Below are 113,791 nucleotides of genomic sequence, written 5' to 3'. Positions count from 1 at the left end.
CGTGCCGGTCGACGTGCTCGACCGGCACGCCGGCCTGCGCGGGGAGCAGCACCGGCCGGTTCTCCTCCACGATCGCCCCCTCGAAGCCCGAGGCCCGGACCAGCAGCTGGGCCGCCTCGCGGGCCCGGACGGCGTGCCCGCTGCCGATGTTGATCACCCCGGTGGCCGCCGACACCGCCGCCGCCTGGATCGCCCGGGCGACGTCCCGGACGTCGACGAAATCCCGGTATCCGGACAGGTCCGGCATCCGCACCTGCGACTCCTCGCGCTCCAGCGCCCGGCGCAGCCCCTCGGCGAGCCGCCCGAACAGCGAGGCCGTCGGCGCCCCCGGCCCCACCACGTCGAACACCCGGAGCACCGCCGCGTCCAGCCCGGAGGCCAGCACCAGCTCCGTCCCGGCGAGCTTGGAGACCCCGTACGGGCCGACCGGACGCGGCTCGGCGCCCTCCGAGACCGGGACCCCGCCCGGCACCGGCCCGTACTCGGCCGCCGAGCCGACGTGCACCAGCCGGGCCGGCTCCCGACTGCGCCGGATCGCCTCGCAGACCGTGGCGACGGCCAGCGTGTTCGCCCGGATCAGCGTCCGCGAGCTGCCGTAGGTGGCGCCCGCGCAGTTGATCACCACCTGGGGCGCGACCGCGTCCAGGAACCGGGCGAGCGCGCCCGGACTCCCGGTGGTCAGGTCGAAGCGGATGTCGGCCGAGTCGCGCCGGCCGAGCACCGTCACCTGCAACTCCTGGTCCACGAGCAGACGATCGGTGACCCGGCGGCCGATAAAGCCGTCGGCGCCCAGCAGCAGCACCCTCATCGGGGGTGTCCTTCCACGAAGCGAGGTCGGGTACGACCTGGCGGACAGAGTGAACAACGGGGAGGTCGAACGGTTCGGTGGGGCCCGGCTCAGCGGTGCGTGTCGGCCCGGTCGAGCACCGGCCAGGCGTACGCCAGCAGGGCGAGCGCGACCGCGCCTCCGCCGAGCAGCAAGGCCGTCGGCGCGGAGCGGCCCAGGAGGAGCGGCGCCGCGACGGCGGTCGGCCCGGCGAGCGCGCCCAGCGCGGCGGCGGCGGTCCGGCCGGACCGGGCCAGCAGCGCGGGCAGCACCAGCAGCAGCCCGAGCACACCCTGCGCCGCCCACTGGGCGGGGTCGGCCCGCTCGGCCACCAGGTGGGGCAGTCCGCCGCCGTGGCCCGGCCCGGGCCGGGGCGCCACGGCCGTCAGCACCGCGAGGGCGGCGAAGGTCAGGACCGCGAGGACGGCCAGGTGCAGGGCGACGGCCACCGGCAGCACCGGCCGCATCCGGGCCCGGAACTCGGCGAGGGTGCCCGCCACGCACAGGTGGCCGCGGGCGATGTGCCGGAACCACCGCGCCGCCCACTCGGCCGACCCGGCCGACAGCGCCGCGGCCAGCACCAGCGCGGCCGTCACCCGGGTGTCCCCGGTGCCGGACGCCCCGAACCCGGCGCCGACCCCGGCCAGCGGGAGCAGCAGCAGGGCGGCCACTCCGCACCCGTGGCCCAGCCCGGCCGGCCGCAACCGCCGGGCCCGCGGGCCGGGGCCCCCGGCGAACGGTCCGAGCCCGGCGTCCGGCAGGTCGACGGCCGGGGCGCCGGCCGCGGCCCGGTCGGCCCGCCCGGAGGCGGACACCGCCGACCCCAGCGCGAGCACGGCGGCGGCCGGCAGCAGCACCGGCCACCGACCGGCCGCCCCGACGGCCGCCCCGACCGGTGGCACGGCCAGCGCCGCCGCCCGGAGCGCCGCACCCCACCGGCGCGGCCGGTGGCCGTCCGGCACCGCCGCCGGGTCCGGCGGCGGACGGCGCGGCACCCGGGCGTACAGCTCGTCGGCGAGCGAGAACAGATCGGCGTGCCGGCAGCGCGCGGCCGTCTCCGGCCCGCAGCCCGCCTCCTCCAGCCCGGCGGCGATCTCCAGCGGATCGACGGCCCGCTCGCAGAGCTCCCGGTGCTCCGCCATCACCTCCCGGACCGGATCGCCGAAGACTCCGGGCCCCGTGGCCGGGCCGCTGCCGGCGACCGGCGCGCCGCCGGCCATCAGAGGGCCTCCGCGAGTGCGCCGGGCCGCTCGGACGCCTCGCCCGCGCCCTCGCCCTGCCCCTTGCCGACCGGCTGCCCGGTGCCGGCGCCGTCCCGGCGGTCGGCCAGCCAGTACTCGGCGGGCCGGGCGAACGGACGGGGCCGCTCGGCGGCCGCACCACCGGACCGGGCCGCCGGGAAGGCCGGCCACTGCGAGACCAGCTCCAGGTAGATCTCCCGGAACGCGCCGATCACCGGTTCCACGGCGAAGCGTTCCTGCGCCCGCAACCGGCCCGCCAGCCCCAGCCGGGCCCGCCGCTCCGGGTCGCGCAGCAGGGCCAGACAGGCGCCCGCCAGTGCCCGCGGGTCGCGCGGCGGGACGAGCAGTCCGGTCGGGCCCACCACCTCCCGGGCCACCCCGACGTCCGTCGAGACCACCGCCCGGCCGCTCAGCATCGCGTCGGCCAGCAGCCGGGGGCCGCGCTGCGAGAGCGCCGAGAAGACCACCACCGTGCCGCTCTCCCAGGCCGCCGCCACCGAGTCGGGCCGCCCGGCGAACTCCACCGCCCCGGCCACCCCCAGCCGGTCGGCCACCGCCTCGCAGTGCGCCCGGTAGCCCGGGACGGCCTCCTCGCCGTGGACCACCAGCCGGGCCGCGGGCAGCTCGGCGCGGACCCGCGCGAAGGCGTGCAGCATCAGCTCGGTGTCCCGGCCCGGCTCCAACGCGCCCGCCCAGGCCAGCGTCGGCGCGGCCGGCTCCGGGCCGGCCGCGGCCCGGGCCACCGCCGGAGTGCCCTCGTGGACCACCCTGGTCCGCGCCGGGTCGGCGCCGCAGCGGCGCTGCCACCGCTGGTCGTGGGCGCTGCCGGGGGTCAGTATCGCGGCCTGCCGGTACGTCTCCTCGGTGAGCGAGCGGAAGAAGGAGAGCAGCAGGGCCCGGACCGGCCAGCGGTAGGGCGCCTCGCGGTAGCCGAGGTACTGCTCGCGCAGGTGCAGCCCGTGCTCGGTGACCACGAACGGCACCCCGTGCAGCCGCTTGGCCACCAGCGCCGGCAGCGCCGCCGGACCGCCGCCGACGACGTGGCAGAGGTCGGCCGAGCCGAGGCCGCCCGGCCCGGCGCCGTACCAGGGGGCCGAGAGCGGGCGCAGGCACTGCTCCAGCAGGTCCGCCGCGACCAGCACGTCACGGACCAGCGGCTGCCCGGCCGTGGTGTCGGCGCCGGGCGAGCGCCAGACCCGCTCCAGGGTGCGCCGGGCGGCGGCGGAGGCCAGGAACGCGGACAGGCCGCCGTCCTCCCGGGCGAGCGCCGCCAGCCGGTACAGCCCCGCCCCGAACGAGGCCCGCTCGCCCGGCATCACCAGGGCCCGGACCAGTTCCTCGTACGCCCGGGCGTACTGGCGCCCGCGCAGCGCACCGGGCAGCCGGCCGGCCGGTCGGCGCCCCCACAGTGCCAGCTCGTGCACCCCTAGCCAGCGCCCCCGCGGGCTCTCGGCGATGCCCGAACCGGCCGCGCCGGCCAGGACGAACAGCTCGAAGTCGTGCTCGGCGAGACCCTCCACCAACCGGGCGCACCAGCCGCCGACGCCGTGTCCGGGGTGCGGACGGGCACCCTCGGTGAGCAGTGCAACGCGCACGGGAGACCTCCAGAACAGAACGGGACGACGGATGGCTGGAGCGGCTCGATCGGCACCCGGGCGCCCCGTGCGGGCACGGGTGCGGCCCGGGCGGAGGAGTCCGGTCGGCCGGAAGCACCGCGGCCCGGGCCGGCGGTCGCACCACCGGCTCCCTGCGTGCGGCCGCCCTCCGGCTCCTCCGGCGGCCGCCACTCCCCCACACCTGTTCGGTCCGACAGCAGAAAGGTAGGACCGGGCCCCGGCCCTCCATCGGTCACATGCCTGGTTGCCACCTGAACGAGTGAACCGGCGTGACCTCGCCCCGGAGCGGGGCGTTACCGCCCGTCCGTCCCCACGCCCCCGCCGGGGCCGCTCCGCACCGCCGCTCAGCCCCGCGCCAGCAGCTCCCGCACCGCCCGGGCCACCCGCTCCGGGTGCTCCATCATCGCCACGTGCCCGGAGTCCGGCAGCACCAGCAGCCGGGCGTCCCCGAACGCCGCGCAGGCCCGCCGCGCCGAGCGGTACGAGACCAGCTTGTCGCGCAGCCCGTACACCAGCAGCGTGGGCGCCGTGACCCGCTCCGCCTGCCGCCAGAGCGTCTGCTCGCCCCGCTCGGTGTACGCCGAGACGATCCCGCGGGCCGAGCCGGTCAGCGCCCGCATCGCGTGCGGCACCGCGGTCCGCCGCCGGTACTCGGCCACCGCCTCGGCCCGGGCTGCCGGCGAGAGGCTCCGCGGATCCCCGTAGACCAGCCGCAGCAGGCCCTCGGTGGCGTCCTCCGGGCTGCGGCGGTTCGACGGCAGCCGGCCCAGCAGGGCGGGCAGGCCGGGCACCGCGAGCAGCCCGGTCGGCCAGGCGGTGCGCTGCGGCGGCAGCTCGGGCAGCGCGGGCGAGATCAGCGTCAGGCTGCGCACCAGATCGGGCCGGAGCGCGGCGAGCCGGACGGCGACGGCGCCGCCGAGCGAGTTCCCGAAGAGGTGCACCGGGCCGCGGCCGGTCGTCTCCAGGTAGCCGGTCACCGCGCGCACGTGCCCGGACACGGAGAGGTCGCCGTCGGCGGGCGGCGCCGAGTGCCCGAAGCCGGGCAGGTCCACCGCCTCCCCGTCGACGAGGCCGGCCAGCCGGTCCATCAGCGCGGTCCAGTTGGCCGCCGAGCCGCCGAGTCCGTGCACGAAGAGTGCCTGCTCCCGGCCGTCGGCGGCCCCGCCGCCGGGCCGGTGCACCGCCAGTTCCGCACCGGCGGCGCCGACCGTCCGGACCCCCGCGGGATCCCCCGCCTCCGTACGTACCCGCTGCTCGGCGCCGCTCATGGTGGACGATGGTAGTGAGCCGCGGGTGCACCGGGGCCGTCCCAGCTCTTGTCGCACCACTGCCGTCGCCGGTGGTCAGCGCCGTATTGTGGGCTCCTGACAAGGGGGCTCGGTGCTTTTCTCACGCTCGCCAAGCGCGAACGCGGTTACCGAAAAGTAGAATCGGTCATCTTGCCAGCCCCGAAAACCCGTGAAGTGAGGAGCGCCGTGACGGCCATCCAGGAGGCGCAGGAGCGCCCGCGCGGTGCCCGCCTGCCGCGAAGCGCCCGCCGTGAACAACTGCTCGGTGCCGCCCAGGAGGTGTTTGTCGCGCAGGGCTACCACGCGGCCGCCATGGACGACATCGCCGACCGCGCCGGGGTCAGCAAGCCGGTGCTGTACCAGCACTTCCCCGGGAAGCTGGAGCTCTACCTGGCGCTGCTGGACAAGCACTGCGACGCCCTGGTCGACTCGACCCGCGAGGCGCTCGCCGCGACCACCGACAACAAGCACCGGGTGGCCGCGACGATGGAGGCGTACTTCAACTACGTCTCCAGCGAGTCCGGTGCCTTCCGGCTGGTCTTCGAGTCGGACCTGACCAACGAGCCGGCCGTCCGCGAGCGGGTGGAGCGGGCCTCGGACGCCAGCGCGACCCTGGTCAGCAAGGTCATCCAGGAGGACACCGACCTCCCCGAGGCCGAGTCCAAGCTGCTCGCCGCCGGCGTCTGCGGCCTGGCCCAGATCACCGCCCGCTACTGGCTCTCCCAGGGCCTGGAGATCCCCCGCGACGAAGCCGTCCGGCTGGTCGCCAGCCTGGCCTGGCGCGGTCTGAAGGGCTTCCCGATGCACCCCGCCGCCGAGGCCGCCGAGGCGCAGGCCGCCGACCAGTGATCCGCCGACCTTCGCCAGGGCACTGATCCGGTGCTCTATGGTGAAGCCGTACGGCGCGATCACCACGAACGCTTGTCCCAGGCGGTCCGGTGACCGCGCGTGGCTGGCTGCAACCCGGAGGGACGGAAGTCGTGGAGGTCAAGATCGGCGTGCAGAACGCGCCGCGCGAGATCGTGATCGAGAGCTCGCAGACCGCCGATGAGGTCGAGAGCGCGATCGCCAAGGCGCTGGAGGGCCCCTCGAAGCTCTTCGCGCTGACCGACGAGCACGGCCGCCGCGTCATCGTCCCGGCCGAGCGCCTGGCGTACGTGGAGATCGGCGAGCAGGCCGCCCGCAAGGTCGGGTTCGGCACGCTCTGAGCTGCTTCGTGGTGCCCCGTTCCCCGCCCGGGGAACGGGGCACCACTGCGTGTACGGCCGGGTGGACCGGGGTACGGCGACAAGTGCGGCCGTCCGGAGCCGCCCACCGCACCGGGGAGGCACCCTTGCTGGTCGAGTCGATCGCCTTCGCCCTCGTCGGCCTGATCGTCGGGGCCACCGCGCTGCTGGCCCTGCCGGCGTACTTCCCGGCCGGCCGGGGGCTGACGCTCGGGACGGCGCTGGTGTCGGCCCTGCTCAGCGGGGTGATCACGCACTTCACGCTGGACGGCCGGGTCCCGGCGGCCAGCATCGGCATCGCGGCGCTCGCCTCGGCACTGCTCACCTCGGTGCTGGCCCGGCCCGACCTCGCGGCCGGGCGCCAGCCCGCCCACCGGCACCGCCCGCACCGGGCGGGCGCGCACCGCCGGCAGCGGCACGCCTGAGCCCCGCCGCCCCGGCCGGGCAGCTCAGGAGGCGAGCCCCAGCGCGGCCATCCGCTTGGTGTGCGCCTCGGTGATCCGGTTGAACATCTTGCCGACCTCGACCAGGTCGAAGCCCTGCACCTGGACGCCGCCGACCAGCAGGTTGGAGAGCGCGTCGCGCTCGGCGACCACCCGCTGGGCCTGGCTCAGCGCCTCGCCCATCAGCCGCCGGCCCCAGAGCGCCAGCCGGCCGCCCGAGCGCGGGTCGGCCTCGATGGCCTGCCGCACCTTGTCGACCGCGAACTGGGCGTGCCCGGTGTCCGACATCACGCCGAGGACCAGGTCCCGGGTGTCGTCGTCGAGCCGCACGGCCACCTCGCGGTAGAAGTCCGTCGCGATCGCGTCGCCGACGTAGGCCTTGACCAGGCCCTCCAGCCAGTCCGAGGGCGCCGTCATCCGGTGGAACAGCTCCAGCGGCTCGACGAACGGCCGCATCGCCTCCTGCGGGTCCGCGCCGACCTCCGCGAGCCGGTCGTGCAGCCGCTGGTAGTGCTGGAACTCGGCGGAGGCCATCCGGGCCAGCTCGGCCTTGTCGGCGAGGCCCGGCGCGAGCTTGGCGTCCTCGGCGAGCCGCTCGAAGGCGCTCAGCTCGCCGTACGCGAGGGCGCCGAGCAGGTCCAGCACGGCCGCCCGGTAGCCCGGATCGGCCGAGCAGCTCGCCCAGTCCCCGATCGAGCCGGCCGTGTCGTCCTGCGTCTCACCATGGGTCTCCATGACCTGCCACCTTAGTCCGGCGCGGCCCCCCGCACACGCGCGGTGGCCCCGGGCACCCGCTCCGCGACCGGTGCGCGGGGAGCCCGGCGCGGAGCCGGCGCGACGGTCCGGTGCGGGCGATGTCAGACGCGTCACGTGTTCGAGTCGTCGCGTGACTGTATGGTGGTAGCGAGGTCCGTAGTGCTCGCACGGTGTCACCGCCGTCTCGGTGCGCCGGGCAAGCCCGCTTCGTAGCGGCACCGTCCGGCAGGACGTGCCCGCATCCGGAAGCCGGGCACTCACGTACGCGGATGCCCGGTCGGAGAGCCGATCGGCTCCGACCATGGCTTGGACTTCAAGCCTTGGCACCGCATCAGTGGCCGAGCGAGGGCCGCCGAGACCGCGCCGCACGGCGCAAGGTCCCGCGCAGGTCCCTCAAGGGAATCCTCCCCGACGCCGCCGTGACCGCGCCCCTCACCGGGCCCCGCGGACCGGCCGGCCGCAGGGACCGGCGCGGTTGTGCGTCCACGCAGCTGTACCAGGGCCGTCCAGGCCCGTACGCAGCAGCGCGGCTGCCCGCCCGCCGCTCGTTCTCGGCCCCTCCACACGGAAGAGGCAGCACCCTGTCCACCAACGCTGAACCCGTCAAGACCACCTTCCGGGACCTGGGGATCCTCCCGGAGACCGCCGAGGCCCTGGAGGCCGTCGGCATCATCCACCCCTTCCCCATCCAGGAGATGACCCTCCCGGTCGCGCTGACCGGCCACGACGTCATCGGCCAGGCCAAGACCGGCACCGGCAAGACCCTCGGTTTCGGCCTCCCGCTGATCGAGCGGGTCGTCGTCCGGGCCGACGTCGACGCCGGCCGGGGCACCGAGGAGCAGCTCCACGAGGCCCCGCAGGCGCTGATCGTCGTCCCGACCCGCGAGCTCTGCACCCAGGTCACCAACGACCTGCAGACCGCCGGCAAGGTCCGCAACGTGCGCGTGCTCGCCGTCTACGGCGGCCGGGCCTACGAGCCGCAGGTCGAGGCGCTCAAGAAGGGCGTCGACATCGTGGTCGGCACCCCGGGCCGCCTGCTGGACCTGGCCGGGCAGAAGAAGCTGGACCTCTCGCGGGTCCGCTCGCTCGTCCTGGACGAGGCCGACGAGATGCTCGACCTGGGCTTCCTGCCCGACGTCGAGAAGATCCTGACCATGCTGCCGGCCAAGCGGCAGACGCTGCTGTTCTCGGCCACCATGCCGGGCCAGGTCATCAGCCTCGCCCGCCGGTACATGAACCAGCCGACCCACATCCGCGCCGCCGCGCCGGACGACACGGGCACCACCGTGGCCAACACCGAGCAGCACATCTTCCGTGCGCACTCGCTGGACAAGGTCGAGCTCGTCTCGCGCATCCTGCAGGCCGACGGCCGCGGGCTGGCGATGATCTTCTGCCGCACCAAGCGCACCGCGGCCGACGTCGCGGACCAGCTGACCCAGCGCGGCTTCGCGGCCGGCGCCGTCCACGGCGACCTCGGCCAGGGCGCCCGCGAGCAGGCCCTGCGGGCCTTCCGCAACGGCAAGGTCGACGTCCTGGTCTGCACCGACGTCGCGGCCCGCGGCATCGACGTCGAGGGCGTGACGCACGTCGTCAACTACCAGTGCCCCGAGGACGAGAAGACCTACCTGCACCGGATCGGCCGGACCGGCCGCGCCGGCGCCTCCGGCACCGCCGTCACCCTGGTCGACTGGGACGACATCCCGCGCTGGCAGCTGATCAACAAGGCGCTGGACCTGTCGTTCAACGCGCCGGAGGAGACCTACTCCACCTCGCCGCACCTGTTCGAGCTGCTGAAGATCGCCAAGGGCACCACCGGTGTGCTGCCGCGTTCGGAGCGGACCCGGGCCGGGCTGGGCGCCGAGGAGGTCGAGGACCTCGGCGAGACCGGCGGTCGCGGGGCCCGCTCGGCGCCCGGTCGCGCCCCCAAGGGCGGCCGGACCGGTGGCGGCCGGGGCGCCGCCCCCGTCGCCGAGGCCGCCGAGGAGAAGCCCGCCCGCCGGGCCCGCGAGCGCCGTCGCACCCGCGGCGGTTCCACGGTCGAGGGTGACGCCGTGCTCGACGCGACCACCGAGGCCCTCGCCGCGGTCGACGCCCCGGCGGCTCCGGCCGTCGAGGGCGCCGAGGGCGAGGGCGCGGCCCCGCGCCGCCGCCGTCGCCGTCCCCGCGCCGCCGCCGGCGAGACCGCCGTCGACGCGGTGACCGAGGCGCCCGCCGCGGTCGCCGAGGCCGCCGCTCCGGCCGCCGCCGTGCAGACCGCGGAGAAGTCCGAGGGGAAGCCGGCCGTGAAGCGGACCCGTTCGCGGGCCAAGGCGACGACGGCCGAGCCGGTCGCCGAGGCCGCCGCGGCCCCCGAGGCCGGCGCGGACGCCCCGGCCGAGGCCGCGGCCCCGCGTCGTCGGGCCCGCACCCGCCGCCCGGCGGTTGCCGCCCCCGAGGCGGCCCCGGAGAGCTGATCCGGTCACGCACCAAGCGCAGGGGGCGACCCCGTCCGGCCACCGGGCGGCGTCGCCCCCTGCGGCGTTTCCACCCGGCTACGCTCGGCGTCACCGGCGCCAGTCGCCCCGCCGCACCGCACCGCACCCGCGCACGCAGGAGATCGCCCATGAGCACGCCGCCGTTCCTCACCCTCCCCCGCTGCGCGCGCGCCCTGCGGGTGCCGACGGCGCGCGGGGAGTTCGCCGCGCTGCGGGCGGAGCCGGCCGGCGCGGTCCGCGGGACGGCCCTGCTCGTGCCCGGGTTCACCGGCAGCAAGGAGGACTTCATCGCGCTCCTGGAGCCGCTCGCCGCGGCCGGCTACCGGGTGACCGCGGTCGACCAGCGCGGCCAGTACGAGAGCGGCGGCCCCGACGATCCGGCCGCCTACGCGGTCGACGCCCTGGGGGCGGACGTCCGGGCGCTCTCCGAGGTGCTCGCCGAGGGCGACGCGCCACTCCACCTGCTCGGCCACTCCTTCGGCGGCCAGGTGGCCCGGGAGGCCGTCCTGGCGGCGGCCGCCGACGGTCCGCTGCCGTGGAGTTCACTGACTTTGATGTCCACCGGGCCCGCCTCGATCGAGCCCGCCGAGGCGGAGCGGACCAAGCTGCTGATCGGCGTGCTGCCGTCGATGAGCCTGGAGGAGATCTGGCAGGTGCTCCAGCAGATGGAGCGGCAGGCGGAGCAGACCGGCGGCGACCGGGCCCGCCGCCCCGCCCCCGAGGTCGCGGAGTTCCTGCACCGCCGCTGGGTGGCCAACGTGCCGCAGGCGCTCGCCACCACCGGCGCCCATCTGATCGCCGCGCCCGACCGGGTGGACGAGCTGGCCGCGACCGCGGCCGCGCTGCCCGCCCTGGTGCTCTCCGGGGTCCGGGACTACGCCTGGCCGGTGCCGGAGCAGACCCGGATGGCCGAGCGGCTGGGCGCCCGCCGCGTGGTGATCGAGGACGCCGGCCACTCCCCCAACGCCGAACGGCCGGAGGCCACGGCCGAGGCCCTGCTGGCCTTCTGGGGCTGAGCCCGGACCACCCCGGGGTGGGGCGCCGGCGCCCCGCCCCGGGAAGTCCCACGACAAAAGTCGTTAGTTGCGGTAATATTTGATTCTGTCCGGGAATCATCGTCGGGGTCGACGCTGGCGACAATCCGCCGAAACCCGGGCTTTACGGACGGGCAACGGCCCGGTAGCAGCACCACGAGACAGTGGTTCACGAGGTACCAGACGCACTTGGCAAGCAGGGGGAGCCCCTTTGCCTCAGCAGACCGTCGACCGTTCGATCCGACAGACCGCGAAAGGGCTGATACCCACTCAGCCACGACCGCCCCGCCCGACGGGGCAAGAGAAGGAGAGGCCCATGCGCTTCGAGATCGTCCGGCTGGACGACGCCCACGGCACCGCCACCGACCGCGTGATCGCCGACGCCGAGACCGTCCGCGAACTCGTCCAGGCCGCCGCCCGCACCGGCGAGCGCCTGCTCATCCGTCCGTGCCCGACCGTCTGACCCAGCGCGGCGCCTCCGACCGGGAGCCCTCACCCGCCGCCGAAGAGCCGGGAGCGTCCGATCCCGACGTTCCGATACCCGACTGACGCCCCGTCGCCGCGATCGCCGTTGACGGGGCGTCAGTGCGTCCGGCCCGGCCCACCCGGAGCGGCACCGACGTTTGCCACCGGCCGCCGCTGGACATTCCCTAGCGGGAACCGCCCGCAGCGCGCCCGCCCGGCGCCGAACGGGTGTCCGCACCGACAGGTACCGCCGCGCCCTCCGTACGGGTGATCGTCCTTGACGCGGCGGTCCGGAGGGAGGAGCGTTGTCGGCTATGAGGGGCGAGCCTAGCTGCCCGAGGTGCGCCGGTCGGGTCCGCGCCCCCGGTCTGTTCTCAGACACCTGGCAGTGCGACCGGCACGGAGCGGTGCACCCGATGCAGCCCGTGCTGCCCCCGAGCGTGGAGGCGCTCGGCGTGGCCGTCGCCCGTTCCCAGGTCCCCGTCTGGCTGCCCTGGCCGCTCCCGGTCGGCTGGCTCTACACCGGCATCGCGCACGTCGGCGACGACGTCTCGGGCGCCCGGGCCACCGCGGTCGCCTGCTCCGGACCGGCGCCGCTGGGCGGCTTCGGAGAGCTGGTGCTGGTCGCCGAGGAGCTGGGCGTGGGGCTCGGCGCCCGGTACGCGGGCCTGTCCGGGCCGGACCCGGGCGAGTCCGTCTCGCTCTACAAGCCCGCCGACGCCAAGCTGATGGCGGCCGGGCGGCCCACCCCGATGTTCCACGTCCCGGACGCGCCCGCCGATCGCGCGGTGTTCGTCGGCGAGGCCCGCGGCCTCTGGCTCTGGGCGGTCGCCTGGCCCGAGCAGTCCGCCCTGGTGATGTACGACGAGCTCGTCCTCACGGATCTGCGCGAGGCCGGCGCCGAGCTGGGCCTGCTGCCCTGCGGCGCGCTCTCCCCCCAGCTGCTGGGCTGACGGCCCGCCGGGCGCCCGCACTATCCTGGGCGGCACCCGCCGCCCACCCCAGGAGCCGACCCCGTGCGCATCGACCTGCACGCCCACAGCAACGCGTCCGACGGCACCGACAGCCCGGCCGAGCTGGTCGCGGCGGCCGCCGCCGCGGGCCTGGACGTGGTGGCGCTCACCGATCACGACACGGTGGCCGGCCACGCCGAGGCCGCCGAGGCGGTCCGCGCGCTGCCCTCCGGCACCCGGCTGAGCCTCGTCCCGGGCGCCGAGCTGTCCTGCGCGGTGGACGGCATCAGCCTGCACCTGCTGGCCTACCTCTTCGACCCGGCCGAACCGGCCTTCGCCGGCGAGCGCGAGCTGGTGCGCACCGACCGGTTCCGCCGCGGGCGGGCCGTCGTCGAGCGCTGCCGCGCGCTGGGCGCCGACATAAGCTGGGAGCAGGTCCAGCGGATCGCCGGGACCGGCTCGGTCGGCCGGCCGCACATCGCCAGCGCGCTGGTCGAGGCGGGGGTGGTGGCCACCGTCTCCGACGCCTTCACCCCGCAATGGCTGGCCAACGGCGGCCGGGCGGACGTCCGCAAGCACGAGACCGACCCGGCCGAGGCCGTCCGGCTGGTCCGCGCGGCGGGCGGGGTGCCGGTCTTCGCCCACCCGGGCGCGGTCAAGCGCGGGCGGACCGTCTCCGACCAGGTGATCGCGGACCTCGCGGCGGCCGGGCTCGCCGCGCTGGAGGTCGACCACATCGACCACGACGAGCCCACCAGGGCCCGGCTGCGCGGACTGGCCGCCGACCTCGGCCTACTGACCACCGGTTCCAGCGACTACCACGGCACCCGCAAGAGCGTCCGGCTCGGCGAGCACACCACCGACCCCGGCGTCTACGAGGCGCTGCTGGCCCAGGCCACCGGCGCGAAGCCGATCGAGGGCTGAGCCCACCCGGGCCGGACGCGCGGGCGTACGGGAGCACACCGCCGGGCCCGGCGGGGACGCGCGCCCCCGCTGCGGCGGGCGCCGGCCCTGCGGACCCCGGTGACCGGGCGTCAGTCCAGCGGCACCCCGCGGCGGTCGGCGTCGCGCAGATCGGTGCCGTGCTTCAGCCAGCGCTCCTCCAGCGCGGCCGCGCCGTGCACCCGCTTCCAGCCGGCCTCGTTGGGCGTCATCGGCAGCAGCGGGAGGAAGCGCACCGGGTCGGCCGGCTCGTCGAGCTCCAGGTCGGGCACCAGACCGCCCGGTTCGGCGGGCAGCACCGAGGTGAACGGCGCGCCGTCCCAGAGCGGAGAGCCGAGGTCCAGCGAGCCGCCGGGGGCCAGCACCAGGCCCTCCACCTGCGGCGTCGCGGCGAAGGTGGCCAGGGTGCGGAGCACGGTGTCGCGGGCCCCACGGATCGTCAGCAGCAGTTCGGCGCGGGGGCCGCGGACCTGGTCGGCGACCGGCGCGGTCGGGTCCGCCATCGGCGCGGCGGCCATCCCGAGCGTGGCGTAGCGGACCAGCCCCTCGGCGTCCGGACCGAAGCGCAGCACCTCGATCCGGTCCGCGCCGAGGAAGGTGACCGCGGCGCGGCCGCTCGGCTCGCCGAAGGTGGTCAGCAGCCGGGCCTCGACGGCGGCCAGCACGGCCTCCCGGGAGAGGCCGGCCGGGTCGTGGGAGCCGCCGGAGGGGTCACCGAAGAGCGGGAAGTCGTGCGCCATGCCGGTGAGCGTAACCGGTGCGGCCGCGGAGCCGGCAGGACCACCGGGAGAACGTCGCAGCGACGATGCCCGGTCAGATGTTAGTGTGAGCGACTGGCCACCGGGGATCCTCTCTCCGGGGCAGCGGCGTGAAGGAGGTGGTTGCGGTGGATACCAGCCGACCATGCAGTACCGGCAGCTCTACCCGGCCCGGACGCCTTCCCCGTACCCCTCGCCTCGCAGGCTGAAACAGCGGCACCAGTAGCCGATCGGCAGCCGCGTTCCTCGAGACGGACCCAGGCGAAGTCGGCCCCGGCCGGGAGAGCACCCTCACCGGCGTCCGGTCGTTCCAGCGCGAGCCCCAGCAAGGCCGAGGACCGACCGCAGGCGTCATTCCACCGGTGTTCCATGCCGTCGCACCACGGCCATCCGCCACCGTGCCGCCGTGCGGCGGCTCCTGCCCAGGGAGCCTGCCATGTCGATGATCAACAGCCTGCGCGCAGCCGTCCGCACCAACCGCCGCCGGTCCGCGAGCGGCCTGTTCGACTCGATCCACCCGGGCCAGTCCGCCTCCGCGGTGGTGGACTGCGCGGTGTACCAGTCCGGCAAGCGGCACGGCGAGAGCTGCAGCCCGCGCGAGGCGGCCCGCCGGGTGAAGGCATCGCAGCAACTGCCGGACGGCGCGGCATCGTTCAGCTGGATCGGACTGCACGAGCCGACCGAGGCCGAGTTCGAGGGCATCGCGCAGCGCTTCGGCCTGCACCCGCTGGCGGTCGAGGACGCCGTCCACGCGCACCAGCGGCCCAAGGTCGAGCGGTACGACGACGTGCTGTTCGCCGTCTTCAAGACGATCCGCTACGTCGAGCACGACCAGCTCACCCCGACCAGCGAGGTGGTCGAGACCGGCGAGCTGATGGTCTTCGCCGGGCGGGACTTCGTCATCACCGTCCGGCACGGCGGGCACAGTTCGCTGCAGGAGCTGCGGCACCGGCTGGAGGCCGACGCGGACGGTTCCGGGCTGCTGGCCAAGGGCCCCTCCGCGGTGCTGCACGCCATCGCCGACCACGTGGTGGACAACTACCTGCTGGTCGCCGACCGGCTCCAGACGGACGTCGACGAGATCGAGTTCGACGTCTTCTCCAACAAGGGCGGCCGGGGCACCGACGTCGGCCGGGTCTACCAGCTCAAGCGCGAGGTCCTGGAGTTCAAGCGCGCCGTGACACCGCTGCTGCGGCCCATGCAGCAGCTCTCCGAGCCGCTCCAGCGGCTGGTCGACCCGGACATCCAGAAGTACTTCCGGGATGTCGCCGACCACCTCGCCCGGGTCACCGAGCAGGTGCACGGCTTCGACGAACTGCTGAACTCGCTGCTCCAGGCCAACCTGGCCCAGGTGTCGGTCGCGCAGAACGAGGACATGCGCAAGATCACCGCCTGGGCGGCGATCTTCGCCGTGCCCACCATGATCACCGGCGTCTACGGCATGAACTTCGACTACATGCCGGAGCTGCACCACGAGTACGGCTACCCGATGGTGCTCGGCAGCGTCGTCCTGATCTGCATCGGGATGTACCGGGGCTTCCGCCGCAACGGCTGGCTGTAGCCGGCCGTCACCGCCGGCCGCCCCGGGCGACCAGGACCAGGCCCAGCAGGATCAGCACCACCGCCGGGTAGGCGGCCACCGGGGGCCACTGGCCGAGCCAGAGCGCCGCGATCAGCGCGGCGCCCGGGGTCTCCAGCAGGATGGCGGTGGAGGTGACGGACGGGCCGAGGGTGCGCACCACCCGGTTGCTGAGCGAGTGGCCGAGCAGCTGGGCGGTGACCATCAGCAGCACGATCTGCCACCAGGCGCCGGCCGGCCAGCCGGCCATCGGCGTCCCGGCCACCAGGCAGACCACCAGCAGGACGGCCGCCGTGGTGGCGTAGCAGACCAGGGTGTACGCGGTGGTGCTGACGGTCCGGCGGACCTCGGCCCCCAGCAGCATGTACCCGGCCGCGGCGAGGCCCGCGCCCAGCGCCAGCGCGTCGCCCAGCAGGGCCCGCGGCGAGAGCGTGAGGTCGACCCCGGTGAGCACCAGCACACCGGCGAACGCCACCGTCATGCCGATCCACACGGCGCGGGGCGCCCGCACCCCGCCGAGGCGCATCAGCAGGATGGTCCAGAGCGGCGTGGTGGTCACCAGCGCGGTCGCCGAGGCCACCGAGGTCATCCGCAGGCTCGGCATCCAGAGCGCGAAGTGCACGGCGAGCAGCGCGCCGGCCGCCGCCGCCAGGAGCAGTGCCCGGCGGCCGATCCCGCGCAGCTCGGCCCGGTGCCGCAGCAGCGCGTACGGACCCAGCACGCCGACCGACATGACGTTGCGCCAGAACGCGATCGCCAGGGCGGGCGCGGCGGTGGCGCTGATCAGCGGCGCGGAGAGCGAGATGCCGGAGACCGAGACGGCGAGCAGCAGCAGGTCCAGCCTGGGGAGCGGGTGCGGCGGCGGCGCGGCGGGGCCGGACACGGTGGCGGGGGCTGCGGTCTCGGGCCGGGTCGGCACGGTGCTCCTCGGGCTCGGGGTGGGAGTCGGGCGGCTCCTAAGGTAAGGCCCGTGCGGCCGTCTTGGAACTGTCGCCCGACCGGTGAGACACCCCGTGGACAGCCCAGGCCGTACGCTGTCCGCCATGGACCGTACGCCCGCCGCAGCCGCCACCGCCGACGACTTCCTCGACCAGGCCCTCCTGGAGGAGGCCGCGAAGAAGTCCGGCCTGCTCTGGGTGCGCGCGGACGGCCAGGAGCACAGCCGCCCGCTCTGGCACGCCTGGCACGACGGCGCGGTGGTCGTGGTCGGTGACGGCGCCGAGCAGCCGCTGCACGGCCTGACCGCCGGGGCCGGCGCGGTGGTGACCGTCCGCAGCAAGGACAAGGGCGGCCGGCTCACCGGCTGGACGGCCCGCGTCGTCGAGCCGGAGCCGCACGGCGAGGCCTGGCTGGGCGCCGTCGAGGAGCTCAAGGGCAAGCGGCTGAACGCGCCCGACACCGACACCATCGCCGACCGCTGGGCCCGCGAGTGCCGGGTGCTCCGGCTGGAGCCGGCCGGCACCGGGCGGGACCTGCTCGCCGAACACCCGGGCGCCATGCCCGACGAGTCCCACGCCACCGCGCCGCTGCCCACCTCGGCCACCACCCGCGAGCCCGTACCGGCCGGCCTCCCGAAGCTGCTGTTCAAGCGCCGCAAGCGCTGAGCCCGCGCCGCGCCGCCGCTCAGCCCTCCCCGGACGGCCGGATCGGCGCCGTGGCTCGTCGGGCCGGGTGCGGGACGCGCGGGTAGCCTGGGGCTGGTCCGACAAGCCGCGGGCCGCGCCCGCGCGCTCCTGGGGGCGCCGAGCGAGCGAGGGAGTCCATGGCAGGGGCAGGCAGCCGGGTCTTCATCTCGCACCTCTCCGGCGTCGCCGTCTTCGACCCGAACGGCGACCAGGTCGGCCGGGTGCGCGACGTGGTGGTCACGCTCCGCCTCGGCGGCCGGCCGCCCCGGGTGCTCGGTCTGGTGGTCGAGGTGATCGGCCGGCGCCGGATCTTCCTGCCGATGACCAGGGTGACCAGCCTGGAGTCCGGCCAGGTGCTCACCACCGGCGTGATCAACATGCGCCGTTTCGAACAGCGCCCGTCCGAGACCCTCGTGCTCGGCGAGCTGCTGGACCGCACCGTCAGCTGGACCAAGACCGGTCAGGACGTCACCGTCCTGGACGTCGCGATGGTGCAGACCCGGCTGCGCGAGTGGGAGATCAGCAAGGTCTTCGTCCAGGTCGGCCGGGTCGGCCGGCTGCGCAAGGCCAAGGGCGAGTCGCTCACCCTGGACTGGCAGGACGTCACCGGCTTCAGCCTCACCGAGGAGGGCCAGGGCGCCGCCAACCTGCTCGCCACCTTCGACCAGCTGCGCCCCGCCGACCTCGCCAACGTCATGCACCACCTCTCCGCCAAGCGCCGCGCCGAGGTGGCCGCCGCGCTCGACGACGAGCGGCTCGCGGACGTCCTGGAGGAGCTGCCCGAGGACGACCAGGTCGAGATCATCGGCAAGCTGAAGGACGAGCGCGCCGCCGACGTGCTGGAGGCGATGGACCCGGACGACGCCGCCGACCTGCTCTCCGAGCTGCCCGGCGACGAGGCCGAGCGCCTGCTCCAGCTGATGGAACCGGACGAGGCCGATCCGGTCCGCCGGCTGCTGCGGTACGAGGAGAACACCGCCGGCGGTCTGATGACCACCGAGCCCATCGTGCTGGAGCCGGACGCCACGGTGGCCGAGGCGCTGGCCCGCGTCCGGGTCGCGGACAACAAGCCGGCGCTGGCCGCGCAGATCTTCGTCTGCCGCCCGCCGAACGAGACGCCGACCGGCAAGTACCTGGGCACCGTGCACTTCCAGCGGCTGCTGCGCGAGCCCCCGTACACCCTGGTCGGCTCGCTGGTGGACGACGACCTCGACCCGCTGCCGCCGGACACCCCGCTGTCCCTGATCACCAGCTACCTGGCGACGTACAACATGGTCGCCGCGCCGGTGGTCGACGAGGCGGACCACCTGGTCGGCGCGGTGACCGTCGACGACGTGCTCGACCACCTGCTGCCGGAGGACTGGCGCGAGGCCGCCCTGCACGGACCGGACGACGAGCGAGAGGTGCTGACCGGTGGACGCTGACCGCAAGGGCCGACGGGAGGACACCCCCCGCCAGCGCCTCCAGGGCGAGCTGCGCCAACTGCGCCAGCTGCGCGAACTGCGCGCCCGGGAGGGCGCCCGCGAGCGCCGCGCCGAGCCCTCCACCGGCGTCGCCTCCCGCTCCCGGCTGGACCAGCCGCGGACCACCCGGCCCGGCCTGATCAACCTGCCGACGTACGACCCGGAGGCCTTCGGCAAGCTCTCCGAGCGGATCGCGCGCTTCCTGGGCACCGGGCGGTTCATCGTCTGGATGACCGTCGTCGTGGTCGTCTGGGTGGGCTGGAACACCGTGCTGCCGGACGCCGTCCACTTCGACGACTACCCGTTCATCTTCCTCACCCTGATGCTCTCGCTGCAGGCCTCGTACGCGGCGCCGCTGATCCTGCTGGCGCAGAACCGCCAGGACGACCGGGACCGCGTCAACATGGAGCAGGACCGCGCCCGCAGCGATCGGAACATCGCCGACACCGAGTACCTGACCCGGGAGGTGGCGGCCCTGCGCCAGGGCCTCGGCGAGGTCGCCACCCGGGCTTTCATCGCCTCGGAGCTGGGCGCGGTCCGCTCCGAACTGCAGTCCCTGCTCAAGGAGATCGACGAACGCCGGGAGAGTTCCGGGATGCTGTGACCGGCAGCACGCTACCGACCGGTTAAGCGGTACGCCCGGCGCCGTACCATCAAGGCATGGCCAACGAGACAGAGGTCGCGGCCGGCGTCACGGAGGAGTCCGTACGCCAGGCGCTGGCGACCGTGAACGACCCGGAGATCAACCGTCCGATCACCGAGATCGGCATGGTGAAATCGGTCGAGATCGCCGAGAGCGGCGAGGTCCGCGTCGCGGTCTACCTCACCGTCTCCGGCTGCCCGATGCGTGACACCATCGTCACCCGGGTGCGTGACGCGGTCGGCGCGGTCCCCGGCGTCACCGGCGTCGAGGTCGAGCTCGACGTGATGAGCGACGAGCAGCGCAAGGAGCTCTCCCAGCTGCTGCGCGGCGGCGCCCCGGAGCGCGAGATCCCGTTCGCCAAGCCGGGCACGCTGACCCGGGTCTACGCGGTCGCCTCCGGCAAGGGCGGCGTCGGCAAGTCCTCCGTGACGGTGAACCTCGCGGCCGCGATGGCCGCGGACGGCCTGAAGGTCGCCGTGGTGGACGCCGACATCTACGGCCACAGCGTGCCGCGCATGCTGGGCGTCGAGGGCCGGCCCACCCAGGTCCAGGACATGATCATGCCGCCGCAGGCGAACGGCGTGAAGGTCATCTCGATCGGCATGTTCACCCCCGGCAACGCCCCGGTGGTCTGGCGCGGCCCGATGCTGCACCGCGCGCTCCAGCAGTTCCTGGCCGACGTCTACTGGGGCGACCTCGACGTCCTGCTGCTGGACCTGCCGCCCGGCACCGGCGACATCGCGATCTCGGTCGCGCAGCTGGTCCCGAACGCGGAGATCCTGATCGTCACCACCCCGCAGATGGCCGCCGCCGAGGTGGCCGAGCGGGCCGGCACCATCGCGGTGCAGACGCACCAGAAGATCGTCGGCGTGATCGAGAACATGTCCGGCATGCCCTGCCCGCACTGCGACGAGATGATCGACGTGTTCGGCACCGGCGGCGGCCAGATCGTCGCGGACGCGCTCACCCGGACCGTCGGCGCCAACGTGCCGGTGCTCGGCTCGATCCCGATCGACGTCCGGCTGCGCGAGGGCGGCGACGACGGCCGCCCGGTCGTGCTCGCCGCGCCCGACTCCCCCGCCGGCGCCGCCCTGCGCGCCGTCGCGGGCAAGCTCGGCGGCCGCCAGCGCGGCCTCTCCGGCCTCTCCCTCGGCCTCACCCCGAAGAACAAGTTCTGATCCTCGCGAAGGGCCGGGCGGTTCGCCCGGCCCTTCGCGCTGTCCCGGGGCGGGGCGGGCTACGGGCGGGTGTAGGCGGTCAGGTCGGGGACGGTGGAGAAGCCGGTGCCGTAGGCGCTGACGCCGCGGCCGTAGGCGCCGAGGAGGACGCCGGGGGCCTCGCCCGCGAGGACCCAGCCGTACTCGGACTCGCGGTAGCGGAAGGGCTGCGGCAGACCGTTCACCGGGAGGCTGAGGGTGGACCAGCCGGGGCCGGCCAGGTCGTCTGCGAGGTCCCAGGCGAGGGTGCTCTGCTGGTCCAGCCAGTCCTGGCGCAGCGTGCGGTCCAGCTGGCCCGGCCAGGTGGAGGCGAGCAGGCCGGAGCCGGCCAGCCAGGCGGCGGAGGAGGCCGAGGTCGCCTCCAGCGTGCCGGTGTTGTCGGCGCTGCGGCGGCTGCCCCGGCGGGCCACGGTGACGACCACGGCGAACTTGCGCATGTCCCGCGGCTCGTACTGCCGGGCCGGCTCCTCACCGTGGCCGAGGGTGCCGTAGTCGACGCTGCCGGGCGCGCCACCGCGCGGGCCGCCGGCGCCGGCCTGGATCAGGTAGCGGCGGCCGGTCCAGCCGTCGTCCAGGCCGTACCAGGGGAAGTCCGCCGACAGGTAGGGGACCAGTGGGTCGGCCGGGCCGGCCTGTCCGCCGACCGTCGGGCCGTCGGCCGTCGCCGTCCCCACCGCATGACTCGTCGCGTCCATCCCGGGCCTCCTCAACGCAGATCTCCTGCCGTGGTGCGCTCCCATGGTGGCGTACCGCGGCGTTCCCGCCGGGTGCCTTCGGGCCGGAACCGACCGGAAGTGACCGACGGCACAGCGGGAACATTCAGCACAATAGCGGCGCACACGCCGCCGCCCCGCTCAGCCGTGCGGCCGGGCGGGGCGGTGGCGTCGTCGGAGCGACGCGGGATCAGGTGGCGTCGGGGTCGAACGGAGGGCGCTCGCCGGGCTGGAGCGCGGCGCCGGCGGAGGCCGGGGCCACCGCCGCGGACTTGTCCGTGCTGACCGTGCCGGCGCGCCCGTGGCCGTTCACGGCGGCGGCGGGCTTGTCGTCCAGCACCGAGCGGATGTCCAGGCTGTTCCGCATCTCCTTGAGGCCCAGCGGGTCGTCCTGGCCGCCCATGAGCTGCTTGCGGACGAAGGTCTTGGGGTGGAGGTCCTCGAACTCGAAGTCCTTGAACTCCGGGCCCAGCTCGCTGCGGATGTCCTCCTTGGCCGAGTCGGCGAAGGAGCGGACCTTCTTGATGAAGCCCATGGTGTCCTGGATCAGCTTCGGCAGCTTGTCCGGACCGAAAATCACGATGGCCATGATGACCAGAGTCAGGATCTCCAGTCCGCCTACGTCGCTGAACACCTAAGCTCCCTCAGCTCGTCGGACAACGGGTTCCTACAGCGTAATGGCCACCGTCGGATCCGGACCCCACAGTGTGATGAAGCCGTGGTGAAGAGCCGTCGATGGCCATGGCCGCGGTGGCCGGTCCGCGCTACCGGTTCTCCTGGTGCAGCCCGGCGAGGCCCGAGCTCGGGGTCCGGTCCGGCCGGTCCGGCACGATCTGCTGCGGGGTCGCGCTGCGGGTGGCCGCCACCGGGCGGACCGGGAAGTCCACCGGGACCTGGGCCTTCATCGGGGCGTACCCGCCGCCGCGGCCGGGGTTGCCGGCCGGGCTCACCGAGGTGCCGTGCTGATCGTCGCTCTGCGCGGCGAAGCCACCGACCCCGCCCAGCGTCACCGCGGCGACCGAGAAGGCCCCGGCGGCGGCGAAGACGAAGCGGCGCCCGCGCGGCGGAGCCTGCCGGGTCACCACCGGGCCGGTGGCGGCCGCGGCCGGGCGCGGCACCGCGGAGGCATCGGGACGGCCGGAGCGCCGGCCCATCAGCGGGCGCAGCACCGAGCTCCCGCGCCCGAACGCGCGGGGGTCGACACCGGGCACCGGTGCGTCGGCGCCGAGCGCGCCCGCACCGAAGGCGCCCGCGCCACGGCCGAAGGAGCCGCCGTTCAGCCGGCTGCCGCCGAGCGTGCCGCCGGTCTCCGGCCGGGGGGACCCCCAGGCCGCGGGCAGTCCGCCGCCGGGCAGGTCGTCGTCGTCCCGGCGCGGCCGCTCGGCGGGAGCGTCCTCGTCCTGGAGCGTGCCGACGGCCATCAGCCGGGACATCAGCGCCGAGGACGGGCCGGGGGTGCCGGTCCGGGTCAGCAGGTGCTTCACGGCGCGGCCCTCGTCGGCCTCGGCGAGGCACTGCGGGCAGGTCGCCAGATGGGCCTGGACGCGGTCGCGGGAGTCGTGGCCGAGTTCGCCGTCGACGAAGGCGGAGAGCCGCTCCCCGAGGTGGTGCTCCTCGGCGGCGGGTTCGGCGGGCCGGAGGGCGACCGCGCGCAGCGATGCCTCACCCGGCAGGGCCGGAACGGGCGGCAGCGGGTCCTCGGCGCCGTCCTCGTGGCCGCGCCGGCCCAGCTGGGGCCAGCCGCCGCGCCAGGCGGCGGCCTTGCCGGGAGCGTCCGGCCGACCCGGTCCCGACCGGCCGGTTCCGCTCACGATCGCCTCCGTCCGCGCCCGCCCGGCGCGACCGTGGCCTCACCCGCGGCGGCACCGACCGGCACCGGTACCGGCTCCTCGGAGCCGCCCCGGCGCTCGCGGCCCGGGGCCGCGCCGGGGGCGCGGTGCTTCAGCGCGGCGCGCAGGTGCGAGCGGCCGCGGTGGATCCGGCTGCGGACGGTGCCGAGCTTGACGCCCAGCGTCGCCGCGATCTCCTCGTAGGAGAGGCCCTCGATGTCGCAGAGCACCACGGCGGCGCGGAACTCCGGGGCGAGGGTGTCCAGCGCCTGCTGGACGTCGGCGTCGAAGTGGGTGTCGCTGAAGTGCTGGGCCGGGCTGGGCTCGCGGCTGGCCAGGCGCTCGGCCGCGTCGTCGCCGAGCGCGTCGAAGCGGATCCGCTGGCGCCGGCGGACCATGTCCAGGAACAGGTTGGTGGTGATCCGGTGCAACCAGCCCTCGAACGTGCCGGGGGTGTAGGTCGACAACGAACGGAACACCCGGACGAAGACCTCCTGGGTGAGGTCCTCGGCGTCGTGCTGATTCCCCGTCAGGCGGTAGGCGAGTCGGTAGACGCGGGCGCTGTGCGCCTCGACGATCTCCTCCCAGGAGGGCGGAGTCCAGGTCTGCGCGTCGGGACCCTCGGCGAAGCTCGCGAGGGCGGCGGGTGCCTCGGTGGTACCGGCGGCCGGCGTCGCGGCGACCGGCTGGTCCAGGGTGGAGTGCGCAGACTGGTTCATCACGGGCTTCGGCGTACGGGCTGACGCGGTGCCGCGGGAGTGCCGCCGCACAGGGACGTCGCCCTCGGCCACACCTCCTCGGTTGGCTCTTCTGCCCAGCAGGGCCACCACCATATCCACCTCGCCCGTCAAGCCCGGATAAAAGTGCCCGGGGGGTATCGCGGGGGTATCCGTCGACCGGTCCCTTCCTCAGCAACGGCCCGCCGCCGTACGCGGTTCCCGGTCGGCCAGTAATCTGTGCCAGGAAATATCGACTTCCGCTCGGCACCGGGCCATCGCCCGGGGCTCCGAAAGAGGCAGCCATCAGCGAGTTCGGGCCCGCGCGCGTGGCCCTCTCCGACACCTTCGTCGGCGAGGACGCGGTGCTCACCTACGCCCGGGCACAGTCCGCGCGCACCGGTATCAGGGCGATCGGACCGGGCGGCGGGGCCTGTCTGCGGCTGCTGGCGGCCGCCCTGGACGCCAAGGCGGTGGCCGAGATCGGCACCGGGACGGGCGTCTCCGGCGTCTACCTGCTGCGCGGGATGCGCCCGGACGGGGTGCTCACCACCGTCGACACCGAACCGGTGCGCCAGCAGCTGGCCCGGGAGGCGTACCACGCGGCCGGGTTCGCGGCGAACCGGTCCCGCTTCATACCGGGCCGGGCCCTGGACGTGCTGCCGCGGCTCGCGGACGGCCAGTACGACCTGGTCTTCTGCGACGGGGACCCGGCGGAGTCCCGGGAGTACCTGGCGGAGTCGCTGCGGCTGCTGCGGCCGGGCGGGATGGTCTGCTTCGAGGGCGTCTTCCAGGAGGGCCGGCTGGCCGAGCCGGACCAGCAGGACCCGCAGACGCACGCGGTGCGCGACCTGGTCCGGGACGTCCGGGAGAGCGAGGCCCTGCTGCCGGCGCTGCTGCCGGTGTCGGACGGGCTGCTCTGCGCCGTGAAGCGCTGACCGGGCCGGGGCCCCGACGGCGCCCCGACGGCGGCCGCCGGAAACCACCCCGCCCGGGAACCACGCCGCCCGGGAACCACAGAGCCCGGGCCGACGTAGTGTCGTACCCGGGCCCGGCGGCACATCTCCAGGAGATGGGGAGCACCCGCTGCGGTCAGCCGCAGGCCTTCTTCAGAGCCTCGCCCAGGGCGTCGGCCTCGTCAGGCGTGAGCTCCACCACAAGGCGTCCGCCGCCTTCGAGCGGAACGCGCATGATGATGCCCCGCCCCTCTTTGGTGACTTCGAGCGGGCCGTCACCCGTCCGCGGCTTCATGGCCGCCATGCTCGTTCCCCTTCCTGCAACCGCTCAGCTACGCACCGGCAGTCCGTCCACCGCCGGTATCGAACGCATTGATCGGAAGCCATTATCCCGCATGCCACGGCCTGATGACCAACATCACTCTCGGCGCAACCACGGCCGGACCGGCTCCAAGCACCACATTTCCTGCCATAAGCCCCGGCGCGGCGGCGGTCGGCGCGCCGCCGAAAGGTGCGATACCTCACACTCCCCACCCGGCCGCACGCTCCGGCATCCTGACACACGACCGAGCTGTGCCGATCGCAAGGGAGCCCCTCGCCCATGTCCGATTCCGTGCTGTACGAGCTGGACGGCGGCCTCGCCGTCATCACCATCAACCGCCCCGGGGCGATGAACGCGCTGGACACCGCCACCAAGGTGGCCCTGCGCGACACCATGACCGCCGCCGCCGAGGACCGGGCGGTGCGGGCGGTGCTGCTCACCGGCGCCGGTGAGCGGGCGTTCTGCGTCGGGCAGGACCTCAAGGAGCACCTGGGCCTGCTCAAGCGGGCCGAGGAGACCGGTGAGGGCGCGCTGAAGACCGTCTCCGAGCACTACAACCCGCTGGTGCGGGCGCTGGCGGGGATGCGCAAGCCGACGGTGGCGGCGGTCGGCGGCGTCGCGGCGGGCGCGGGCGCCTCGCTGGCCTTCGCCTGCGACTTCCGGATCGTCGCGGACACGGCCGGCTTCAACACGGCCTTCGCCGGGATCGCCCTGACCGCCGACTCGGGTGCCTCCTGGACGCTGCCCCGGCTGGTCGGGCACGCCAAGGCCACCGAGCTGCTGATGCTGCCGCGCACGGTGAAGGCCACCGAGGCGATGGAGCTGGGCCTGGCCACCAAGGTCGTCCCGGCCGCCGAGCTGGCCGCCACCGCCCGGGTCTTCGCCAAGGAGCTGGCCGAGGGCCCGACGGTCGCGTACGGCGCCATCAAGGAGTCGCTCGCGTACGGCGCCTCGCACTCCCTGGACGAGCTGCTCGACAAGGAGGACGAGCTGCAGACCCTGGCCGGCGACAGCGAGGACCACCGGATCGCGGTCCGCGCGTTCATCGCCAAGGAGAAGCCGACGTACCTGGGCCGCTGAGGCCCGGCGGGGCACCGCCCGGGCCGTGCGGGCCCGGGCGGGGTCCGGCGGGGTCCTCCCGGGGCCCGGGAGGGCCTAGACGGCCCGCAGGGCGCTCCGGACGTGGCAGTCCGCCAGGTGGTCGTCGACCAGGCCGCAGGCCTGCATCAGCGCGTACGCGGTGGTCGGGCCGACGAAGCGGAAGCCCGCCTTCTTGAGCGCCTTCGCCAGCGCCGTCGACTCGGGCGTGACGGCCGGGACCTCCGCCAGGGTGCGGGGGGCCGGCCGGTCCGGCGCACCGGCGTACTGCCAGATCAGCGCGTCCAGGCCGCCGTCGAGGTCGCGGGCGACCTTCGCGTTGGCGATCGACGCCTCGATCTTGGCCCGGTTGCGGATGATGCCCGCGTCGCCGAGCAGCCGCTCGACGTCCGCGGGGCCGAACTCGGCGACCTTGTCGATCGCGAAGCCCTCGAACGCGGCCCGGAAGCCCTCGCGGCGGCGCAGGATGGTGATCCAGGAGAGGCCGGACTGGAAGGCCTCCAGGCAGACCCGCTCGAACAGCGCGTCGTCGCCGTGGACCGGGCGGCCCCACTCGGTGTCGTGGTAGAGCCGGTAGTCGTCCGCCGAGTCGCCCCAGCCGCAGCGGCGCAGGCCGTCCGCACCGAGCGCCGCACCGGCCTCGGTCACTGGTCCGCCGCCGGCTTCGCACCCTCCGGGCCCTTGGTCAGCGTGCTGACGGGCTCCACCACCTGCGCGAACTCCTCCAGCCCGGGCAGCGGTTCGGCCCCGGCGTCCGGGCCGGTGGCCTCGACGGCGCCGCGGACCGCGCCGGCGGCCTCCAGCTCGGCGATCCGCGAGTCCCGGTAGGCGAGTTCGGCACCGAGACGGTCCAGGACGTCGTCCACCTCGTCCATCCGGTAGCCGCGCACGGCCATCGGCAGCCGGATGCCGTCCACGTCGTCCCGGCTCAGCGGACGGTCCTGCGGCAGCCGGGCGGCGATCCGGTCCTGCACCGCCTCCGGCAGTGAGCCGCCCCCGCCGAGCGCCACCAACGCGGCGCCTCCGACCACGACGGCCATCGCCACCACGATCACCCAGAACACGAGCGGTCCTCCCGACTTCCCTGCCGGCGCTGACAACAGTGCCCGGCTCACGATCATGACAGCATGGTTCCCGATAGGCCGGGGGCCATCATCGCACCCGGAGCAGCTGTGGAGGAGACATCGGTGGCACTGCGCCTGGGACCACGGGAATTCGGTGACGACGAGCTGGTGATCATGGCCATCGTCAACCGCACTCCGGACTCGTTCTTCGACAAGGGCGCCACCTTCGCGGACGAGGCCGCGTTCGCCGCCGCCGACCGCGCGATGGCCGAGGGCGCCGCGATCCTGGACATCGGCGGGGTGAAGGCCGGACCGGGCGACGAGGTGACCGTCGAGGAGGAACTGCGGCGCACCGTGCCGTTCGTGGCGGAGCTGCGCAAGCGCCACCCGGAGGCCGTGATCAGCGTGGACACCTGGCGCCACGAGGTCGGCGAGGCGGTCTGCGAGGTGGGCGCGGACCTGCTCAACGACGCCTGGGGCGGGGTCGATCCGAAGCTGGCCGAGGTGGCCGCCCGGTACGACGCCGGCCTGGTCTGCACCCACGCGGGCGGCGCCGAACCGCGGACCCGGCCGCACCGCACCGGCTACCCGGACGTGATGGCGGACATCCTGCGGGTGACGGTCGGCCTGGCCGAGCGGGCGGTGGAGCTGGGCGTGCGGCGGGACGCGGTGGTCATCGACCCGGGGCACGACTTCGGGAAGAACACCCGGCACTCGCTGGAGGCGACCCGCCGGCTGCCGGAGATGACCGCGACCGGCTTCCCGGTGCTGGTCTCGCTCTCCAACAAGGACTTCGTCGGCGAGACCCTGGACCGGCCGGTGAACGAGCGGCTGCTCGGCACGCTGGCGACCACGGCGGTCTCGGCCTGGCTGGGCGCCCGGATCTACCGGGCGCACCAGGTGGCCGAGACCCGGCAGGTGCTGGACATGGTCGCCTCGATCCGGGGCACCCGCCCCCCGGCGGTCGCCCGCCGGGGGCTGGCGTAGGGCGCCCCCTCCTTCGGCTCCCGCGGCCCTCAGATCTCGTTCGCCGGGCGGCGGGCGTCGGCGAGGATCTTCATGACCTCGTCGATGTCGTCGGTGATGTGGAACAGCTCCAGGTCGTGCGGGGCCGCCTTGCCCTGCGCGACCAGGGTGTTCTTCAGCCACTCGTAGAGGCCGCCCCAGTACTCGCTGCCGAAGAGGATCACCGGGAACCGGGTGACCTTCTTCGTCTGCACCAGGGTCAGCGCCTCGAACATCTCGTCCAGCGTGCCGAGGCCGCCGGGCAGCACCACGAAGCCCTGCGCGTACTTCACGAACATCGTCTTGCGGACGAAGAAGTAGCGGAAGTTCAGCCCGAGGTCGACGAACTCGTTGAGCCCCTGCTCGAAGGGCAGCTCGATGCCGAGGCCCACGCTCAGGCCGCCGGCGTCCGAGGCGCCGCGGTTGGCCGCCTCCATCGCGCCCGGGCCGCCGCCGGTGATCACCGCGTAGCCGGCCTCCGCCAGCGCCCGGCCGATCGCCACGCCCGCCGCGTACTCGGGGGAGTCGACCGGCGTCCGGGCGGAGCCGAAGACGCTGATCGCGGCCGGGAGTTCGGCCAGCGCGCCGAAGCCCTCGACGAACTCCGAGGTGATCCGCAGCACCCGCCAGGGGTCGGTGTGCAGCCAGTCCGTCGGGCCGGTGGTGTCCAGCAGGCGCTGGTCCGTCGTGCTGGTGCCGACCTGGTCCCGGCGCACCAGCACCGGGCCCTTCTGCTTCTCGGGCCACGCCTTCTTCGGGCGCGGCTCGCCCACCTGCTCGGGCCCGTGTCCGTAGTGCTTCTCGTCTCCAGTGCCTGTCATGACGAAACCCTACGCCCGACGATCCCGGTTTTCAGGCAACGGTGAGAGGTCGGTTGGGCAACCGGAAGATGGCGTTCGACGACGGACCTGCTGGTCCGGACGGCCGCGCCGGCCGGCGGCGGACCGTCCGGCCGGCCGCGCCGGCTCAGTCGGTCAGCCAGGTGCGCAGTCGCTCCTCGGTCTCGGCGATCGCGGCGAGCGAGCAGTACTCGTCCCGCTTGTGCGCCATGTTCGGGTCGCCCGGGCCGTAGTTGACCGCCGGGATGCCGAAGGCGCTGAACCGGGCGACGTCGGTCCAGCCGAACTTGGCCCGGGCGACGCCGCCGGTGGCGGCCAGGAAGGCCCGGGCGGCCGGCTGGTCGAGCCCTGGGAGGGCGCCGGGGGCGGAGTCGGTGACGGTCACCTCGAAGCCGTCGAAGACCTCGCGCAGGTGCTTCTCGGCCTCCGCCTCGCTACGGTCCGGCGCGAAGCGGAAGTTGACCGTCACCACGCACTCGTCGGGGATGACGTTGCCGGCCACGCCGCCGTCGATCCGGACGGCGTTCAGGCCCTCGCGGTACTCCAGGCCGTCGATCTCCACCCGGCGCGGCTCGTACCCGGCGAGCCGGCCGAGCACCTCGGCGGCGTGGTGGATGGCGTTGTCGCCGAGCCAGCCGCGGGCCGCGTGGGCGCGCACCCCGGTCAGCCGGACCTGGATCCGCATGGTGCCCTGGCAACCGCCCTCGACGGCGGCCCCGCTGGGCTCCATCAGCACGGCGAAGTCGGCGGCCAGCCAGTCCGGGTGCCGGGCGGCGAGGTGGCCGAGGCCGTTGCGGTGGGCCTCCACCTCCTCGCAGTCGTAGAAGACGAAGGTGAGGTCCCGGTTGGGCTCGGCCAGGGTGGCGGCCAGCCGGAGCTGGACGGCCACCCCGGACTTCATGTCGGAGGTGCCGCACCCGTAGAGCAGGTCGCCCTCGACGTAGGAGGGCACGTTGTCGGCGATCGGCACGGTGTCCAGGTGGCCGGCGAGCAGCACGCGCTCGGCGCGGCCCAGGCCGGTACGGGCCACCACGTTGTTGCCGTACCGGTCCACGGTCAGGTGCGGGTAGGCCCGCAGCGCCGCCTCGACGGCGTCGGCGAGCGCCTGCTCGTCGCCGCTGACCGAGGGGAAGTCGACGAGCCGGGCGGTCAGCGCACCGCCGTCGAGGGTGAGGTCCAGGGGCGTCTCAGAGCTGCTCATGGTCCTTCAGCCTAGTCGTGGGCGACCGGCCGCCCCGTGCGGCGGATCGCAACCGGTGGCGCCGCACATCCGTCCGAGTGGGTACGGTGTGCGATCAGGAACAGCGTGGAGAGGGGCGGCGGTGGCCAGGAAGAGGCGCGGCGAGCAGGGCGGCGACACGGCGCCCCGACGGCGGCGCAGGCCGTTGCGCGCGGTGCTGGTCGTCCTGCTGGCGCTCGTGGTGGTCGCGGTCGGCCTGTACTGGCTGCGCGACACCAAGCTGACGCCCGAGGGCTGCACGGTCAAGACGGCCTCGGGCGAGGGCACCCTGGAGATCCCGCAGGCGGCCAACGCCGCGACGATCGCCGCCGTGGCGCACTCGCGCGGACTGCCGGACCGCGCGGTGACCATCTCGCTGGCCACCGCGATGCAGGAGTCCAAGATCCGCAACCTGGCGGGCGGCGACCGGGACTCGGTCGGCCTCTTCCAGCAGCGTCCCTCGCAGGGCTGGGGCACCGTGGAACAGATCATGGACCCGGTCTACGCGACCAACAAGTTCCTGGACGGCCTGGTCAAGGTCCCCGGCTACACCCGGCTGCCGCTGACCGACGCGGCCCAACAGGTGCAGAAGAGCGGCTACCCGCAGGCCTACGCCAAGCACGAGACCAAGGCGACGCTGCTCGCCTCGGCGCTGACCGGCCGCGAGGCGGGCGCGCTGAACTGCGTGGTGCACGACTTCGCCGCGCCCGAGCCGGAGCCGGACGACACCGCGCCGACCGCCACCGGCTCCCCCGCGGCCCCGGCCGCCGCGGCCCCGCTGCCCGACCGGGTGCAGGTGCTGAGCGACCGGGTGCGCCGCGAGTTCGGCCGGACGGTGACGCCGGCGGCCGGCTACACCTCGACCGTCAAGGGCGCCGAGCAGGCCGTCTCGCTGACCCCGGACCCGGCGGCGAGCACCGACGCCGGCCCGGACGCCGAGCGGCAGAACGGCTGGGAGGTGGCGCACTGGGCGGTGACGCAGGCCCAGCAGCTGGGCATCGAGACGATCGCCTACGACGGGAAGGTCTGGCGCAAGTCCAAGTCCGAGGGCGGCTGGAAGCCCCAGCCGACGGGCACCTCGACCAAGCTGGTGCTGGTCTCGCTCGCCCCGGTCGGGAAGTCCTGAGCGGAAGGCCGCCGGAGCGGCTCCGAACGGCCGCTCCGGCGGGCTGACGCACTGGTGTCCGGGTTGCCGCCGAAGGAGTGATTCCGGTCAACCCAGGTGGACGGGCGGCCGGCGCCGGAGCCCGACCCGAAGAACCGTCACTCCCCTTGGCCCGCCCCGCCCGCACGCCCGCGGCCGGGCCGTTCGCCACCCCCCAGCACCGGTCCTACGATCCGATCGTCGGTAAGGCCGTTTCCTTGCACCGGCCGAAACCTTCTGGCTTCTGAAGCGGTAAGAACGTCGTCCGCCCGGCGGACAGGACGGACCCAAGACCCTTTCGAGGAGCCCCATGTCTCACTCCCTCACGCGCCGGATCGCCCAGGCCGCACTGCTCGTGGCGGCCGGCGCGACCCCGCTCGTCGCGGCCGGCACCGCGTCCGCCGCCGACGCGCTGCTGCCCAAGTCCGACCTGGCGGCGCCGCTCGGCCAGCTGACCAACACCGACGCGGGATCCACCCTGCAGCACACCACCCACGAGCTCGGCCAGGCCGCCGGGGACACCGGCGCCGCCACCGTCGCCGCGGGCGTCCCGGCGACCGCCGACGCCACCGGCAACATCGTCGCCCACCAGCTGCCCGAGGCGAACGAGAAGGCCAGCTCGCTGACCGCCCCGGTGGACAAGACCGCCGCCACCACCGGCCAGCTCTCCGGCATCACCCCGAAGGTCGCCGCCGCACTGGCCGGCAAGCTCGGCGAGGCCGTCAACGGCGGCCCGGGCGCGACCGGCCGCAGCGCGGCCGCCGGCGCCAACCCGGTCGGCGGGCTCTCGCAGACCGCCGGCCTGACCCAGGGGCTGCCGGGCGCCGGTGCGCTCGCCGGCGCCGTCCCCGGGACCAACGCCGTGACCGACGCGCTCCCGCTCGGCGCCCTGGGCCGCGCGCTGCCGGCCGACGTCCCCGGCACGGACCTGCTCGGCCTGGCCGAGCACGGCTCGGCCAACCGCCTCGGCGGCGCCGACCTCGGCCCGAACTCCCCGCTGGCCGGTCTCAGCCCGATCACCGGCCTGCTCGGCGGGATCGGCGGCGGTGGCCTCGGCGGCCTGCCGATCGGCTGATCCGGCGCCGCCCGGCGCGCCCCGCACAGCACCGAAGGGGGCCGGTGTCCCGTCCTGGACACCGGCCCCCTTCGCCGCGCTCGGGCTCCGCGGGTCAGCCGCGCAGCCGCTCCACGGCCGCCGCGACCCGCTCGTCGGTCGCGGTGAACGCGACCCGGACGAACCGCTCGCCGGCCGGCCCGTAGAAGTCGCCGGGCGCCACCAGGATGCCCAGCCCGGCCAGTTCGGCCACCGTCTCCCAGCACGGCCGGTCCTGGGTCGCCCACAGGTACAGGCTCGCCTCCGAGTGCTCCACCCGGAAGCCGTACGCCTCCAGCGCCGCGCGCAGGGCCGCCCGGCGGGCGGCGTAGCGCCCGCGCTGCTCGGCCACGTGCGCGTCGTCGGCGAGCGCCGCGACGACCGCCGCCTGGACCGGGGCCGGGACGATCATCCCGCCGTGCTTGCGCACCCCCAGCAGCTCCTTGACCACCACCGGGTCGCCCGCCACGAAGGAGGCGCGGTACCCGGCCAGGTTGGAGCGCTTGGACAGCGAGTGGACGGCCAGCAGGCCCTCGTGCTGCGTCCCGTCGTCGGCGGCCCCGCAGATGTCCGGGTGCAGCACGGAGGCCGGGTCGGCCTCCCAGCCCAGCTCCAGGTAGCACTCGTCGCTGACCAGCAGCGCCCGGTGCTCCCGGGCCCACTCGACCGCCCGGCGCAGCTCGTCCGGGCCGAGCACCCGGCCGGTCGGGTTGGAGGGCGAGTTGACCCAGAGCAGGCGGACCCGCGAGCCGTCCAGCTCGTCCACCGAGTCGTACTCGACCGGCTCCGCGCCGCAGAGCCGCGCGCCGACCTCGTAGGTCGGGTAGGCCAGCCGCGGGTAGGCCACCTGGTCACCGGGGCCGAGGCCGAGCTGGGTCGGCAGCCAGGCCACCAGCTCCTTGGAGCCGACCGTGGGCAGGACGGCCTGCGGGCCGATCTCGGCGCCGACCCGGCGGCGCAGCCACCCGGCGATCGCCTCGCGCAGCTCCAGCGGGCCCCAGACGGTCGGGTAGCCGGGCGTGTCGGTGGCCGCGGCCAGCGCCTTCTGGATCACCTCGGGAACCGGGTCGACCGGGGTGCCCACCGAGAAGTCGCAGAGCCCGCCGGGGTGGGCCAGCGCCGTCTTCTTGTACGGCTCCAGCTTGTCCCAGGGGAAGACCGGCAGGAGATCGGAAACGCGGCGCGCCGCCCCCGGGTGGCCCGGGAACGGCGCGTGCGTGCTGTTCTTGGTACTCACAGCTCAGTTGCCACCGATCGTTCAGTGCTCGTCGGTGTTCTGCGGCGGCAGAGCGGCGATGAAGGGGTGGTCGCGCTCGATCAGGCCGAGCTTCGAGGCGCCACCGGGCGAACCGAGGTCGTCGAAGAACTCGACGTTCGCCTTGTAGTAGTCCTTCCACTCCTCCGGAGTGTCGTCCTCGTAGAAGATCGCCTCGACCGGGCAGACCGGCTCGCAAGCGCCGCAGTCGACACACTCATCCGGGTGGATGTAGAGCGATCGCTCGCCCTCGTAGATGCAGTCAACCGGGCACTCTTCGATGCAGGCCTTGTCCTTGACGTCGACACAAGGCTGCGCGATGACGTAGGTCACGCTGTCGTTCCTCCTCGGAAGGGCTCGGCGGCCCATTCTGTTTGCTCGCGTGCGCGGGTGAGCGCGGCGTCGTCGATGCCCGCCCCTAGTATCGCGGGTCGGAGACCGCAAATGCACAGGAGGTGCCCAGATGGCGGCTGGCGGGCCGGTCCAGGACCGTCCGGAGGTCCGGATAGATCGCTCTGACGTGGGACTACGGGTGTCAGTTCGGCGTGTCGCGGAGTTCGTGGACGACAGGCCAGTATTCCGCGATGTGATCGGTGTGCTCACATCCTGGGACGATCATGAGCTTACCGTCGCCCCGCGGCGCGGCGCTCCGGTCACCTTCGCGGAGAAGCTGCTGGTCGCGGGCAAGGTGGTGCCGCTCTTCCCGGCCCGGCGGGCCGCGCTGCCCGCCGCCCCGCCGGAGGAGCTCCAGCGGATCGCCGCGCGCGGCTGGCCCGCCGTCGAGCAGGAGCCGCTCGGCGGGTGGACGCTGCGGGCGTCCGCCGGCTTCACCCGGCGGGCCAACTCGGTCCAGACCCTCGGCGACCCCGGCCTGCCCCTGGACGAGGCGCTCGCGACCGTCCGGCGGTGGTACGCGGCGCGCGGCCTGCCGGCCTGGGTGGAGGTCAGCACGCCCGGCTCGCCCGAGGACCTGCGCGGCGAGCTGGACCGGCTGGGCGCGGCGTACTCGCCGACGCTGGTACGGATCGCCCCGCTGGCCCCGCTGGCCCGGCTCGGCTCCGGCCACCGGCGCGTGCGGCTCGCCCGGACGGCCGGCGCCGAGTGGATGTCGCTGTACCGGCGGGTCACCGGCGACCCGGCGGTGGAGGAGGCGGCGCGGCAGGTGATCCACGGCGGCCCGTCGGTCTGGTTCGCCACCGCGCCGGGCGCGCCCGGGCAGCCGCCGCTGGCCATCGGACGCTGCGTCATCGACGGCCCGTGGGCCTGCTTCGGCGCGATCGAGGTCGCCCCGTACGCCCGCCGTGCGGGCCTGGCCACCACGCTGATGGCGGTGCTCGCCGCCCGGGCCGCCGAGGAGGGCGCGACCGGTGCCCACCTCCAGGTCGAGGCGGAGAACGATGGTGCGATCGCGCTCTATGACGGAATTGGCTTCACGACCAGTCACACTTACCACTACGCCCGTCTGCCCCAGGGGTAGCACGGTCGTGGCGCCACGTCCGTCCGCCCCACCCGCCCGTCGGCCCGGCCGCCGGTGCCACCCGTCAGTTCCGTTCCGCCTGTCCGTCCGCCCGCATGAAAGCCGTCGCAGCCACCGTGACCGAGCAGAGCCGAGCACGCTTCCGGACCGAGGCCCGGGCCGAGCACCCCGATCCGGTGCTGCTCTGCCTGCTCGCGGCCGCCGAACACAGCCCCGTCCCGGACCCGGACGACCCCCGGGACCCGCCCACCCTGGAGGCCCTGCTGGCCGCCTGCGAGGCGGCCCTGGAGCGGCACGCCGCCGCCGTCCGGCTCGCCGTCGCCGAGCGGGTCCCGACCGGGCCGGAGGAGACGGCCGCGCTGCTGGCCGCCGTGCTCGGCGGGCGGGAGCGGTTCCACGGGCGGCAGTCCGACTACCGGCGGCTGGAGTCCTCGCTGCTGCCCGACGTGCTGCGGCGTCGGCGCGGCCTGCCGATCATGCTCGCGCTGGTCTGGACGGCGGTCGGCCGGCGGGCCGGCGTGCCGGTGCACGGGATCGCGCTGCCGGGCCACTTCATCGTCGCGGTCGGCGGCCCGGACGGCGGGGACGACTACGTCCTGGCCGACCCGTTCCACGGCGGGCGGCTGCTCGACCTGGAGGACGCGGCCGGCCTGGTCCGGGCCGCCGGCCACCCGTTCTCGCCCGAACTGCTCACCCCGGCCCAGCCGCTGGACACCGTGCTGCGGGTGCTCGGCAACATCCGCGCCTGGGCCGCCGAGCGCCCCGAGCACGCCCGCACCCAGCTCTGGGCCACCGAACTCTCCCTGCTGCTGCCCCGGCACCCGGCCCAGCTCCGGCTGGAGCGGGCGGAACTGCTGGTGCGGACCGGCGACTTCCTCGGCGGCTCGGCCGAGATGGACGCCTACGCCGAGATCCTGGACGCCTTCGACCCGGACACCGCGGCGAAGGTCCGTCTGGAGGCCCGGGCGGCCCGGCACCGGCTCAACTGACCGCCGCCGGGCCGCGCCCCGTCCGTCCGGCCCGCGCCGGGCCTACAGCCAGCCCTTCTCGCGGGCGATCCGGACCGCCTCGGTGCGGTTGCGGGCCTCGGTCTTCTGGATCGCCATCGAGAGGTAGTTGCGCACCGTCCCCTCGGAGAGGTGCAGCCGGCGGGCGATCTCGGCGTTCACGGCGCCGTCCGCGGCGGCCGCGAGCACGTCCCGCTCGCGCGCCGTCAACGGGTTCGCCCCTTCGGCGAGCGCGGCGGCGGCCAGCACCGGGTCGATCACCCGCTCGCCGCGCAGCACCCGGCGGATCGCCTCCGCCAGCTCGGCCGCCGGGGCGTCCTTGACCAGGAAGGCGTCCGCCCCCGACTCCATCGCCCGCCGCAGGTAGCCGGGGCGGCCGAAGGTGGTCGCGATCACGACCCTGGTCTGCGGCCGCAGCCGGCGCAGCTCCGCCGCGGCCTCGATCCCGGTCATGCCGGGCATCTCGATGTCCAGCACCGCGACCTGCACGTCGTGGGCGACCGCCGCGTCCACCACCTCGTCGCCGCGCCCCACCTGGGCCACCACGTCGATGTCCCCCTCCAGCCCGAGCAGCGCGGCCAGCGCCTCCCGGACCATCCCCTGATCCTCCGCCAGCAGCACGCGGACGGACGGGGCACCGTCGTTTCGCATCTCACTCATGCCGACGACCTTAGGCCCGCGCCCCTACACGACGGAGACCGAGCGCAGCGGGACCAGCGCGCGCAGCCGGAACCCCCGGCCGCGGTCGCCCGGGCCGGTCTCCAGCCGGCCGCCGACCAGCGCCAGCCGCTCCTCCAGCCCGGAGAGCCCGTTGCCCGGCCCGGACTTGCCCGGCCCGGCCCCGTTGTCGCAGACCTCCAGGACGGCGTACCGCTCGCCGCCGCCCTCCCACGTCTCGTCCGCCCGCACCGTGCAGACCGTGGCCCCCTCGCCGTGCCGGACGATGTTGGTGACCGCCTCGCGCAGCGCCCAGGCCAGCGCGCCGGCCTCCTCGTTGGCCAGCCCGGGCCAGGCGTCCACCAGCTCCGGCGCCGCCTCCAGGCTGACCTGCGCGGCCGCCAGCGCCGTCCGGGCGGCGGCGAGTTCGACCGGCAGGGTGGGCCGGCGGAAGCCGGTCACCGCCTCCCGGACGTCGATCAGCGACTGCCGGGCCACCTTCTCGATGTCGGCGACCTGCGCCCGCGCGGCCTCCTCCTTGCCGCCGTCCATGAAGCGCCCGGCCAGCTCGCTCTTCAGCGTGATCAGCGACAGCGAGTGCCCGAGCAGGTCGTGCAGGTCCCGGGCCATCCGCAGCCGCTCCTCCGAGGCGGCGAGGTGGGCGACGGCGGCCCGTGCCTCGCGCAGCTCCCGCATGGTCGCGACCAGGCGCTGCAGCCCGGTCATGGCGGCCCCGGAGAGGAAGGCGGTGAGCGCGATGGTGGGGATGTCCCCGTGGTCGGCGCGGCTGAGCAGCCCGACCACGACGGTCAGCCCGGCCATCGCGGCGACCCCGGCGAGCGCGAAGCGCACCGGCGCGATGATCGCCACGGCGACCGAGGCGTAGGTGAAGAGCGTGAGCCACGCGGTGCCGAGGCCGAAGGAGGTGACGACCGCCGTCACGATCATCGCCGCGACCACCACCCGGCAGGCCAGCGGCCGCATGCCGGCCATCGAACGGAACACCACCAGGCTGACGTAGCAGCCGACGAACGCCACCAGGGCGATCCAGCCGGCCACCGTCGCCGCGGGCGAGTGCCCGTCCTTGAGCAGGTCGCCCACCGGGTAGAGCAGGTAGACCATCCAGAGCAGCATCCAGCTGACCTTGACCAGCAGCTGCCGCCGGTTCTCCACGGTGGCGCCGGGGACGTTCATGAAGGACACCGGCCCCGCCTCCGGCTCGTCGGTGCGGTGGGTGCGGGGCGTGTCGGACATGGTGGCCATCATGCCCGCCGGGTGTCCCGGCGGTACAGCACGGCCGCGGCCGCGGTGAAGACCACCAGGAAGCCGGCCAGACCGCCGACCGCGACCAGGTCCAGCGACTGTCCGGGCCGGGTGAAGCCGGCCAGCCGGTTGTACAGGTAGACCGGGTTGACCTGGGCGATCGTCCGCAGCGTGCCGGTCACCGGGAACCACGTCCCGCCGAACAGCGCCATCACCATGTAGGTGATCATCACGACGGTCTGCACCGAGTCCGCCCCCGCCGCGTAGCCGAGCGCCACCCCGAGCGCCGCGAAGACGAAGCTGCCCAGCCAGAGCGCCACGGCCAGGCCGGCCCACTCGGCGGCCCCCATCCGCACGCCCTGGGCGGCCCCGACCCCGAAGACCACCAGGATCGCGGGCAGCGTCGTGACCGCGCCGGCGGCGATCTTGGCGACGGTGTACGCCCGGCCGGGCAGCGCCGTCAGCCGCAGCTGGCGCACCCAGCCGCTCCTGCGCTCCAGCGAGATCCGCTGCGCACTGCCGGTGAGCACCGCGCCGACCGCGCCGAAGGTGGCCATCGAGACCATGAAGTAGGTCTTCACCGGGAGGCCGCCGGCCACCTGGTCGGTGCCGTAGGCGTGGATGAAGAAGAAGTACATCAGCGCCGGGTAGAGCACCGTGAAGAGCACGTACCGCTTGTTGCGCAGGGTGCGCGTGATCTCCAGCCGGATCAGCGTGGTCATCGGGCGGCCTCCGTCGCGAACTCGGTGGTGTCGGCGGTGTCCTGCTCGCCGGTGATGGTCAGGAAGGCCTGCTCCAGGCCCAGGCCGGTCACCTCCAGCCCGCGCGGGTACAGACCCGCCCGGTAGAGCCCGGCGACGCCGGCGTCGGCGTCCGCCGTCCGGATCCGGACGGTCCGCACCCCCGGGACCCGGCCGCTGACGTCCAGGGCCAGCACCCCCGGCAGGCGACGCAGCGCCGCCTCCTCGAACGGGCCGTCCACGTCGTGCAGCTCGAAGGTGATCCGGCGGGCCCCGGCCTTCGCCTTGATCTCGGCGGACGTGCCGTCCGCGATCAGCCGGCCCCGGTGCAGCACGAGGACGCGGTCGGCGACCGAGTCCGCCTCCTCCAGGTAGTGGGTGGCGAACAGCACCGTGCGCCCGGCGTCGGCCTGCGCCCGCATGCTCGCCCAGAACGACCGGCGGACCGAGACGTCCATGCCGGTGGTGGGCTCGTCCAGCACGATCAGGTCGTTGGCCCCGGCGATCGCCAGCGCGAAGCGCACCCGCTGCTCCTGGCCGCCGGAGAGCCTGTCGACCCGCCGCTCGGCCAGCTCGGTGATCCCGGCGTCGACGAGCACCTCCCGGACGGCCCGGCCGCGCGGGTGGACGTCGCAGGCCAGCCCGACCAGCTCGCGGACCTTGACGTCCGCCATCAGCCCGCCGCTCTGCAGCATCGCGCCGACCCGGCCGGCCGCGATCGCGGCGCGCGGGGCGCCGCCGAACAGCGTGACGCTGCCGCGGTCCGGCTCGCGCAGGCCGAGCAGCAGGTCGAGGCTGCTGGACTTGCCGGCGCCGTTCGGGCCGAGCAGCGCGACGGTCTCGCCCGGCCGCAGCACGAGGTCGAGCCCGTCCACCGCCCGCACCCGTCCGTAGCTCTTGCCCACGCCCCGGAAGGCGGCCACCTCGGTACCCATCGACCCGGTCCTCTCCCCTGCTGGTGTCGTTCGCACCAGCTCAGAGTCCCGCGCGGCCCCGGCCCGGCGGCAGTGGCCGCCGTCGTGCCTTCGGCATGACGGATGTCATGCCGGTGGCCGGTACCCGTGTCACGGGTACCGGCCACCGAAGCCGCAGGTCGCGCGCCGTCTGTCAGTGCCGGGGGCCGGCGTCCCCACCGGGGCCGGGCCCGTCGACCCCGTGCGGGCACCCGCGGCCGGGGGAGCGGAGGGCGCCTCGGCACCGCTCGTCCGCGGGGCCCCGGCGCCCTGACGGCCCCCTCCGCTGAACCTCGCAGCCGCCCGCCTCAGAGGCCGAGCGACTTCTTCACGAAGTCGACCTGGAGCAGCAGCAGGTTCTCCGCGACCTCCTCCTGCGGGGTCATGTGCGTCACCCCCGAGAGCGGCAGCACGGTGTGCGGCCGGCCGGCCGCGAGCAGCGCCGAGGAGAGCCGCAGGGTGTGCGCGGCCACCACGTTGTCGTCCGCCAGACCGTGGATGATCATCAGCGGGCGCTCCAGCCCGGCCGCGTGGCCGGTCAGCGAGTTGGCCGCGTAGACGTCGGGCCGCTCGGCGGGGTGGCCCAGGTAGCGCTCGGTGTAGTGGGTGTCGTACAGCTCCCACTCGGTCACCGGGGCGCCGGCCACGGCCGCGTGGAAGACGTCCGGGCGGCGCAGCACGGCGAGCGCCGCGAGGTAGCCGCCGTACGACCAGCCGCGGATGGCGACCCGGCCGAGGTCCAGCGGGAACTCCTCGGCGAGCGCCCGCACCGCGTCCACCTGGTCGTCCAGGGTCGCGCCGGCGAAGTCGAAGGCGATCGACTTCTCCCAGGCCGGCCCGCGCCCGGGGGTGCCGCGCCCGTCGGCGACGACCACCGCGAAGCCCTGGTCGGCGAACCACTGCGAGTTGAGGTGCGGGTTGTGCGCCTGGACGACGCGCTGCCCGTGCGGGCCGCCGTACGGGTCCATCAGGACGGGCAGCAGGCCGTCCCGCTCGCGGTCGTAGCCGGTGGGCAGGAAGACCGCGGCGGGGATGCGGCGCTCGCCCGCGAAGCGGAACACCGGGCGCGCGGTGAGCACCGGCGTCTCGGCGTAGGACGCGACGGTGGCGACGACGTCGACCACCACGCCCTCCGGGAGGTCCCGGGCGACCTGCACCAGCGTGCCCGGCAGGTCGGGCTCGGCGGTGGCCCGCACGGTGATGCCGGCCGCGTGCACCGCCGACGTGACCGAGGTGAACGGCCGGTCGTTGGCGGCCTCCCAGGAGAGCCGCTTGCCGTCGTGGCTGATCCGGCCGACCGCGATCCAGCCCGGCTCGGGGTCGGTCTCGCCGGCGCCGCCGGAGGCGGTGAAGAAGACCTCCTCGGCCGTCACCGCCACCACCGAGCGCACCAGCAGGTCGGCGCCGGTGACGGTCTGGTCGCCGATCACCAGCGCCCGCACGCCGTCCTCGCCCGCGCCGTCGGAGATCCGGACCAGCTTGCCGTCCGGCGTCCAGGCGGGCACGCCCTGGAAGAGCTCCAGCCAGGCGTCGTCGTGCTCCTCGAACAGCACCTCGGTGGCGCCGGTCTCGACGTCCACCCCGAGGATGCGCTGGCTGCGCTGGTCGCGGGCCTGGACGAGCAGCAGTGGCACGCCGCCCGCCGACCAGTGCACCCGGGCCAGGTACGGGAAGGCCGCGTCGTCCCAGCGGACCTCCGTCCGGCCGCCGTCCAGGCCGATCAGCCAGAGCCCGACGCCGGCGTTGGCGGTGCCGGCCGCGGGGTAGGCGATCTCGGCGGGCTCGGTGCCCGGGTTGGCCGGGTCGGCGATCCACCAGCGGCGCACCGGGGTGTCGTCGGCCCGCTCGACCAGCAGCCGGTCGCTCTGCGGCGACCACCAGAAGCCGCGGTCGCGGCTCATCTCCTCCTGGGCGATGAACTCGGCCTGGCCCCACGTCACGCCCGGGCCGTCGGGCTGCGCGAGGGCCCGGTCGGCCGTCCCGTCGGCGCGGGTGAGCCGCAGCTCGCCGGCGGTGTTGGCGTAGGCGACGTGGACGCCGTCCGGGGCGAGGCGGGGGTCGACCACCGGGCCCTCGGCGGGCAGTTCGACGGTGCCGCCGGCGACCAGGTCGGCCGTGAAGAGGCGGCCGGAGAGGGCGAAGGCGGCCAGCGCGCCGGCGCCGTCGAGGGAGTAGCCGACGATGCCGGCCGAGCCCTCGCGGCTGCGCTCGCGGCGGGCCTTCTCGGCCGGGGAGAGGTCCTCCTCGCCGCCGCCGAGCAGGGCGACCGGATCGGCCGCGATCCGCTCCTCGCCGGTGGCGGTGTCGAGGGTCCAGAGGCGGTTGGCCCGGTCGCCGGCGCGGGGGGTCTCCCCGGCCGAGGGGCGGGGCAGGGAGCGCAGGAAGACGACCCGGGAGCCGTCGGATGCGACGGAGAAGGACCGGGGGGCGCCGACGGTGTAGCGCAGGGTGCGCGCGTACTGCCGCGGGAAGGTGTCCGCAGGGGTGTGGGAGGTCATGGCACCAGACCCTATGACGTTCCCCCGCCCCCACCCGGAGGATTTTGATCACTCGTTCGGAGCATCGTCGACCGGGACCCCTGAACGGGGTCCACACCCCTTCCGACCGGCCCATGCGCCCCATTTGTGCCACCATGCCCCGGCGCGTGCAGCCTCACTGAACGTAATGCGCCCCTCACACATCGGGTATGACTGGTTCAACGAGTGATCGTCAGGCCCCGTCCCGGGCCCCGGTCGCCCGACCGCAAGTCCCGCACGGTCCCGACCGCCGCCCTCCCCGAGGGGGTGGCGCACCCGAGAAGGGGTGTGAGCCGACATGGCTTTGTCCATCTCCGCAGCCATGCTGATGCTGGTCATCGTGGTGGTGCTGATCCGCCGCTCCGGCCTGAAGCTCGGGCACGCGATCGTCTGCGCGCTGCTCGGCTTCTACCTGGCGTCCAGCTCCATCGCGCCGTCGATCAGCCAGGTCACCAGCAACCTCGCCGGAATGATCAACGGCCTGAAGCTCTGACCCCCCGCACGCGGTCGTTAGGCTTCCTCCCATGACCGCGACTACCGGCCGCCGCCTGCTCCTGGTACACGCCCACCCCGACGACGAGTCGATCGGCAACGGCGCCACGATGGCCAGGTACGCCGCCGAGGGCGCCCTGGTCACCCTGGTGACCTGCACCCTCGGCGAGGGCGGCGAGGTGATCCCGCCGGAGCTGGCCCACCTGACGGCGGATCGGGACGACACCCTCGGCCCCCACCGGATCGGCGAGCTGACCGACGCCATGCGCGCCGTCGGCGTCGCCGATTTCCGCTTCCTCGGCGGCCCCGGCCGCTACCGCGACTCGGGGATGATGGGCGTCCCCGACAACGACGTGCCCGGCTGCTTCTGGCGGGCGGACGTGGACGAGGCGGCCGGCCACCTGGTCGCGGTGGTCCGCGAGGTGCGGCCCCAGGTCCTGGTCACCTACGACGAGGACGGCGGCTACGGTCACCCGGACCACATCCAGGCGCACCGGGTGGCGATGCGCGCGTACGAACTGGCCGCCGACCCGGCGTACCGGCCCGACCTGGGTCCGGCCTGGCGGATCGCCAAGGTGTACTGGAACCGGATGCCCCGGTCGGTGATCGAGCGGGGGCTGGCCGAGACGGCCGCCAAGGCGCCGTCGCCCGGCGTCGCGAGCCCCTCCGACGTACCCGGCGTGGTGGACGACGCCGTGGTCACCACCGTGCTGGACGGCGCCGCGTACGCCGACCGCAAGGCGGCCGCGATGGCCGCCCACGCCACCCAGATCACCGTGCACGGCGACTGGTTCACGCTCTCCAACGACCTCGGCCAGCCGCTGGTCGCCACCGAGTACTACCAGCTGGTCCGCGGCCGGGCCGGACGGCCGCTGCCGGAGGACGACCTCTTCGCCGGCCTGGACAGCACCTTCGAGGAGAGTGCCCGATGACCGAGCCCGCCACCCCGCAGGCCCGTCGCCGCTCGATCCCGGCGGCCGTCCTCGGCACCCGCGCCGAGCGGCTGGCCGAGCCGCAGCCCCCGCGGATCGGGCGGATCGCGGCCTATGTCCTGTTCTTCCTGCTGGGCGTCGCGGTCTCGGTCTGCGGAGCATTTGTGCAGGCCTTGTGGCCGCCCGTGGGAGTCCTGCTGGCGCTCGCCGCCACCGGCGCCACGTTCTACGCGGGCCTGCGGGTGACCGGCACCCGGCTCGGCGCCGCACTGCCGGCGGCCGGCTGGTTCCTGGCACTGCTGCTGGTGATGGTCCCCCGGCCCGAGGGCGACAACGTGCTCTGGACCAACGCCACGTCGCTCGCCTGGCTGTTCGCGGGCTCGATCCTGGGCGTGATCTGCGCCACCCTGCCGACCCGGACGAGCTGGTTCCCCGGAGTGCCCGGCCCACCTCGCTGACCGCCCCGGCGGCCCGCGTACGGTACCGCGTACGACGCGCAGTCAGGACCACACAGCCGTACTCTCATACCGGAGGAACCGGACGTATCAGGTTCTATCCGAACCGGTTCACCGGTCAGTTCTTCCCAGTATGGTGGTGCCGCAGAACGCCCGTACCCCACCGCCGCCCGCCAGGCCCGGCGACCACGAACCGCGGTCGCGCCGCACGGCCCGCCCGCGAACCCGGAGCAGAGCAGCATTGAGCAGCCGCGAATCTGACAACGCCCACCCGACGCCTCGGCGGACGGGCCCGGACGCCTACCCGTCGGGCACCCCGCCCTACGGCACACCGGGTTTCCCCGGCGGCGACCGCGCGGGTGCCGGTGCCGCCCCGGGCTCCGCGTCGGCCGGGGAGGACGAAGCCCCGAAGACGGAGACCACGCTGACCACGCGGGTCCGGATCAACATCCCGGGCTCGCGCCCGATCCCGCCCGTGGTGGTCCGCAGCACCGTCAAGAACGAGGACGGCCAGGGCGAGGAGGCCCCGCCGGCCGCCGCCGAGCCGGCCGGACCCCGGCACCGCTCCGCCGCGTCCGCCTCCCCCGTCCTCGGGGTGATGGACGGCGGCGCGCGGACGGCCACCCCGCCGAACCTGCCGCCGGAGTGGGAGATCCCGCCCGCGACCTCCGAGTCGGAGTCCACCGGCGCGTGGTTCCGGCCGCGCCAGAAGAAGGGCCCGGCGGAGCCCGCCGCCGTCCCGGCCGGCGCTGCGGACGCCCCGGCCGACCCCTTCGCGCCGGGCCCCGCGCCCGCCCCCGGCACCGAGGCCCGCCCGAACGGCGCCCGGCCCAAGGCCGCCCGCCCCGCCCGGACCGCTGGCCCGGACACGGCCCGCCCGAACGGCCGGGCGGTACCGGCGCAGGCCGCCGCCCCGCGCCCGACCGGCGCACCCGCCTCGCCGTTCGGCACCGGCGCCGGCCCGGACGCCCCGGCGGACGAGGCCGGCGTCTACGAGGACGCCCCGGCGGACCCGTTCGCCACCGGCCCCGGCGCCGACCCCTTCGGCCCGGGCCCCGGCGCGGACCCGTTCGCGGCCCGCCGCGCTCCGCAGGGCCAGGGCCAGGGCCACCCGATGGCCGGACCGGCCGACGCGGCGAACCCGGAGGACACCTCGGTGGACGGCTTCGCGCCGATCCGCGAGGAGGCCCTCCCGCCCGCCGCCATATCCGGCCTGCCCGGCGGCACGGCCCAGCACGGCCTCCCGCCGAACGGCTCCCCGCAGAACGGCCTGTTCGCCTCGGCCCCGGCCGGCGCCGATCCGTTCGCCGCCCAGCGCCCCCAGGCCGGCGCGGAGCCGTACGGCTCCGCCGCCCCCGGCGGCCTCTTCCCCGGCGTTCCCGGCGTCTCCGGCGCCCAGCCGACGGCCCCGCCCGACCCGCAGGCCGGTCGGCCGGGCGGCCCCGGCAGCGCCGCCCCCGGCCGGCCGTACCCCGGCGGCCCGGAAGCCGAGGCCGGTACCGCTCCCGCCCCGAAGCAGCCGGCGCCCGCCGCGCCGCAGGCCCCCAAGGCGGCCACCGGCAAGGCCCGGCCGAGCCGCGGCAAGAAGCTCGTCAAGCTCGGCGTCTACGGCGTCGCGGGCGTGCTCTTCCTCGGCGCCGCCGCGTACGGCACCGGCCTGATGCTGAACCAGTCCGACATCCCCAAGGGCACCGTGGTGCTCGGCACGGACATCGGCGGCAGCAACCGCGACCAGGCGATCCACCAGCTCGACGAGACGGTCGGCAAGGCCGGCCAGCAGCCGGTCAAGCTGAAGATCGGCGACCAGGCGATGGACCTCGACCCGACCGTCGCCGGGTTGAGCTTCGACACCACGGCCACCGTGGACCGGCTCACCCAGCACTCCTACAGCCCGGTCGACGTGATCACCTCGCTGAAGGGCGACGAGAAGGCCGTGCCGCCGGAGGTCAAGGTGGACCGGGCCAAGCTCAAGGCCGCCCTGGAGGGGCTGGCCGCCGGGTCCGGGCAGGGCCTCCAGGAGGGCTACGTCAGGTTCGGCGACGCCGGCGAGCCGGTCGTGGTGCCCGGCAAGGCCGGCCAGGCGGTCGACGCCGCGTCCGCCGTGGACCAGGTCGAGCAGGCCTACCGCGACCGCGCCACCGGCAAGGCCGAGCAGCCGGTCGCCCTCACCGTGACGGCCGCCCAGCCCAAGGTCTCGCCGCAGGCCCTGCAGGCCGCCGCGGACAGCCTCGGCAAGTCCGCGGTCAACGGGAAGATCCACATCACGGCCGGCGCCAAGACCTGGGACTTCGGCCCGAAGACCGCCCCCAAGACGCTCACCCTGGTGCCCGACGCCGCCGGCAAGATCGTGCCCAAGTGGGACCTGGACGCGCTCGCCGGCCAGTTGGGCACGGTGTTCGACAAGCTGAAGATCAAGAAGAACGGGCAGACCGCCGCGATCACTCCGCAGGACGTCGCCGACGCCATCACCTCGGTGCTGGACAAGACCGGCGACAAGGAGCGCACGGTCAAGTTCACCGTCGCCTGAGCGGAGCCTCCCACCGCCCGGGCCGGCCCACCGGCCCCGGGCGCACGGCGAGTGGACGAACGACCGAGGGGCGGGCCCGGATCCGGGCCCGCCCCTCGACAACTCACCACCCCGGTCATCAAGATGTGACGCCGTACCCTCCGTCACGTCCTTCACATCCGCACCGGGAGCAGCATCATGGGCCGCCTCACCTCGCACCGCACGGCCCTGCTCGCCGGCCTCACCGCCGTCTCGCTCTCGCTGACCCTCTGCGCCTGCGGCTCCGGCACCGGCGGCGCCCAGGACGCCCCGACCCCGCTCGAATCGCCCAAGCTCACCGCGGTCGACATCAATCCGCACGACCGTGCCGAGCTCCGCCCGGGCGGCACCCTGCGGGTCGCGGTCGCGCAGTACTCCACCCAGTGGTCGCCGATCCACACCGACGGCAGCGAGTCCTCCACGGTCACCGTCACCAAGCCGCTGCTGCCGACCTTCTTCCGCTCCGACGCGGCCGGCACCCAGAGCATCAACCCGGCCTACCTCCAGGACGCCCGGTCCGAGCTCCGGGACGGCCACCAGGTCGTCACCTGGACGCTCAACCCGAAGGCGAGGTGGTCCGACGGCACCCCGCTCACCTGGCGCGACATCGCGGCCAACTGGCACGCCCTGAACGGGAAGGACCCCGCCTTCAAGGCCTCCAGCAGCACCGGTTTCGAGCTGGTCTCGTCGGTCGAGCGGGGCCGGGACGACTTCCAGGCCGTGATGACCTTCGACAAGCCGTTCTCCGAGTGGCAGTCGATGTTCAACGGCGCCGCCAACGCCCCGCTACTGCCCGCGAGCCGGATCGCCACCGCGGACCTGTTCAACTCCGCCTACCTGGACGCGATACCGGTCACCGCGGGCCCGTTCAAGGTGGAGAAGCTGGACCGGGCCGCGCAGACGGTCACCCTGGTCGCCGACCCCGGGTGGTGGGGCGAGAAGCCGCTGCTGGACCGGATCGTCTTCCGTGCCATGGTGCCCAACACGATGGCCGCCGCCTTCGCCAAGGGTGAGATCGACTTCTTCAACAACGGCCCCGACGTGGCCGGCTACCAGCTCATCAGGAGCACCAAGGGCGCCGCCGTGCGCCGCGCCGGCGGGCCCGACTTCCGCCAGTTCACGCTGAACAGCCACAGCCCCCTGCTGACCGACCCGGCCGTCCGGCAGGCCCTGTTCCAGGCGATCAACCGGGACGCCATCACCCGCTCCGACCTCAGCGGCCTGGACTGGCCCACCGTCACCCTCAACAACCACCTGCTGGTGGCCAACCAGAACGCCTACCGGGACAACTCGCTCGGCCTGAGCCGGTTCGACCCGGCCGACGCCGTCCGCAAGCTGGACGCGGCGGGCTGGAAGCTCGACGGCGACGTCCGCAAGAAGGACGGCCGGGAGCTCAACCTGCGGATGGTGATCCCGGCCGGGGTCACCCAGGCCCAGAACGAGGCCGCCGTGACCACCCGGATGCTCAAGGACGTCGGCGTCAAGGTCACCACGGTGACCGCCGCCGCCAACGAGTACTTCGACAAGTACGTCAACCGCCACGACTTCGACATCGCCGCCTACTCGCTGCTCGGCACGCCCTTCCCCGCCAGCGGCAACCGGGCCAACTTCGTCCAGAACGGCGGCACGAACCACTCCCTGGCCGGTAGTGCCACCGCCGACGCCGCCCTCGACCGGGCCGCCGCCGCGACCGACGCGGCCACCGCCTTCGAGGCCATCAACCAGGCCGACGGCGAGCTGTGGAAGGTGGCCGGGGTGCTGCCGCTCTACCAGCGCCCGCAGCTGTACGGCGCCCGCGCCGACCTGGCCAACATCGGCGCGCAGGGCCTGTCCGACATCGTCTGGGAGGACGTCGCCTTCCAGCGGTGAACGGCCGGGCGGGCCGGGCCCCGGGGAGCACGCCCCGGGGCCCGGCCCGCCGACCGGTTCAGCCCGCGCCGATCACGTCCCGGACCTCGGCGAAGTGGCACGCCGAGTCGTGCGCCGCCGGACCGCTGAGCGTGCCGGGCACCGCCAGCAGCGGGACCTCGGTGGCGCAGCGCTCCTCCGCCTTCCAGCAGCGGGTGCGGAACCGGCAGCCGGACGGCGGGTTGGCCGGCGACGGCAGGTCGCCGGTGAGCAGGATGCGCTCGCGCTGCTCCCGCCCGGTCGGGTCCGGCACCGGCACCGCGGAGAGCAGCGCCTGGGTGTACGGGTGGGTCGGGTGCGAGTAGATCTCGTCCTCCGTGCCGATCTCGACCATCTTGCCGAGGTACATCACGCCGACGCGGTCGGAGATGTGCCGGACGATCGAGAGGTCGTGCGCGATGAACATGTACGAGAGCTCGAACTCGCTCTGCAGCTGCTCCAGCAGGTTGATCACCTGCGCCTGGACGGAGACGTCCAGGGCGGAGACCGGCTCGTCGCAGATGATCAACTCCGGCTTGAGCGCCAGCCCCCGGGCGATGCCGATGCGCTGGCGCTGACCGCCGGAGAACTGGTGCGGGTACCGGTTGATGTACTCCGGGTTCAGACCCACCACGTCCAGCAGGTCCTGGACGGCCCGGCGCCGGTCGCCCTTCGGCGCAACCTCCGGGTGGATCTCGAAGGGCTCGCCGATGATGTCACCGACCGTCATCCGCGGGTTGAGCGAGGTGTACGGGTCCTGGAACACCATCTGGATGTTGCGCCGCACCGCCTTCAGCCCGGCGCCGGAGAGCCGGGTGATGTCCTGGCCCTTGAACAGCACCTGGCCGGAGGTGGCACGCTCCAGGTTCATCAGCACCTTGGCCAGCGTGGACTTGCCGCAGCCGGACTCGCCGACGATGCCGAGCGTCTCGCCCTTCATCAGCTCGAAGGAGATGCCGTCGACCGCCTTCACCGCGCCGACCTGCTTCTTGAAGACGATGCCCTGGGTCAGCGGGTAGTACTTGACCAGGTCCCTGACCTCCAGGATGGGCTCAGCCATGGAGGGTCTCCTTCCAGAAGTGGCAGGCGCTGCGGCGGCCCGGCAGATCGGCCCCGTCGGAGTCCAGCACCGGCACCAGCCGCGGGAGTTCGCTGCGGCAGCGGTCCGCCGCCCGGTCGCAGCGCGGGTTGAACGCGCAGCCCTCGGGGATCCGCAGCAGGCTCGGCGGCAGGCCCTGGATGGCGTAGAGGTTCTGGCCCTTCTGGTCCAGCCGGGGAATCGACCGGAGCAGGCCCTTGGTGTAGGGGTGGGCCGGCCGCGCGTACAGCTCGTGCACGGGGGCGGTCTCGACGATCCGGCCCGCGTACATCACGGCGATCTTGTCCGCGACGTCGGCGACCACGCCGAGGTCGTGGGTGATCAGGATCAGGCCCATGTTGAACTCGGCCTGCAGCTCGGCCAGCAGGTCCATCACCTGGGCCTGGACCGTGACGTCCAGGGCGGTGGTCGGCTCGTCCGCGATGATCAGGTCCGGTTCCAGGGCCAGCGCCATCGCGATCATGATGCGCTGGCGCATGCCGCCGGAGAACTGGTGCGGGTAGTCGCCGACGCGCTGCCTGGCGGCGGGGATGCGCACCCGCTCCATCAGCTCGACGGCCCGCTCCTTGGCCTCCTTGCGGGAGGCCCCCTGGTGCACCCGGAACATCTCGCCCAGCTGGTAGCCCACGCTCAGCACCGGGTTCAGCGAGGAGAGCGCGTCCTGGAAGATCATCGCGATCTTCCGGCCGCGGACCGCCCGCCGGGCCTTGGGGCTCATGGTGAGCAGGTCCTCGCCCCGGAACCGGATCGAGCCGGCGGTGATCTTCCCCGGGGGCATGTCCAGGATGCCCATGATCGCCTGCGCGGTCACCGACTTGCCCGAGCCGGACTCCCCCAGCACCGCCAGGGTCTCCCCGGCCGACACCGAGTAGCTCACGCCGTTGACGGCCTTGGCCACGCCGTCCCGGGTGTGGAACTCGATGTGCAGGTCGTCGACCTCCAGGAGCGGCGTTCCGGGCACCAGGTTCTCCCGGCCGCCGCCGATCACCTCCACGGCGTCCCGGCGCGGGGTGCCGTCCTTCGACTGCTTCGACAGCTTCGTCGTGTCACTCATCGTCCGCGGCCCTCCTCAGCGCAGCTTCGGGTCGAGGGCGTCGCGTACCGCGTCGCCGAGCATGATGAACGCCAGCACGGTGATGCTCAGCACCGCGGCCGGGAAGAGCAGCACGTGCGGCGCGGTCAGGAAGCGGGACTGCGCGTCGCTGATCATCAGGCCCCAGGAGATCGCCGGGGACTGGATGCCGATGCCGAGGTACGAGAGCGCGGCCTCGGCACCGATGTAGACGCCCAGGTTGATGGTCGAGACCACGATCACCGGGGCGACCGCGTTCGGCAGGATGTGCCGGGAGACGATCCGCCCGGTGCCGGCGCCGAGCGCCTTGGCCGCGACCACGTAGTCGTTGTGCTTGTTGGAGAGCACCGCCGAGCGCATCAGCCGGTAGATCTGCGGCCAGCCGAGGACGGCCATCACCGCGGAGACGGTCCAGGCGTTGCCCTTGCCCCAGGTGGACATGATCAGCATGCCGCCGAGCAGCAGCGGGATGGCGAAGAAGATCTCGGTGACCCGGGAGAGCAGGCTGTCCCAGATCCCGCCGATCCAGCCTGCCCAGAGGCCCAGCGTGCCGCCGACGGCGACCACCAGCGAGGTGGTCAGGATGCCGACGATGATCGAGTTGCGGGCGCCCCAGACGGTGCGGGTGTAGATGTCGCAGCCCTGGACGTCGAAGCCGAACCAGTGGTCGGCGCTGGGCCGCTTCAGCGAGTCGGACAGGTTGCAGAAGCCCGCCGAGGTCGGGTCCCCGTCGGTGAACAGGCTCGGGGCGACGGCGAGCGCCACCATGAACAGCGCCAGGAACCCGCCGATCAGGAACAGCGGATTGCGCCGCAGGTCGTACCAGGCGTCGGTCCAGAGGCTGGCCACCCGCTCGTTGCCGGTCCGGCCGGCCTCGGCGTCCTTGGTGAGCACCGCGGTCCCGGGCGCCGCGGAGCCGGGCTGCTCGGGGATCGCCACCTTGGTGTCCTCGCTCTTCGTCGGCTCACTCATAGCGGATCCTCGGGTCCAGAACGGCGTACAGCAGGTCGACCACCAGGTTGGCGAACAGGTAGACGAGCACCAGGGCGCTCACGATGCCCACCACGATGGTGCGTTCGCGCAGGTAGACGGACTGGAAGAGCTGGTGTCCGACTCCGGGGATGTTGAAGATGCCCTCGGTGATGACCGCGCCGCCCATCAGCCCGCCGAGGTCCATGCCCAGGAAGGTGACGATCGGGATCAGCGCGTTGCGCAGGCCGTGCCGGACGACCACCCGCAGCGGGCTGAGGCCCTTGGCGACCGCCGTGCGGACGTAGTCCGCCCGCATCACCTCGATCAGGCTGGTCCGGGTGAGCCGCGCGATGTACGCCAGCGAGGTGGAGGCGAGGACGTAGGCCGGTAGCAGATAGGACCGGAAGCCGGCGTCCTCGTTGAACGAGACCGGGAAGAAGTCGATGCCGTAATCGGTGTTGAGCTTCACCCCGAGCACCAGTTGCAGCACGAAGCCGATCACGAAGACCGGGATCGAGATGACCATCAGGGTCGAGATCAGCACCACGTTGTCGATGAACTTGCCGCGGCGCAGGGCGGCGATCACACCTGCGGTGACACCCACCACCATCTCGATGACCAGCGCGGTCACCGCCAGGTTGATGGTGTACGGGAACGCCGTCTTCATGACGTCCACGACCTCGTTGCCGCGGTAGTCCTCCCCGAAGTCGCCCTTGAACAGGCCGACCAGGTAGTCCCAGTACTGGATGAAGAACGGGTCGTCCAGGTGGTAGCGGTCCCGCAGGACCGCGACGACGGCAGGGTCCTGCCGTTTCTCACCGGCCAGTGCCGTGATGGGGTCGCCAGGCAGCAGGAAGACCAGTGCGTAGATCAGGAACGTCGCGCCGAGGATCACAGGTATGGCCTGGATGATCCGGCGGACCACATAGCGGCCCATGCGGCCTCCTCGTGGTTCGGGGCACGCCCGGGACGGGCGGCACGGGGGTTGCCCGCGCCACCCGTCCCGGCGTGCCGGTCAGCTGGATGTCGGTCAGGCCAGTTCGACGTTGGCCAGGTCCATCTGTCCCTGGGCGTTGACGTTCACGTTCTTGACGGTCTTGGTGTACGCCGCGGAGGACATGTAGGTGTAGACCGGGATGTACGGCAGGTCCTTGACCAGGATGTCGTCGGCCTGCTGGTAGAGCTTGATGCCCTCGGCGTCGGTCTTGGCCGCGTCCGCCTTGGACAGCAGGGCCTCGAACTCCTCGTTGACGTAGCCGCCGTAGTTGGACCCGTTGTCGATGGCGACCTTGGAGAAGATCGGCCGCAGGTAGTTCTCGATCGACGGGTAGTCCATCGACCAGGCCATCCGGAAGGCGCCGGAGTACTTGTGCTCGCCCAGCGCGGTGAGGATCGCGCCGAACTTCTCGAACGGCTTGAAGGTGACCTCGATCCCGAGGTTCGCCTTGAGCTGGTTGCCGACGGCCTCGATCCACTCCTTGTGGCCGCCGTCGGCGTTGTAGCCGATCTCCAGCGTGTTGCCGGGCAGGCCGCCGGCCTGGGCGAAGAGCGCCTTGGCCTTCGCGGGGTCGTACTTCGCGGCGTCGCCGAGCGCGCCCTGGCGGTACCCGGGAATGATCGGGTTGATGAAGTCGTCGGCGGGCTTGCGGGTGCCCGAGAAGATGGTCTTGGTGATCGATTCCCGGTCTATCGCCATCGAGATCGCCTTGCGGAGGTCCGGACTGGCGAATGCCGGATTCGTCGAGATCGGGAATCCGAGGTAACCGACGCCGGAATCCGGCTTGTAGATGTAGCGGTCGCCGAACTCCTGGGCGACGGTCGCCATCGCCGAGATCGGCAGCTTGTCGGTGATCTGGATGTTGTCCGCTCGCAGATCGTTGTACGCGGTGTCCAGCTTGTCGTAAATCTTGAACGTGACGGAATCCAGCTTGGCCTTTCCGTCGGACGCCGGGAAGTTCTCGAAGCGCTTCACCTTGATCTGCTTGTTGTGCTCCCACTTCCCGTCGATCTGGAACGCGCCGTTGCCGATCGGCGCGTCCTCGAAGGCCTTCGGGTCGGTGAAGAACGCCTTCGGGAGCGGGAAGAACGCGTTGTAGCCGAGCATCGTCTTGAACTGCGAGAACGGCGCCTTGAGGGTGACGGTGAAGGTCTTGTCGTCGACGACCGCGAGGCCCTTGAGCTTGTCGGCGGTGGGCTTCTTGTCCTTGCCGGGGGCCAGCTCGTCGGAGCCGAGGATCTTGTCGAAGAACGGCAGGGCCTCCTGCGCGTTGTCCTGGTTGGCGCCGTAGTTCCAGGCGTCGACGAAGGACTGGGCGGTCACCTTCTCGCCGTTGTGGAAGGTGTAGCCGTCCTTCAGCTTGATCGTCCAGGTGGTGGCGTCCTGGCTCTCGATCGACTCGGCGACCCGGAGCTTGGGCGAGTTGTCCTTGATGTCGTAGTCGACCAGGCCCGCGAAGATCGCGTTGAGCACCTCGGCACCCTCGGACTCGGAGGTGTTCTGGGGCACCAGCCCGTGCTGCGGCTCACCCAGCTCGACGCTGATCGAGCCACCCTTCTTGCCCGACCCGGCGCCGCTCGCCTCGCTGGAGGACTTCTTGTCGCCGCCGGTGCTGCAGGCGGAGATCGCGAGTGCGGTGCACGCCGCGAGCGCGGTCCAACGCATGGTCTTGGTGAGCCTCATTCAAGTGCCTCTCGATTTAGGGGCTTACGAACGAACGGCGCCTCGCCAGTCGGTGTGCCGGGCATGGCAAGGGTCGACATCTCAGGGCCGATCCGCACAGTTGGCGAGGTGACCACTGATACGCGCAGAGCAACTATCGATCACCCGACCCCTCCGGCGGAATCCGCCTCACATCTCTTTTCAATTACATGCTCAGACCAAGTCATGACAATGCTCGCCAAATTCCGGCATATCGAACCTGGAATGCCGCGTTCCGGTTTCCGGATAACGAACAATAAGGTCCGGTATTCGATGCTTTACGGAGCGTAATGATCATTTTCGGGCCGGGAATTCCGGCGTTTCCGCAGGACAACGCAAGGGCGCGCCCTCCGGAGGGAGGACGCGCCCTTGGTGCGTGGTCAGGACAACTGTGTCAACTGGATTCGGGTGGGGGCTCCGGCGTGCCCGCCGCGCCCTCCCCGCCGTCCGGGCCCCCGCGCTCCGCCGCGAAGTGGCAGGCCGAGTCGTGCCGGGCGTGCCCGTCCAGCCAGGCCGGGGCGGCCAGCAGCGGCACCTCCACGGCGCACCTGTCCCGCGCCTTCCAGCAGCGGGTGCGGAACCGGCAGCCGGACGGCGGGTTGGCCGGCGACGGCACGTCCCCGACGAGCACGATCCGGTCCCGGGACTCGCGCGCCGTCGGGTCCGGCACCGGCACCGCGGAGAGCAGTGCCTGGGTGTACGGATGCGTCGCGTGGTCGTAGATCTCCCGGTCGGAGCCGATCTCCACCATCTTGCCCAGGTACATCACGCCGACCCGGTCGGAGATGTGCCGGACGATCGAGAGGTCGTGCGCGATGAACATGTACGAGAGGTTGAACTCGCCCTGCAGCTGCTCCAGCAGGTTGATCACCTGCGCCTGGACGGAGACGTCCAGCGCCGAGACCGGCTCGTCACAGATGATCACCTCCGGCTTGAGCGCCAGCCCCCGGGCGATGCCGATGCGCTGGCGCTGACCGCCGGAGAACTGGTGCGGGTACCGGTTGATGTACTCCGGGTTCAGACCCACCACGTCCAGCAGGTCCTGGACGGCCCGGCGCCGGTCGCCCTTCGGCGCCACCTCGGAGTGGATCTCGTACGGCTCGCCGATGATGTCACCGACCGTCATCCGCGGGTTGAGCGAGGTGTACGGGTCCTGGAACACCATCTGGATGTTGCGCCGCACCGCCTTCAGGGCGGAGCCGGAGAGCCGGGAGATCTCCTCCCCCTTGTAGCGCACCGATCCGCCGGTGGCCGGCTCCAGGTTCATCAGCACCTTGGCCAGCGTGGACTTGCCGCAGCCGGACTCCCCCACGATTCCGAGCGTCTCCCCCTGCATCAGGTCGAAGCTGACCCCGTCGACCGCTTTCACGGCGCCGACCTGCTTCTTGAAGACGACGCCCCTCGTCAGCGGGAAGTGCTTGACCAGGTCCCGGACTTCGAGGATCGGTTCGCCGGGCCGCACGGCCTGCGCGAACGCCTCCTCCTTGGGCACCGCGGGCCCGAGCGGGCTAGCCATGGAGGGTCTCCTTCCAGAAGAAGCAGGCACTGCCCCGCCCGGCCAGCTCGCTGCCGTCGTCCGCGGTGACCTGGAAGAGCTCGGGCACCTCGGCCCGGCAGATGTCCTGGGCGCGCGGGCAGCGCGGGTTGAACGCGCAACCCGGCGGGATCCGCAGCAGGTTGGGCGGCAGCCCCTTGATCGCGTAGAGCTCCTGGCCCTTCTGGTCCAGCCGCGGGATCGAGTCCAGCAGGCCCTTGGTGTAGGGGTGGGCCGGCCGCGCGTACAGCTCGTGCACCGGGGCGGTCTCGACGATCCGGCCCGCGTACATCACGGCGATCTTGTCCGCGACGTCGGCGACCACGCCGAGGTCGTGGGTGATCAGGATCAGCCCCATGTGGAACTCGGCCTGCAGCTCGGCCAGCAGGTCCATCACCTGCGCCTGCACGGTCACGTCCAGGGCGGTGGTCGGCTCGTCCGCGATGATCAGGTCCGGCTCCAGGGCCAGCGCCATCGCGATCATGATGCGCTGGCGCATGCCGCCGGAGAACTGGTGCGGATAGTCGTTGACCCGTTCCTTCGCCGCCGGGATGCGCACCCGGTCCATCAGCTCGACGGCCTTGGCCTTGGCCTCCTTGCGCGATGCCCCGTGGTGGGCCCGGAACATCTCGCCGAGCTGGAAGCCCACGCTCAGCACCGGGTTCAGCGAGGAGAGCGCGTCCTGGAAGATCATCGCGATCTTCTGGCCGCGGATCTTCCGGCGCTCCTCCTTGCCCATCGTCAACATGTCCCGGCCCCGGAAGCGGATCTCGCCCTGCGGGATGCGGGCCGGGGGCATGTCCAGGATGCCCATGATCGCCTGCGCGGTCACCGACTTGCCCGAACCGGACTCCCCCAGCACCGCCAGGGTCTCCCCCGCCCGGACGCTGTAGTTGACCCCGTTGACCGCCTTCGCCACGCCGTCCCGGGTGACGAACTCCACGTGCAGGTCCCGGACGTCCAGCAGCGGCCCCTCGTAGGGCGTCTCCCGCTGGGGCTTGCCGGTGTCGACAGCTGTGGTCACGATGAGTCCCCTCGCTCAGCGAAGCTTCGGGTCGAGGGCGTCGCGCACCGCGTCACCCAGCATGATGAAGGCCAGCACCGTGATCGAGAGCGCCACGGCCGGGAAGAACAGCACGTACGGGGCCGTCCGGATGACCTTCTGGGCGGAGGCGATGTCGATGCCCCAGGAGATGGTCGGATCCTGCAGGCCGATGCCGAGGAAGCTCAGCGTGGCCTCGGTCGCGATGTAGCCGCCCAGCGCGATCGTGGCGACGACGATCACCGGCGCGATCGCGTTCGGCAGGATGTGCCGGAACATCAACCGCCCGGTGCTCGCGCCGAGCGCCCGGCCGGCCACCACGTAGTCGGACTGTTTGACGGTCAGGACGGCCCCGCGCATGACGCGCGCGATCTGCGTCCAGCCGAGCACCGCGAGGGCGATGACCACGCTCCACACCGTGCGGGCGGAGAACGCGCCCAGCAGGACCAGCGCGCCGAGCAGCAGCGGGATACCGAAGAAGATGTCGACGACGCGGGAGATCACGGCGTCCACCGCGCCGCCGAAGTACCCGGCCACCATCCCGGTCAGCCCGCCGAGCAGGGTGACCCCCAGGGTCACGAAGATGCCGACGGTGATCGAGGCGCGGGCCCCGTAGACCACCCGGGCGTAGATGGACCGGCCCTGGCCGTCGTAGCCGAACCAGCCGGCGCCGAAGAAGTCCGACCAGTCCGGGCGCTTGAGGTAGTCGTTGACCAGGTCGGCCTTGCGCGGATCGGCGTCGGTGAAGGCCCAGGGGAAGATCGCCATCACGACCAGCAGGAGGATCAGGACCGCCGAGATCAGGAAGATCGGCCGGCGCCGCAGGTCCCGCCAGGCATCGCCCCACAGGCTGCGGGCCTCCTCCCGCTTGGCCGGATCGCCCTCGACCAGGGTCTCCTGCTCGACCGCCATGCCCTGCTCGCCGGCGTAGTCCAGGTGGTCGAGGCCCGGGGCCGCGTGCGGCTTGAACTCGCCCTCGTCATGCAGGTCAGGCATAACGGATCCTCGGGTCCAGGACCGCGTAGAGCAGGTCGACGATCAGGGAGGCGACCAGGTAGACGATCACCAGGACGGTCACGATGCCGACCACGGTGGGGCCCTCCTTCTGGTTGATCGCCCGGTACAGCACGTTGCCGATGCCCTGGACGTTGAAGATGCCCTCCGTGACGATCGCACCGCCCATCAGCGCGCCCAGGTCGGTCCCGAGGAAGGTGACCACCGGGATCAGCGAGTTGCGGAGCAGGTGGCGGGTGATGACGGTGCGCCGGGGCAGGCCCTTGGCGACCGCCGTGCGCATGTAGTCCGCCCGCAGGTTCTCCCCGATCGAGGTCCGGGTGAGCCGGGCGACGTAGGCGAGGGAGAGCGATCCCAGCACGATCGCGGGCAGGATCAGCTGGGAGAGGTCCTTGGAGTCCTGCACGGTCGGGGTGACCCAGCCCAGGTTGGTCGCGAAGATCGTCTGGGCGATGTAGGCCAGCACGAACACCGGGATCGAGATCACCACCAGGGTCAGGACCAGCACCAGGGTGTCCTGGACGCTGCCGCGCCTGAGGCCGGAGACCAGGCCGAGCGCCAGCCCGACGATCAGCTCGAAGGCGAAGGCCATCAGCGCCAGCCGGATGGTGACCGGGAAGGCGTCCGCCATGATGTCGGTGACCGACCGGCCGGTGAAGCTCGTCCCGAAGTCGCCCTGGAAGAGGTTCCCCATGTAGTGCAGGTACTGCTTCCACAGCGGCTGGTCGAGGTAGTACTTGTGCTTCAGATTGGCCACCACCGCCGGGTCCGCGGCCTTGTCCCCGAAGAGCGCCGCGACCGGGTCCCCGGGCAGCGTGTAGACCATCAGGAAGATCAGGAATGTGGAGCCGAAGAACACCGGGATCATCTGCAGCACCCGCCGCAGCACATAACTTCCCATCCGAGCCTCCTTCCTAGGTGACTGGTCGGCCCGTGACCGGGTGCGCAGGGCCGCGTGGGGGTCGAGTGCCCGGGCCCCGCCCTCCGTGCGGGGAGGGCGGGGCCGGCGCGAGGGGCTGGATCAGCCCTTGACCTCGACCTGGGTCCAGGCCGGGTTGCCGAAGGAGTCGAACTTCACGTTCTGGACGTTCGCCGAGTAGCCCGAGTTGGTGCGGTAGTACCAGAGCGGGATGGCCGGCATGTCGTTCGCCAGCACCGTCTCCGCCTTCTGGTAGCCCGTCACGGTGTCCGCCACGCTGGCCGCCTGGTCCGCCTCGGTGGCCAGCTGGTCGAACTGCGGGCTGCTGTAGCCGAAGTCGTTGGACGCGGCGCCGGTGCGGTAGACGTCGGCCATGAAGTTGGCGTTCAGCGGGTAGTCCTGCACCCAGCCGGTGCGGAAGGCGCCGTTGATCTGGTGCCCGGTGATCGCCGCGCGGGCGGTCTTGAAGTCGGGCTTCGGGTCACCCACGCAGTCCACGCCGGTGCTCTGCCGGATCGAGTTGCAGACCGCGTCGACCCACTCCTTGTGGCCGCCGTCGGCGTTGTAGGTGATCGTCAGCTTGTTGCCGGGGACGCCGCCGCCCTCGGCGATCAGCTGCTTGGCCTTGGTGGCGTCGAAGGTGCAGTTGTCGCCGCACTGGCCGGCCTTGTAGCCCTCGACGCCCTCGGCGACCCACGCGGAGGCCGGCTTGCGCGAGCCCTGCAGCACGGTCTTCGTGATGGTGTCGCGGTCGATCGCCATCGACAGCCCCTGACGGACCTTCGCCTTGTCCGGGCCGGCCCAGTCCGGCTGGTAGAGCGTGAAGCCGATGTTCTGGATCGCGCCCTGCGGCGAGTCGATCGCCCGGTCTCCCAGGTCGCTCTTGTACGTCGCCAGCGCGGACGGCGGCACCTGGTCCATCACGTCGAGGTTGTTGGACTGCAGGTCCGCGTAGGCGGCCTCGGACGTGTTGTACATCTTGAAGACGATGCCGCCGTTCTTCGGCTTGTCCACGCCCTGGTAGTTCGGGTACGCCTTGGTCACCACCTGCTGGTTGTGGCTCCAGCTGACGAACTGGTAGGCGCCGTTGCCCACCGGCTTCTGCCCGAACCCGGTCGGGTCGCTGAAGAAGGCGGTCGGCAGCGGGGAGAAGGCGATGTAGCCCAGCTTGTACTCGAAGTACGAGACCTTGGTGTGCAGCTTGATGGTGAAGTGCGTGTCGTCCACGACGGTCAGGCCGGACATCGCGGTGGCGGTCGGCTGGCCGCTGGCCGGGTGGACGTCCTGGTAGCCCTCGATGTCCGAGAACCAGGAGCTGTTGATCTGGTTGTTGCTGGTGGTCGCGCCCCAGTTCCAGGCGTCGACGAAGTTCTTCGAGGTGACCGGGGTGCCGTCGTGGAACGTCCAGCCGGTCTTCAGGGTGACGTTGAAGGTCTGCGAGTCGCTGGTCTCGATCGAGTCCGCGACCTGCATCCGGATCTTCGCGTTGCTGGGGTCGTAGTCCACCAGCCCCTTGAACAGGTTCTGCAGGATGCGGCCGCCGCCGGTCTCGTTCGCGTTCGCGGGCTGCAAGGGGTTCTGCGGCTCACTGCTCTGGTAGCTGAAGGTCTTGCCGCTGTCCGACGAACTACTGCCTCCGCCGCTACTGCTGCACCCACTGGCCACCAGGGCCACAGATGTCGCAGCGGCGAGGACCCATCGAGCGCGAGTGGCTGCGGGCATGGAGGTCCCTCCTCAAGGTGTGTGTCGCATCACACCCCATGAGAAGCGCGGTGGCCCGGCGGCGCGAGCCAGGTACCCCCGGACGGGTGCAGCGGACCCCGCCCGGGGTTGACGCCGCCGCAGGAGCGCGAAACGCCGGAAGGGCCCGCGGCTTCGACAGCCGCGGGCCCTTCCGGGGAACGCCTCGGGGATCAGACGGCGGCGGCCGTCTCCCGGACCTCGGCGAAGTGGCAGGCCGACTCGTGGGCCGCCGCACCGCTGAGCGTGCTGGGCACCGCCAGCAGCGGGACCTCGGTGGCGCAGCGCTCCTCCGCCTTCCAGCAGCGGGTGCGGAACCGGCAGCCGGACGGCGGGTTGGCCGGCGAGGGGATGTCGCCGGTCAGGATGATCCGGTCCCGGGACTCGCGCGCCGTCGGGTCCGGCACCGGCACCGCGGAGAGCAGCGCCTGGGTGTACGGGTGCGTGGCGTTCTCGTAGATCGCCTCGTCCGTGCCGATCTCGACCATCTTGCCGAGGTACATCACGCCGACGCGGTCGGAGATGTGCCGGACGATCGAGAGGTCGTGCGCGATGAACATGTACGAGAGCTCGAACTCGCTCTGCAGCTGGTCCAGCAGGTTGATCACCTGCGCCTGGACGGAGACGTCCAGGGCGGAGACCGGCTCGTCGCAGATGATGATCTCGGGCTTGAGCGCGAGGCCGCGGGCGATGCCGATGCGCTGGCGCTGGCCGCCGGAGAACTGGTGCGGGTACCGGTTGATGTACTCCGGGTTCAGGCCGACGACGTCCAGCAGGTCCTGGACGGCCTTGCGGCGGTCGCCCTTGGGAGCCACCTCGGGGTGGATCTCGAAGGGCTCGCCGATGATGTCGCCGACCGTCATGCGCGGGTTGAGCGAGGTGTACGGGTCCTGGAACACCATCTGGATGTTCCGGCGGACCGCCTTCAGGGCGGAGCCGGACAGCTTGGAGATGTCCTCGCCCTTGAACAGCACCTGGCCGGAGGTGGCCCGCTCCAGGTTCATCAGCACCTTGGCCAGCGTGGACTTGCCACAGCCGGACTCGCCGACGATGCCGAGCGTCTCGCCCTTCATCAGGTCGAAGGAGATGCCGTCGACCGCCTTGACCGCGCCGACCTGCTTCTTGAAGAGGATGCCCTGGGTCAGCGGGTAGTGCTTGACCAGGTCCTTGACCTCCAGGATGGGCTCAGCCATGGAGGGTCTCCTTCCAGAGGTGGCACGCGCTGCGGCGGCCGGTGAGCTCCGTGCCGTCCTTGTCGGTCACCTGGTGCAGCTTCGGGATCTCCGTGCGGCACCGGTCGGTGGCGACGTCACAGCGGGGGTTGAACGCGCAGCCGGCCGGGACCTTCAGCAGGTTCGGGGGCAGGCCCTTGATCGCGTACAGCTCCTGGCCCTTCTGGTCCAGGCGCGGGATGGAGCGGAGCAGGCCCTTGGTGTACGGGTGCGCGGGGTTGGCGTACAGGTCGTGGACCGGGGCGGTCTCGACGATCCGGCCGGCGTACATCACGGCGATCTTGTCCGCGACATCGGCGACCACGCCGAGGTCGTGGGTGATCAGGATCAGGCCCATGTTGTACTCGGCCTGCAGCTCCGCGAGGAGGTCCATCACCTGGGCCTGGACGGTGACGTCCAGGGCGGTGGTGGGCTCGTCGGCGATGATCAGGTCGGGCTCCATGGAGAGCGCCATCGCGATCATGATGCGCTGGCGCATGCCGCCGGAGAACTGGTGCGGGTAGTCACCGACGCGCTGCTTGGCGGCGGGGATGCGCACCCGCTCCATCAGCTCGACGGCCTTGGCCCGGGCGTCCTTCTTGGACATGCCCTTGTGCACCCGGAACATCTCGCCGAGCTGGTCGCCCACGGTCATCACGGGGTTCAGCGAGGAGAGCGCGTCCTGGAAGATCATCGCGATCTTCTGGCCGCGGATCAGCCGGCGCTGCTCCTCCTTCATGGCGAGCATGTCCTCGCCGCGGAAGAGGATCTGGCCCTGGCTGATCTTGCCGGGCGGCATGTCCAGGATGCCCATGATGGTCTGGGCGGTCACCGACTTGCCGGAGCCGGACTCACCCAGCACCGCCAGGGTCTCACCGGCGGAAACGGAGTAGTTGACGCCGTTCACGGCCTTGGCGACGCCGTCCCGGGTGTGGAACTCCACGTGGAGGTCACGGACCTCCAGCAGCGGGGTGCCGATTTCGAGGCGGCCGCTCTTCTGGTTCTTCTCGATCACGGTGGTCATCGGGTCGTCACCTCTTCTCTCAGCGGAGCTTCGGGTCGAGGGCGTCGCGCACCGCGTCGCCGAGCATGATGAACGCCAGCACCGTGACGCTCAGCACCGCGGACGGGAAGAGCAGCACGTGCGGGGCGGTCAGGAAGCGGGGCTGGGCGTCGCTGATCATCAGGCCCCAGGAGATCTCCGGGGACTGGACACCGATGCCCAGGTAGGACAGGGCGGCCTCGGCACCGATGTACACACCCAGGCTGATCGCGGAGACCACGATCACCGGCGCGATGGCGTTCGGCAGGATGTGCCGGAAGGTGATCCGGAAGCTGCCGGCGCCGAGCGCCTTGGCCGCCATCACGTAGTCGTTGTGCTTGTTCGAGATGACCGACGCACGCATGATGCGGAAGATCTGCGGCCAGCCGAGTGCGGCCATCACGACGGAGACGGTGTAGGCGTTGCCCTTGCCGAGCATCGACATGATCAGCATGCCGCCGAGCAGCAGCGGGATGGAGAAGAAGATCTCGGTGAAGCGCGACAGGATGCTGTCGGTGATGCCGCCGACCCAGCCGGCCAGCAGGCCGAGCAGGGAGCCGATCAGGGTCACCACGGTGGTGGTGAGCACACCGACGATGATCGAGTTGCGGGCGCCCCAGACGGTGCGGGTGTAGACGTCACAGCCCTGCACGTCGAAGCCGAACCAGTGCTCGGCGCTCGGGCGCTTCAGGGAGTTGGCCAGGTCGCACGCGCCGCCCGCGAGCGGGCTGCCGTCGGTGAACAGCTGCGGGACGGCCGCGATCACCAGCAGGGCGGAGACGAGCACCGCGCCGATGATGAAGACCGGGTTGCGGCGCAGGTCGCGCAGCGCGTCGGTCCAGAGGCTGGCGACGCGCTCGGGCTTCTGCTTCTTCTCCGGCGCGGCCTTCGGGGTCTTGTCCTCGGGCGCCTCGCTGCCCACGGTGATGGTGTCACTCATAGCGGATCCTCGGGTCGAGCACGGCGTACAGCAGGTCCACGAGCAGGGTGGTGATCAGGTAGATCATCACCAGCAGGGTGACCACACCCACGATGACCGTGCCCTGCTTCTGGTACACGGACTGGGCCAGCAGGCCACCGATGCCGTGCATGTTGAAGATCTTCTCGGTGATGACCGCGCCACCCATCAGACCGCCGAGGTCGGCACCGAGGAAGGTGACGATCGGGATCAGCGCGTTGCGCAGGGCGTGGCGGCCGATCACCCGACGGCGCTTCAGACCCTTGGCGACCGCGGTGCGGACGTAGTCCGCGCGCATCGTCTCCATCAGGCTGGTGCGGGTCAGTCGGGCGACGTACGCGAGCGAAGTCGACGCCAGCACGAAGGCCGGCAGCAGGTAGGCCCGCAGTCCGTCCTCCTCGTTGAAGGAGACCGGGAAGAAGTCGATGCCGTAGTCGTTCTTGAGCTTCACGCCCAGCACCAGCTGGAGCACGAAGCCGGTGACGAAGACCGGGATGGAAATCACGAACAGGGTGCTGATGAGCACCAGCTGGTCGATGAACTTGCCCTTGCGCAGGGCCGCCATGACACCCGCCAGCACACCCATGACCGCTTCGATGATGAAGGCGACCAGGGCGAGGTTGACGGTGTACGGGAACGCCTCGCTGATCATGTCGGCAACGGAGCGACCGGTCAGGCTCTCGCCGAGGTCCCCCTTGAAGACCCCTGAGATGTAGTTCCAGTACTGCAGCAGGAAGGGGTCGTTCAGGTGGTACTTCTGGCGGATCATCTCCGCCACGAGCGGGTCGGCCCGCTTCTCACCGGCCAGCGCCTGCACCGGGTCGCCGGGCAGGAAGAACACCAGCCAGTAGATCAGGAACGTCGCACCGATCAGCACAGGGATTGCCTGTATCAGTCGGCGGATGACATAGCGGCCCATCAGACCTCCACACTTTCAAGCAAGGAAGGGAGGCGGGAGGACCGGGACTGTAGTCCGGTCCGCCCGCCCCCGTTCGTCTGACTACCGGATCAGCCGGCGAGCTCGACCTCGTCCAGGTTCATACGGCCCTGGGCGTCGGTGTCGAAGTTCTTGATCTTCTTGCTGTACGCGGCGGAGGACATGTAGGTGTACACCGGGATGTACGGCAGGTCCTGCACCAGGATGTCGTCGGCCTGCTGGTACAGCTTCTGGCCCTCGTCCTGGGTCTTCGCCTGGTCGGCCTGGTTCAGCAGGTCCTCGAACTTGTCGTTGACGTAGCCGCCGTAGTTCGAGCCGTTCTCGATCGCGACCTTGGAGAAGATCGGACGGAGGTAGTTCTCGATCGACGGGTAGTCCATCGACCACGCCATGCGGAAGGCGCCCGAGTACTGCTTCTCGCCCAGCGCGTCGAGGATCTTGCCGAACTTCTCGAACGGCTTGGTGGTGACCTCGATGCCCAGGTTCTTCTTCAGCTGGTTCGCGACGGCCTCGATCCACTCCTTGTGGCCACCGTCGGCGTTGTAGCCCAGCTCGATGGTGTTGCCGGGAACACCGCCGGCCTGGTCGAAGAGCGCCTTGGCCTTGGCCGGGTCGTACTTCGCCGCGTCGCCCATGGCGCCCTTGCGGTAACCCGGGATCAGCGGGTTGATGAAGTCGTCGGCCGGGACGCGGGTGCCCGAGAAGATCGTCTTGGTGATCGCCTCGCGGTCGATCGCCATCGAGATCGCCTTGCGGATCTCCGGCTTGCCGTAGGTGGCCGGGTTGGTGGCGATCGGGAAGCCGATGTAGCCGACGCCGGACTCCGGCTTGTAGATGTAGCGGTCGCCGAACTCGCCCTTGACGCTCGACAGGGCCGAGATCGGCAGCTTGTCGGTGGCCTGGATGTTGTCGGCGCGCAGGTCGTTGTACGCGGTGTCCAGGTTGTCGTAGATCTTGAAGGTGACGCCCTGGAGCTTCGCCTTGCCGTCCGAGGCAGGGAAGTTCTCGTAGCGCTTGACCTTGATCTGCTTGTTGTGCTCCCAGGCGCCGTCCATCTCGAACGGGCCGTTGCCGATCGGCTTGTCGGCGAACGTCTTCGGGTCGGTGAAGAACGCCTTGGGCAGCGGGTAGAACGCGTTGTAGCCCAGCATGGTCTTGAACTGGGAGAACGGCTGCGTCAGGGAGACCGTGAAGGTCTTGTCGTCGACGACCGTCAGGCCCTTGAGCTTGTCGGTGGTCGGCTTCTTGTCCTTGCCCGGGGCCAGGTCCTCGGAGCCCTCGATCTTGGCGAAGAACGGCAGGCCCTCGGCCGCGTTGTCCTGGTTGGCGCCCCAGTTCCAGGCGTCGACGAACGACTGGGCGGTCACCTTCTCACCGTTGTGGAAGGTGTAGCCGTCCTTCAGCTTGATCGTCCAGAGCTTGCTGTCGGCGCTCTCGATCGACTCGGCGACGCGCAGCTTCGGCTCGTTGGTCTTGTTGTCGTACTCGACCAGGCCGGCGAAGACGGCACCGAGAACCTCGGCACCCTCGGACTCCGCGGTGTTCTGGGGAACCAGACCGTGCTGCGGCTCGCCGAGCTGGACGGCGATGGTGCCGCCGCCGGAAGAGGCCTTGTCACTGCTCTTCGAGCTGGTGCTGCAAGCGGTCGCCGCGAGGGCGATAGCGGTCGCCGCGACGATCCACTTGGTCTGGGTTGCACCGCGCATGGGGGATGCCTCCTGAAATCGACTTTCCAACGAGGAGAGCACCACGGTCGGCTGACGCCGCTTCCGTTGTGCCGTCCGCGCTCGTGGTTTCGGCGCGCACCCCTGCGCGTTAACCCTTGACCCGAGCCTGACTGCACCCACTATCCGTCACGCACGGACACGAAAGTGACCACTAGCGATCTCAATTAGGTCACATGAACGGTCGGTAAGTTTCGAAAATCGGACATAAGAGACATACTCAGACAGGCATCAAACGGACAGTCGTCATGAATGACGGACTGTCACGTTCGCTCAGCGGACACCTTGCTGTGTTAAGCGATATTCCGTTTATACGCGCGTCGACAGCGTGGAGTAGTGAAAACGATCGCCCCCCTCTCCGTTGGAAAGGGGGGCGATCGATTCAGGCCAAAGGGCGCTCAGAAGGAAGTGGTCACGCCTTCTTGGCGCGCGAAGCCGTGCGGCCGCGCTCCTTCTGGTCCAGGACGACCTTACGGATGCGAACCGTCTCCGGAGTCACCTCGATGCACTCGTCCTCGCGGCAGAACTCCAGCGACTGCTCCAGCGAGAGCTTGCGCGGCGGCACCAGGTTCTCGGTGGTGTCGGAGGAGGCCGCACGCATGTTGGTGAGCTTCTTCTCCTTGGTGATGTTGATGTCCATGTCGTCCTGGCGCGAGTTCTCGCCGACGATCATGCCCTCGTACACCTCGGTGGTGGGCTCGACGAAGAGCGTGCCGCGCTCCTGGATGCCCATCATCGCGAACGGCGTCACGACGCCCGCGCGGTCCGCCACCAGCGAGCCGTTGTTGCGCATCCGGAGCTCGCCGAACCACGGCTCGTGGCCCTCGAAGATGGAGTGCGCGATGCCGGTGCCGCGGGTGTCGGTCAGGAACTGGGTCCGGAAGCCGATCAGGCCGCGCGACGGGACGATGAACTCCATGCGGACCCAGCCGGAGCCGTGGTTCGTCATGGTCTCCATGCGGCCCTTGCGGGTCGCCATCAGCTGGGTGATCGCGCCGAGGTACTCCTCGGGGCTGTCGATGGTCATCCGCTCGACCGGCTCGTGGGTCTTGCCGTTGATGACCTTGGTGACGACCTGCGGCTTGCCGACGGTCAGCTCGAAGAGCTCCCGGCGCATGGTCTCGACCAGGATGGCCAGCGCCAGCTCGCCACGGCCCTGGACCTCCCAGGCGTCCGGACGCTCGGTCGGCAGCACGCGGAGCGAGACGTTACCGATCAGCTCGCGGTCCAGGCGGTCCTTCACCATGCGGGCGGTGACCTTGTGGCCCTTGCCGCCCTTGCCGACCAGCGGCGAGGTGTTGGTGCCGATGACCATCGAGATGGCCGGCTCGTCCACCGTGATCAGCGGCAGCGCGATCGGGTTCTCCAGGTCGGCCAGGGTCTCGCCGATCATGATGTCCGGGATGCCCGCGACGGCGCAGATGTCGCCGGGGCCGGCCACCTCGGCCGGCTTGCGGGTGAGCGCCTCGGTCATCAGCAGCTCGGTGATCTTGACCTGCTGGATCGAACCGTCACGCTTCATCCACGCGACCTGCTGGCCCTTGCGCAGCTCGCCCTGCTCGACGCGGCAGAGCGCGATGCGGCCGAGGAAGTTGTCCGCGTCCAGGTTGGTGACGTGGGCCTGGAGCGGGGCGTCCTCGTCGTAGGTCGGGGCCGGGACGGCCGACAGGATGGTCGAGAAGAACGGCTCCAGCGAGTCGCTGTCGGCCGGGACGCTGCCGTCCTCCGGCTTGGTCATCGAGGCGACGCCGTCACGCGCACAGGCGTAGACGATCGGGAACTCGATCTGCTCCTCGGTCGCGTCGAGGTCCAGGAAGAGGTCGTAGGTCTCGTTGATGACCTCGTCGATCCGGGAGTCCGGACGGTCGGTCTTGTTGATGCAGAGGATCACCGGGAGCTTGGCGGTGAGCGCCTTGCGGAGCACGAAGCGGGTCTGCGGCAGCGGACCCTCGGAGGCGTCGACCAGGAGAACGACCGCGTCCACCATCGACAGACCGCGCTCGACCTCACCACCGAAGTCGGCGTGGCCGGGGGTGTCGATGATGTTGATCGTGATCGGGGCGCCACCCTCCTTGGGGTGGTACTTCACGGCGGTGTTCTTCGCGAGAATGGTGATGCCCTTCTCGCGCTCCAGGTCGTTGGAGTCCATCATGCGGTCATCGAGGTGCTGGTGGGCGGCGAAGGCACCGGCCTGCTTCAGCATGGCGTCGACCAGAGTGGTCTTGCCGTGGTCGACGTGGGCGACGATGGCAACGTTGCGGATGTCATTGCGCGTGGGCATGCTGAGCGGATTCTCCCGGAATCGTGGGTTTCGGCGCCCGGCTGCGTGACGCCGACCGGCGATCCGTTGTGATCACCGCCGCCCGTTCCGCCTGCTACTACCGGTCCACCCGCCGGGCAGGACATGCCACGGCTTCCTCCTATCGTACGGGGAACCCTCCAGGTCGGCAGAAACGGGCAGGTCGGGCGGGATCAAGATCACAGGTGGATCACCGGCACGGCACCCGGCCGACGCCGTGCCGGGGCCTCCCGGTCACGCACCGCCGGGCCCGGCCGGGCCGGGCGTCGTCCGCGTGGTCCGCCCCGCCCCGCGCACGGTCAGGGGCCGCGGAACCCCACGTCCTGGAAGCGCGGCCGGCCGAAGCCCCAGGCGCCCGCGCCCGCCACGTCCGACCGGACCGCGACCAGGTCCGGCCGCTGGTAGAGCGGTACCGAGTGGCCCAGCTGCCAGATCCGGGTGTCGGCCTCCTGGAGCAGGGCCAGCTGGGCGGCGGGGTCGAGTTCGGCGGCCGCGCGGTCGAAGAGGCGGTCGATCTCCTCCGTCCCCGAGCGGCCGTAGTTGCTGCCGGCCTCCAGGGCGCCGTCCGCGCCGGGGCGCGGCTTGGCGTAGACGGCACGCTGTTCGACCGCCGGGTGGGGTCCGGCCGGCCAGGAGAACAGGGCGAGGTCGTAGTCGCCGGTCGCCAGGTGGTCCCGGACGAAGGCCTCGGCGGGCGCCGCCACCGTCCGGAGCGCGATGCCGGCGCCGGCGAGGTCGGCGGTCAGCGCGTCGGCGGTGCGCCGGGCAGTGGCCGAGCCGGCCGGGACCAGCAGGGCGAGGGCCAGCTCCCGGCCGTCCCGGACCCGGGTCGCGCCGGCCGCGGGCCGCTTCCAGCCAGCCGCGTCCAGCAGCCGGCCCGCGTCCGCCGGGCCGAGCGCGGCGCTGTTGTCCCGGTAGCCGTCCTGGTCACCGGCGAACAGGTGGCTGCCGAGCGGGGCGGCGACGAGGCCGAGCGGGGTGAGCGCGGCACCGGCGACCCGGCGCCGGTCGACCGCGCGGGCCAGGGCGAGCCGGACGGCCGGGTCGGTGAGCGGGCCGCGGGCGGCGTTCAGGGTGAGCTCGGTGAGCGCGGCCGCGGCGGCCCGGTGCACGGTGATGCCGGGCAGGGCCTCCGCCCGCCGCAGCGCCCGGTCGGCGGCCTCCGGCGCCGCAGCGGGCGGGGCGGCGGGCGGGGCGGCGGGGGTCGCGGACGCGGTCGCGGCCGGGGACCCGGAGCCGGAGGCGGACCCGGACACGGAGGCGGAGGCGGAGGCGGACGCGGCCGGGGTGGGCGGAGCGGCCGGGGTGGAGCCGGCCCGGTCGACCGCCGCGGTGAGCGAGGCGATGTCCAGCCGGTCCTGGTCGAGCGCGTCCAGCCGGCCCTCGGCCGGGACCACCAGGAAGTCGATCCCGTCCGCCTTCGCCCGGTCCCCCCACCAGTTCGGGCTGCGCACCAGGCTCACCCGCCCGCCCGCCGGGTCGTACCGGGAGAGCCGGAACGGACCCGCCGTCGGCTCCGGCCCGTCGGTCAACGGCCGGTTGAACGCCGCCGGGGAGCCGGTCACCGCGGCCGGGTAGAGCGGAGCGAACAGGGCGCGCCACTCCGCGTACGGCCGCCGGAAGGTCACCTTCACCTCGTGCGGGCCGGCCCCCTCGGTGATCGAGTCGATCGCGTCGTACCCGGCCGGACGGTTCCCGGCGTAGGCCGGGTCGAGGCCGGAGAGGGCGGCCCGCTGCGCACCGAAGTCGGCGGCCGAGAGCGGGGTGCCGTCGCTCCAGACGGCCTGCGGGCTGAGCCGGTAGGTGACCACCTGCGGCTGCTGTCCGGGCGGGGTGCACTCGGCGGACTCCAGGTAGTCCGGGTCGGCGACCGGCCGGCCGTGCTCGTCCGGCCGGAACAGCGAGGGGTAGAGGGCGTGGGCGAGCAGCGCGCTGTCGGCGGTCGCGGCCGGCTGGTAGACGTTGAGCGTGGCCGGCGCGGCGTCCAGCGCCCAGCGCGGCGTGCCGCCCTCCCGGACGGCGGCACGGTCGGGCGGGCCGACGTCCCCGGTGACGGCGGTGGGCGGGGCCGGTACGGGAGCCGGTACCGGCGGGCGGGCCGGGGCCGGGCCGCCGGAGCAGCCGGCCAGGGCGCCGGTGGCGAGCAGCAGCGCGGCGGCTGCGGCGGTGAGCTGGCGGACGCGCATGGCGGCCATCGAACGCCGACCCGGTCGGGGCGGCCGTCCCGACACGGCGGCCGCCGGGGGACTGCACCCGGACAGCCGATCCGCGCGGCGGCCCCGAGCGTGCCCGGCCGGGAGCATGCCCGGCCGGGGGCGACCGGTCCGGGGGCGACCGGCCCTACAGCGACAGCTCGAACCAGACGATCTTGCCCTTGGGCGTCCGCCGGCTCCCCCAGCGCTCGGCCAGCAGGCTGACCAGCTGGAGCCCGCGCCCGCCCTCGTCGGTCTCCTGCGCGCGCCGCTGGCGCGGCTGGGCGTAGCCGTCGTCCCAGACCTCGCAGACCATGCTGCGGTCGCGCAGCAGTCGCAGCCGGATCTCGCCCCGGCCGTGCCGCAGCGCGTTGGTGACCAGCTCGCTGACCAGCAGCTCGGTGGTGTCGACCAGCTCGTCCAGACCGCGCGCCAGCAGCCAGCTGCAGGCCAGCTCGCGGGCCTTGGCGACGGAGGTCGGCTCGGGCGGCAGGAACCAGTTGCCGACGGCGTCGTCGGGGAAGGCGTGCACCTTGGCCATCAGCAGGGCGATGTCGTCCTCGCCGTGGTGCGGGTTGAGCTCGCCGAGGACGTGGTCGCAGAGGTTCTCCAGGCTCTTGCCCTCCGCCGACAGTGCGATGCGGAAGGCGCGCAGGCCCTCGTCCAGCTGGTGCTTGCGGCTCTCCACCAGGCCGTCGGTGTACAGGCCGAGGACGGCGCCGTCCGGCAGGGTCAGCTCGACCTCCTCGAAGGGCTCGCCGCCGACGCCGAGCGGCAGGCCGGGCGGGACGTCGAGCATCCGGGCGGGCTCGTCGGGGCTGAGCAGGACGGGCGGCAGGTGGCCGGCGTTGGCGAAGACGCAGCGCCGGGTGACGGCGTCGTAGACCGCGTAGACGCAGGTGGCCAGGTAGACCTCGCGGGCCTCCTCGTCGGCGGTCGAGGTGAGCCGCCCGTACGGGGTGGGCGAGCCGGCGGGAGCGGAGTCGTCGCCCAGCCCGCGGGCGATCTCGTCGAGGGCGGTGAGCACCTCGGCGGGGTCGAGGTCGAGCATGGCCAGGGTGCGGACGGCGGTGCGCAGCTGGCCCATCGCGACGGCGGCGCGCAGGCCGCGGCCCATCACGTCGCCGATGACCAGCGCGGTGCGGTTGCCCGGCAGCGGGATGACGTCGAACCAGTCGCCGCCGACCTCGGTGTTGTTGTTGCTGGGCAGGTAGCGGCAGGCGATCTCCAGGCCGCTGGCGGCCGGGTTGCCCGGGGGCAGCAGGCTGCGCTGCAGGATCAGGGCGCGCTCGTGCTCGCGGCGGTAGAGCCGCGCGTTGTCGATGCAGACGGCGGCGCGGGCCACCAGTTCCTCGGCGATGGCGACGTCACGGGCGTCGAACGGCTCGCTGCCGATCGCGCGGGAGAGCTGGACCAGGCCGAGCACCTGGTCGCGGGCGACCAGCGGCACGATCAGCGTGGAGCGCAGCAGCGGGTCCGGCCCGGGCTCGGGGACGACGCTGCGGCCGGTGCGCAGCGCGCGGGCGTGCGGTGAGCGGCGCGGGTAGCAGAGCGTGCCGCCGGCCTCGGCGATCGGCAGGCCGGTGACCGAGCCGAGTACGGAGGAGGCGCCGCCGACCACGCTGGAGACGGCGACCCGGCGCAGCTCGCCGCTGCCGTCGGTGAGCACGCCGTCGCCGTAGCGGCCGGCGCTGGGGACGGTCTCGCCGGAGAGCAGCGCGGTGTAGAGGTCGACGGTGGCGAGGTCGCAGAACGGCGGGACGACGACGTCCAGCAGCTCCTTGGCGGTGGTCTCCAGGTCGAGGGTGGAGCCGATGTGCGCGCTGGCCTCGTTGAGCAGGGCGAGGTTGCGGCGCACCCCGTCGGCCTCGCGCTCGGCGACGTGCCGGGAGGTGACGTCGGAGACCTGGCCGGCCACGCCCATCGGCTGCCCGGCCGAGCCGTTGAGGCGGTAGAGCGAGACGGCCCAGAGCCGGTTGCCCTCGCGGGTCGGCACGGCGGAGTGGAAGCGGAGGTCGAAGACGGGCTCGCCGGTGGCGAGGACCTTGCGCAGGGCGGCGGTCAGCCGGTCGGCCTCGGGGGCCGGGAAGAGGTCGTGCGCGGTCAGGCCTTCGAGGTCGGTGGGGGCGAGGCCGACCCCCGAGGCGAAGGCGTCGTTGACCCGCTGGAGCCGGAGCCGGTCGTCGAACAGGACGAAGCCGGTCGGGGTCTGGCCGAAGACGGCCTCGGAGGCGGCGAGGTCGGTCTCGATCCGGCGCAGCCGGCCGAGGTCGACCGCGAGACAGGTGGCACCGGCGGTGGGCAGTGCGCTGTCGGGCATCAGGTAGAGCTCGGCGAGGCCCTCGCCGCCGGTGGCGTCGCGGTAGGGCGTGGTGCCCACCCACTCCTCGCCGGCCAGCGTGCGCTCCAGCCGGGTGCGGCCGCGCTGCCAGAGCTCGCGCGGGACGAAGGTGCTGATCGGATCGGCGCCGACCGCCTCGACGGCGGGCACACCGAAGAACTCGGCGGCGCGCTCGCTCCACTGGCTGATCCGGCCGTCCGGGCCGATCGCGAAGGTGGCGACCCGGATGTAGTCGTAGATCGAGCCCGGGTCCCCCGCGCCCCACTGGTGGGCGCCGACCACCGGGCGGGCCGCCCGGCCCTGCCCCGCGGCCGGGGCGGGCAGGTGTGGCGAACCGGCCTGCCCGGGCACAGCGGCATGACCGCTGCTGCTCGGCGCGTTACGCGCCGGGGTGCTGTTCAACGGACCGACCCCTCCAAACCCGCGACCGTCCGGATGCCGAGAAGACCGAGTATTCATCATCGAGGGGTACGTTCACACGCCCTCAACATCACAACATCAGATCGGGCGAAGGTTTTTGTCCTACCGCCCGCGCAACCACAATGCCACGCTCGCGCCCCCTGCCGGAGTGCGCGCTCCCCCCGGCCCCCTGCTGGCATATGCGGTCCCGTTCTACTCGCGTCCTACTCGTCACCCGGCTCCTCGGGCTCATTACCCGGCAGCGCCTGCTCGAACCAGACGACCTTGCCCATGCCCTCGGCCCGCGCGCCCCAGCGCAGTGCCAGCCGGCGGACGAGTTCCAGGCCCCGGCCGCCCTCGTCGGCCTCCGCCGCGTGACGCTCGCGAGGCGGGTCGGGCAGCGGGTCGGAGATCTCGACCAGCAGCGTCTCGCCCAGCGTCAACCGTACTCCGATGGGGGCGCTCGCATAGCGGACCGAGTTGGTCACCAGCTCGCTGACCAGCAGCTCAGCGGTGTCGGTGAGCGCTTCGACGCCCCACTCGACCAGCGCGGCGCGGACCAGCCGACGGGCCCGGCTGACGGCGGTCGGCTCGGCGGGCAGCGTCCAGCCGGCCGTCGGGGTGCCGGCCTGGCCGTGGCCGAGCCGGGCCAGCAGCAGCGCCACGTCGTCGGGCTCGCGGCCCTGCTCCATGGTGGCCAGCACCGCCTCGCAGGCCGCCTGGATGGAGGCGTGCGGCTCCTGGAGCACGGTGACCAGCCGGCCGAGGCCGACGTCGAGGTCCTTGTCCCGGGACTCCACCAGCCCGTCGGTGCACAGGGCCAGCAGGCTGCCTTCGGGGATCTTGAGCTCGACCGACTCGAAGGGGACGCCGCCGACGCCGAGCGGAGCGCCGGACGGCAGGTCGAGGATCCGGCCGGTCCCGCCGAGCAGCGGTCCGCCGGTGCGGGTCGGTTCCTCGGCGCCCTCGCGGGGCACCACCAGCACCGGCGGGATGTGGCCGGCCTTGGACACCGTCAGCCGGGCCGTGGCCGGGTCGAACACCGCGTAGACGCAGGTGGCCAGCAGCGCCTCGTCCGGCCCCTGGGCGAGGTCGTCGGCCAGCTCGTGGACGTGCCGCAGCAGCACGTCCGGGGGCAGGTCGAGGGCGGCCAGGACGCGGACGGCGGTGCGCAGCCGGCCCATCGTGGCGGCGGCCCGCAGGCCGTGGCCCATCACGTCGCCGACCACCAGCGCGGTGCGGTCGCCGGGCAGCGGGATGACGTCGAACCAGTCCCCGCCGACCTCGGTGCCGATGCTGCCCGGCACGTAGCGGTAGGCGACCTCGACGCCGGTGGGCTGCGGGACCTGCTGCGGGAGCAGGGTGCGCTGAAGGGTGAGCGCGGCGGTGCGCTCCCGGGCGTAGAGCCGGGCGTTGTCGAGGGAGCTGCCGGCCCGGTCGGCCAGCTCGACGGTGAAGGCGAGGTCGTCCCGGTCGAAGCCCTCGCGGTAGCCGGCCCGGCTGACCAGCAGCAGGCCGATCACGATGCCCCGGGCCCGCAGCGGCACCACCAGCATCGAGTGCACGCCCAGGTCGTGGGCGGCCTGCATCTTCGGGTCGCCCGGGTAGGTGACGTCGCTCAGCTGGTCGGCGCCGGAGAGCAGCTCGGGGACGCCGGTGCGCAGCACCCGCCCGCAGGCGGAGTCCTCGGAGAAGGTGATCCGGGCGCCGCGCCGGAGCATCACCTCGACCTCGGGACCGTCCTGGACGGAGGCGGTGCCCAGCTGGAGCAGCGAGGTGCGGCGGTCGTGGCCGTGCCGGGGCAGGTCGTCGCCGTGCGCGACGGCCTGGAGCAGGATCACCGCGGAGTGGTCGGTGAGCCGGGGCACCACGGCGCCGGCCAGCTCCTGGGCGATCCGCGAGGCGTCCAGGAGGTCGCCGACCCGGGAGCCGAACTCGTTGAGCAGCGAGAGCCGGCGCCGGGCGTGCTCGACCTTGGCGACCGCCCGGTAGCGCTCGGTCACGTCCATCACGGTGCCGGAGATGCCGAGCACCCGGCCGGCCCGGTCGGTCATCCGGCTGTAGGAGATCGAGCGGTACCCGGAGCGGGCGGTGACCGGCGAGGCCAGGGTGACGTCGATGACCGGCTCGCCGGTGGCCAGCACCTGGCGCTGGATGGCGGTGATCTCGTCGGCGGCCCGCTCGGGCAGGGTCTCGCCGGTGGTCCGCCCGACGTGGTCCTCGGTGACCATGCCGTTCATCTCGGCCAGGGTCTGGTTGACGGCGGTGTAGCGCAGGTCGGTGTCGAGGACGGCGATGCCCAGCGGGGACTGCTCGAACAGCGCGTCCCGGACGGCGAGGTCCCGCTCTACCGCCCGGACGGCGGCCGCCTCGGCCAGGTTGACCTGGAGGAACGGCGTGCCGTCACCGTCCACCAGCAGGGAGATCCGGGCGTCGACGGTGACCGCCTCGCCGTCCCGGTCGCGCAGCTCGGTGAGGCCGGCCCAGCGGCCGTGGCGCAGGGTGTCCTGGATCGCCGTGCGGATCCGGGTGACCTGGTCCTCGTCCGGGATCAGCTCGTCGATCCGGCGGCCGACCAGCAGCTCGTTCGGCCAGCCGAGCAGTTCCTCGGCGGCCGGGCTCCAGAGCACCACCCGGCCGGCGGTGTCCAGGATGGCGATGGCCACCTTCACCACGTCGAGCAGATTGCCCTCGCGGTGGCCGCCCGTGCCGCCCGGCTCGGCTCCGGGGGCGCCCGGGAAGGGGCGGCCGGGGCGGCTGCGGGGGCCCGCCGACGGGGACGCGTCGGGCGCCACCATGGACGTCGCGGGACGGTCCGCGGGATCGGCCTCGGGGGCGCCGCCGTCCCCCCGGCGGCGGCCGGCCGGCGGTTGCGGCGGCTGCTGCTGCGGGCGCGCGCCACGGCGCAGGCGGGCGCGCGCGGCGGCACTCCCCCCGGTGCCCGTGCCTCGTGCTCCCCCGCCACCGTGACCGGTACTCGACACCGACGGGGCCTCCGGCTCTGGTCGGGATCGGCGTCGCCGGCTGGGGACGGCTCACCGATGGTGACGAATGGTGCCGAAAAGCGACATACCCAGCAGAACCCAGGCTATCCCGGCTTATGGGTCCTCTTTTCCGATTGACCTACCTGGCGTATCGCGCGTGGCGCGGGCGCGTGCGGCCCGCGCGCCCCTCCCGTGGTGCGGGCGGGCACGCCGGGCGCGCGGCGGTCAGCGCGCGCTGTCGGCCCCGGCCAGCAGGCGGGTCAGGTGCGGGAGGACTTCGCGGTCGTGGTCGAGCCAGTCGAGCCCGTCGAGCTCGGCGGGGCCGAGCCAGCGGAGCTCGTCGTGGTCCTGCAGCGGCCGCGGGTCGCCGGCGAGCAGTTCGGCCACCCAGAGCCGCAGCTCCAGCCCCGGGCGGACCAGCCACGCCCCGGGCAGCGGCTCCAGCGCCCTCGCCCGGACACCGAGTTCCTCCAGCAGCTCGCGCTCCAGCGCCTGCGGCTGCGTCTCACCGGGCTCGACCTTGCCGCCCGGGAACTCCCATCGCCCGGCCACCTCGGCCGGGGCACTGCGGCGGGCGGCCAGCACCCGGCCCCGGTGGACGAGCGCGCCCCCGACGACGATCCGGTTCTCCATGGCCCCGACCCTATGCGGCCTCGGCCTCCACCCAGTACAGCTGCTTGTGCCCGCGGGCCTCGAACTCCGCGGCCAGCCGTTCGGCCTCGGCCCGGTCCAGCCCCTTGGCGACCACGTAGCGGTTGCCGTTGTCGTCCTGTCGCATCACCCGGCAGGTGTCCATGCCGGTGAGCCTAGGCGCCCCGCCCCGGGACCGGAACGGCCGGTGGCCGCACGGGAATCCGACCGCCCGGGGCGCGCGGTCCCGGCCCGCGTGGGGGTCGGGCCGGGACCACGCGCACGGGACGCTACGCCCCGCGCGCTTCCGGTGTGTACGGGCCCGGTAAACGCCCGGTAAGACACCGGCCCGGCCCGCCCGCCGCCGTCAGACCCGGATCTCGCCGACCTGCTCGCCGGTCGAGAGGCCGAGCTCCCGGCGGATCTCCACGGTCGAGTTCGCCTCCTTGGCCACCAGCGACTTCGCCCGCCGGATCTCGCGTTCGAGCGCGGTCGCGTCCACGGCCTTGGCCGCGGCGTCCCAGGCCGTCGCGGCGGCGCGCTGGGCGGCCACCAGCTCGGCCACCTTCGGCTTGGCGCCCTCCGGCCAGGCCGCCGTGCTCCCGGACAGCTGCTCGGCCTCCTTGCGGGAGGCGTCGGCCATCCTGCCCGCCCAGGTGGTGAACTCGGGCCGGGCGTCGGCGACCTCGGCGTCCGGCTCGCTCCAGGAGACCTTGTTGTAGACCAGGGCCGCCTCCAGGTAGGCCAGCTGGGCCTGGGACAGCTTGCCCCGGTCGGTGCGGACGCTGCCCAGGTGCTCGGCGTCGCGGTCCTCGAAGGCGCAGGTGGCGTAGCGCTCGCCGGACTTCCAGTTGGCGCGGCCCGGGAACAGGTAGACCTCGTCCACGCCGTCCGGCACGGCCCAGTAGTCGAGGGCGTAGTCGGCGAGCACCGGGCCGCAGAGCGCCGCGGCGCTCTCGCGGACGCGGCTCTCGCCCGGGTAGGCGAGCCCGCCGCTCTCCGGGATCCGGGCGGTGCCGGCCACCTCGCCGTGGTGCGGCAGCGCACAGGGGGCCTTGAACACCCAGAGGACCGTCTGGTCGCCGTCCTCGCGTCCGTCGGCGCCACCGGCCGGGTTGTAGCAGTCGCCGGACTTGAGCGAGGACCAGAGCACCGAGCCCGCCGGCGCCTTCGGGGCCCGGGCGGGACGGTCGGCGCGGGTGCTTTCCTCGACCCCGGCGGCGAGCAGGCCGATGAAGGCGATCAGCGAGACCAGCGCCCCGAGGACACCGAACACCACACCGGTCACCGCCATGCCCCGGCCGCGCTCGTTGCGCTTGGGTATCTGGACCAGCGCGACGATGCCGAAGGCGAGCGAGAGCGGCCACATGCAGAGCAGGCCGGTGATCAGCGCGGCGACGGAGAAGCCGTTGGTGACCTCAGGGGTCGCCGGGTAGGCGTAGCCGGGCTGGAAGCCGGAGATCGCGCCGGGCGTGACGGCGGCCCAGCCGGAGGCCGGCGGTGCCCCGGGCGGGACCGGCCCCCCGGCGGCGGCCCACGGGTCGGCGCCGGGCGCGGCCCCGGGGGCGGCGGGAGCAGGGGTGGTCGCGCCGGGCGCGGCCCACGGGTCGGCGGCGGGAGCGGTGGGGGGTTCGGCGGGGGCCGCGGACTTGGTCAGCTCCACCCGGTCCGCCGGTGCCGCGTCCACCGGCGGGGCGTCGGCCGGTGCGGCGTCCGGTGCGGCGGTGTCCGGCACGCTGGCCTCCGGTGCGGCGGCCTCCGGCCCGGGAACGGGCGCGTCGGACTCGGGCTTGGACACGTGGACTCCCCCGGCCCGGTCACGGGCATCAGCTCGGCAGTTTCGACTCGAACGTTCCGCGGACGGACCACCGGGCGGACCAGCGGAGGACCGGCCGGGGCGATGGGAACGGACGCGCGACTTTACCCGATCTTGGAGCACACCCTCCCGCCCTTTTCCGGCCGCCCGCCGCTCACCCGCGGCGCGCCAGCACCTCGCCGTGCAGCATCGCGAACCACCCGTCCTCGGCGGCCACCCAGGCCCGCCACCCGGCCGAGATCCGCTCCAGCTCCGCCCGGTCCGCGTACCCCTCGGCCACCGCCGCGTCGGCGATGTCGGACGCCACGATCCGGTCCGCCCACAGCCCGCCCCACCAGGCACGCTGCTCGGGCGACGCATAGCTCCAGCTGCTGGACGTCGCCGTGACGTCGGTGAAGCCGGCCTCCCGGGCCCAGGACAGCAGCCGTCGGCCGGCGTCCGGCTCGCCGCCGTTGGCCCGGGAGATCCGCCCGTACAGCGCCAGCCAGCGGTCCAGCTCCGGTACCTGCGGGTACCAGGTCATGGTCGCGTAGTCGACGTCCCGGGCGGCGACCACGCCGCCCACCGCCGTGACCCGGCGCATCTCCCGCAGCGCCCCCACCGGGTCGGCCACGTGCTGCAGCACCTGGTGGGCGTGCACCACGTCGAACTCCCCGTCCGCGTACGGCAGTCCGTGCACATCGGCGATCTCGAAGACCACGTTGGCCAGGCCCCGGTCCGCCGCGTACCGGGCGGCCGACTCCAGCACCTCGGCCGAGGTGTCCACGGCCACCACCCGCCCGGTGGGGCCGACCAGTTCGGCCAGCTCGGCGGTGATCGTGCCGGGGCCGCAGCCGACATCCAGCACGGCCTGCCCCGGCCGCAGTTCGGGCCGCAGATAGGCGGCCGAGTTGGCCACCGTGCGGGAGCGGTGCGAGCGCAGCACGGGCTCCTGGTGCCCGTGCGTGTAGACGGTGGGCTGCGGTCCGGTCATGGCGGTCCCCCTGGGGTTCGGTCGCGTTCCCTGCGGTCGGTTCCTCCGACGCCTCCGACGCTACTCCTTGTCCCGTATGGCGAGAAGATTCGTCTCACATCGCGAACGACCGATTCACCCGAAAGCCCCCACCCGGGGCCCGGACGGGGGCTTCGCCCTACGGGGACCACGAGTTGAGGGGCGGTGCGAGGTCCGGACCGCGGTGGGCCCCCTCGGCGAACGCCGCCCCTCCGCCGGCGGGCCACCGGGCGAACTCCTGCCCCCGCGCGGCGCGGGGGCATGACCGGGGCCCGTACCGTGGACGGGCTCCCGACAGAACGGTTCACCATGCCCGGCCGCCGCCCCTTCGTCCTGCTGAGCGCCGCGATGTCCCTCGACGGGCACCTCGACGACGCCTCCCCCGACCGCCTGCTGCTCTCCGGCCCCGCCGACTTCGACCGGGTGGACGCGGAGCGCGCCGCCAGTGACGCGATCCTGGTGGGCGGCAACACCCTGCGCGCGGACAACCCCCGGCTGCTGGTCAACGACCCCGGCCGACGGGCGGCCCGGCTCGCGGCCGGCCGACCGGAGTACCCGCTGAAGGTCACCCTCACCGCGAGCGGGGCTCTCGACCGTTCGCTCAGGTTCTGGCACACCGGCGGCGACAAGGTCGCCTACACCTCGGACGCCGGCGCCGCCGTGCTCCGCCCGGCGCTGGACGGGCTGGCCGAGGTGGTGGCACTCGGCGGCACGGTGGAGCTGGGCGCGGTCCTGGACGACCTCGGGGCCCGGGGGGTGCGGCGGCTGATGGTCGAGGGCGGGAGCGGCGTGCACACCCAGTTCCTGGCCCAGGGCCTGGCGGACGAGCTCCAGCTGGCGGTCGCCCCGCTGCTGGTCGGACAGGCGGACGCGCCGCGCTTCGTCCGGCCGGCGGCCTTCCCCGGCGGACCGGCCCGCCGGATGCGCCTGCTGGAGGCACGTACCGTGGACGACGTCGTCCTGCTCAGGTACGCCCCGAAGGAGTCCACCCCGTGACCAGCGCACCGTCCGACCTCGCACACCTGCGGCGGGCCGTCGAGCTCTCGCGTCGCTGCCCGCCCTCCAGTACCGCCTTCTCGGTCGGCGCGGTGATCGTCGGCGCGGACGGCGAGGTGCTCGCCGAGGGCTGGAGCCGGGAGGCGGACGCGCTGGACCACGCCGAGGAGGCCGCCCTCGCCAAGCTCCCGGCGGGCGATCCCCGACTGCGCGGCGCGACCGTCTACAGCTCGCTGGAGCCCTGCGGGCGGCGGGCCTCCCGGCCGCTGCCGTGCGCCCGGCTGCTGATCGCGGCCGGCGTGCCCCGGGTGGTCGTCGCCTGGCGCGAGCCGGACCTGTTCGTCACCGACTGCCAGGGGACGGCACTCCTGGAGGCGGCCGGCGTCGAGGTGGTGGAGCTGTCGGAGCTGGCCGAGGAGGCCCGCGCGGTCAACGCGCACCTGGTGGGTTGATCTTTTGTATCCTTACTGAACAATAGACTCGGAAGCCCGCCCGCCGCCCGCGAGGAGCCCCGCATGCCCACCCCGCTCACCCTGACCACCCGCGCCCTCCTGCTGGACATGGACGGCACCCTGGTCAACTCCGACGCCGTGGTCGAGCGCTGCTGGCGCCGCTGGGCCGCGACGAACGGCCTCGACCCCGCCGAGGTGCTCCGGCTCGCGCACGGCCGCCAGGCCCACGCCACCATGGCCGCCCTGCTGCCCGACCGCCCGGTCGCGCTCAACCGCGCCGACAACGACCGGATGCTCGCCGAGGAGAAGGCCGACATCGAGGGCGTCGTCCCGATCCCCGGCGCGGCCCCCTTCCTCGCCTCACTGGCCGGCCTGCCGCACGCCCTGGTCACCTCCGCCGACGAACCGCTCGCCCGCGTCCGGATGGCCGCCGCCGACCTCCCGCTGCCGCCGGTCCTCGTCACCGCCGAGTCGGTCGGCGCCAGCAAGCCGGACCCCGAGGGCTTCCTCAAGGGCGCCGCCGCCCTCGGCTTCGCCCCCGCCGACTGCCTCGCCCTGGAGGACTCCTCGGCCGGAATCGCCGCCGCCGTGGCCGCCGGCATCCCGGTCCTCGGCATCGGCCCCCGCGCCACGGCCCACCGCACCACCGCCCACGCCCCCACCCTGGAGCAGGTCACCGTCACCCCCGCCCCCGACGGCACCCTCACCGTCCACATCGCCTGACGCCGCCACCGGGGACCAGTAGTGAGAGCGGGCCGCCAGGATGACGACTTCCCGGTCGGTGACCGGATAGACCAGGCGGTGCTCGTCATCGATCCGCCGCGACCAGGCCCCTGGCAGGTGGCACTTCAGCGGCTCGGGCTTGCCGATCCCGGTGAACGGATCGCCCAGGACGTCCTCGATGAGCTCGTTGATCCTCGCGAGCGGAGAGCCCTGTGCCGTTCAGCGCGTTGTCGTAAGCCTTCAGCAGGCGACGCGCGTTCGCCGGCGAACGCAGGAGATAGGAGCCCTCGCGCAAGGCGGCGTAATGCTCGGCGGAGACGAGCACGGCATTTCCGTGCTTGGACACGATCTCGATGGCGTCATGGTCCTCGTTGACCTTCTTGATCAACGGGGAGATCCCTGCGCGCCTCGCTCGCGGTGATGGACACGGCACGAACCCCCTTCGGCAAGTGGTCCCGAATAACGTACCGCTCAGGCAGGGCTTCCGAGTGGATCGGCGACCGATACGGACTCCCGCGGGTCAGCACCAAGTCAGCACGGAAATGACGAGGGGGTCGGACTCCATGGAGTCCGACCCCCTGACCTGCACACTTGTCAAATCAAGTAACATGCAGTAGCGACCGCATCACACATTGAAGCGGAACTCCACGACGTCGCCGTCCTGCATGAGGTATTCCTTGCCCTCGATGCGGGCCTTGCCCTTGCTGCGGGCCTCGGCGATGGAGCCGCAGGCGACCAGGTCGTCGAAGGAGATGATCTCCGCCTTGATGAAGCCCTTCTGGAAGTCGGTGTGGATCACACCGGCGGCCTCGGGGGCGGTGGCGCCCTTCTTGATGGTCCAGGCCCTGGTCTCCTTGGGGCCCGCGGTGAGGTAGCTCTGCAGGCCGAGGGTCTCGTAGCCGACCCGGCCGAGGGTGGCCATGCCGGTCTCCTCCTGGCCCATGGACTGGAGGAGCTCCAGCGCCTCGTCCTCGTCCATGCCGATCAGCTCGGACTCGATCTTGGCGTTCAGGAAGATGGCCTCGGCGGGGGCGACAAGGGCGCGCTGGGCCTCCTTGAACTCCTCGTCGACCAGCTCGTCCTCGTCGACGTTGAAGACGTAGAGGAAGGGCTTGGTGGTGAGCAGGTGCAGCTCGCGCACCGAGGAGGCGTCGAAGCCCACCTCGAAGAGGGTCTTGCCGGTCTCCAGGATCTTCTGGGCGGCCTCGGCGGCGGCCAGCGTGGCGGCCGACTCCTTCTTGAGCCGGGCCTCCTTCTGGAGCCGCGGCAGCACCTTCTCGATCGACTGGAGGTCGGCGAGGATCAGCTCGGTGTTGATGGTCTCGATGTCGTCCTTCGGCGAGACCTTGCCGTCGACGTGCACCACGTCCGGGTCGACGAAGGCCCGGATGACCTGGCAGATCGCGTCGGACTCACGGATGTTCGCCAGGAACTTGTTGCCCAGGCCCTCGCCGACCGAGGCGCCGCGCACGATGCCCGCGATGTCCACGAAGTCCACGGTCGCCGGGAGGATCCGCTGCGAGCCGAAGATCTCGGCGAGCTTCTTCAGCCGGGCGTCCGGGACACCGACGACGCCGACGTTCGGCTCGATGGTGGCGAACGGGTAGTTGGCCGCCAGCACGTCGTTCTTGGTCAGGGCGTTGAACAGGGTCGACTTGCCGACGTTCGGCAGGCCGACGATTCCGATCGTGAGCGACATGAAGCGCAGTCCCGTGGGCTTGGAGGAGTTGGGTCGGCACCGTGCGGGCCGATCGCCCAGTCTACGGGCAGCGGGTCAGGCGCCCGCGTCCACCGGCAGCGGCTCCAGGAACTCCAGGCGGTTGCCCAACCGGTCGCTGGAGTGGAACCGGCGGTGACTTTGCAGGGCGTCGTCCCAGACGACCTCGTGGCCGTGCGCGGCCAGCCGCTCGGCGAGCGCGTCCAGGGCGCGCACCTGGATCCCCGGGTGGCCCTTGCGGGCCGGGCGGAACTCCGGAACGACGCCCAGGTGCACCTCCACCCCGCCGCCCCGGAACCAGCAGCCGCCGCGGGCGGCCAGGACCGGGGGCTTGGTCAGCTCGGCCATGCCCAGGACGCCGTGCCAGAAGGCGCGGCACTCGTCCTCGGCGCCGGCCGGGATGTCGAGCTGCGCGTGGTGCAGGCGTTCGAAGGCGAATCCGCCGGTCATGAGCCCCCCATGGTCGAGTTGAGCGACGATCACACCAGTACTCCGTCCGGAGACACGGAGCAAGGTCCTGTGGCCCATTACACAGTGTGGCGATGATCGGACCGTACGTTGGGTGGGTGGAGCAGCGCATCCGAACTCAGCCGCCAGGGCCCAGACGCCGACCGCCTAACGGCGCGGCCGGGGCCGCCGTCCCCGGGCCCGGGCGGGCCCCCGAGACCGACGAGGGCTCCGCCGCACCCGCCTCCCGGCTACGCGCCGTGGCCGGCGGAGCCGAGCGCGGCCGCCCGGGCGCGGGCCGGACCGGGCTGCGCCTGCCGTTCGGACCGCGCACCGGCGAGCGCGAGGACGCCCGGGACGACGCCCGCGGCGGCGAACGGGGCGGCGCCCGCCGCGGCGGCCACCCGGACAGCCGGCTCTACGGGCGCCGGCGCACCGGGCGGCCGACCCGGCTGACCGCGATCGGCACCGGCGTGGCCGCGACGGTCGCGACCGTCGCCCTGGCGGGCGTGGACCGGATGCTCTTCGGCGGTCTCGGGGTGCTGTTCGGCATCGGCTACCTGGTCATCTGCTTCCAGCTGGCCGTCCGGGTGCGCTTCGCCGACCTGCTGGCCGCCCCGATCAGCGGCCCGATCGCCTTCGCCGTCGCCCTGCTGCTGCTCGGCCCGGTCACCTCCTCGGGCCTGACGGCCCAGGTGGTGGCGCTGGCAACCGGTCTCGCGACGCGGGCCGGCTGGCTCTTCACCGGCACCGGCCTGGCCGCGGCCATCGTGCTCGCCCGCTTCGTGGCCCAGCGGCGGATCCACCGCGACCGCTGAGGAGTGGGACGTCGGACCGGCCGACTTCCCGCCCCCGACCCGGCCCGACCCGCCCCCGGCCCACTCCCCGACCCGGCACCGTACGCGGCCGCGAAGGCCGGACCGGTCAGCCGGTGGAGGCCCGGGCCGCCGCCATGGCCGCGCCGACGATCCCCGCGTCGTTGCGCAGCTCGGCCGGGACCACCCGCGCCTCGCGCTCGCGCAGCACCGGCAGGAACTTCTCGTGCTTGCGGCTCACCCCGCCGCCGATCACGATCAGCTGCGGCGAGAAGAGCATCTCCACCAGGTCGAGGTACTCGTCGACCCGCCCGGCCCACTGCTCCCAGCTCAGGTCGTGCCGCTCCTTGGCGGCCGAGGAGGCCCGCCGCTCGGCGTCCTTGCCGCGCAGCTCCAGGTGGCCCAGCTCGGTGTTGGGCACCAGTGCGCCGTCCACGAAGAGCGCGCTGCCGATGCCGGTGCCGAAGGTCAGCACGAGGACGACGCCCTGCTGGTCGCGGCCGGCCCCGTGGACGGTCTCGGCGAGACCCGCCGCGTCGGCGTCGTTGAGCACCACGGCCGGCAGGTCGAGCGCCTCGCGGAACAGGCCCGCCGCGTCCAGGCCGATCCAGCCCTTGTCGACGTTGGCCGCCGTTCTGGTCTGGCCGTTCACCACCACCCCGGGGAAGGTCAGCCCGACCGGTCCCTGGTGGTCGAAGTGCCGGACCACCTCGCGGACGGCGGCGACCACGGCCTCCGGGGCCGAGGGCTGCGGGGTGAGGACCTTGTGCCGCTCCTGGGCGAGCACGCCCCGGGCGAGGTCGACGGGAGCACCCTTGATGCCCGAACCGCCGATGTCCACACCGAATACCGCCGTCATGACGACCGCCCTCCGCGTAACCGTTGTCCACAGGCCTGTGCACAGCTGTGTACAAAACTACGAGAGCGCGGCCGGACGCGCACGGCCGCGCGCAGCGGAGAACCCGGCGCCCGCGCGGGGCACCGGGTTCCCGGGAGGTCCGTTACAGCTTGCCGGCGGCCTCGGCGCGCAGGTCGCGGCGGAGTTCCTTGGGCAGCGAGAAGGTCAGGTGCTCCTCGGCGGTCTTGACGGTCGACACGTCGCCGTAGCCGCGCGCGGCCAGCCACTCCAGGACGCCGTCGACCAGGATCTCCGGCACCGAGGCGCCGCTGGTCAGGCCGACCGTGGTGACGCCGTCCAGCCAGGACTCCTGGATCTCGTCGGCGAAGTCCACCAGGTGGGCGGCCTTGGCGCCGTACTCCAGGCCGACCTCCACCAGGCGGACCGAGTTGGAGGAGTTCCTGGAGCCGACCACGATCAGCAGGTCCGTCTCGGACGCCATCTGCTTGACGGCGACCTGGCGGTTCTGGGTGGCGTAGCAGATGTCGTCGCTGGGCGGGCTGACCAGCAGCGGGAAGCGCTTCTTCAGCTCGCCGACGGTGGCCATGGTCTCGTCCACCGAGAGCGTGGTCTGGGAGAGCCAGACGACCTTGGACTCGTCGCGGACCTCGACGTTGGCGACGTCCTCGGCACCGTCCACCAGGTGGATCCGGTCCGGGGCCTCGCCCATGGTGCCGACGACCTCCTCGTGGCCCTCGTGGCCCACCAGCAGGATGTCGAAGCCCTCGTCGGCGAAGCGGACGGCCTCCTTGTGCACCTTGGTGACCAGGGGGCAGGTGGCGTCGATGGTGGCGAGCCGGCCCTCCTTGGCCTCGTCGTGGACGGACGGCGCGACGCCGTGCGCGGAGAACACCACGATCGAACCCTCGGGCACCTCCTCCGTCTCGTCGACGAAGATCGCGCCCCGCTTCTCCAGGGTCTGCACCACGTACTTGTTGTGGACGATCTGCTTGCGGACGTAGATCGGCGCCCCGTACTGCTCCAGGGCCTTCTCCACGGCGATCACGGCGCGGTCGACGCCCGCGCAGTAGCCCCGGGGGGCGGCGAGCAGGACACGGCGCTGCGCGGTGTTGGACATGGCTCCATCGTACGGGCGGCGGCGAGCCGCGCCGACGGAAGGCGCCTTCGAGCCGGATCCGGTCACCGGTGCTCAAATGTGGACGTGATGAGCGATCGAGTCGACGACGGCGGCCTGCGGCGCAGCCTGGGCGTGCGCGATCTGATGGTCTACGGGCTCCTGTTCATCGCCCCGATGGCCCCGGTCGGCGTGTTCGGTGTGCTGGACGCCAAGAGCCACGGCGCGGTGGCGGCCGTCTATCTGGCCGCCACGGTCGCGATGGGATTCACCGCGCTCTCGTACGCCCAGATGGTGCGGGCGGTGCCGCGGACCGGCTCGGTGTTCGCCTACGCGCGGGCCGGGCTGGGCGAGGGTCCGGGGTTCATCGCCGGCTGGATGGCGATGCTGGACTACCTGCTGATCCCGGCGGTGGCGTACCTCTTCTCCGGCATCGCCCTGAACTCGCTGGTCCCGGACGTCTCGCGCTGGGTGTGGACGGCGCTGGCGGTGGTGGTCACCACCGCGCTCAACCTGGCCGGGGTGCGGACGGCGGCGGTGGTCGGCCTGGCGGTGCTGGCGCTGGAGATCGCGGTGCTGGCGGTCTTCGTGGTGGCGGCCGTGGTGGTGCTGGCCCGGGACGGGGCGCAGCGCGGCTGGGACACGCCGTTCACGGCCGTCGGCGGCTTCTCTCCGACGGCCGTGATCTCGGCCGTCTCGGTGGCCGTCCTGTCGTACCTGGGCTTCGACGCGATCGCCACCTTCGTGGAGGAGGCGGTCGGCGCCTCCGCCGCGGTGGCGCGGGCGGTGCTCTGGTGCCTGGCCCTGGCCGGGGTGCTGTTCGTGCTGCAGACGTACCTGGCGGCGCTGCTGGAGCCGCTGACCCCGCAGCAGCTGGCGGCGGATCCGGCCGCCCAGGGCTCGGCCTTCTACGACACCGTGGAGCGCGGGGTCGGGCACTGGCTGCACGTGCTGGTGGCGGCGAGCAAGGCGATCGGCGCGGCCTTCGCGGCGCTGGCCGGACAGGCGGCCGCCGGGCGGCTGGTCTTCGCGATGGGACGGGAGGGGCGGCTGCCGCGCTTCCTGGCCGCGGTGGACCCCGACTCGGCGGTGCCGCGCCGGGCGCTGCTGGTGGCCGCGGTGATCACGATGGGTGCGGCCGTCTGGGCGGCGAACCGGGACGACGGGCTGGACCAGCTGACCTCGGTGGTCAACGTCGGCGCGCTGACGGCCTTCGCGCTGCTGCACGCCTCGGTGATCGGCTGGTACGTGGTGAAGCACGGCTCGCGGGACTGGGCGCGGCACCTGGTGGCGCCGCTGCTGGGCATCGCGGTGATCGGCGCGGTGGTCTACGAGGCCTCGTCCACCGCGCAGCTCACCGGGGCCGTCTGGCTGGCGGTCGGGCTCGTCGTGCTGCTGGTCCAGGGGGCCGCGGCCGCCGGGGTCCGCCGCTGACCTCCCTGTCGGCATCCGCCGCTAGCCTCATACGCATGGCCAACACCAGCTCCCCCGAAGCCCCGCTCCCGGTCGGCAAGGTCTCCGCGCTGATCGGCGGCTGGATCGACAGGCTCGGCGCGGTCTGGGTGGAGGGCCAGATCACCCAGCTCAGCCGGCGGCCGGGCGCGGGGGTGGTGTTCCTGACCCTGCGCGACCCGCAGGCGGACGTCTCCCTGACGGTGACGTGCTTCCGCTCCGTCTTCGACGAGGTCGCCGACGCGGTGCAGGAGGGCTCGCGGGTCATCGTGCACGCCAAGCCGGAGTGGTACGGGGCGCGCGGCCAGCTGTCGCTGCGGGCCGCCGAGATCCGGCTGGTGGGGCTCGGCGAGCTGCTGGCCCGGCTGGAGCAGCTGAAGCGGCGCCTCGCCGGGGAGGGCCTGTTCGCGGCCGGGCGCAAGCGGCCCCTGCCGTTCCTGCCGCAGTGCGTCGGCCTGGTCACCGGGCGCGGCTCGGCCGCCGAGCGGGACGTCCTGGAGGTCGCCCGGCGGCGCTGGCCGGCCGTCCGCTTCGAGGTGCGCAACGTGCCGGTGCAGGGCGTCAGCGCGGTGGAGCGGGTCGGCTCGGCGGTGCGCGAGCTGGACGACCACCCCGAGGTGGACGTGATCATCGTGGCCCGGGGCGGCGGCAGCGTGGAGGACCTGCTGCCGTTCTCGGACGAGGCCCTGGTGCGGCTGGTCGCGGCCGCCCGGACGCCGGTGGTCAGCGCGATCGGGCACGAGCCGGACCAGCCGCTGCTGGACTTCGTCGCCGACCTGCGCGCCTCCACCCCGACCGATGCGGCCAAACGGGTGGTGCCGGACGTCGGCGAGGAGCTGACGAAGGTCCTGACCCTGCGCGACCGGGCCCGGCGGCAGGTGCTCGGCCGGGTCGAACGGGAGCAGCACGGGCTGGACGGCGTCCGAAGCCGCCCGGCGCTGGCCGCGCCGCGCCGGATGCTGGACGGCCGCGGCCAGGAGGTGGAGGCCTTGCTGGAGCGGGCCAGGCGCACCCACGGGCACCGGCTGGACCACGCGCAGAGCGACCTCGGGCACACCCTGGCCCGGGTGGTCGCCCTCTCCCCCGCGGCCACCCTGGAGCGCGGCTACGCGGTGCTGCAGCGCGCGGACGGCACGGTGGTGACCGATCCGGCCCAGGTCGAGGCGGGCGACGCGCTGCACGCCCGGGTGGCGGGCGGCGGCTTCGACGTGACGGCCGACCTCAAGGCCAAGCCCTAGCCGCCGGCCGCGCGGGCGGTGGTGGGACGGCGCTGTCGGCGTCACGCCCTACGCTGGCTCCATGGCTGAGCAGGAGCAGGTGGAGGCGGCGCCGCGGACCCCCGACGACGCGCTGGGGTACGAGCACGCCCGGGACGCGCTGCTGGAGGTCGTCCGGCAGCTGGAGAACGGCGGCACGTCGCTGGAGGAGTCGCTGGCCCTCTGGGAGCGCGGCGAGCAGCTGGCGAAGGTCTGCCAGCGCTGGCTGGACGGCGCCCGGGCCCGGCTGGACGCCGCGCTGGCCGCCGAGGAGGGCGGGGCCGCCCCGGAGTGACCCGTGTCACACGCCCCCGGGGAACAGTTGAATCTTCACTCATGTTGGGATCCAGTGATCGGCGCCGCCGGTCGACCGACGAACCCCGTCCCGCATGAGGTGCAGACAAGCATGACCACCGACGCCCTGGTACTCGACGCCGCCGCTCAGGACCTGCTGTTCCGTGACGCCCGCACGGCGAACACCTTCACCGACGAGCCGGTCTCCGAGGAGCAGATCCAGGCCATCTACGAGCTGGTGAAGTTCGGCCCGACCGCGTTCAACCAGCAGCCGCTGCGCGTCGTCCTGGTCCGCTCGGCGGAGGGCCGCGAGCGCCTCGTCCAGCACCTGGCGGACGGCAACAAGGCGAAGACCGCCGCCGCGCCGCTGGTCGCCATCCTGGCCGTGGACAACGAGTTCCACGAGGAGCTGCCGACCCAGCTGCCGCACTTCCCGCAGGCCAAGGACCTCTTCTTCACCGAGCGTCCGGTGCGCGAGTCCTCCGCGGTGCTGAACGGCGCCCTGCAGGCCGGCTACTTCATCATCGGCGTGCGCGCCGCGGGCCTGGCCGCCGGCCCGATGACCGGCTTCAACGCCGAGGGCATCAACAAGGAGTTCTTCGCCGACGGCGAGCACTCGGTGCTGGCCGTGGTGAACATCGGCAAGCCGGGCGAGGACGCCTGGTTCCCGCGTTCGCCGCGCCTGGCCTACGACGAGGTCGTCACCACCGTCTGACCGGTGGCACGCAGGAAGGGCCCGCACCGTTCGACCGGTGCGGGCCCTTCCGCGCGTTCCGCCGCCGCCGGGCGGCCGGCTCCGCCCGCCGCTTGGCTACTTGAGCGCCTGCGCCAGCTCGGCCAGCTCCTCGTACGAGGCGGTGCCGGTGAGCACGGTGGTGCCGCCGCCGCTCTGGAAGGTGAGCGCGCGGGACTTGCCGCCCTGGATCCGCTCCCAGACCCGCCCGGCCACCTCGGAGCTGCCGTCCGGCTTGCCGTCGGCCACCAGCGAGCCGACCAGCGAGCCCGGGGCGATGTCGCTCTGCTCGACCGCCGCGTACTGACCGGCGGGGGTGACGAAGCCCAGGTGCCAGGCGTTGCCCCGGCCGCCGCCCAGCGACGCCGGGTCGTACTTGACCGAGGTGGCCCGCCACTTGTCGGAGAGGCCCTCCGGGGCGAGCAGCGGGTACGGTGCGGCGCGCTTCGCCGAGGCCGCGGCCACCTTGTACTCGACCGTGCGCACCCCGTCGCCGCCGGCGTCGTGCGGCAGGAACAGGTACCCGACCCAGACCACCAAACCGACGGCCAGCATCGACAGGACCATGTCCCGTACCGACTGCCGGCTCCTCATGCCCTTGCTCTCTCCAGCCACCCCCACATGGTGACTCATCCCTTACGGGACACCGGCACCCGGGGGTGCCCACGTACGGGTGATCCGGGACGAACGGGCCGATTCCGACCGGGGGTGGCGACCCGCGCCACAGACAGTCATCTCTTGGGCAGATACGATCGCAGGACCCTCACCACGGCGTTCGACCTGGCAGTAGTCGGGCGCTTACTGGCCGTCGCGTACAGAGAGGTAACGACGATGACCACGCAGTACCCGCACAATCTCCCCAGCGCCCTTGAGGTCGCTCCCGAGGCTCCGGACCGGAACCTCGCGCTCGAGCTCGTCCGGGTCACCGAGGCGGCCGCGATGGCCGCCGGCCGCTGGGTCGGCCGTGGCGACAAGAACGGCGCCGACGGCGCCGCCGTCAAGGCCATGCGCACCCTCGTCTCCACCGTCTCCATGAACGGTGTCGTCGTCATCGGCGAGGGCGAGAAGGACGAAGCACCGATGCTCTACAACGGCGAGCGGGTCGGCGACGGCACCGGCGCCGAGTGCGACGTCGCGGTGGACCCGGTCGACGGGACCACCCTGACCGCCAAGGGCATGAACAACGCCGTGGCCGTGCTGGCCGTGGCCGACCGCGGCACCATGTTCGACCCGAGCGCCGTGTTCTACATGGACAAGCTCGTGGCCGGCCCGGAGGCCGCCGAGTTCGTCGACATCACCGCGCCGGCGGCCGTCAACATCCGCCGGGTCGCCAAGGCCAAGGGCAGCGCCGTCGAGGACGTCACCGTGGTCATCCTCGACCGGCCGCGCCACGAGGGCCTGGTCCAGGAGATCCGCGAGGCGGGTGCCCGGATCAAGTTCATCTCCGACGGCGACGTGGCCGGCGCCATCATGGCGGCCCGCGAGGGCACCGGCGTCGACCTCCTGATGGGCATCGGCGGCACCCCCGAGGGCATCATCGCGGCGTGCGCGATGAAGTGCATGGGCGGCGTCATCCAGGGCCGGCTCTGGCCCAAGGACGAGGCCGAGCGCCAGAAGGCCCTCGACGCGGGCCACGACCTGGACCGGGTGCTCACCACCGACGACCTGGTCAGCGGCGAGAACGTGTTCTTCGTCGCCACCGGCATCACCGACGGCGAGCTGCTGCGCGGCGTGCACTACCGCCAGGAGACCGCCACCACCAGCTCGCTGGTGATGCGCTCCAAGAGCGGCACGATCCGGGAGATCCACTCGACCCACAAGCTGTCCAAGCTGCGGGCGTACAGCGCGATCGACTTCGACCGCGCCAACTGAACCGGCTCCCGGCCGCGTTCCAATGCCCCGCGGCTTCGGCGAAATCCCCCTTCGCCGAAGCCGCGGGGCGTTCGCGTACCGCGGGGCGTTCGCGTACCGCGCCGGGCGCCTCGCGTACCGCCCGTCGCCCGGTCAGCCCGGTCAGCCCGCGATGCGGCTGCGGGCGGCCGGGATCCGGGCGGCCTCGTGCAGGTCGGTCTCCCGGCGCCGCCGGCGGGCCAGCACCACCCGGCGCTCGGCGGCCGTCAGCCCGCCCCACACCCCGTACGGCTCCGGCTGCGCCAGCGCGTGCTCGCGGCACTCCAGCAGCACCGGGCAGCGCGCGCAGACCTGCTTCGCCCGCTCCTCGCGCGAGAGCCGGGCCGCCGTCGGCTCCTTGGAAGGAGCGAAGAACAGGCCCACCTCGTCCCGCCGGCAGGCCGCGCCGGTGTGCCAGGGATTGTCGTCGCCCTGCGACTGGGCAACCGGCGGGCGCTCCAGCACCCGGGCGGCGGCGACGGGCGAAGTGGTGCGGGACTCGATCGGATGCAGCACGGCCGTACTCCTGACGAGGCTCTCGGACACGGGGAAGCTCGCTCCCCTGTCCGGCTGCGAGCCCCCGCTCTTCACCCCCCGAGCCGGCCTCAGGCCGCCTCCGGTGCGCAGCCGTACAAGAAGCGATGTGCGAGAGGAACTACCCTGCCGCACCGCGATTCATGCACACTGCACGCAATCGACTACAGCCTGCACTCGCCGCAACACCGAGTGCCCGGGCGGGAGTTGTTCCCGCCCGGGCACTCGGTCCGGCCCTGCGCAGGTCAGCGGCCCGCAGCGGGCCCCTAGTCGGTGCCGAGCTGCTTGCGCACCCACTCCTTGAGCTTCTTGCCCTTGCGCGGCTTCGCCTCGCAACCCCCGAACACCGCGGCGCCCTTGACCCGGACGACCGGCGCGTACGGGTCGGCCGCGGTCTGCTCCTTGACGTCGAAGCCACCGAAGATGCCGACCCCGCTGCCGTGCAGGCTGACGTTCTCCGGCACCTTGATCTCGACGCCGCCGAAGATGGCGATCACCTCGATCTCCACCTCGGGCGACTCGAAGACGGCATCCGTCAGGTCGATCTCGACCCCGCCGAACGCCGCGACCGCCCGCAGGTGCGAGCCGACCCGCCAGCGGCCCCGGCGGGAGGCCCCGCCGAAGATCGCCACCATGGTCGGCGCCTCGTGCCGCGCCGGCAGCCGCACCGGGCCGGACGGCCGGGCCTCCGGCACGCCCAGCGGGGCCTTCTCGAAGGAGATCGACCGGTGCGCGGGGAGGTCCCGGGTGAGCGGCACGAGGTCGCCCAGCGTCTTGGCCCCGTAGGCGGCCTCGATCCGCTCGGCGTGCTCGTCCACGTTCAGGCGGCCCTCGGCATAGGCGTCGCGCAACAGCTCCGCGACCCGCTCGCGGTCGGCGTCCGAGGCCCGCATCTCGGCCTCGGCGACCGGGGTCCGGTCGACCCGGGCGGGCGGCTCGCCCCCCGGCTTGGTGATGGCTACGGGCGACTGCCCCTGGTCGTCCTGCGACGGCGAGTTGTCCACGGCCCAAGCCTAGTCAACCGGGCAAGTCCCGTACGCGTGTACGAGTGACCCCGGTCACGCAGGCCGACCTGTCCGCGTGCGACGTTCCGGCGGGTCCTACCCTTGAGGGTGCTTCGCCGACGCAGCCGCATCACTGGAACACTAAGGACCGCCCCCATGGCTCCCACGCCGGATTTCGAGTACAGCGACCTGCTCCCCCTGGGCGCTGACCCGACCCCGTACCGCAAGCTGACCTCCGAGGGTGTCTCCACCTTCGAGGCCGGCGGTCGCACCTTCCTCCAGGTCGAGCCCGAGGCCCTGCGGCTGCTCACCGCCGAGGCGATGCACGACATCTCGCACTACCTGCGCCCCGCCCACCTCGCCCAGCTGCGGCGCATCCTGGACGACCCGGAGTCCAGCCCGAACGACCGCTTCGTCGCGCTGGACCTGCTGAAGAACGTCAACATCTCGGCCGGCGGCATCCTGCCGATGTGCCAGGACACCGGTACCGCGATCGTCATGGGCAAGCGCGGCCAGTCCGTGCTGACCCGGGGCGGCGACGAGAGCGCGATCGCGCACGGCGTCTACGACGCGTACACCAAGCTCAACCTGCGGTACTCGCAGATGGCCCCCGTGACCATGTGGGACGAGAAGAACACCGGCAACAACCTGCCGGCCCAGATCGAGCTGTACGCGACCGACGGCGACGCCTACAAGTTCCTGTTCATGGCCAAGGGCGGCGGCTCGGCCAACAAGTCGTACCTGTACCAGGAGACCAAGGCGATCCTGAACGAGGCCAGCATGCTCTCGTTCCTGGAGCAGAAGATCCGCTCGCTCGGCACCGCCGCCTGCCCGCCGTACCACCTGGCCATCGTGATCGGCGGCACCAGCGCGGAGTTCGCGCTGAAGACCGCCAAGTACGCCTCCGCGCACTACCTGGACAACCTGCCGACCGAGGGCAACGCCCGTACCGGGCACGGGTTCCGGGACCTGGACCTGGAGGCCAAGGTCACCGAGCTCACCCAGCGGATCGGCATCGGCGCGCAGTTCGGCGGCAAGTACTTCTGCCACGACGTGCGCGTCGTCCGGCTGCCGCGGCACGGGGCCTCGCTGCCGGTCGCGATGGCCGTCTCCTGCTCGGCCGACCGCCAGGCACTGGGCAAGATCACCGCCGAGGGCGTCTTCCTGGAGCAGCTGGAGACCGACCCGGCGAAGTACCTGCCGGACACCACCGACGAGCACCTCGACGACGACGTGGTGCGCATCGACCTCGACCAGCCGATGGCCGCGATCCGGAGCGAGCTGTCCAAGTACCCGGTCAAGACCCGGCTCTCGCTCACCGGCACGCTCGTGGTCGCGCGCGACATCGCGCACGCCAAGATCAAGGAGCGGCTGGACGCCGGCGAGGGCATGCCCAAGTACCTCCAGGACCACCCGGTCTACTACGCCGGCCCGGCCAAGACCCCCGAGGGCTTCGCCTCCGGCTCCTTCGGCCCCACCACGGCCGGCCGGATGGACTCCTACGTCGACCAGTTCCAGGCGGCCGGCGGCTCGATGGTGATGCTCGCCAAGGGCAACCGCAGCAAGCAGGTCACCGACGCCTGCGCCGCGCACGGCGGCTTCTACCTCGGCTCCATCGGCGGCCCGGCGGCCCGGCTGGCCCAGGACTGCATCAAGAAGGTCGAGGTGCTGGAGTACGCGGAGCTGGGCATGGAGGCCGTCTGGCGCATCGAGGTCGTGGACTTCCCGGCCTTCATCGTGGTGGACGACAAGGGCAACGACTTCTTCCGCGAGACCACCGAGGGCCCGCTGATCACCAGCCTGCGGGTGCGCTCCAAGGAGTAGCGGCCGGGCGCTCCGCCGCCCGCCCCGACCGCCCCCGCCCCGACCGCCCCGGCCGCGAACTCCGCGACCGGGGCGGGCGCGCGCGGGGCGCTCACGCGGTCAGGCACGCGGGCGCTCAGGCGTCGAAGTCGTACTCCAGCACGTAGGACGCCGCGTCGAGCGTCATCTCGTTGAGTTCGACGACCTGGCCCTCGTCGGCGAAGGCGGTGCGGCATATCAGGATGACCGGCGTGCCCGCCGACAGCTCCAGCCGGACGCCCTCCTCCGCGCTGGGCATCCGCGACCGGACCTCCTCGCGGAAGTGCACCGGTTTGGCGCCGATCTCGGCCAGCCGCGCGTAGGTACCGCCCGGCCCGGTGTCCTCCCGGGTGATCGCCGTCCCGGCGACCAGCTCCGCCGGCAGGTAGGACGTGGAGAGCAGCACCGGCTTGCCGTCCAGCACGAACCGTCTGTGCCGCACGCACATCGGCGCCCCCGGATCGACCCCGAGCACCCGCGCCACGTGCTCCGGCGCGCCCTGCTCGGTGACCGACACCTGGTCCACCACCAGCGTCCGGTTGTCGATGTCCGCCGACCATATGGACCGTCCCGACCCCCACTGCCCCTGCGCGAGCCGCTGGATGCCGCGCCGCCGCAGCGGCCGGAAGTCCCGGACGAAGACCCCGGCGCCCTTGCGCGCCTCGGCGATGCCCTCGCTCTGCAGGACGCCGAGCGCCTGGCGGGCCGTCATCCGGGCCACGCCGTAGGTCTCCATGAGGTCGTTCTCGCCGGGCAGCCGGTCGCCGGCGCGGTACTCCCCGGTGTCGATGGCCGCCTTGAGCGCGTCGGCGATCCGCTGGTACTTGGGCCGTTTCCCGCCGCTGCTGCCGACCATCGCCTGCTCCCTCGTCCTCGCGGAAATCGTAGGCCCACCGCCGGCCGCCGGTACGTCGGTATGACCGGTCGGGCCCGTTGACATCTCTAGAGATATTAGCTTCTCTAGAGATGCTGGGTAGTCGCCGAGCAGAACACAGGCACCGACAGCGACCAGGACCGGCGCATCCACCGCCGCGTCCGCACCAGAGCAAGGAGCACTGCGGTGAGCACCCGTAAGCGCAACGCCGCGGCCTACCGACCGCGTGTGGGTGAACTCGTCCTCGACACCAGGACCGGACGCACCGGCATCTACATGGACACCCTCGGCGGAGAGCACTACCTGCGGCCCCCGGGCGGCGGCCGCGAGTGGACCGCCCCACCCGACCGCGTCGGCCCGGCACCCGACCCGTCCCCCGACGACCCCGGCCCGGCCCCCGGGCCGCCCCGCCCCCGGACCGCGCCGGAGAGCCGGGCCCGGCTGAGCGCCCGGCTCGCCGCCCGAAACCAGGACTCGCGCCTCAACGAGAGCCGGGTCGCCTGACGGGCCCGGCCGCCGGAGCCGGCTACGGAGCCGGCGGTGGCCCCGGCGGGAGGGGACGCGGCGCCGGGCAGAACGACGAGCGCCCCGCGCCCCACCGAGCGCGGGGTACGGGGCACCGGCTTCCGAACGACTACGGACGGCTGGCGATGACGCCCTGGGGCTCGTACGGCCCGTCCTTCTCGGTCTTCGGCGCGGCCGGCTCGACGATCCGGTCGGCCTCGCCCCCGAAGAGGTCGTCCTCCAGGTCCGCCTTCCGGTCGGCGGTCGGCTCGGTGTACTCGGCCTGGTCCGGGGACGCGGCCACCGCGCCCTCGACGGCCGCGCCCGCCTCCGCAGCGGCCTCCGTGGTCGACGCGGGGGTGTCGCGCTGGTCGTTGGCCATGGGCGGCCGCCTTTCGGTCATCAAATGTCTTCCGCCCCACCGGTTTGGTGCGGGCACGCCGTCAGTATCGTAGGGCTGATTAAATGTCCGATAAACATCGTGCGGCTTGCCGGTTCGTCCGGCAGAGTCGGCCCTCCGCCTAAGCTGAAGCCATCACACGGCGGACCGCCGAGCGCCCTTCACGGAATCGACAGCACAGGCCATCGGGGGATTTCATGGAGTTTCGGGAGACGCCGCCCGCGTCGGCGCTGCGCTTCCAGGTACTCGGTCCCGTACAGGCCTGGCTCGACGGCGCCCCGGTGTCCCTCGGCTCACCGCAGCAACAGGCCGTCCTCACCGCGCTGCTTCTGCACGGCGGCCGTCCCGTCACCACCCAGGATCTCGTCGACGGGCTGTGGGGAGATCGGCCCCCGACACAGGCCATTGCCGCATTGCGGACATATATCTCGCGCCTTCGCGCCGTCATCGAGCCGAAGCGCGAAATTCGCCGCCCCGCCGAACTGCTCGTATCGGTCAGTGACGGGTACGCACTGCGTATTCCGCCCGAGGCCCTGGACGTCACGGTCTTCGAGAGCCGGGCGTCCGAGGCCACTGCGGCCCGGGTGGCCGGGGACCTGCACGAGGCGCACCGCCTCCTGGTGGGCGCGCTCGGCCTCTGGACCGGCCGGGCGCTGACCGGCGTTCCCGGCCCGTACGCGGAGTCCCAGCGGCTGCGCCTGGCCGAACGGCACGTCACCGTCTCCGAGGAACGGTGTGCGGTGGCCCTCGACATCGGCCTGCACGCCGACATGGTCGGCGAGTTGAGCTCCCTGACCGCCGAACACCCGCTCCGGGAGCGGCTGCGCGAGCTGCTGATGCTCGCGCTCTACCGGTGCGGCCGCCAGGCGGAGGCGCTCGGGGTCTACACGGACACCCGGAAGCTGCTGATCGACGAGCTCGGCGTCGAACCCGGCGCCGGGCTCTCCACCATGCACTCCCGCATCCTGGCCGCCGACCCGGCCCTGACCCTCCCCGCCGTCGCCCCGATCGGCGCCGCCGCCCGGGAGGACGCGCCGCTCCCGGTGACCCCGCCGGCCCAGCTGCCCGCCGACGTCTCGGACTTCAGCGGACGCACCGAGCTGGTCGCCGACCTCTCCGCCGTCCTGATGAACGCCACCGGCCAGGCCGTGGTCGTCACCTCGCTGGCCGGCATCGGCGGCGTCGGGAAGACCACCCTCGCCGTCCACGTGGCGCACCGGGTGCGCGCCGAGTTCCCGGACGGACAGCTGTACGTCGACCTCCGGGGCGCGGGCGCCTCGCCCGCCGACCCGGCCGTGGTGCTCGGTGACTTCCTGCACGCGCTCGGCGTCACCGAGACCCCCGACTCGCTCGACCAGCGCGCGGCGCTCTACCGCTCGCTGCTCGCCAGCCGGCGGATGCTGATCCTGCTGGACAACGCGCAGGACGCCCAGCAGATCCAGCCGCTCATCCCCGGGGTGTCCGGCTGCTCGGTGCTGGCCACCAGCAGGTCCCGGCTCGCCGGAATCCCCGGCGCCCACCTGGTCGACGTCGAGGAACTGACGCCCGAGGAGGCGCTCACGCTCTTCTCGGCCATCGTCGGCGAGCAGCGCGTGACGGCCGAGCCCGAGGCCTCCATGGCCGTGGTCACCGCCTGCGGCTTCCTGCCCCTCGCCGTCCGGATCGCCGCCGCCCGGCTGGCCAGCCGGCCGCGCTGGAGCGTCTCCGACCTCGCCCGGCGGTTAGCCGATCAACGGCGCAGGCTGGACGAGCTCCAGCTCGGCAACCTGGCGGTGGAGACCACCATCGGACTGGGTTACGCGCAGCTCTCCGCCCCCGAGGCGCGGGCCTTTCGACTGCTCTCCCTGATCGACTCCCCGGACCTCCCGCTGTCGTCCGTGACCGCCCTGCTGGGCGTCGACGAGCACACCGCCGAGGACCTCGCCGAGGCGCTCGTCGAGGCGAACATGCTGGAGTGCTTCGCTCCGGGCCGCTACCGGTACCACGACCTCCTGCGGCTCTACGCGCAGCGCAAGAACGAGCGGATCGGCGACGTCGAGGAGCAGCACGCCGCGGTGCGGCGGCTGCTCGACCTGATGCTGCCGACCGTCCGCAACGCCGCCCAGGCGATCGAGCCGGACGACCAGCTACCGGAGCCGCTCAACGGTCTGAACTCCCCCGGTCTCAGCCTGTCGGACGGCGAATCGGCCCAGGCGTGGCTGCGCAGCGAGATCGCGGTGCTGCTCAGCCTGGTCGAGGCCGCCGTGAGCGGGCCCGGCGAATTGCTGCGACCCGCCGTCGACCTGCTGATCGTCCTGGACAGCCTGGTGGAGGACCCGACCCACGGTCCACGGGTCCGGCGGATGCTGGAGGTCGCCGACCACAACGCCGAGTCGTACCAGGACTCCGCCGTGCTGGCCCGGGTGCACTTCGCCCGCGGCACCCTGCAGTCGGTCACCAACGACTTCCAGAGCGCCGAGCGTTCGCTGCTGAAGAGCCTGAGCCTCCAGGACAGCGACGACCTGACCATCCTGCGGTCGATGGCCACCAACACCCTGGGCATCATCCTCAGCGTCGCCGACCGCTCCGCCGAGGCGCTGCCCTTCTTCGAGCAGTCCCTCGCCATCAGCCGGGTGGTGGGCGCCCCCATCGGCGAGGCCCGGCTGCTGGGCAACATCGCCCGGGCGCAGCTCGACGTCGGGGACGCGCGGTCCGCCGTCCGCTCCGCCACCGACGCGGTGGCCAGCGCCCGGGCCTCGAAGAACGGCCCCTGCCTGGCCGACACGCTGTACCAGCTGGGCGTCGTGCTCTCCTCCGGCGGCGCGCCCGGCACCGCCGTCGCCCACCTCCATGAAGCCCACCGGCTCTACCGCTCCCAGCAGAACCGCCTCCGCGAGGGCTACACGCTGGCCCGTCTCGGGGTGAGCCTGCTCGCCGCCGGGCAGCACGCGGACGCGGCCGAGGCGGCCGAGGAGTCGCTGGCGATCGGGCAGGAGATGGACTCCGCCTACTGCCAGGGCCTCGCCAACGCCGCGCTCGGCGAGGCGCTGCTCGGCCTGGCCCAGCCGGCCCGCGGGCTGGCCTGTCTGCGCGAGGCGCACGCGATCTTCACGCGGCTCGGTGTGCCCGAGGCCTCCCCCGTGGCGGACCTCATCTCCCAGCAGCACACCGAGCCCCTCTCTCCCCCCGCGCCGTAGGCCCCGCACACCCCCGTGCTTCCCCCGTGGGGGCCGACCCCCGTGCGTTCGGTGCTCCCGCAGCCCCCCGGCTGCGGGAGCACCCTCAACGCTTCCCCGGCGCTGGACTCCACTGTGCACCGGGCCGATTGACGTTCGATAAACGTCGCCTTGCCGGCCCCGGACGCGGACGGATCCGCAGGTCGGGAGCGTGCTCCGACGGGCCCCGCGGCGTGCGGCGGCCGACCGCACCACCCCGGCCCGCACCCCCCGTGCTTCCGCAAGCCGGGCCACAGCACCCCAACCGTCACGAGTTGGCCGGAAAGGGACCCCACGGCGCAGTGATCACGCATATTCTCAGATGCCAGTACAGACATGACGGCACCCGTCCGGCGGATCGTCCGGAAACGGCAGCGCGACGGCGCTCCCGCGGTGCAGAGTGTCCCTGTGCAAAGTGTCAGCGTGCAGTCAGTGTGACGCGGGGAGCGTGACGTACCGCCACCGGCAGCGGGCCGGCGGGGCAACGCGGGCGCCGGCAGGACGGCGGGCCGGCCTCGTCCGGCCGACCGGAGGCCCGGGTGGAAAGGTGCCTCTCAATCGTGACGACCGGACAGATATCCGACCCGTCCCCCCTCGACGAGGACGCGGACGGCGACGACGGCCCCGACGTCCTGCGCCGCCGTGCCGAGCGGGCCCTGCAGGCCGTCGCCTTCGACACCATCGGCGCCGGCTACGGAGAGGCCTTCCCCGCCAAGCGCGGCCAGCTCGCCTGCGGCCGCCGGCTGCTGGCCCGGCTCGAACCGGGCGCCGCCGTGCTGGACATCGGCTGCGGCACCGGCGACCCGACCGTCCGGCAGCTGACCGCCGCCGGGATGCGCGTCACCGGTATAGACCTTTCGGACGTCATGCTCACCCTGGCCCGCGCGGCGGCGCCGAACGGGCCGTTCGCCCCCGCCTTCCACCGCATCGACATGTACGACCTGGCCACCCGGCGCGCCGACCGGGCCTGGAACCTCCCGGCCCTGGGCCCGCGGGGCCGCGGCACCTTCGACGCCGTCACCGCCTTCTTCTCCCTCATCCTCCTCCCCCAGGAGGAGATCCCCACCGTGCTGACCCGGCTGCGCGCGCTCCTGCGGCCCGGCGGTCTGCTGGCGCTCGGTATGGTCGAGGCGGACCTGGATCACGTTCCACTGCCGTTCCTCGGACGGGAGCTGCGGATCAGCGGGTATCTGCGGGAGGATCTGGAACGGGTCCTGGTGGAGTCCGGGTTCGCGGTCGAGGAGCAGTCGGGGCATCCGTACGCGCCGGCCAGCACCTCGCTGCCGCCGGAGGAGCAGCTGTTCCTCTGCTGCCGACGCGTCGGCTGACCGTTCGCCACACCGCCCCACCGACCGACCGCCGGACCAGCAGAGCCACCACTCCCCATCAATCCCAGGACAGGCAGCCGTGCGCGACCAGCTCAAACCCGAGGCCGGACAGCCGCCTGCCCTCCCGGGCCCGCGCCGCACGCCACCGGCCCCGGAGGGGAACGGGCCGAGCGCCACCGGACAGGTCGCCGAGCGGCTCGCCTACCTGGACTCCGCGACCCGGCGGATCAACAGCGCCCTGGACCTGGCCGCGACGCTGCGCAACATCTGCCGCGTCCTCGTACCGACCCTCGCCGACGCCGCCGTCGTGCACCTGCGCGACCCGCTGCCCAACGTCGAGCGCGAACCCGGCTTCCCCGACGACCTGCGGATCCACCACAGCCTCGGCACCCGGCTCGGCCGCCGCGGCCGGCCGACCACCGGCTCCGACCACCGCGGCTCCCGCTACGGCACCCGGTACGGCTCGCGCTCGACCGCCGACACCGGGCCCGCCACCCCGGTCACCCGGGGCGGTGCGCTCGCGCACACCCTGCTGAGCCGCCGCCCCGCCGAGGCCGCCGTCCTCGGGGCGGCCGGCTCCCCGGCCGCCGGCCCCGACCGGACCACCGAGCTGCTGCGCGAGCTGTACGGCCCGCGCGGGCTGGCCCGGCTCGGCCCGGGCTCCTCGGTGCTCGCCCTGCCGCTGCGCGGGCGCAAGGCCGTCCTCGGCCTGCTGGTGCTGATCCGCCGGCCGCCCGAGAAGACCGGCCGCCCCAGTTTCGACGCCACCGACACCGCCACCGCCGCCCACCTCGCCACCCAGGCCGGGCTCGCCGTGGACACCGCCCTGCGGTACGCCCGCGAGTGGGAGATAGCCAACGAGCTCCAGCGCAGCATGCTGCCGCTGCGCCTGCCCCAGCCGCACGGCGTCCGGCTCGCCCAGCGCTACCTGCCCGGCGAGCGCGGCGCGCAGGTCGGCGGGGACTGGTACGACGCCGTCCCGCTGCCCGGGAACCGGGTGGCGCTGATCGTCGGCGACGTGATGGGCCACTCGCTGACCTCGGCCGCCATCATGGGCCAGCTCCGCACGAGCGCCCAGACCCTGGCCGCGCTCGACCTGCCCCCGCACGAGGTGCTCTACCACCTGGACGAACAGGCCCAGCGGCTCGGCCGCGAACAGCACCTGGCCACCTGCGTGTACGCGGTCTACGACCCGATCGCCAACCGCGTGGTGCTCGCCAACGCGGGGCACGTCCCGCCGGTGCTCGTCGGGCCGGACGGCACGGCCGAGCTGCTGGAGCTGGACTCGGGCGCGCCGATCGGCGTCGGCGGGGTCGACTTCAACTCCGTCGAGCTGCCCGCCCCGCCCGGCTCCTCCCTGCTGCTCTTCACCGACGGCCTGGTGGAGACCCGCACCCGCCCGCTCAGCGACGGGCTGGAGCTGCTCCGGGCCCGGCTGGCCGCCACCCAGCGGCACACTCCCGAGCAGCTCTGCCAGGAGGCGCTGCGGATCCTGCCGCCGGGCGACCGCGGTGACGACATCGCGCTGCTGGCCGCCTGCTTCGACGGCATCCCGGCCGGGGACGTCGCGCACTGGTACCTCCAGCCGCGCAACGAGACGCCCGGCCGGGCCCGCCGGCTGGCCGCCCACACACTGCGCCGCTGGGGGCTCGAAGAGCTCAGCGAGGCAACCGAGTTGATGGTCAGCGAGCTGGTCACCAACGCCGTCCAGCACGCCACCCGCCCGGTCACCCTGAGCCTGGTCCGCACCTCCCGGCTGCGCTGCGAGGTCGGCGACGACAGCCCGCTGCTGCCCCGCCCGCGGCGCACCGGACCGGAGGACGAACGCGGGCGCGGGCTGCAGATAGTGGCCAGGTGCGCCGAGCGCTGGGGCGCCACCCGCCTGGGCACCGGCAAGGTCGTCTGGTTCGAACAGCGGCTGCCGTAGGCCCGCCGGGTACGCCGGAGGGCGCCCGGCCGTCGTGGCCGGACGCCCTCCGGGACGGGCCCGTCAGACCCGCTGCGGCTCCTTCGCCGCGCCGCTCTCCTCGGCGCCCCCGGCCCCGGTCGTGCCCTCGGGCGCGGCCCGCTCCGACTCCAGCCGGGCCATCAGCTGCTCGCCCTCCATGTCCACCCGCGGCACCACCCTCTCCAGGCTCTTCGGGAACCACCAGGCCGCCCTGCCGAACAGCGTCATCGCGGCCGGCACCAGGGCCATCCGCACCACGAAGGCGTCCACCAGCACGCCCACCGCCAGCGCGAAGCCGATCGGCTGGACGATCGGGTCGTGGCCGAAGACGAAGCTGCCGAAGACCGCGACCATGATCAGGGCGGCCGCCGTGACCACCCGCGCGCCGTTCTTCACCCCGGCGACCACGGCCTCCCGGGGCGCCATGCCGTGCACGTGGTGCTCCTTCATCCCGGAGACCAGGAACAGCTCGTAGTCCATCGCCAGCCCGAACAGCACCGCGATCAGCAGAATCGGCACGAAGCTCACCACCGGGCCCACCTTCGGCACGTCGATCAGCCCGTCCAGCCAGCCCCACTGGTAGACGGCGACCACCGCGCCGAGCGAGGCCGAGATGCTGAGCAGGAAGCCGGCCACCGCCTTCAGCGGCACCAGGACCGAACGGAAGGCCAGTGCCAGCAGCACCAGCGCGATGCCGCCGATCACCGCCACGAAGGGCGGCAGGGCGTCGCCGAGCTTGGCGGAGACGTCGATGTTGGCGGCCGTGGTGCCGGTGACGTCGATCCGCGCGCCGGTCGAGGCCCGCAGGTCGTCGCGCTGGTCGCGGATCTCCCCGACCAGCTTCCTGGTGTCGGCGTGGTCCGGGCCGGTGGTCGGGATGACGGTGAGCAGGGCCGTGCCGCTCGGCCCGTCGACGGTCGGGGGCAGCAGCGTCCGCACCCCCTCCAGGGTGCCCAGCTTCGCGGCCACGCCCTGGACGGCCTGCTCCGGCCGCGCCGCGCTCCCGGCGTCGACGACGACCACCAGCGGCGCGTTGAACCCGGGGCCGAAGCTCTCGCCGATCCGGTCGTACGCGGTACGGGCGTCGGTGCCGGCGGCCTGTGAGCCGCCGCCGGGCAGGCCGAGGCTGAGGCTCGCGGCCGGCACCGCGAGGACGCCCAGCGCGGCCAGCCCGGTGAACAGCACGACCAGCGGGCGGCGCACCACGAAGGTCGCCCAGCGCTCGCCCAGGGTCGTCCGGCCGGGGGCCTTCAGCGCCCGCCGCCAGACCGGCAGCCGGTCGATGGCCCGGCCGGCGAAACCGAGCAGCGCGGGCAGCAGGGTGATCGCGACGAGCACCGCCACCACCACGGCGCCGGAGGCGGACAGACCCATCACGGTCAGGAACGGCACCCCGGCGACGGCGAGCCCGGCGAGCGCGACCACCACGGTCAGACCCGCGAAGACCACCGCGCTGCCGGCCGTGGCGTTGGCGCGGGCCGCCGCCTCCTCCGGCTCCAGGCCCTCGGCGAGGTGCCGGCGGTGCCGGGAGAGGATGAACAGGGCGTAGTCGATGCCGACCGCGAGGCCGACCATCAGGGCCAGCACCGGCGCGGTGGTGATGATCTCGAACGAGCCGGAGAGGGCCAGCAGCGCGGCCATCGCCACCCCGACCCCGAGCAGGGCGGTCAGCAGCGGCAGCCCGGCGGCGACCAGCGAGCCCAGGGTGATCACCAGGACCACGCCGGCCACCATCAGGCCGACGGCCTCGCCGCCGTCGACCTGCGCCATCCGGTTGTAGGCGTCGCCGCCGAAGGCAACGGTCAGCCCGGCGTCGCCGGCCGGGCCGGCGGCCGCCCGGACCGCGTCGCGCTGCTGGTCGGTGACGTCCGCGAGCGGGCGGTCGAAGGAGACCAGGGCCAGCGCGACCCTGCCGTCCGGGGAGAGCGCGCCGGTGGCGTAGGGGTCGGGCACCGCCGCGACCCCGGGGACGGCGGCGATCCGGCCGACCGCCGCGCTGACGGCCCCGGCCGCCTCGGCGGTGGTGATGCCGCCGGACGCCGGGGCGCCGAAGACCACCTGGGCCGCGCCGTGGCCCTGCTCCGGGAAGGTGCCCTTGATGCGGTCCAGGGTGCTCTGCGCCTCGGTGCCGGGCACCTTGAACTCGTCGCTGGTCTTGCCGGCGAAGGCCCCGGCGGCCCCGCCGACCGCGATCAGCACGGCGAGCCAGACGGCGAGCACGGCGCGCCTGCGACGGAAGCAGTAGCGGCCCAGGCGGTACAGGTACGTGGCCATGAGTGAACCCTCGATCACGTCGGTCGGCGAGCGGGTGCCCGAACAGGTCGGACTCCACCGTACGACCAACTTTGTCACCTGACAAAGTTGGTCGACATAATCGTCCGACAGGTTCACTCGACCGAGTTATTTGACCGTGGCGCTACCCTGGCCCAATGGCACATGTCCCCGCCTCCGAAAGGCGCCCGCAACTGGTCCGGGCCGCCATCGACCTGATGACCCGCGAGGGCGTCGCCGCCGGCAGTACCCGGGCGATCGCGGCCGAGCTGGGGGTGGCACAGGCGACGGTGCACTACACCTTCGGCACCAAGAAGGACCTCTACCGCGCCGTGGTCGAACAGCTGACGGCCGAGTTCGTGGGCCAGGTGCGCGACGCCGCCCCGGGCGACGGCCCCTTCGGCGAGCAGATCCGCGCCATGGTGCACGCGCTCTGGGCGGGTGCCACCGGCGAGGAGGGGCGCTGCGTCCTGCTGGACGAGTTCGCGGCGCTGGCGCTGCGCGACCCCGACCTCCAGGAGATCATGCGCGGGCTGCAGCACGAGATCGAGGACACCGCCTCGCAGATGCTCGACGCCCTCGCGGCCGCCCACGGCCTGGAGCTGCCCCTGCCCGCGCGCGACATCGCCACGCACTTCCTGACCGGCTTCGACGGGCTGACCGACCGCTACCTGGTGCTGCGCAGCACCGGCGAGCAGCCGGACGCCGAGGCGCTGCGGGCGCTGGACCTGCTGGTCGCCACCACGGTCGGGCTCTGCCTGGGCTCGGCGGCCCGGACCGGCTGACGCGGGGCGGGTGCGGGGCGTTGTGCGGGGCGGGCGCCGCCCGGGGCCGGACCGGCAGCCCGGCCCGGCGCCCCGGCCCGACTACTCGACGATCCGGACCGGCAGCTCCGCCAGCACCTCGCGCAGCGAGGCCGCGAACCGGTCGTACTCCGCGCTGCGGGCCGAGCCCGGCCGGGTGGCGAGCCCGATCCGGCGCCCGGGCGCCGGGGCGGCGAAGCGGACGGCGGCCAGCCGGTCGGTCCGGCCCGCCTCGACGTCCAGCGCAGTGGTGGGCAGCAGAGTGACACCGAGGCCGCCGGCCACCAGCTGGACCAGGGTGGAGAGCCCGGCCGCCCGGGTGGTGGAGCCGCCGGGGTCGGCGCCGACCTCGCGGCAGATGTCGAGGGCCTGGTCACGCAGGCAGTGGCCCTCCTCCAGCAGCAGCACCTCCAGGTCGAGCAGCACGTCGCGCGGGACGTCGATCCGCCCGGCGAGCGGATGCCCGGGCGGGGTGACCAGCACGAAGTCCTCGTCGAACAGCGGGATGTCCCGGGTGGGCGAGGCCCCGCCGGCCGGGAGCGCGAGCAGCAGCACGTCCAGCCGGCCGGCGGCCAGCCCCTCCAGCAGCGAGGGCGTGCGCTCCTCGTGGACGTGCAGCTCCAGCTCCGGATAGCGGTCGCGGACCAGCCGCAGCACGGTGGGCAGCAGGTAGGGGGCGACGGTCGGGATGACGCCGAGGTGCAGCGGACCGGTGAACGGTCGGCGGGCGGCCTCCACCTCCTCGGTCAGGGCCTGCAAGGAGGCGAGCACCCGGCGCGAGTGTTCGAGCACGCGCTCCCCCAGGGGAGTGACGATCACTTTGCGTGTCGTACGCTCGACCAGCTGCGCGCCCAGCGACTCCTCCAGCGCCGCGACCGCTCCCGACAGGGCGGGCTGACTGGTCCCGGTGGCGGCCGCCGCGTCGCGGAAGTGCCGGTGCTCGGCCACCGCCACGAAGGCCTTGAGCTGGGCGACGGTGGGCGCGCGGGGGCCGCGGGGTGTGGCGCTCCCCACAGCGGCCTCGGGTTTGCGCGTGGTGCCCCTGCGGGGCCTGGGGCGGGAGGGGGGCGTGGGGTTATTGATAACTCTCTCCGATCAGACACATCGAGTGTAGCTATTTCCCTGATCAGTCCACGATGTGGAATCGTGGAAGCCGTTCCGCAATCCGGACAAACCCCCTCATCACTTCAGGAGAAGCGAACGTGCTCACGATCGGTGACAAGTTCCCCGAGTTCGAACTCAACGCCTGCGTCGACCTGGACGCCGCGAACGCCTTCGCCGAGATCAACCACAAGTCCTACGAGGGCAAGTGGAAGATCGTTTTCTTCTGGCCGATGGACTTCACGTTCGTCTGCCCGACCGAGATCGCCGCGTTCGGCAAGCTGAACGAGGAGTTCGCGGACCGCGACGCCCAGATCCTCGGCGTCTCCGGCGACTCCGAGTTCGTGCACCACGCCTGGCGCAAGGACCACAAGGACCTGCGCGACCTGCCCTTCCCGATGCTGGCCGACGTCAAGCACGAGCTGATGCGCGCCTGTGGCGTCGAGGGCGCTGACGGCACCGCCCAGCGCGCGGTCTTCATCGTCGACCCGAACAACGAGATCCAGTTCGTCATGGTGACCGCCGGCTCCGTCGGCCGTAACCCCAAGGAGGTCCTGCGGGTGCTGGACGCCCTGCAGACCGACGAGCTGTGCCCGTGCAACTGGACCAAGGGCGAGGACACCCTCGACGCCCAGGCCCTGCTGGCGGGCTGACCGACATGGCTCTCGACGACCTGAAGTCCGCCCTCCCGGACTACGCCAAGGACCTCAAGCTCAACCTGAGCGCGGTCATCGGCAACTCCGACCTCCCCGCCCAGCAGCTCTGGGGCACCGTGCTCTCCTGCGCGATGGCCACCCGCAGCCCCGCCGTGCTGCGTGCGCTGGAGCCCGAGGCCAAGGCCAACCTCTCCCCGGAGGCGTACAACGCCGCCAAGGGCGCGGCCGCGATCATGGGGATGAACAACGTCTACTACCGGACCATGCACCTGCTCTCCGACAAGGAGTACAGCGGCATGCGGGCCGGCCTGCGGATGAACATCATCGGCACTCCGGGCGTCGAGAAGATCGACTTCGAGCTCTGGTGCTTCGCGGTCTCGGCCATCAACGGCTGCGGCCAGTGCCTCGACTCCCACGAGGGCGTGCTGAGCAAGGCCGGTGTCGCGCGCGAGGTCATCCAGGCCTCCGTGAAGATCGCCGCCGTGCTGCAGGCCGTGGCCGGCGTCCTCGACTCCGAGGCCGCCCTGGCCGGCGTCGACGCCTGATCCCACGCCACACCGCGAGGGCCCGCCGGACTTCCGTCCGGCGGGCCCTCTCGCGCGTCCGGGTAGGCCGGGGCCCGGCCGGACCTACTCGGCGCTCACCGGCGCACCCGTCCCACCGGGCGCCGCGGCGCCCGCGGCAGCCGCGGACGTGGCGGCCGCCGTCCGGGCGACGGCCGCCTCACGGGCGGCCTCCATCGCGGTGAAGACGGCCTGCCCGGCCTCGTTGCGGCGGCGCAGGTGGGCGACCACCGTGTTGGTGACCGCGATCAGCGGCACCGCGACGATGGCGCCGCCGATGCCGCCGATGATCGAGCCGGCGGCCACCCCGAGCACCACGCCCAGCGGATGCACCCGGACGGCCCGGCCGAGGATCAGCGGCTGCAGCACGTGCCCCTCGATCTGCTGGACGGCGATCAGCACCACCAGCACCATCAGCGCGGTGAACGGACCCTCGGTGACCAGCGCGATCAGCACCGCGACGGTGCCGGTGACGAGCGCCCCGACCAGCGGGACGAAGGCCCCCAGGAAGATGATCACCGCCAGCGGCAGCGCCATCGGCACCCCGAGCATCTGGATGCCGACGCCGATGCAGACCGCGTCGATGAAGGCCACGCAGACCGTCCCGCGCACGTACGCGGTGAGCGTGGCCCAGGCCTTCGGACCGGCCCCGGCCATCGCGTAGCGGGAGTGCCGGGGCAGGCCGCGCAGCACCCAGTTCCAGATCCGCTCGCCGTCGTAGAGGAAGAAGAAGGTGGTGAAGAAGGCGAGCAGGACGGCGGTCAGCACCTCGACGGCGATCTGCGCACCGGTGAGGCCGACCGAGGTGAGCTGCTCGGTGTTGGTGCTGATCGCCTTGGTGATCTGGTTCGCGAAGTCGGTGATCTGCTGCTGGGTCAGGTGCAGCGGCCCGGTGATCAGCCAGTCCCGGAGGGTGGCCACACCGTCCTGGACCTTGGTGGTCACGGTCGACAGGTTGGTGGTCACCTGCCAGACCACGAACCAGCCGACCAGGCCGATCCCGGCCAGACCGCTCATGAACACCCCGCCGGCCGCCAGCGACCGCGGTACGCCGTGCCGGCGCAGCCAGGAGACGGTGGGCTCCAGCAGCGCGGAGATCAGCAGCGAGGCCAGCACCGCGAAGGCCACCAGCCGCAGCATGTCGACGACCATGAAGACGACGTAGAGCGCGGCGCCGAGCAGCAGCAGCCGCCAGGTCGACTCGGCCGCCACCCGCAGGCCCCAGGGCACCGCCTCGGCCGGGGTGGCGGGCCGGCCGGGGTGGAGTTCGCGCCCGAAGGCGCCGTGGGTGGGCGCCGGCGCGGCCGGGGCCTGGCCCCGGCCCGCCTCGGCGTGCTCCCCGCGCGGCGCCGGCAGCGGGGCCGGTGCCGCGGCCACGGCGGCGGGCGCCGGGGCCGGCACCTGCTCCGGTACCGGCAGCGGGTCCGGGGGTTCGTGGTACTCGGCCGCGATCGCGGCCCGCCGGCGCCGCTCGATCACGGCGGCCGCGCTCGCCACCACGGCCATGCCCTTGGCCACGGCCTTGAAGGCCTTCCCGCCCCGCGCCATCCTCGCTACCACCGCTCCCCCGTTGGGCCGCCGTGCCGGCGGTACGCCGTGGGTCGCGCCACGGCCGTCAGGGATGAAACTACCCGCCCGGCCCGGCACGAGTCCGCCGGGCGGGGCGGTTGACCGGTCGGCCGGCGGAGACCGACGGGCGCCGGGCGACCGCGCGGCCGCCCGCGGGCCGGTCGGGCGGCCGGTCCGTATCCGGACAAACCGGTGGTGACCGGGTGGTTTCAGGCACCGGGCAACGGGGAGGACTCCGAACGAGTACAGGAGCCATCTGTCGGCGGACCGGCCGGTGCGGGGAGCAACCAGGACCCCTCCCCGCGCCCCGCGTCCGCACCCGGGCCCGCACCGCCCGCGAGCGCACTGGTCAGCGCGGCCCGGGCGGCGCGGCCCGTCCAGCGCGGCAGCCCCGCCCGGCGCACGGCCATGGCGGCGGGGCGGCCCACCACACACCTCGGCCCCCGACCGCAGGAGAGCGGTCGGGGGCCGAGGTGGTACGGCGTGCTGCGGGTACCGGTGGTTCCTAGTACCAGTGGTGCGACTGCCAGAAGGACCAGGCGCCACAGGGGCTGCCGTAGCGGCTGTTCATGTAGCTGAGGCCCCACTTGATCTGGGTGGCCGGGTTGGTGCGCCAGTCGGCACCGGCCGAGGCCATCTTGGTGCCGGGCAGCGCCTGGACCAGGCCGTACGCACCGGAGCTCTTGTTGGTCGCGGTGTAGTCCCAGCCGCTCTCGCGCTTCACGATCTGGCTGAAGCACTGGAACTGAGCGTCGCTGCCGACGATCTGCTGGGCGATCTCCTGGACCGAACCGGGGCTGACCGAAACCGGGGGGGCCGACGTGTCGGTGGCTGCCATCGCCGAGCGCGCCTTGGAGCGGTTGGCGGCGGCCTCGTCGGCCTTCCGCTTCTCCTCGGCCGCCTTGGCGGCCTTCTCCGCGTCGGCCTTGGCCTGCGCGTCGGCCTTGGCCTGCGCGTCGGCTGCGGCCTGCTGGCGCGCTGCCTCCTCGGCGGCCTTCTGCTCCGCGGCGGCCTTCGCGGCCGCATCGGCGGCGGCCTGCTGGGCGGAGGCCTGCGTGCCGATGTTGTCACTGATGGTCTGCGCCTGGGCGCCAGAGGGGACTTCGGCAAGCAGGGTCGCGCCGGCGACATCGACCGTCTGCGTCGTCTTGCCCTCGCTGCCCGAGGCCATACCCACGACGGCACCGACTGCGGTGACGGCGGTGGCGGAGGCCACAGCGACTCCCCGGACCGAGATCCGAGTCACATGGTTTCCTTCCAGCATCGCCCACGCGTGACCGTACGGGCGCAAGATGCCCCTTTGCGCTGCCCTCCGTACGGTGCTGGTCACGGGAGGTACTGACCCGGCGTCCGGAAGCGGTGGGCGACCGGGCGTTGCGATCGGGCGGCGTACGGCTCATCGGTGTTCAATTGTGCGTCCACCTACCGGAGTTGGCGGACCGTCCGGACCGGGCCCACGGTCTCCCGGGGGCCCTGTCATGCCGTACGCGGGGCCTGACAGAACCCTCACCATGCCGCACTGGGCACTGTCGACGCAATTCCCTGTTGCGTGGCGCATCTCACATTCACCGCACTGGAGTTCTCCGGACAGAAAGCACTCGATGTGATGAAAGGGACGGGGCCCGCTCCCGTCAGGAGCGGGCCCCACGCCCAGAGTTGACCGTATTGTCCGACTATGCCCTAGTGCGGGCGAATCACGGGTTGATGTCCTCCAGCATCTCCGTGACCAGCGCCGCGATCGGGGAGCGCTCGGAGCGGGTGAGGGTGACGTGGGCGAACAGCGGATGGCCCTTCAGCTTCTCGACCACCGCGACGACGCCGTCGTAGCGGCCGACCCGCAGGTTGTCGCGCTGGGCCACGTCGTGGGTCAGCACCACCCGGGAGCCCTGGCCGATCCGGGAGAGCACCGTCAGCAGGACGTTGCGCTCCAGCGACTGCGCCTCGTCCACGATCACGAAGGCGTCGTGGAGCGAACGCCCCCGGATGTGGGTCAGCGGCAGGACCTCCAGCATGCCCCGGGAGATCACCTCCTCGATGACGTCCGGGGTGGTCACGGCCGAGAGGGTGTCGAAGACCGCCTGCGCCCAGGGGCTCATCTTCTCCGTCTCGGA

General features: G+C 73.1%; 100 protein-coding genes and 3 pseudogenes (1 of these 103 cut by a window edge). 41 read left to right on the top strand and 62 right to left on the bottom strand.

Translation table 11 applies throughout. The annotated features are described in order from the left end of the window. The 4 genes from ACZ34W_RS05465 to ACZ34W_RS05450 all read right to left on the bottom strand — a co-directional run. Positions 1-808: the 5' portion of an NAD-dependent epimerase/dehydratase family protein gene (locus ACZ34W_RS05465; protein ID WP_465602005.1), read on the bottom strand. It extends 218 nt beyond the left edge of the window; only the first 808 of its 1,026 coding nucleotides appear in the window; its start codon is at positions 806-808; its stop codon lies beyond the left edge, outside the window. Positions 809-897: 89 nt separating this feature from the next. Continuing rightward, positions 898-2,046: a hypothetical protein gene (locus tag ACZ34W_RS05460; protein ID WP_465602003.1), complete on the bottom strand. Its 1,149-nt coding sequence runs from the start codon at positions 2,044-2,046 to the stop codon at positions 898-900. Beyond that, the gene (locus tag ACZ34W_RS05455; RefSeq protein ID WP_465602001.1) at positions 2,046-3,662 is read right to left on the bottom strand and encodes a DUF3492 domain-containing protein; all 1,617 of its coding nucleotides are present in this window, start codon (positions 3,660-3,662) and stop codon (positions 2,046-2,048) included. Before ACZ34W_RS05455 ends, ACZ34W_RS05460 begins: the two co-directional genes overlap by 1 nt. A 365-nt stretch (positions 3,663-4,027) precedes the next feature. Further along, positions 4,028-4,951 (bottom strand): alpha/beta fold hydrolase, encoded by a 924-nt coding sequence (locus ACZ34W_RS05450; RefSeq protein ID WP_465601999.1) that lies wholly within the window; start codon positions 4,949-4,951, stop codon positions 4,028-4,030. Positions 4,952-5,158: 207 nt separating this feature from the next. On the opposite strand from ACZ34W_RS05450, the gene ACZ34W_RS05445 reads away from it, so the two are divergent. The 3 genes from ACZ34W_RS05445 to ACZ34W_RS05435 all read left to right on the top strand — a co-directional run bounded on the left by ACZ34W_RS05445 (position 5,159) and on the right by ACZ34W_RS05435 (position 6,623). Further along, complete coding sequence (locus ACZ34W_RS05445) at positions 5,159-5,821, top strand: TetR/AcrR family transcriptional regulator (protein WP_329489487.1); 663 nt, start codon at positions 5,159-5,161, stop codon at positions 5,819-5,821. A 131-nt stretch (positions 5,822-5,952) separates the two neighbouring features. Continuing rightward, positions 5,953-6,180: a DUF3107 domain-containing protein gene (locus ACZ34W_RS05440; protein WP_329489486.1), complete on the top strand. Its 228-nt coding sequence runs from the start codon at positions 5,953-5,955 to the stop codon at positions 6,178-6,180. 125 nt (positions 6,181-6,305) lie between these two features. Next, entirely contained in the window at positions 6,306-6,623 is a 318-nt protein-coding gene (locus ACZ34W_RS05435) for a hypothetical protein (RefSeq protein WP_465601996.1), read from the top strand. 24 nt (positions 6,624-6,647) lie between these two features. Here the strand turns inward: ACZ34W_RS05435 and ACZ34W_RS05430 are convergent, their stop codons facing one another. Next, positions 6,648-7,376, bottom strand: coding sequence for a ferritin-like fold-containing protein (locus ACZ34W_RS05430; RefSeq protein WP_329489484.1), 729 nt, complete (start codon positions 7,374-7,376; stop codon positions 6,648-6,650). A gap of 341 nt (positions 7,377-7,717) precedes the next feature. On the opposite strand from ACZ34W_RS05430, the gene ACZ34W_RS05425 reads away from it, so the two are divergent. The 5 genes from ACZ34W_RS05425 (at position 7,718) to ACZ34W_RS05405 (ending at position 13,247) form a co-directional block, all read left to right on the top strand. Further along, positions 7,718-9,850, top strand: coding sequence for a DEAD/DEAH box helicase (locus tag ACZ34W_RS05425; protein WP_465601994.1), 2,133 nt, complete (start codon positions 7,718-7,720; stop codon positions 9,848-9,850). Between the two features lie 149 nt (positions 9,851-9,999). After that, entirely contained in the window at positions 10,000-10,887 is an 888-nt protein-coding gene (locus ACZ34W_RS05420) for an alpha/beta fold hydrolase (protein ID WP_329489483.1), read from the top strand. Between the two features lie 334 nt (positions 10,888-11,221). Continuing rightward, entirely contained in the window at positions 11,222-11,368 is a 147-nt protein-coding gene (locus tag ACZ34W_RS05415) for a hypothetical protein (protein ID WP_329489482.1), read from the top strand. A 316-nt stretch (positions 11,369-11,684) separates the two neighbouring features. After that, positions 11,685-12,323, top strand: a complete 639-nt coding sequence (locus tag ACZ34W_RS05410) for a DUF6758 family protein (protein ID WP_329489481.1) — start codon at positions 11,685-11,687, stop codon at positions 12,321-12,323. A 63-nt stretch (positions 12,324-12,386) separates the two neighbouring features. Next, complete coding sequence (locus tag ACZ34W_RS05405) at positions 12,387-13,247, top strand: PHP domain-containing protein (protein ID WP_396488352.1); 861 nt, start codon at positions 12,387-12,389, stop codon at positions 13,245-13,247. Between the two features lie 110 nt (positions 13,248-13,357). On the opposite strand, the gene ACZ34W_RS05400 is transcribed toward ACZ34W_RS05405, so the two are convergent. Further along, the gene (locus ACZ34W_RS05400) at positions 13,358-14,005 is read right to left on the bottom strand and encodes a suppressor of fused domain protein (protein ID WP_465601990.1); all 648 of its coding nucleotides are present in this window, start codon (positions 14,003-14,005) and stop codon (positions 13,358-13,360) included. A gap of 454 nt (positions 14,006-14,459) precedes the next feature. Between ACZ34W_RS05400 and corA the strand changes: the two genes are divergently transcribed. Next, entirely contained in the window at positions 14,460-15,584 is a 1,125-nt protein-coding gene (gene corA / locus ACZ34W_RS05395) for a magnesium/cobalt transporter CorA (protein ID WP_329489478.1), read from the top strand. Positions 15,585-15,591: 7 nt separating this feature from the next. Here the strand turns inward: corA and ACZ34W_RS05390 are convergent, their stop codons facing one another. After that, positions 15,592-16,521, bottom strand: coding sequence for a DMT family transporter (locus ACZ34W_RS05390; protein ID WP_465601988.1), 930 nt, complete (start codon positions 16,519-16,521; stop codon positions 15,592-15,594). 124 nt (positions 16,522-16,645) lie between these two features. On the opposite strand from ACZ34W_RS05390, the gene ACZ34W_RS05385 reads away from it, so the two are divergent. The 4 genes from ACZ34W_RS05385 (at position 16,646) to ACZ34W_RS05370 (ending at position 20,511) form a co-directional block, all read left to right on the top strand. Further along, positions 16,646-17,206 carry a pyridoxamine 5'-phosphate oxidase family protein gene (locus tag ACZ34W_RS05385; protein WP_329489477.1) on the top strand — a complete coding sequence of 187 codons (561 nt, stop codon included), beginning with the start codon at positions 16,646-16,648 and terminating at the stop codon, positions 17,204-17,206. A gap of 158 nt (positions 17,207-17,364) precedes the next feature. Beyond that, positions 17,365-18,651, top strand: coding sequence for a magnesium transporter MgtE N-terminal domain-containing protein (locus ACZ34W_RS05380; RefSeq protein ID WP_329489476.1), 1,287 nt, complete (start codon positions 17,365-17,367; stop codon positions 18,649-18,651). A 49-nt stretch (positions 18,652-18,700) separates the two neighbouring features. Next, positions 18,701-19,294 (top strand): DUF1003 domain-containing protein, encoded by a 594-nt coding sequence (locus ACZ34W_RS05375; protein WP_442906950.1) that lies wholly within the window; start codon positions 18,701-18,703, stop codon positions 19,292-19,294. Positions 19,295-19,350: 56 nt separating this feature from the next. Beyond that, on the top strand, positions 19,351-20,511 hold the full coding sequence (locus tag ACZ34W_RS05370; protein WP_329489475.1) for an Mrp/NBP35 family ATP-binding protein: 1,161 nt from the start codon (positions 19,351-19,353) through the stop codon (positions 20,509-20,511). Positions 20,512-20,570: 59 nt separating this feature from the next. On the opposite strand, the gene ACZ34W_RS05365 is transcribed toward ACZ34W_RS05370, so the two are convergent. From ACZ34W_RS05365 to sigE, 4 genes are all read right to left on the bottom strand, one after another. Beyond that, positions 20,571-21,245, bottom strand: a complete 675-nt coding sequence (locus ACZ34W_RS05365) for a hypothetical protein (RefSeq protein ID WP_329489474.1) — start codon at positions 21,243-21,245, stop codon at positions 20,571-20,573. A 208-nt stretch (positions 21,246-21,453) separates the two neighbouring features. After that, positions 21,454-21,897 (bottom strand): sec-independent translocase, encoded by a 444-nt coding sequence (locus ACZ34W_RS05360; protein ID WP_465601984.1) that lies wholly within the window; start codon positions 21,895-21,897, stop codon positions 21,454-21,456. Positions 21,898-22,027: 130 nt separating this feature from the next. Beyond that, positions 22,028-23,074, bottom strand: a complete 1,047-nt coding sequence (locus ACZ34W_RS05355; protein ID WP_465601982.1) for an anti-sigma factor — start codon at positions 23,072-23,074, stop codon at positions 22,028-22,030. Then, positions 23,071-23,811, bottom strand: coding sequence for an RNA polymerase sigma factor SigE (gene sigE, locus ACZ34W_RS05350; RefSeq protein WP_380388406.1), 741 nt, complete (start codon positions 23,809-23,811; stop codon positions 23,071-23,073). Before sigE ends, ACZ34W_RS05355 begins: the two co-directional genes overlap by 4 nt. Before the next feature lie 326 nt (positions 23,812-24,137). On the opposite strand from sigE, the gene ACZ34W_RS05345 reads away from it, so the two are divergent. After that, positions 24,138-24,746: an O-methyltransferase gene (locus ACZ34W_RS05345; RefSeq protein WP_329489471.1), complete on the top strand. Its 609-nt coding sequence runs from the start codon at positions 24,138-24,140 to the stop codon at positions 24,744-24,746. 154 nt (positions 24,747-24,900) lie between these two features. On the opposite strand, the gene ACZ34W_RS05340 is transcribed toward ACZ34W_RS05345, so the two are convergent. After that, a complete protein-coding gene (locus ACZ34W_RS05340; protein WP_014137929.1) occupies positions 24,901-25,068 on the bottom strand; it encodes a DUF3117 domain-containing protein in 168 nt (55 codons plus the stop codon). Positions 25,069-25,365: 297 nt separating this feature from the next. Between ACZ34W_RS05340 and ACZ34W_RS05335 the strand changes: the two genes are divergently transcribed. Then, on the top strand, positions 25,366-26,166 hold the full coding sequence (locus ACZ34W_RS05335) for an enoyl-CoA hydratase-related protein (protein WP_329489470.1): 801 nt from the start codon (positions 25,366-25,368) through the stop codon (positions 26,164-26,166). A gap of 75 nt (positions 26,167-26,241) precedes the next feature. Here the strand turns inward: ACZ34W_RS05335 and ACZ34W_RS05330 are convergent, their stop codons facing one another. After that, complete coding sequence (locus ACZ34W_RS05330) at positions 26,242-26,832, bottom strand: DNA-3-methyladenine glycosylase I (protein ID WP_329489469.1); 591 nt, start codon at positions 26,830-26,832, stop codon at positions 26,242-26,244. Next, positions 26,829-27,248: a DivIVA domain-containing protein gene (locus ACZ34W_RS05325; protein WP_352295877.1), complete on the bottom strand. Its 420-nt coding sequence runs from the start codon at positions 27,246-27,248 to the stop codon at positions 26,829-26,831. Before ACZ34W_RS05325 ends, ACZ34W_RS05330 begins: the two co-directional genes overlap by 4 nt. 174 nt (positions 27,249-27,422) lie before the next feature. Between ACZ34W_RS05325 and folP the strand changes: the two genes are divergently transcribed. After that, the gene (gene folP / locus ACZ34W_RS05320) at positions 27,423-28,235 is read left to right on the top strand and encodes a dihydropteroate synthase (protein ID WP_329492232.1); all 813 of its coding nucleotides are present in this window, start codon (positions 27,423-27,425) and stop codon (positions 28,233-28,235) included. A 29-nt stretch (positions 28,236-28,264) separates the two neighbouring features. Here folP and ACZ34W_RS05315 read toward each other — a convergent pair whose 3' ends face one another. Beyond that, positions 28,265-29,074: an LOG family protein gene (locus tag ACZ34W_RS05315; protein ID WP_329489467.1), complete on the bottom strand. Its 810-nt coding sequence runs from the start codon at positions 29,072-29,074 to the stop codon at positions 28,265-28,267. A 145-nt stretch (positions 29,075-29,219) separates the two neighbouring features. Continuing rightward, entirely contained in the window at positions 29,220-30,293 is a 1,074-nt protein-coding gene (dapE, locus tag ACZ34W_RS05310; protein ID WP_465601978.1) for a succinyl-diaminopimelate desuccinylase, read from the bottom strand. Between the two features lie 121 nt (positions 30,294-30,414). On the opposite strand from dapE, the gene ACZ34W_RS05305 reads away from it, so the two are divergent. Together ACZ34W_RS05305 and ACZ34W_RS05300 are read left to right on the top strand one after the other, a co-directional pair. Next, on the top strand, positions 30,415-31,437 hold the full coding sequence (locus ACZ34W_RS05305) for a VldE C-terminal domain-containing protein (RefSeq protein ID WP_359834936.1): 1,023 nt from the start codon (positions 30,415-30,417) through the stop codon (positions 31,435-31,437). A gap of 328 nt (positions 31,438-31,765) precedes the next feature. Next, positions 31,766-32,530 carry a hypothetical protein gene (locus ACZ34W_RS05300; protein ID WP_329489464.1) on the top strand — a complete coding sequence of 255 codons (765 nt, stop codon included), beginning with the start codon at positions 31,766-31,768 and terminating at the stop codon, positions 32,528-32,530. Positions 32,531-32,624: 94 nt separating this feature from the next. Here the strand turns inward: ACZ34W_RS05300 and dapC are convergent, their stop codons facing one another. Together dapC and fdxA are read right to left on the bottom strand one after the other, a co-directional pair. Continuing rightward, entirely contained in the window at positions 32,625-33,785 is a 1,161-nt protein-coding gene (gene dapC / locus ACZ34W_RS05295) for a succinyldiaminopimelate transaminase (RefSeq protein WP_465601975.1), read from the bottom strand. A 21-nt stretch (positions 33,786-33,806) separates the two neighbouring features. Continuing rightward, on the bottom strand, positions 33,807-34,136 hold the full coding sequence (fdxA, locus tag ACZ34W_RS05290) for a ferredoxin (protein WP_329489462.1): 330 nt from the start codon (positions 34,134-34,136) through the stop codon (positions 33,807-33,809). A gap of 130 nt (positions 34,137-34,266) precedes the next feature. Here fdxA and ACZ34W_RS05285 point away from each other — a divergent pair, with 130 nt between their 5' ends. Further along, a complete protein-coding gene (locus ACZ34W_RS05285) occupies positions 34,267-35,280 on the top strand; it encodes a GNAT family N-acetyltransferase (protein WP_465601973.1) in 1,014 nt (337 codons plus the stop codon). A 95-nt stretch (positions 35,281-35,375) separates the two neighbouring features. Then, positions 35,376-36,269, top strand: a complete 894-nt coding sequence (locus tag ACZ34W_RS05280) for a transglutaminase family protein (RefSeq protein WP_465601971.1) — start codon at positions 35,376-35,378, stop codon at positions 36,267-36,269. A 42-nt stretch (positions 36,270-36,311) separates the two neighbouring features. Here ACZ34W_RS05280 and ACZ34W_RS05275 read toward each other — a convergent pair whose 3' ends face one another. The 5 genes from ACZ34W_RS05275 to ACZ34W_RS05255 form a co-directional block, all read right to left on the bottom strand. Then, positions 36,312-36,938 carry a response regulator gene (locus ACZ34W_RS05275; protein WP_380388404.1) on the bottom strand — a complete coding sequence of 209 codons (627 nt, stop codon included), beginning with the start codon at positions 36,936-36,938 and terminating at the stop codon, positions 36,312-36,314. 33 nt (positions 36,939-36,971) lie between these two features. Further along, entirely contained in the window at positions 36,972-38,198 is a 1,227-nt protein-coding gene (locus tag ACZ34W_RS05270) for a sensor histidine kinase (protein ID WP_359803294.1), read from the bottom strand. Positions 38,199-38,206: 8 nt separating this feature from the next. Next, positions 38,207-38,929, bottom strand: coding sequence for an ABC transporter permease (locus ACZ34W_RS05265; RefSeq protein WP_359803296.1), 723 nt, complete (start codon positions 38,927-38,929; stop codon positions 38,207-38,209). Next, positions 38,926-39,882, bottom strand: coding sequence for an ABC transporter ATP-binding protein (locus tag ACZ34W_RS05260; RefSeq protein ID WP_465601968.1), 957 nt, complete (start codon positions 39,880-39,882; stop codon positions 38,926-38,928). The genes ACZ34W_RS05265 and ACZ34W_RS05260 overlap by 4 nt, the downstream gene beginning before the upstream one ends. A 326-nt stretch (positions 39,883-40,208) precedes the next feature. After that, on the bottom strand, positions 40,209-42,398 hold the full coding sequence (locus ACZ34W_RS05255) for a S9 family peptidase (RefSeq protein ID WP_465601965.1): 2,190 nt from the start codon (positions 42,396-42,398) through the stop codon (positions 40,209-40,211). 316 nt (positions 42,399-42,714) lie between these two features. On the opposite strand from ACZ34W_RS05255, the gene ACZ34W_RS05250 reads away from it, so the two are divergent. The 5 genes from ACZ34W_RS05250 to ACZ34W_RS05230 all read left to right on the top strand — a co-directional run bounded on the left by ACZ34W_RS05250 (position 42,715) and on the right by ACZ34W_RS05230 (position 48,709). Then, positions 42,715-42,909, top strand: a complete 195-nt coding sequence (locus ACZ34W_RS05250; protein WP_045939028.1) for a DUF2304 family protein — start codon at positions 42,715-42,717, stop codon at positions 42,907-42,909. A gap of 31 nt (positions 42,910-42,940) precedes the next feature. After that, on the top strand, positions 42,941-43,840 hold the full coding sequence (gene mshB / locus ACZ34W_RS05245) for an N-acetyl-1-D-myo-inositol-2-amino-2-deoxy-alpha-D-glucopyranoside deacetylase (protein WP_359834932.1): 900 nt from the start codon (positions 42,941-42,943) through the stop codon (positions 43,838-43,840). Then, the gene (locus ACZ34W_RS05240) at positions 43,837-44,298 is read left to right on the top strand and encodes a DUF6113 family protein (protein WP_329489453.1); all 462 of its coding nucleotides are present in this window, start codon (positions 43,837-43,839) and stop codon (positions 44,296-44,298) included. The genes mshB and ACZ34W_RS05240 overlap by 4 nt, the downstream gene beginning before the upstream one ends. A 238-nt stretch (positions 44,299-44,536) precedes the next feature. Next, positions 44,537-46,822 (top strand): hypothetical protein, encoded by a 2,286-nt coding sequence (locus tag ACZ34W_RS05235; protein ID WP_465601962.1) that lies wholly within the window; start codon positions 44,537-44,539, stop codon positions 46,820-46,822. Positions 46,823-46,999: 177 nt separating this feature from the next. Further along, positions 47,000-48,709 carry an ABC transporter family substrate-binding protein gene (locus ACZ34W_RS05230; protein ID WP_465601960.1) on the top strand — a complete coding sequence of 570 codons (1,710 nt, stop codon included), beginning with the start codon at positions 47,000-47,002 and terminating at the stop codon, positions 48,707-48,709. Between the two features lie 58 nt (positions 48,710-48,767). Here ACZ34W_RS05230 and ACZ34W_RS05225 read toward each other — a convergent pair whose 3' ends face one another. The 23 genes from ACZ34W_RS05225 to ACZ34W_RS05115 form a co-directional block, all read right to left on the bottom strand. After that, a complete protein-coding gene (locus tag ACZ34W_RS05225; protein ID WP_465601958.1) occupies positions 48,768-49,787 on the bottom strand; it encodes an ABC transporter ATP-binding protein in 1,020 nt (339 codons plus the stop codon). Further along, the gene (locus ACZ34W_RS05220) at positions 49,780-50,880 is read right to left on the bottom strand and encodes an ABC transporter ATP-binding protein (protein WP_465601956.1); all 1,101 of its coding nucleotides are present in this window, start codon (positions 50,878-50,880) and stop codon (positions 49,780-49,782) included. The genes ACZ34W_RS05225 and ACZ34W_RS05220 overlap by 8 nt, the downstream gene beginning before the upstream one ends. A 15-nt stretch (positions 50,881-50,895) precedes the next feature. Continuing rightward, positions 50,896-51,870: an ABC transporter permease gene (locus tag ACZ34W_RS05215; protein WP_329489448.1), complete on the bottom strand. Its 975-nt coding sequence runs from the start codon at positions 51,868-51,870 to the stop codon at positions 50,896-50,898. Continuing rightward, entirely contained in the window at positions 51,863-52,807 is a 945-nt protein-coding gene (locus ACZ34W_RS05210; protein WP_329489447.1) for an ABC transporter permease, read from the bottom strand. The genes ACZ34W_RS05215 and ACZ34W_RS05210 overlap by 8 nt, the downstream gene beginning before the upstream one ends. Before the next feature lie 93 nt (positions 52,808-52,900). Next, positions 52,901-54,550, bottom strand: a complete 1,650-nt coding sequence (locus tag ACZ34W_RS05205) for a peptide ABC transporter substrate-binding protein (RefSeq protein WP_465601953.1) — start codon at positions 54,548-54,550, stop codon at positions 52,901-52,903. A gap of 412 nt (positions 54,551-54,962) precedes the next feature. Beyond that, complete coding sequence (locus tag ACZ34W_RS05200; RefSeq protein ID WP_329489445.1) at positions 54,963-56,084, bottom strand: ABC transporter ATP-binding protein; 1,122 nt, start codon at positions 56,082-56,084, stop codon at positions 54,963-54,965. Beyond that, positions 56,077-57,126 carry an ABC transporter ATP-binding protein gene (locus ACZ34W_RS05195; protein WP_465601950.1) on the bottom strand — a complete coding sequence of 350 codons (1,050 nt, stop codon included), beginning with the start codon at positions 57,124-57,126 and terminating at the stop codon, positions 56,077-56,079. The genes ACZ34W_RS05200 and ACZ34W_RS05195 overlap by 8 nt, the downstream gene beginning before the upstream one ends. A gap of 15 nt (positions 57,127-57,141) precedes the next feature. Continuing rightward, on the bottom strand, positions 57,142-58,056 hold the full coding sequence (locus ACZ34W_RS05190) for an ABC transporter permease (RefSeq protein ID WP_329492231.1): 915 nt from the start codon (positions 58,054-58,056) through the stop codon (positions 57,142-57,144). A 76-nt stretch (positions 58,057-58,132) separates the two neighbouring features. Beyond that, a complete protein-coding gene (locus ACZ34W_RS05185; protein WP_329489443.1) occupies positions 58,133-59,059 on the bottom strand; it encodes an ABC transporter permease in 927 nt (308 codons plus the stop codon). 120 nt (positions 59,060-59,179) lie between these two features. Beyond that, entirely contained in the window at positions 59,180-60,799 is a 1,620-nt protein-coding gene (locus ACZ34W_RS05180) for a peptide ABC transporter substrate-binding protein (protein ID WP_329489442.1), read from the bottom strand. A gap of 191 nt (positions 60,800-60,990) precedes the next feature. Then, positions 60,991-62,010 (bottom strand): ABC transporter ATP-binding protein, encoded by a 1,020-nt coding sequence (locus ACZ34W_RS05175; protein WP_329489441.1) that lies wholly within the window; start codon positions 62,008-62,010, stop codon positions 60,991-60,993. Then, positions 62,003-63,052: an ABC transporter ATP-binding protein gene (locus ACZ34W_RS05170; protein WP_465601947.1), complete on the bottom strand. Its 1,050-nt coding sequence runs from the start codon at positions 63,050-63,052 to the stop codon at positions 62,003-62,005. The genes ACZ34W_RS05175 and ACZ34W_RS05170 overlap by 8 nt, the downstream gene beginning before the upstream one ends. A gap of 19 nt (positions 63,053-63,071) precedes the next feature. Continuing rightward, complete coding sequence (locus tag ACZ34W_RS05165) at positions 63,072-64,010, bottom strand: ABC transporter permease (RefSeq protein ID WP_465601945.1); 939 nt, start codon at positions 64,008-64,010, stop codon at positions 63,072-63,074. After that, positions 64,003-64,947 carry an ABC transporter permease gene (locus tag ACZ34W_RS05160; protein WP_465601943.1) on the bottom strand — a complete coding sequence of 315 codons (945 nt, stop codon included), beginning with the start codon at positions 64,945-64,947 and terminating at the stop codon, positions 64,003-64,005. The genes ACZ34W_RS05165 and ACZ34W_RS05160 overlap by 8 nt, the downstream gene beginning before the upstream one ends. Positions 64,948-65,036: 89 nt before the next feature. Next, positions 65,037-66,671 (bottom strand): peptide ABC transporter substrate-binding protein, encoded by a 1,635-nt coding sequence (locus ACZ34W_RS05155; protein WP_329489437.1) that lies wholly within the window; start codon positions 66,669-66,671, stop codon positions 65,037-65,039. 430 nt (positions 66,672-67,101) lie between these two features. Beyond that, on the bottom strand, positions 67,102-68,970 hold the full coding sequence (gene typA / locus ACZ34W_RS05150) for a translational GTPase TypA (protein WP_329489436.1): 1,869 nt from the start codon (positions 68,968-68,970) through the stop codon (positions 67,102-67,104). Positions 68,971-69,287: 317 nt separating this feature from the next. Continuing rightward, positions 69,288-71,174, bottom strand: a complete 1,887-nt coding sequence (locus ACZ34W_RS05145) for an ABC transporter family substrate-binding protein (protein ID WP_465601940.1) — start codon at positions 71,172-71,174, stop codon at positions 69,288-69,290. Between the two features lie 154 nt (positions 71,175-71,328). Beyond that, entirely contained in the window at positions 71,329-73,872 is a 2,544-nt protein-coding gene (locus tag ACZ34W_RS05140) for a SpoIIE family protein phosphatase (RefSeq protein ID WP_465601938.1), read from the bottom strand. 272 nt (positions 73,873-74,144) lie between these two features. After that, positions 74,145-76,718, bottom strand: a complete 2,574-nt coding sequence (locus tag ACZ34W_RS05135) for a SpoIIE family protein phosphatase (protein WP_329489434.1) — start codon at positions 76,716-76,718, stop codon at positions 74,145-74,147. 411 nt (positions 76,719-77,129) lie between these two features. Then, on the bottom strand, positions 77,130-77,537 hold the full coding sequence (locus ACZ34W_RS05130) for an NUDIX domain-containing protein (RefSeq protein ID WP_465601935.1): 408 nt from the start codon (positions 77,535-77,537) through the stop codon (positions 77,130-77,132). A gap of 10 nt (positions 77,538-77,547) precedes the next feature. Next, positions 77,548-77,700, bottom strand: coding sequence for an SPOR domain-containing protein (locus ACZ34W_RS05125; RefSeq protein ID WP_329489432.1), 153 nt, complete (start codon positions 77,698-77,700; stop codon positions 77,548-77,550). A 201-nt stretch (positions 77,701-77,901) separates the two neighbouring features. Next, positions 77,902-79,332, bottom strand: coding sequence for a DUF4190 domain-containing protein (locus tag ACZ34W_RS05120; protein WP_465601933.1), 1,431 nt, complete (start codon positions 79,330-79,332; stop codon positions 77,902-77,904). Positions 79,333-79,504: 172 nt separating this feature from the next. Next, on the bottom strand, positions 79,505-80,323 hold the full coding sequence (locus ACZ34W_RS05115; RefSeq protein ID WP_465601931.1) for a methyltransferase domain-containing protein: 819 nt from the start codon (positions 80,321-80,323) through the stop codon (positions 79,505-79,507). A gap of 327 nt (positions 80,324-80,650) precedes the next feature. Here ACZ34W_RS05115 and ACZ34W_RS05110 point away from each other — a divergent pair. Both ACZ34W_RS05110 and ACZ34W_RS05105 read left to right on the top strand, forming a co-directional pair. Then, positions 80,651-81,789, top strand: a pseudogene (locus tag ACZ34W_RS05110) (dihydrofolate reductase family protein). A 63-nt stretch (positions 81,790-81,852) separates the two neighbouring features. Next, positions 81,853-82,512, top strand: a complete 660-nt coding sequence (locus tag ACZ34W_RS05105; protein WP_465601929.1) for an HAD-IA family hydrolase — start codon at positions 81,853-81,855, stop codon at positions 82,510-82,512. An 18-nt stretch (positions 82,513-82,530) separates the two neighbouring features. Here ACZ34W_RS05105 and ACZ34W_RS05100 read toward each other — a convergent pair. From ACZ34W_RS05100 to ACZ34W_RS05085, 4 genes and pseudogenes are all read right to left on the bottom strand, one after another. After that, positions 82,531-82,707: pseudogene (locus ACZ34W_RS05100) on the bottom strand (Txe/YoeB family addiction module toxin); the annotation flags it as partial. Then, positions 82,706-82,940, bottom strand: a pseudogene (locus ACZ34W_RS05095) (type II toxin-antitoxin system Phd/YefM family antitoxin); the annotation flags it as partial. The pseudogenes ACZ34W_RS05095 and ACZ34W_RS05100, both read right to left, overlap by 2 nt. A 197-nt stretch (positions 82,941-83,137) precedes the next feature. After that, entirely contained in the window at positions 83,138-84,211 is a 1,074-nt protein-coding gene (gene ychF, locus ACZ34W_RS05090) for a redox-regulated ATPase YchF (RefSeq protein ID WP_329489426.1), read from the bottom strand. A gap of 75 nt (positions 84,212-84,286) precedes the next feature. Further along, a complete protein-coding gene (locus ACZ34W_RS05085; RefSeq protein ID WP_465601926.1) occupies positions 84,287-84,679 on the bottom strand; it encodes a VOC family protein in 393 nt (130 codons plus the stop codon). Positions 84,680-84,795: 116 nt separating this feature from the next. Here ACZ34W_RS05085 and ACZ34W_RS05080 point away from each other — a divergent pair, with 116 nt between their 5' ends. Further along, positions 84,796-85,494, top strand: a complete 699-nt coding sequence (locus ACZ34W_RS05080) for a DUF6542 domain-containing protein (protein WP_465601923.1) — start codon at positions 84,796-84,798, stop codon at positions 85,492-85,494. A gap of 106 nt (positions 85,495-85,600) precedes the next feature. On the opposite strand, the gene ppgK is transcribed toward ACZ34W_RS05080, so the two are convergent. Both ppgK and ACZ34W_RS05070 read right to left on the bottom strand, forming a co-directional pair. Continuing rightward, entirely contained in the window at positions 85,601-86,350 is a 750-nt protein-coding gene (ppgK, locus tag ACZ34W_RS05075; RefSeq protein WP_329489424.1) for a polyphosphate--glucose phosphotransferase, read from the bottom strand. A gap of 142 nt (positions 86,351-86,492) precedes the next feature. Then, complete coding sequence (locus tag ACZ34W_RS05070) at positions 86,493-87,467, bottom strand: 4-hydroxy-3-methylbut-2-enyl diphosphate reductase (RefSeq protein ID WP_329489423.1); 975 nt, start codon at positions 87,465-87,467, stop codon at positions 86,493-86,495. Between the two features lie 87 nt (positions 87,468-87,554). On the opposite strand from ACZ34W_RS05070, the gene ACZ34W_RS05065 reads away from it, so the two are divergent. From ACZ34W_RS05065 to ACZ34W_RS05050, 4 genes are all read left to right on the top strand, one after another. After that, a complete protein-coding gene (locus ACZ34W_RS05065; protein WP_329489422.1) occupies positions 87,555-88,898 on the top strand; it encodes an APC family permease in 1,344 nt (447 codons plus the stop codon). Between the two features lie 35 nt (positions 88,899-88,933). Beyond that, positions 88,934-90,154, top strand: a complete 1,221-nt coding sequence (gene xseA / locus ACZ34W_RS05060; protein ID WP_465601920.1) for an exodeoxyribonuclease VII large subunit — start codon at positions 88,934-88,936, stop codon at positions 90,152-90,154. Positions 90,155-90,215: 61 nt separating this feature from the next. Then, the gene (locus tag ACZ34W_RS05055) at positions 90,216-90,467 is read left to right on the top strand and encodes an exodeoxyribonuclease VII small subunit (RefSeq protein ID WP_329489420.1); all 252 of its coding nucleotides are present in this window, start codon (positions 90,216-90,218) and stop codon (positions 90,465-90,467) included. 111 nt (positions 90,468-90,578) lie between these two features. After that, a complete protein-coding gene (locus tag ACZ34W_RS05050) occupies positions 90,579-91,181 on the top strand; it encodes a malonic semialdehyde reductase (protein ID WP_329489419.1) in 603 nt (200 codons plus the stop codon). 96 nt (positions 91,182-91,277) lie between these two features. On the opposite strand, the gene ACZ34W_RS05045 is transcribed toward ACZ34W_RS05050, so the two are convergent. Further along, positions 91,278-91,814, bottom strand: a complete 537-nt coding sequence (locus ACZ34W_RS05045; RefSeq protein ID WP_380384751.1) for a DUF4245 domain-containing protein — start codon at positions 91,812-91,814, stop codon at positions 91,278-91,280. Between the two features lie 216 nt (positions 91,815-92,030). Between ACZ34W_RS05045 and glpX the strand changes: the two genes are divergently transcribed. Then, the gene (gene glpX / locus ACZ34W_RS05040; protein WP_352289981.1) at positions 92,031-93,071 is read left to right on the top strand and encodes a class II fructose-bisphosphatase; all 1,041 of its coding nucleotides are present in this window, start codon (positions 92,031-92,033) and stop codon (positions 93,069-93,071) included. 141 nt (positions 93,072-93,212) lie between these two features. Here glpX and ACZ34W_RS05035 read toward each other — a convergent pair whose 3' ends face one another. Both ACZ34W_RS05035 and ACZ34W_RS05030 read right to left on the bottom strand, forming a co-directional pair. Then, positions 93,213-93,605 (bottom strand): WhiB family transcriptional regulator, encoded by a 393-nt coding sequence (locus ACZ34W_RS05035; protein WP_329489415.1) that lies wholly within the window; start codon positions 93,603-93,605, stop codon positions 93,213-93,215. A 284-nt stretch (positions 93,606-93,889) separates the two neighbouring features. After that, positions 93,890-94,627 (bottom strand): DUF1707 SHOCT-like domain-containing protein, encoded by a 738-nt coding sequence (locus ACZ34W_RS05030; protein WP_465601916.1) that lies wholly within the window; start codon positions 94,625-94,627, stop codon positions 93,890-93,892. A 156-nt stretch (positions 94,628-94,783) separates the two neighbouring features. On the opposite strand from ACZ34W_RS05030, the gene ACZ34W_RS05025 reads away from it, so the two are divergent. Next, entirely contained in the window at positions 94,784-96,451 is a 1,668-nt protein-coding gene (locus ACZ34W_RS05025) for a fumarate hydratase (protein ID WP_465601914.1), read from the top strand. 115 nt (positions 96,452-96,566) lie between these two features. On the opposite strand, the gene ACZ34W_RS05020 is transcribed toward ACZ34W_RS05025, so the two are convergent. Next, on the bottom strand, positions 96,567-97,325 hold the full coding sequence (locus ACZ34W_RS05020) for a GntR family transcriptional regulator (protein WP_329489412.1): 759 nt from the start codon (positions 97,323-97,325) through the stop codon (positions 96,567-96,569). A 204-nt stretch (positions 97,326-97,529) separates the two neighbouring features. Here ACZ34W_RS05020 and ACZ34W_RS05015 point away from each other — a divergent pair, with 204 nt between their 5' ends. Then, positions 97,530-97,847, top strand: a complete 318-nt coding sequence (locus tag ACZ34W_RS05015) for a hypothetical protein (protein ID WP_329489411.1) — start codon at positions 97,530-97,532, stop codon at positions 97,845-97,847. A 130-nt stretch (positions 97,848-97,977) separates the two neighbouring features. On the opposite strand, the gene ACZ34W_RS05010 is transcribed toward ACZ34W_RS05015, so the two are convergent. Then, the gene (locus ACZ34W_RS05010) at positions 97,978-98,229 is read right to left on the bottom strand and encodes a hypothetical protein (RefSeq protein WP_396488593.1); all 252 of its coding nucleotides are present in this window, start codon (positions 98,227-98,229) and stop codon (positions 97,978-97,980) included. Positions 98,230-98,444: 215 nt separating this feature from the next. On the opposite strand from ACZ34W_RS05010, the gene ACZ34W_RS05005 reads away from it, so the two are divergent. From ACZ34W_RS05005 to ACZ34W_RS04995, 3 genes are all read left to right on the top strand, one after another. Next, complete coding sequence (locus tag ACZ34W_RS05005) at positions 98,445-101,423, top strand: AfsR/SARP family transcriptional regulator (RefSeq protein WP_465601911.1); 2,979 nt, start codon at positions 98,445-98,447, stop codon at positions 101,421-101,423. Positions 101,424-102,001: 578 nt separating this feature from the next. Then, positions 102,002-102,769 carry a class I SAM-dependent methyltransferase gene (locus ACZ34W_RS05000; protein WP_465601909.1) on the top strand — a complete coding sequence of 256 codons (768 nt, stop codon included), beginning with the start codon at positions 102,002-102,004 and terminating at the stop codon, positions 102,767-102,769. Positions 102,770-102,848: 79 nt separating this feature from the next. Then, positions 102,849-104,696, top strand: coding sequence for a SpoIIE family protein phosphatase (locus ACZ34W_RS04995; protein WP_465601907.1), 1,848 nt, complete (start codon positions 102,849-102,851; stop codon positions 104,694-104,696). Between the two features lie 63 nt (positions 104,697-104,759). On the opposite strand, the gene ACZ34W_RS04990 is transcribed toward ACZ34W_RS04995, so the two are convergent. After that, on the bottom strand, positions 104,760-106,991 hold the full coding sequence (locus tag ACZ34W_RS04990; RefSeq protein ID WP_329489406.1) for an MMPL family transporter: 2,232 nt from the start codon (positions 106,989-106,991) through the stop codon (positions 104,760-104,762). Positions 106,992-107,146: 155 nt separating this feature from the next. Here ACZ34W_RS04990 and ACZ34W_RS04985 point away from each other — a divergent pair, with 155 nt between their 5' ends. Beyond that, on the top strand, positions 107,147-107,773 hold the full coding sequence (locus ACZ34W_RS04985; protein WP_329489405.1) for a TetR/AcrR family transcriptional regulator: 627 nt from the start codon (positions 107,147-107,149) through the stop codon (positions 107,771-107,773). Positions 107,774-107,854: 81 nt separating this feature from the next. On the opposite strand, the gene ACZ34W_RS04980 is transcribed toward ACZ34W_RS04985, so the two are convergent. Further along, positions 107,855-108,805, bottom strand: a complete 951-nt coding sequence (locus ACZ34W_RS04980; protein ID WP_329489404.1) for a LysR substrate-binding domain-containing protein — start codon at positions 108,803-108,805, stop codon at positions 107,855-107,857. Between the two features lie 188 nt (positions 108,806-108,993). On the opposite strand from ACZ34W_RS04980, the gene ACZ34W_RS04975 reads away from it, so the two are divergent. Both ACZ34W_RS04975 and ACZ34W_RS04970 read left to right on the top strand, forming a co-directional pair. Next, positions 108,994-109,545 (top strand): peroxiredoxin, encoded by a 552-nt coding sequence (locus tag ACZ34W_RS04975; protein WP_329489403.1) that lies wholly within the window; start codon positions 108,994-108,996, stop codon positions 109,543-109,545. A gap of 5 nt (positions 109,546-109,550) precedes the next feature. Continuing rightward, the gene (locus tag ACZ34W_RS04970; protein ID WP_465601903.1) at positions 109,551-110,093 is read left to right on the top strand and encodes an alkyl hydroperoxide reductase; all 543 of its coding nucleotides are present in this window, start codon (positions 109,551-109,553) and stop codon (positions 110,091-110,093) included. An 84-nt stretch (positions 110,094-110,177) separates the two neighbouring features. Here ACZ34W_RS04970 and ACZ34W_RS04965 read toward each other — a convergent pair whose 3' ends face one another. The 3 genes from ACZ34W_RS04965 to ACZ34W_RS04955 all read right to left on the bottom strand — a co-directional run. Beyond that, entirely contained in the window at positions 110,178-111,659 is a 1,482-nt protein-coding gene (locus ACZ34W_RS04965; protein ID WP_465601901.1) for an AI-2E family transporter, read from the bottom strand. Positions 111,660-112,185: 526 nt separating this feature from the next. Then, entirely contained in the window at positions 112,186-112,926 is a 741-nt protein-coding gene (locus tag ACZ34W_RS04960; protein ID WP_465601899.1) for an aggregation-promoting factor C-terminal-like domain-containing protein, read from the bottom strand. Between the two features lie 448 nt (positions 112,927-113,374). Beyond that, the coding region (locus ACZ34W_RS04955; RefSeq protein ID WP_465601897.1) for a PhoH family protein at positions 113,375-113,791 on the bottom strand (417 nt) is incomplete at its 5' end.

Source organism: Kitasatospora sp. NPDC022856 (genome assembly GCF_055561235.1).
This window is presented reverse-complemented; position numbering and strand designations above follow the sequence as displayed.

Bases quoted from the DNA above. Each gene is read 5' to 3' on its own strand.
- ACZ34W_RS04985 (WP_329489405.1), top strand. From the start codon at position 107,147: ATGGCACATGTCCCCGCCTCCGAAAGGCGCCCGCAACTGGTCCGGGCC.
- dapE (WP_465601978.1), bottom strand. From the start codon at position 30,293: ATGAGCAGCTCTGAGACGCCCCTGGACCTCACCCTCGACGGCGGTGCG.
- ACZ34W_RS05085 (WP_465601926.1), bottom strand. From the start codon at position 84,679: ATGACCGGCGGATTCGCCTTCGAACGCCTGCACCACGCGCAGCTCGAC.
- ACZ34W_RS05420 (WP_329489483.1), top strand. From the start codon at position 10,000: ATGAGCACGCCGCCGTTCCTCACCCTCCCCCGCTGCGCGCGCGCCCTG.
- ACZ34W_RS05180 (WP_329489442.1), bottom strand. From the start codon at position 60,799: ATGCCCGCAGCCACTCGCGCTCGATGGGTCCTCGCCGCTGCGACATCT.
- ACZ34W_RS05065 (WP_329489422.1), top strand. From the start codon at position 87,555: ATGAGCGATCGAGTCGACGACGGCGGCCTGCGGCGCAGCCTGGGCGTG.
- ACZ34W_RS05370 (WP_329489475.1), top strand. From the start codon at position 19,351: ATGGCCAACGAGACAGAGGTCGCGGCCGGCGTCACGGAGGAGTCCGTA.
- ACZ34W_RS05225 (WP_465601958.1), bottom strand. From the start codon at position 49,787: ATGGCTGAGCCCATCCTGGAGGTCAGGGACCTGGTCAAGTACTACCCG.
- ACZ34W_RS05335 (WP_329489470.1), top strand. From the start codon at position 25,366: ATGTCCGATTCCGTGCTGTACGAGCTGGACGGCGGCCTCGCCGTCATC.
- ACZ34W_RS05285 (WP_465601973.1), top strand. From the start codon at position 34,267: ATGGCGGCTGGCGGGCCGGTCCAGGACCGTCCGGAGGTCCGGATAGAT.
- ACZ34W_RS05135 (WP_329489434.1), bottom strand. From the start codon at position 76,718: ATGGTGGCGCCCGACGCGTCCCCGTCGGCGGGCCCCCGCAGCCGCCCC.
- ACZ34W_RS05315 (WP_329489467.1), bottom strand. From the start codon at position 29,074: ATGACAGGCACTGGAGACGAGAAGCACTACGGACACGGGCCCGAGCAG.
- ACZ34W_RS05220 (WP_465601956.1), bottom strand. From the start codon at position 50,880: ATGAGTGACACGACGAAGCTGTCGAAGCAGTCGAAGGACGGCACCCCG.
- sigE (WP_380388406.1), bottom strand. From the start codon at position 23,811: ATGAACCAGTCTGCGCACTCCACCCTGGACCAGCCGGTCGCCGCGACG.
- folP (WP_329492232.1), top strand. From the start codon at position 27,423: ATGGCCATCGTCAACCGCACTCCGGACTCGTTCTTCGACAAGGGCGCC.
- ACZ34W_RS05265 (WP_359803296.1), bottom strand. From the start codon at position 38,929: ATGACCACGCTGATCCGGCTGGAGATCACGCGCACCCTGCGCAACAAG.
- ACZ34W_RS05175 (WP_329489441.1), bottom strand. From the start codon at position 62,010: ATGGCTGAGCCCATCCTGGAGGTCAAGGACCTGGTCAAGCACTACCCG.
- ACZ34W_RS05125 (WP_329489432.1), bottom strand. From the start codon at position 77,700: ATGGACACCTGCCGGGTGATGCGACAGGACGACAACGGCAACCGCTAC.
- ACZ34W_RS05055 (WP_329489420.1), top strand. From the start codon at position 90,216: ATGGCTGAGCAGGAGCAGGTGGAGGCGGCGCCGCGGACCCCCGACGAC.
- ACZ34W_RS05020 (WP_329489412.1), bottom strand. From the start codon at position 97,325: ATGGTCGGCAGCAGCGGCGGGAAACGGCCCAAGTACCAGCGGATCGCC.
- ACZ34W_RS04990 (WP_329489406.1), bottom strand. From the start codon at position 106,991: ATGGCCACGTACCTGTACCGCCTGGGCCGCTACTGCTTCCGTCGCAGG.
- ACZ34W_RS05380 (WP_329489476.1), top strand. From the start codon at position 17,365: ATGGCAGGGGCAGGCAGCCGGGTCTTCATCTCGCACCTCTCCGGCGTC.
- ACZ34W_RS05230 (WP_465601960.1), top strand. From the start codon at position 47,000: ATGGGCCGCCTCACCTCGCACCGCACGGCCCTGCTCGCCGGCCTCACC.
- ACZ34W_RS04965 (WP_465601901.1), bottom strand. From the start codon at position 111,659: ATGGCGCGGGGCGGGAAGGCCTTCAAGGCCGTGGCCAAGGGCATGGCC.
- ACZ34W_RS05025 (WP_465601914.1), top strand. From the start codon at position 94,784: ATGGCTCCCACGCCGGATTTCGAGTACAGCGACCTGCTCCCCCTGGGC.
- ACZ34W_RS05050 (WP_329489419.1), top strand. From the start codon at position 90,579: ATGACCACCGACGCCCTGGTACTCGACGCCGCCGCTCAGGACCTGCTG.
- ACZ34W_RS05105 (WP_465601929.1), top strand. From the start codon at position 81,853: ATGCCCACCCCGCTCACCCTGACCACCCGCGCCCTCCTGCTGGACATG.
- ACZ34W_RS05190 (WP_329492231.1), bottom strand. From the start codon at position 58,056: ATGGCGGTCGAGCAGGAGACCCTGGTCGAGGGCGATCCGGCCAAGCGG.
- glpX (WP_352289981.1), top strand. From the start codon at position 92,031: ATGACCACGCAGTACCCGCACAATCTCCCCAGCGCCCTTGAGGTCGCT.
- ACZ34W_RS05270 (WP_359803294.1), bottom strand. From the start codon at position 38,198: ATGTCCGACACGCCCCGCACCCACCGCACCGACGAGCCGGAGGCGGGG.
- ACZ34W_RS04970 (WP_465601903.1), top strand. From the start codon at position 109,551: ATGGCTCTCGACGACCTGAAGTCCGCCCTCCCGGACTACGCCAAGGAC.
- ACZ34W_RS05300 (WP_329489464.1), top strand. From the start codon at position 31,766: ATGTCTCACTCCCTCACGCGCCGGATCGCCCAGGCCGCACTGCTCGTG.
- ppgK (WP_329489424.1), bottom strand. From the start codon at position 86,350: ATGACGGCGGTATTCGGTGTGGACATCGGCGGTTCGGGCATCAAGGGT.
- ACZ34W_RS05165 (WP_465601945.1), bottom strand. From the start codon at position 64,010: ATGAGTGACACCATCACCGTGGGCAGCGAGGCGCCCGAGGACAAGACC.
- ACZ34W_RS05155 (WP_329489437.1), bottom strand. From the start codon at position 66,671: ATGCGCGGTGCAACCCAGACCAAGTGGATCGTCGCGGCGACCGCTATC.
- ACZ34W_RS05250 (WP_045939028.1), top strand. From the start codon at position 42,715: ATGGCTTTGTCCATCTCCGCAGCCATGCTGATGCTGGTCATCGTGGTG.
- mshB (WP_359834932.1), top strand. From the start codon at position 42,941: ATGACCGCGACTACCGGCCGCCGCCTGCTCCTGGTACACGCCCACCCC.
- ACZ34W_RS05200 (WP_329489445.1), bottom strand. From the start codon at position 56,084: ATGGCTAGCCCGCTCGGGCCCGCGGTGCCCAAGGAGGAGGCGTTCGCG.
- ACZ34W_RS05460 (WP_465602003.1), bottom strand. From the start codon at position 2,046: ATGGCCGGCGGCGCGCCGGTCGCCGGCAGCGGCCCGGCCACGGGGCCC.
- corA (WP_329489478.1), top strand. From the start codon at position 14,460: ATGTCGATGATCAACAGCCTGCGCGCAGCCGTCCGCACCAACCGCCGC.
- ACZ34W_RS05260 (WP_465601968.1), bottom strand. From the start codon at position 39,882: ATGGGTACCGAGGTGGCCGCCTTCCGGGGCGTGGGCAAGAGCTACGGA.
- ACZ34W_RS05145 (WP_465601940.1), bottom strand. From the start codon at position 71,174: ATGCGCGTCCGCCAGCTCACCGCCGCAGCCGCCGCGCTGCTGCTCGCC.
- ACZ34W_RS05005 (WP_465601911.1), top strand. From the start codon at position 98,445: ATGGAGTTTCGGGAGACGCCGCCCGCGTCGGCGCTGCGCTTCCAGGTA.
- ACZ34W_RS05160 (WP_465601943.1), bottom strand. From the start codon at position 64,947: ATGGGCCGCTATGTCATCCGCCGACTGATACAGGCAATCCCTGTGCTG.
- ACZ34W_RS05450 (WP_465601999.1), bottom strand. From the start codon at position 4,951: ATGAGCGGCGCCGAGCAGCGGGTACGTACGGAGGCGGGGGATCCCGCG.
- ACZ34W_RS05115 (WP_465601931.1), bottom strand. From the start codon at position 80,323: ATGACCGGACCGCAGCCCACCGTCTACACGCACGGGCACCAGGAGCCC.
- ACZ34W_RS05130 (WP_465601935.1), bottom strand. From the start codon at position 77,537: ATGGAGAACCGGATCGTCGTCGGGGGCGCGCTCGTCCACCGGGGCCGG.
- ACZ34W_RS05010 (WP_396488593.1), bottom strand. From the start codon at position 98,229: ATGGCCAACGACCAGCGCGACACCCCCGCGTCGACCACGGAGGCCGCT.
- ACZ34W_RS05400 (WP_465601990.1), bottom strand. From the start codon at position 14,005: ATGGCGCACGACTTCCCGCTCTTCGGTGACCCCTCCGGCGGCTCCCAC.
- ACZ34W_RS05210 (WP_329489447.1), bottom strand. From the start codon at position 52,807: ATGGGCCGCTATGTGGTCCGCCGGATCATCCAGGCCATACCTGTGATC.
- xseA (WP_465601920.1), top strand. From the start codon at position 88,934: ATGGCCAACACCAGCTCCCCCGAAGCCCCGCTCCCGGTCGGCAAGGTC.
- ACZ34W_RS05430 (WP_329489484.1), bottom strand. From the start codon at position 7,376: ATGGAGACCCATGGTGAGACGCAGGACGACACGGCCGGCTCGATCGGG.
- ACZ34W_RS05365 (WP_329489474.1), bottom strand. From the start codon at position 21,245: ATGGACGCGACGAGTCATGCGGTGGGGACGGCGACGGCCGACGGCCCG.
- ACZ34W_RS05070 (WP_329489423.1), bottom strand. From the start codon at position 87,467: ATGTCCAACACCGCGCAGCGCCGTGTCCTGCTCGCCGCCCCCCGGGGC.
- ychF (WP_329489426.1), bottom strand. From the start codon at position 84,211: ATGTCGCTCACGATCGGAATCGTCGGCCTGCCGAACGTCGGCAAGTCG.
- ACZ34W_RS05275 (WP_380388404.1), bottom strand. From the start codon at position 36,938: ATGCGAAACGACGGTGCCCCGTCCGTCCGCGTGCTGCTGGCGGAGGAT.
- ACZ34W_RS05185 (WP_329489443.1), bottom strand. From the start codon at position 59,059: ATGGGAAGTTATGTGCTGCGGCGGGTGCTGCAGATGATCCCGGTGTTC.
- ACZ34W_RS05280 (WP_465601971.1), top strand. From the start codon at position 35,376: ATGAAAGCCGTCGCAGCCACCGTGACCGAGCAGAGCCGAGCACGCTTC.
- ACZ34W_RS05340 (WP_014137929.1), bottom strand. From the start codon at position 25,068: ATGGCGGCCATGAAGCCGCGGACGGGTGACGGCCCGCTCGAAGTCACC.
- ACZ34W_RS05410 (WP_329489481.1), top strand. From the start codon at position 11,685: ATGAGGGGCGAGCCTAGCTGCCCGAGGTGCGCCGGTCGGGTCCGCGCC.
- ACZ34W_RS05415 (WP_329489482.1), top strand. From the start codon at position 11,222: ATGCGCTTCGAGATCGTCCGGCTGGACGACGCCCACGGCACCGCCACC.
- ACZ34W_RS05385 (WP_329489477.1), top strand. From the start codon at position 16,646: ATGGACCGTACGCCCGCCGCAGCCGCCACCGCCGACGACTTCCTCGAC.
- ACZ34W_RS05240 (WP_329489453.1), top strand. From the start codon at position 43,837: ATGACCGAGCCCGCCACCCCGCAGGCCCGTCGCCGCTCGATCCCGGCG.
- ACZ34W_RS05170 (WP_465601947.1), bottom strand. From the start codon at position 63,052: ATGACCACCGTGATCGAGAAGAACCAGAAGAGCGGCCGCCTCGAAATC.
- typA (WP_329489436.1), bottom strand. From the start codon at position 68,970: ATGCCCACGCGCAATGACATCCGCAACGTTGCCATCGTCGCCCACGTC.
- ACZ34W_RS05215 (WP_329489448.1), bottom strand. From the start codon at position 51,870: ATGAGTGAGCCGACGAAGAGCGAGGACACCAAGGTGGCGATCCCCGAG.
- ACZ34W_RS05255 (WP_465601965.1), bottom strand. From the start codon at position 42,398: ATGACCTCCCACACCCCTGCGGACACCTTCCCGCGGCAGTACGCGCGC.
- ACZ34W_RS05205 (WP_465601953.1), bottom strand. From the start codon at position 54,550: ATGAGGCTCACCAAGACCATGCGTTGGACCGCGCTCGCGGCGTGCACC.